The 112,778-nt window shown below is 56.8% G+C and carries 118 protein-coding genes, 2 pseudogenes and 1 riboswitch (1 of these 121 running past the window's edge); of the genes and pseudogenes, 58 read left to right on the top strand and 62 right to left on the bottom strand.

Annotation, left to right across the window (positions count from 1 at the left end; translation table 11 throughout):
* Positions 1-191: 191 nt before the first annotated feature.
* From msrB to Q1B27_RS09545, 4 genes are read left to right on the top strand one after another with little or no spacing between them, the layout of a single operon-like run.
* Entirely contained in the window at positions 192-638 is a 447-nt protein-coding gene (gene msrB, locus Q1B27_RS09530; RefSeq protein ID WP_299846879.1) for a peptide-methionine (R)-S-oxide reductase MsrB, read from the top strand.
* Positions 635-1,141, top strand: a complete 507-nt coding sequence (gene msrA / locus Q1B27_RS09535; RefSeq protein ID WP_299846881.1) for a peptide-methionine (S)-S-oxide reductase MsrA — start codon at positions 635-637, stop codon at positions 1,139-1,141. The genes msrB and msrA overlap by 4 nt, the downstream gene beginning before the upstream one ends.
* Positions 1,142-1,150: 9 nt before the next feature.
* Positions 1,151-1,648, top strand: coding sequence for a peroxiredoxin (locus tag Q1B27_RS09540; protein ID WP_299846883.1), 498 nt, complete (start codon positions 1,151-1,153; stop codon positions 1,646-1,648).
* On the top strand, positions 1,639-2,151 hold the full coding sequence (locus Q1B27_RS09545) for a peptide-methionine (S)-S-oxide reductase (protein ID WP_299846885.1): 513 nt from the start codon (positions 1,639-1,641) through the stop codon (positions 2,149-2,151). The genes Q1B27_RS09540 and Q1B27_RS09545 overlap by 10 nt, the downstream gene beginning before the upstream one ends.
* On the opposite strand, the gene Q1B27_RS09550 is transcribed toward Q1B27_RS09545, so the two are convergent.
* Together Q1B27_RS09550 and Q1B27_RS09555 are read right to left on the bottom strand one after the other, a co-directional pair.
* On the bottom strand, positions 2,148-2,807 hold the full coding sequence (locus Q1B27_RS09550; protein ID WP_299846887.1) for a hypothetical protein: 660 nt from the start codon (positions 2,805-2,807) through the stop codon (positions 2,148-2,150). The two genes, Q1B27_RS09545 and Q1B27_RS09550, sit on opposite strands and share 4 nt — an antisense overlap.
* A 24-nt stretch (positions 2,808-2,831) precedes the next feature.
* Positions 2,832-4,052, bottom strand: coding sequence for a phenylacetate--CoA ligase family protein (locus Q1B27_RS09555; protein ID WP_299846889.1), 1,221 nt, complete (start codon positions 4,050-4,052; stop codon positions 2,832-2,834).
* Positions 4,053-4,182: 130 nt separating this feature from the next.
* Here Q1B27_RS09555 and Q1B27_RS09560 point away from each other — a divergent pair, with 130 nt between their 5' ends.
* On the top strand, positions 4,183-5,031 hold the full coding sequence (locus Q1B27_RS09560; RefSeq protein ID WP_299846891.1) for a hypothetical protein: 849 nt from the start codon (positions 4,183-4,185) through the stop codon (positions 5,029-5,031).
* Positions 5,032-5,076: 45 nt separating this feature from the next.
* The gene (locus Q1B27_RS09565) at positions 5,077-5,412 is read left to right on the top strand and encodes a hypothetical protein (protein WP_299846893.1); all 336 of its coding nucleotides are present in this window, start codon (positions 5,077-5,079) and stop codon (positions 5,410-5,412) included.
* Between the two features lie 9 nt (positions 5,413-5,421).
* On the opposite strand, the gene Q1B27_RS09570 is transcribed toward Q1B27_RS09565, so the two are convergent.
* The 7 genes from Q1B27_RS09570 to Q1B27_RS09600 all read right to left on the bottom strand — a co-directional run bounded on the left by Q1B27_RS09570 (position 5,422) and on the right by Q1B27_RS09600 (position 12,965).
* Positions 5,422-6,246: an ABC transporter ATP-binding protein gene (locus Q1B27_RS09570; protein ID WP_299846895.1), complete on the bottom strand. Its 825-nt coding sequence runs from the start codon at positions 6,244-6,246 to the stop codon at positions 5,422-5,424.
* Positions 6,247-6,371: 125 nt separating this feature from the next.
* Complete coding sequence (locus Q1B27_RS09575; RefSeq protein ID WP_299846897.1) at positions 6,372-7,652, bottom strand: ABC transporter substrate-binding protein; 1,281 nt, start codon at positions 7,650-7,652, stop codon at positions 6,372-6,374.
* A 76-nt stretch (positions 7,653-7,728) separates the two neighbouring features.
* A complete protein-coding gene (locus Q1B27_RS09580) occupies positions 7,729-8,805 on the bottom strand; it encodes a branched-chain amino acid ABC transporter permease (protein ID WP_299846899.1) in 1,077 nt (358 codons plus the stop codon).
* Complete coding sequence (locus Q1B27_RS09585; protein WP_299846901.1) at positions 8,805-8,981, bottom strand: hypothetical protein; 177 nt, start codon at positions 8,979-8,981, stop codon at positions 8,805-8,807. The genes Q1B27_RS09580 and Q1B27_RS09585 overlap by 1 nt, the downstream gene beginning before the upstream one ends.
* Positions 8,968-9,954 (bottom strand): branched-chain amino acid ABC transporter permease, encoded by a 987-nt coding sequence (locus Q1B27_RS09590; RefSeq protein ID WP_299846903.1) that lies wholly within the window; start codon positions 9,952-9,954, stop codon positions 8,968-8,970. Before Q1B27_RS09590 ends, Q1B27_RS09585 begins: the two co-directional genes overlap by 14 nt.
* Before the next feature lie 137 nt (positions 9,955-10,091).
* Positions 10,092-10,910 carry an ABC transporter ATP-binding protein gene (locus Q1B27_RS09595; protein ID WP_299846905.1) on the bottom strand — a complete coding sequence of 273 codons (819 nt, stop codon included), beginning with the start codon at positions 10,908-10,910 and terminating at the stop codon, positions 10,092-10,094.
* 81 nt (positions 10,911-10,991) lie between these two features.
* Complete coding sequence (locus Q1B27_RS09600; RefSeq protein ID WP_299846907.1) at positions 10,992-12,965, bottom strand: AMP-binding protein; 1,974 nt, start codon at positions 12,963-12,965, stop codon at positions 10,992-10,994.
* 223 nt (positions 12,966-13,188) lie between these two features.
* Between Q1B27_RS09600 and Q1B27_RS09605 the strand changes: the two genes are divergently transcribed.
* From Q1B27_RS09605 to Q1B27_RS09615, 3 genes are read left to right on the top strand one after another with little or no spacing between them, the layout of a single operon-like run.
* Positions 13,189-13,779 (top strand): 2-hydroxychromene-2-carboxylate isomerase, encoded by a 591-nt coding sequence (locus Q1B27_RS09605; RefSeq protein ID WP_299846910.1) that lies wholly within the window; start codon positions 13,189-13,191, stop codon positions 13,777-13,779.
* Positions 13,772-15,664 carry a PAS-domain containing protein gene (locus tag Q1B27_RS09610; RefSeq protein WP_299846912.1) on the top strand — a complete coding sequence of 631 codons (1,893 nt, stop codon included), beginning with the start codon at positions 13,772-13,774 and terminating at the stop codon, positions 15,662-15,664. The genes Q1B27_RS09605 and Q1B27_RS09610 overlap by 8 nt, the downstream gene beginning before the upstream one ends.
* Complete coding sequence (locus Q1B27_RS09615; protein WP_299846914.1) at positions 15,661-16,362, top strand: response regulator transcription factor; 702 nt, start codon at positions 15,661-15,663, stop codon at positions 16,360-16,362. The genes Q1B27_RS09610 and Q1B27_RS09615 overlap by 4 nt, the downstream gene beginning before the upstream one ends.
* Positions 16,363-16,368: 6 nt before the next feature.
* Here the strand turns inward: Q1B27_RS09615 and Q1B27_RS09620 are convergent, their stop codons facing one another.
* The 7 genes from Q1B27_RS09620 to trpS form a co-directional block, all read right to left on the bottom strand.
* Positions 16,369-17,307 (bottom strand): RimK family alpha-L-glutamate ligase, encoded by a 939-nt coding sequence (locus tag Q1B27_RS09620; protein ID WP_299846916.1) that lies wholly within the window; start codon positions 17,305-17,307, stop codon positions 16,369-16,371.
* 69 nt (positions 17,308-17,376) lie between these two features.
* Entirely contained in the window at positions 17,377-19,155 is a 1,779-nt protein-coding gene (locus Q1B27_RS09625) for a M43 family zinc metalloprotease (RefSeq protein WP_299846918.1), read from the bottom strand.
* A gap of 180 nt (positions 19,156-19,335) precedes the next feature.
* Positions 19,336-19,644: a hypothetical protein gene (locus Q1B27_RS09630; protein ID WP_299846920.1), complete on the bottom strand. Its 309-nt coding sequence runs from the start codon at positions 19,642-19,644 to the stop codon at positions 19,336-19,338.
* A gap of 34 nt (positions 19,645-19,678) precedes the next feature.
* On the bottom strand, positions 19,679-21,187 hold the full coding sequence (locus Q1B27_RS09635; protein ID WP_299846922.1) for a M28 family metallopeptidase: 1,509 nt from the start codon (positions 21,185-21,187) through the stop codon (positions 19,679-19,681).
* 261 nt (positions 21,188-21,448) lie between these two features.
* Positions 21,449-22,315 carry a branched-chain amino acid aminotransferase gene (locus Q1B27_RS09640; RefSeq protein WP_299846924.1) on the bottom strand — a complete coding sequence of 289 codons (867 nt, stop codon included), beginning with the start codon at positions 22,313-22,315 and terminating at the stop codon, positions 21,449-21,451.
* Positions 22,316-22,368: 53 nt separating this feature from the next.
* Positions 22,369-22,857 carry a VOC family protein gene (locus tag Q1B27_RS09645; RefSeq protein WP_299846926.1) on the bottom strand — a complete coding sequence of 163 codons (489 nt, stop codon included), beginning with the start codon at positions 22,855-22,857 and terminating at the stop codon, positions 22,369-22,371.
* Positions 22,858-23,045: 188 nt separating this feature from the next.
* Entirely contained in the window at positions 23,046-24,065 is a 1,020-nt protein-coding gene (trpS, locus tag Q1B27_RS09650) for a tryptophan--tRNA ligase (RefSeq protein ID WP_299846928.1), read from the bottom strand.
* 73 nt (positions 24,066-24,138) lie between these two features.
* Here trpS and Q1B27_RS09655 point away from each other — a divergent pair, with 73 nt between their 5' ends.
* On the top strand, positions 24,139-24,828 hold the full coding sequence (locus Q1B27_RS09655; RefSeq protein WP_299846930.1) for a rhomboid family intramembrane serine protease: 690 nt from the start codon (positions 24,139-24,141) through the stop codon (positions 24,826-24,828).
* 49 nt (positions 24,829-24,877) lie between these two features.
* Here Q1B27_RS09655 and Q1B27_RS09660 read toward each other — a convergent pair whose 3' ends face one another.
* Positions 24,878-25,732 carry a LysR family transcriptional regulator gene (locus Q1B27_RS09660; RefSeq protein WP_299846932.1) on the bottom strand — a complete coding sequence of 285 codons (855 nt, stop codon included), beginning with the start codon at positions 25,730-25,732 and terminating at the stop codon, positions 24,878-24,880.
* Positions 25,733-25,859: 127 nt separating this feature from the next.
* Between Q1B27_RS09660 and Q1B27_RS09665 the strand changes: the two genes are divergently transcribed.
* On the top strand, positions 25,860-26,234 hold the full coding sequence (locus tag Q1B27_RS09665) for a hypothetical protein (protein WP_299846934.1): 375 nt from the start codon (positions 25,860-25,862) through the stop codon (positions 26,232-26,234).
* A 222-nt stretch (positions 26,235-26,456) separates the two neighbouring features.
* Here the strand turns inward: Q1B27_RS09665 and fdhF are convergent, their stop codons facing one another.
* Complete coding sequence (gene fdhF, locus Q1B27_RS09670) at positions 26,457-29,222, bottom strand: formate dehydrogenase subunit alpha (protein ID WP_299846936.1); 2,766 nt, start codon at positions 29,220-29,222, stop codon at positions 26,457-26,459.
* Positions 29,223-29,558: 336 nt separating this feature from the next.
* Between fdhF and Q1B27_RS09675 the strand changes: the two genes are divergently transcribed.
* From Q1B27_RS09675 to Q1B27_RS09705, 7 genes are all read left to right on the top strand, one after another.
* Positions 29,559-29,990, top strand: a complete 432-nt coding sequence (locus tag Q1B27_RS09675; RefSeq protein ID WP_299846938.1) for a hypothetical protein — start codon at positions 29,559-29,561, stop codon at positions 29,988-29,990.
* A gap of 131 nt (positions 29,991-30,121) precedes the next feature.
* A complete protein-coding gene (locus Q1B27_RS09680) occupies positions 30,122-30,772 on the top strand; it encodes a histidine phosphatase family protein (protein WP_299846940.1) in 651 nt (216 codons plus the stop codon).
* A gap of 22 nt (positions 30,773-30,794) precedes the next feature.
* Positions 30,795-31,412: a glutathione S-transferase family protein gene (locus tag Q1B27_RS09685; RefSeq protein WP_299846942.1), complete on the top strand. Its 618-nt coding sequence runs from the start codon at positions 30,795-30,797 to the stop codon at positions 31,410-31,412.
* Positions 31,413-31,951: 539 nt separating this feature from the next.
* A complete protein-coding gene (locus Q1B27_RS09690; RefSeq protein ID WP_367181344.1) occupies positions 31,952-32,542 on the top strand; it encodes an Lrp/AsnC family transcriptional regulator in 591 nt (196 codons plus the stop codon).
* A gap of 134 nt (positions 32,543-32,676) precedes the next feature.
* Complete coding sequence (locus Q1B27_RS09695; protein WP_367181345.1) at positions 32,677-33,234, top strand: hypothetical protein; 558 nt, start codon at positions 32,677-32,679, stop codon at positions 33,232-33,234.
* Positions 33,176-34,654 (top strand): DNA polymerase Y family protein, encoded by a 1,479-nt coding sequence (locus tag Q1B27_RS09700; RefSeq protein WP_299847658.1) that lies wholly within the window; start codon positions 33,176-33,178, stop codon positions 34,652-34,654. The genes Q1B27_RS09695 and Q1B27_RS09700 overlap by 59 nt, the downstream gene beginning before the upstream one ends.
* Complete coding sequence (locus Q1B27_RS09705) at positions 34,651-37,968, top strand: error-prone DNA polymerase (protein ID WP_299846944.1); 3,318 nt, start codon at positions 34,651-34,653, stop codon at positions 37,966-37,968. The genes Q1B27_RS09700 and Q1B27_RS09705 overlap by 4 nt, the downstream gene beginning before the upstream one ends.
* Before the next feature lie 57 nt (positions 37,969-38,025).
* Here Q1B27_RS09705 and Q1B27_RS09710 read toward each other — a convergent pair whose 3' ends face one another.
* From Q1B27_RS09710 to Q1B27_RS09740, 7 genes are read right to left on the bottom strand one after another with little or no spacing between them, the layout of a single operon-like run.
* Positions 38,026-39,417 carry an aminotransferase gene (locus Q1B27_RS09710; RefSeq protein WP_299846946.1) on the bottom strand — a complete coding sequence of 464 codons (1,392 nt, stop codon included), beginning with the start codon at positions 39,415-39,417 and terminating at the stop codon, positions 38,026-38,028.
* A gap of 46 nt (positions 39,418-39,463) precedes the next feature.
* On the bottom strand, positions 39,464-40,672 hold the full coding sequence (locus Q1B27_RS09715; protein WP_299846947.1) for an aromatic ring-hydroxylating dioxygenase subunit alpha: 1,209 nt from the start codon (positions 40,670-40,672) through the stop codon (positions 39,464-39,466).
* On the bottom strand, positions 40,669-42,738 hold the full coding sequence (locus tag Q1B27_RS09720; protein ID WP_299846948.1) for an FAD-dependent oxidoreductase: 2,070 nt from the start codon (positions 42,736-42,738) through the stop codon (positions 40,669-40,671). Before Q1B27_RS09720 ends, Q1B27_RS09715 begins: the two co-directional genes overlap by 4 nt.
* 56 nt (positions 42,739-42,794) lie before the next feature.
* Positions 42,795-43,853 (bottom strand): extracellular solute-binding protein, encoded by a 1,059-nt coding sequence (locus Q1B27_RS09725; RefSeq protein WP_299846949.1) that lies wholly within the window; start codon positions 43,851-43,853, stop codon positions 42,795-42,797.
* A gap of 10 nt (positions 43,854-43,863) precedes the next feature.
* Positions 43,864-44,973: an ABC transporter ATP-binding protein gene (locus Q1B27_RS09730; protein WP_299846950.1), complete on the bottom strand. Its 1,110-nt coding sequence runs from the start codon at positions 44,971-44,973 to the stop codon at positions 43,864-43,866.
* Between the two features lie 10 nt (positions 44,974-44,983).
* Positions 44,984-45,769: an ABC transporter permease gene (locus Q1B27_RS09735; protein WP_299846952.1), complete on the bottom strand. Its 786-nt coding sequence runs from the start codon at positions 45,767-45,769 to the stop codon at positions 44,984-44,986.
* The gene (locus Q1B27_RS09740; RefSeq protein WP_299846954.1) at positions 45,766-46,587 is read right to left on the bottom strand and encodes an ABC transporter permease; all 822 of its coding nucleotides are present in this window, start codon (positions 46,585-46,587) and stop codon (positions 45,766-45,768) included. The genes Q1B27_RS09735 and Q1B27_RS09740 overlap by 4 nt, the downstream gene beginning before the upstream one ends.
* Positions 46,588-46,844: 257 nt before the next feature.
* Between Q1B27_RS09740 and Q1B27_RS09745 the strand changes: the two genes are divergently transcribed.
* Complete coding sequence (locus Q1B27_RS09745; RefSeq protein ID WP_299846956.1) at positions 46,845-47,423, top strand: TetR family transcriptional regulator C-terminal domain-containing protein; 579 nt, start codon at positions 46,845-46,847, stop codon at positions 47,421-47,423.
* A gap of 33 nt (positions 47,424-47,456) precedes the next feature.
* Here Q1B27_RS09745 and Q1B27_RS09750 read toward each other — a convergent pair whose 3' ends face one another.
* Genes Q1B27_RS09750 through thiB form a run of 3 tightly spaced genes read right to left on the bottom strand, consistent with a single transcriptional unit; the run spans position 47,457 to position 50,648 of the window.
* Positions 47,457-48,149, bottom strand: coding sequence for an ATP-binding cassette domain-containing protein (locus Q1B27_RS09750; RefSeq protein ID WP_299846958.1), 693 nt, complete (start codon positions 48,147-48,149; stop codon positions 47,457-47,459).
* On the bottom strand, positions 48,136-49,692 hold the full coding sequence (locus Q1B27_RS09755) for a thiamine/thiamine pyrophosphate ABC transporter permease ThiP (protein WP_299846961.1): 1,557 nt from the start codon (positions 49,690-49,692) through the stop codon (positions 48,136-48,138). Before Q1B27_RS09755 ends, Q1B27_RS09750 begins: the two co-directional genes overlap by 14 nt.
* Positions 49,668-50,648 (bottom strand): thiamine ABC transporter substrate binding subunit, encoded by a 981-nt coding sequence (gene thiB / locus Q1B27_RS09760; protein ID WP_299846963.1) that lies wholly within the window; start codon positions 50,646-50,648, stop codon positions 49,668-49,670. Before thiB ends, Q1B27_RS09755 begins: the two co-directional genes overlap by 25 nt.
* Before the next feature lie 35 nt (positions 50,649-50,683).
* Positions 50,684-50,791: riboswitch (TPP riboswitch) on the bottom strand.
* A 476-nt stretch (positions 50,792-51,267) separates the two neighbouring features.
* Between thiB and Q1B27_RS09765 the strand changes: the two genes are divergently transcribed.
* The gene (locus Q1B27_RS09765) at positions 51,268-52,332 is read left to right on the top strand and encodes a CAP domain-containing protein (protein ID WP_299846965.1); all 1,065 of its coding nucleotides are present in this window, start codon (positions 51,268-51,270) and stop codon (positions 52,330-52,332) included.
* A gap of 466 nt (positions 52,333-52,798) precedes the next feature.
* On the opposite strand, the gene Q1B27_RS09770 is transcribed toward Q1B27_RS09765, so the two are convergent.
* Together Q1B27_RS09770 and Q1B27_RS09775 are read right to left on the bottom strand one after the other, a co-directional pair.
* A complete protein-coding gene (locus Q1B27_RS09770) occupies positions 52,799-54,985 on the bottom strand; it encodes a xanthine dehydrogenase family protein molybdopterin-binding subunit (RefSeq protein WP_299846967.1) in 2,187 nt (728 codons plus the stop codon).
* A 3-nt stretch (positions 54,986-54,988) separates the two neighbouring features.
* A complete protein-coding gene (locus Q1B27_RS09775; protein WP_299846969.1) occupies positions 54,989-55,453 on the bottom strand; it encodes a (2Fe-2S)-binding protein in 465 nt (154 codons plus the stop codon).
* Between the two features lie 142 nt (positions 55,454-55,595).
* Here Q1B27_RS09775 and Q1B27_RS09780 point away from each other — a divergent pair, with 142 nt between their 5' ends.
* Positions 55,596-56,195, top strand: a complete 600-nt coding sequence (locus tag Q1B27_RS09780) for a TetR/AcrR family transcriptional regulator (protein WP_299846971.1) — start codon at positions 55,596-55,598, stop codon at positions 56,193-56,195.
* A 400-nt stretch (positions 56,196-56,595) separates the two neighbouring features.
* Here the strand turns inward: Q1B27_RS09780 and Q1B27_RS09785 are convergent, their stop codons facing one another.
* Positions 56,596-56,952, bottom strand: coding sequence for a hypothetical protein (locus Q1B27_RS09785; RefSeq protein WP_299846973.1), 357 nt, complete (start codon positions 56,950-56,952; stop codon positions 56,596-56,598).
* Positions 56,953-57,209: 257 nt separating this feature from the next.
* Complete coding sequence (locus Q1B27_RS09790; protein WP_299846975.1) at positions 57,210-57,677, bottom strand: Ohr family peroxiredoxin; 468 nt, start codon at positions 57,675-57,677, stop codon at positions 57,210-57,212.
* Positions 57,678-57,767: 90 nt separating this feature from the next.
* On the opposite strand from Q1B27_RS09790, the gene Q1B27_RS09795 reads away from it, so the two are divergent.
* Positions 57,768-58,553: a hypothetical protein gene (locus Q1B27_RS09795; RefSeq protein WP_299846977.1), complete on the top strand. Its 786-nt coding sequence runs from the start codon at positions 57,768-57,770 to the stop codon at positions 58,551-58,553.
* A 123-nt stretch (positions 58,554-58,676) separates the two neighbouring features.
* Here the strand turns inward: Q1B27_RS09795 and Q1B27_RS09800 are convergent, their stop codons facing one another.
* A complete protein-coding gene (locus tag Q1B27_RS09800) occupies positions 58,677-59,075 on the bottom strand; it encodes an MOSC domain-containing protein (RefSeq protein ID WP_299847660.1) in 399 nt (132 codons plus the stop codon).
* A gap of 37 nt (positions 59,076-59,112) precedes the next feature.
* Complete coding sequence (locus tag Q1B27_RS09805) at positions 59,113-59,268, bottom strand: MOSC domain-containing protein (protein ID WP_367181346.1); 156 nt, start codon at positions 59,266-59,268, stop codon at positions 59,113-59,115.
* A gap of 3 nt (positions 59,269-59,271) precedes the next feature.
* Here Q1B27_RS09805 and Q1B27_RS09810 point away from each other — a divergent pair.
* Positions 59,272-59,604 (top strand): annotated as a pseudogene (locus Q1B27_RS09810) (hypothetical protein); the annotation flags it as partial.
* A gap of 30 nt (positions 59,605-59,634) precedes the next feature.
* Here Q1B27_RS09810 and Q1B27_RS09815 read toward each other — a convergent pair.
* Positions 59,635-59,964, bottom strand: coding sequence for a metalloregulator ArsR/SmtB family transcription factor (locus Q1B27_RS09815; protein ID WP_299846979.1), 330 nt, complete (start codon positions 59,962-59,964; stop codon positions 59,635-59,637).
* A gap of 100 nt (positions 59,965-60,064) precedes the next feature.
* Here Q1B27_RS09815 and Q1B27_RS09820 point away from each other — a divergent pair, with 100 nt between their 5' ends.
* The 8 genes from Q1B27_RS09820 (at position 60,065) to Q1B27_RS09850 (ending at position 66,761) form a co-directional block, all read left to right on the top strand.
* Positions 60,065-60,766, top strand: coding sequence for a glutathione S-transferase family protein (locus tag Q1B27_RS09820; RefSeq protein ID WP_299846981.1), 702 nt, complete (start codon positions 60,065-60,067; stop codon positions 60,764-60,766).
* Positions 60,767-60,823: 57 nt separating this feature from the next.
* Positions 60,824-62,068: an aminotransferase class I/II-fold pyridoxal phosphate-dependent enzyme gene (locus Q1B27_RS09825; protein ID WP_299846983.1), complete on the top strand. Its 1,245-nt coding sequence runs from the start codon at positions 60,824-60,826 to the stop codon at positions 62,066-62,068.
* 110 nt (positions 62,069-62,178) lie between these two features.
* Entirely contained in the window at positions 62,179-63,423 is a 1,245-nt protein-coding gene (gene soxC / locus Q1B27_RS09830) for a sulfite dehydrogenase (protein ID WP_299846985.1), read from the top strand.
* Positions 63,413-63,958 carry a cytochrome c gene (locus Q1B27_RS09835; RefSeq protein WP_299846987.1) on the top strand — a complete coding sequence of 182 codons (546 nt, stop codon included), beginning with the start codon at positions 63,413-63,415 and terminating at the stop codon, positions 63,956-63,958. The genes soxC and Q1B27_RS09835 overlap by 11 nt, the downstream gene beginning before the upstream one ends.
* 74 nt (positions 63,959-64,032) lie before the next feature.
* Positions 64,033-64,776 (top strand): SDR family oxidoreductase, encoded by a 744-nt coding sequence (locus Q1B27_RS09840; RefSeq protein WP_299846990.1) that lies wholly within the window; start codon positions 64,033-64,035, stop codon positions 64,774-64,776.
* 61 nt (positions 64,777-64,837) lie between these two features.
* Positions 64,838-65,191 carry a DUF3088 family protein gene (locus tag Q1B27_RS24510; RefSeq protein WP_367181347.1) on the top strand — a complete coding sequence of 118 codons (354 nt, stop codon included), beginning with the start codon at positions 64,838-64,840 and terminating at the stop codon, positions 65,189-65,191.
* A gap of 147 nt (positions 65,192-65,338) precedes the next feature.
* On the top strand, positions 65,339-65,656 hold the full coding sequence (locus Q1B27_RS09845; RefSeq protein WP_299847662.1) for a helix-turn-helix transcriptional regulator: 318 nt from the start codon (positions 65,339-65,341) through the stop codon (positions 65,654-65,656).
* A gap of 55 nt (positions 65,657-65,711) precedes the next feature.
* Complete coding sequence (locus Q1B27_RS09850; protein WP_299846992.1) at positions 65,712-66,761, top strand: permease; 1,050 nt, start codon at positions 65,712-65,714, stop codon at positions 66,759-66,761.
* Positions 66,762-67,412: 651 nt separating this feature from the next.
* On the opposite strand, the gene Q1B27_RS09855 is transcribed toward Q1B27_RS09850, so the two are convergent.
* On the bottom strand, positions 67,413-67,790 hold the full coding sequence (locus Q1B27_RS09855) for a nuclear transport factor 2 family protein (RefSeq protein WP_299846994.1): 378 nt from the start codon (positions 67,788-67,790) through the stop codon (positions 67,413-67,415).
* Between the two features lie 311 nt (positions 67,791-68,101).
* On the opposite strand from Q1B27_RS09855, the gene Q1B27_RS09860 reads away from it, so the two are divergent.
* From Q1B27_RS09860 to Q1B27_RS24515, 5 genes and pseudogenes are all read left to right on the top strand, one after another.
* Entirely contained in the window at positions 68,102-68,332 is a 231-nt protein-coding gene (locus Q1B27_RS09860) for a transposase (RefSeq protein ID WP_299846996.1), read from the top strand.
* An 83-nt stretch (positions 68,333-68,415) separates the two neighbouring features.
* Positions 68,416-68,748 (top strand): IS3 family transposase, encoded by a 333-nt coding sequence (locus Q1B27_RS09865; protein ID WP_299846998.1) that lies wholly within the window; start codon positions 68,416-68,418, stop codon positions 68,746-68,748.
* Positions 68,742-69,185, top strand: coding sequence for an integrase core domain-containing protein (locus Q1B27_RS09870; protein ID WP_299847000.1), 444 nt, complete (start codon positions 68,742-68,744; stop codon positions 69,183-69,185). Before Q1B27_RS09865 ends, Q1B27_RS09870 begins: the two co-directional genes overlap by 7 nt.
* A 368-nt stretch (positions 69,186-69,553) precedes the next feature.
* Positions 69,554-69,820 (top strand): annotated as a pseudogene (locus tag Q1B27_RS09875) (nuclear transport factor 2 family protein); the annotation flags it as partial.
* Positions 69,735-69,977 (top strand): ester cyclase, encoded by a 243-nt coding sequence (locus Q1B27_RS24515; RefSeq protein WP_367181350.1) that lies wholly within the window; start codon positions 69,735-69,737, stop codon positions 69,975-69,977. The pseudogene Q1B27_RS09875 and the gene Q1B27_RS24515, both read left to right, overlap by 86 nt.
* Before the next feature lie 90 nt (positions 69,978-70,067).
* Here the strand turns inward: Q1B27_RS24515 and Q1B27_RS09880 are convergent, their stop codons facing one another.
* A complete protein-coding gene (locus tag Q1B27_RS09880; RefSeq protein ID WP_299847004.1) occupies positions 70,068-70,526 on the bottom strand; it encodes a MarR family winged helix-turn-helix transcriptional regulator in 459 nt (152 codons plus the stop codon).
* A gap of 100 nt (positions 70,527-70,626) precedes the next feature.
* Here Q1B27_RS09880 and Q1B27_RS09885 point away from each other — a divergent pair, with 100 nt between their 5' ends.
* The 5 genes from Q1B27_RS09885 to Q1B27_RS09905 all read left to right on the top strand — a co-directional run bounded on the left by Q1B27_RS09885 (position 70,627) and on the right by Q1B27_RS09905 (position 74,667).
* Entirely contained in the window at positions 70,627-70,995 is a 369-nt protein-coding gene (locus Q1B27_RS09885) for an antibiotic biosynthesis monooxygenase (protein WP_299847007.1), read from the top strand.
* 39 nt (positions 70,996-71,034) lie between these two features.
* Positions 71,035-72,120: a CDGSH iron-sulfur domain-containing protein gene (locus Q1B27_RS09890; RefSeq protein ID WP_299847009.1), complete on the top strand. Its 1,086-nt coding sequence runs from the start codon at positions 71,035-71,037 to the stop codon at positions 72,118-72,120.
* A gap of 22 nt (positions 72,121-72,142) precedes the next feature.
* Entirely contained in the window at positions 72,143-72,676 is a 534-nt protein-coding gene (locus Q1B27_RS09895) for a cytochrome b/b6 domain-containing protein (protein WP_299847011.1), read from the top strand.
* A gap of 61 nt (positions 72,677-72,737) precedes the next feature.
* Positions 72,738-73,625, top strand: coding sequence for an MBL fold metallo-hydrolase (locus Q1B27_RS09900; protein ID WP_299847013.1), 888 nt, complete (start codon positions 72,738-72,740; stop codon positions 73,623-73,625).
* A gap of 568 nt (positions 73,626-74,193) precedes the next feature.
* On the top strand, positions 74,194-74,667 hold the full coding sequence (locus Q1B27_RS09905) for a GNAT family N-acetyltransferase (RefSeq protein WP_299847015.1): 474 nt from the start codon (positions 74,194-74,196) through the stop codon (positions 74,665-74,667).
* Positions 74,668-74,828: 161 nt separating this feature from the next.
* Here Q1B27_RS09905 and Q1B27_RS09910 read toward each other — a convergent pair whose 3' ends face one another.
* Positions 74,829-75,599 (bottom strand): sulfite exporter TauE/SafE family protein, encoded by a 771-nt coding sequence (locus tag Q1B27_RS09910; RefSeq protein ID WP_299847017.1) that lies wholly within the window; start codon positions 75,597-75,599, stop codon positions 74,829-74,831.
* A gap of 148 nt (positions 75,600-75,747) precedes the next feature.
* On the opposite strand from Q1B27_RS09910, the gene Q1B27_RS09915 reads away from it, so the two are divergent.
* On the top strand, positions 75,748-77,433 hold the full coding sequence (locus tag Q1B27_RS09915) for an acyl-CoA dehydrogenase family protein (RefSeq protein ID WP_299847019.1): 1,686 nt from the start codon (positions 75,748-75,750) through the stop codon (positions 77,431-77,433).
* Positions 77,434-77,443: 10 nt separating this feature from the next.
* Here the strand turns inward: Q1B27_RS09915 and Q1B27_RS09920 are convergent, their stop codons facing one another.
* The gene (locus Q1B27_RS09920) at positions 77,444-78,166 is read right to left on the bottom strand and encodes a fumarylacetoacetate hydrolase family protein (protein ID WP_299847021.1); all 723 of its coding nucleotides are present in this window, start codon (positions 78,164-78,166) and stop codon (positions 77,444-77,446) included.
* A 94-nt stretch (positions 78,167-78,260) separates the two neighbouring features.
* Here Q1B27_RS09920 and Q1B27_RS09925 point away from each other — a divergent pair, with 94 nt between their 5' ends.
* The 4 genes from Q1B27_RS09925 to Q1B27_RS09940 all read left to right on the top strand — a co-directional run bounded on the left by Q1B27_RS09925 (position 78,261) and on the right by Q1B27_RS09940 (position 80,407).
* A complete protein-coding gene (locus Q1B27_RS09925; RefSeq protein ID WP_299847022.1) occupies positions 78,261-78,953 on the top strand; it encodes a DUF1045 domain-containing protein in 693 nt (230 codons plus the stop codon).
* 69 nt (positions 78,954-79,022) lie between these two features.
* Positions 79,023-79,571, top strand: coding sequence for a TetR/AcrR family transcriptional regulator (locus tag Q1B27_RS09930; RefSeq protein WP_299847024.1), 549 nt, complete (start codon positions 79,023-79,025; stop codon positions 79,569-79,571).
* A 6-nt stretch (positions 79,572-79,577) separates the two neighbouring features.
* Positions 79,578-79,970 carry an META domain-containing protein gene (locus Q1B27_RS09935; protein ID WP_299847026.1) on the top strand — a complete coding sequence of 131 codons (393 nt, stop codon included), beginning with the start codon at positions 79,578-79,580 and terminating at the stop codon, positions 79,968-79,970.
* Positions 79,971-80,041: 71 nt separating this feature from the next.
* Positions 80,042-80,407, top strand: a complete 366-nt coding sequence (locus tag Q1B27_RS09940) for a cupin (RefSeq protein ID WP_299847028.1) — start codon at positions 80,042-80,044, stop codon at positions 80,405-80,407.
* 15 nt (positions 80,408-80,422) lie between these two features.
* Here the strand turns inward: Q1B27_RS09940 and recO are convergent, their stop codons facing one another.
* From recO to Q1B27_RS09955, 3 genes are all read right to left on the bottom strand, one after another.
* The gene (gene recO, locus Q1B27_RS09945; RefSeq protein ID WP_299847030.1) at positions 80,423-81,160 is read right to left on the bottom strand and encodes a DNA repair protein RecO; all 738 of its coding nucleotides are present in this window, start codon (positions 81,158-81,160) and stop codon (positions 80,423-80,425) included.
* A gap of 62 nt (positions 81,161-81,222) precedes the next feature.
* Positions 81,223-82,164 (bottom strand): sterol desaturase family protein, encoded by a 942-nt coding sequence (locus tag Q1B27_RS09950; RefSeq protein WP_299847032.1) that lies wholly within the window; start codon positions 82,162-82,164, stop codon positions 81,223-81,225.
* A complete protein-coding gene (locus tag Q1B27_RS09955; RefSeq protein WP_299847034.1) occupies positions 82,161-82,553 on the bottom strand; it encodes a hypothetical protein in 393 nt (130 codons plus the stop codon). The genes Q1B27_RS09950 and Q1B27_RS09955 overlap by 4 nt, the downstream gene beginning before the upstream one ends.
* 188 nt (positions 82,554-82,741) lie before the next feature.
* Here Q1B27_RS09955 and Q1B27_RS09960 point away from each other — a divergent pair, with 188 nt between their 5' ends.
* Positions 82,742-83,095 (top strand): DUF1992 domain-containing protein, encoded by a 354-nt coding sequence (locus Q1B27_RS09960; protein ID WP_299847036.1) that lies wholly within the window; start codon positions 82,742-82,744, stop codon positions 83,093-83,095.
* 51 nt (positions 83,096-83,146) lie between these two features.
* Here Q1B27_RS09960 and Q1B27_RS09965 read toward each other — a convergent pair whose 3' ends face one another.
* A complete protein-coding gene (locus tag Q1B27_RS09965; protein WP_299847038.1) occupies positions 83,147-83,713 on the bottom strand; it encodes a YqgE/AlgH family protein in 567 nt (188 codons plus the stop codon).
* 152 nt (positions 83,714-83,865) lie between these two features.
* Between Q1B27_RS09965 and Q1B27_RS09970 the strand changes: the two genes are divergently transcribed.
* Positions 83,866-84,675, top strand: a complete 810-nt coding sequence (locus Q1B27_RS09970; protein WP_299847040.1) for a protein-disulfide reductase DsbD domain-containing protein — start codon at positions 83,866-83,868, stop codon at positions 84,673-84,675.
* Here the strand turns inward: Q1B27_RS09970 and Q1B27_RS09975 are convergent.
* From Q1B27_RS09975 to Q1B27_RS10005, 7 genes are all read right to left on the bottom strand, one after another.
* Positions 84,654-88,061, bottom strand: coding sequence for an efflux RND transporter permease subunit (locus Q1B27_RS09975; RefSeq protein WP_299847042.1), 3,408 nt, complete (start codon positions 88,059-88,061; stop codon positions 84,654-84,656). The two genes, Q1B27_RS09970 and Q1B27_RS09975, sit on opposite strands and share 22 nt — an antisense overlap.
* A gap of 3 nt (positions 88,062-88,064) precedes the next feature.
* On the bottom strand, positions 88,065-89,522 hold the full coding sequence (locus Q1B27_RS09980; protein ID WP_299847044.1) for an HlyD family efflux transporter periplasmic adaptor subunit: 1,458 nt from the start codon (positions 89,520-89,522) through the stop codon (positions 88,065-88,067).
* 96 nt (positions 89,523-89,618) lie between these two features.
* Positions 89,619-90,161: a molybdenum cofactor biosynthesis protein B gene (gene moaB, locus Q1B27_RS09985; RefSeq protein WP_299847046.1), complete on the bottom strand. Its 543-nt coding sequence runs from the start codon at positions 90,159-90,161 to the stop codon at positions 89,619-89,621.
* A 3-nt stretch (positions 90,162-90,164) separates the two neighbouring features.
* Positions 90,165-90,785 (bottom strand): LysE family translocator, encoded by a 621-nt coding sequence (locus Q1B27_RS09990; RefSeq protein WP_299847048.1) that lies wholly within the window; start codon positions 90,783-90,785, stop codon positions 90,165-90,167.
* Between the two features lies 1 nt (position 90,786).
* A complete protein-coding gene (locus Q1B27_RS09995; protein WP_299847050.1) occupies positions 90,787-91,380 on the bottom strand; it encodes a metallophosphoesterase family protein in 594 nt (197 codons plus the stop codon).
* On the bottom strand, positions 91,377-92,156 hold the full coding sequence (locus Q1B27_RS10000; protein ID WP_299847052.1) for a uracil-DNA glycosylase: 780 nt from the start codon (positions 92,154-92,156) through the stop codon (positions 91,377-91,379). Before Q1B27_RS10000 ends, Q1B27_RS09995 begins: the two co-directional genes overlap by 4 nt.
* Positions 92,157-92,280: 124 nt before the next feature.
* A complete protein-coding gene (locus Q1B27_RS10005; protein ID WP_299847054.1) occupies positions 92,281-93,651 on the bottom strand; it encodes a glutamate--cysteine ligase in 1,371 nt (456 codons plus the stop codon).
* Positions 93,652-93,809: 158 nt separating this feature from the next.
* Here Q1B27_RS10005 and Q1B27_RS10010 point away from each other — a divergent pair, with 158 nt between their 5' ends.
* On the top strand, positions 93,810-94,328 hold the full coding sequence (locus tag Q1B27_RS10010) for a hypothetical protein (RefSeq protein ID WP_299847056.1): 519 nt from the start codon (positions 93,810-93,812) through the stop codon (positions 94,326-94,328).
* 31 nt (positions 94,329-94,359) lie between these two features.
* Here Q1B27_RS10010 and Q1B27_RS10015 read toward each other — a convergent pair whose 3' ends face one another.
* Together Q1B27_RS10015 and Q1B27_RS10020 are read right to left on the bottom strand one after the other, a co-directional pair.
* Positions 94,360-94,878: a hypothetical protein gene (locus Q1B27_RS10015; protein WP_299847058.1), complete on the bottom strand. Its 519-nt coding sequence runs from the start codon at positions 94,876-94,878 to the stop codon at positions 94,360-94,362.
* Positions 94,875-95,600 carry a 16S rRNA (uracil(1498)-N(3))-methyltransferase gene (locus tag Q1B27_RS10020; RefSeq protein WP_299847060.1) on the bottom strand — a complete coding sequence of 242 codons (726 nt, stop codon included), beginning with the start codon at positions 95,598-95,600 and terminating at the stop codon, positions 94,875-94,877. Before Q1B27_RS10020 ends, Q1B27_RS10015 begins: the two co-directional genes overlap by 4 nt.
* Positions 95,601-95,611: 11 nt before the next feature.
* On the opposite strand from Q1B27_RS10020, the gene ubiA reads away from it, so the two are divergent.
* The 3 genes from ubiA to Q1B27_RS10035 all read left to right on the top strand — a co-directional run bounded on the left by ubiA (position 95,612) and on the right by Q1B27_RS10035 (position 98,880).
* Positions 95,612-96,577, top strand: coding sequence for a 4-hydroxybenzoate octaprenyltransferase (ubiA, locus tag Q1B27_RS10025; protein ID WP_299847062.1), 966 nt, complete (start codon positions 95,612-95,614; stop codon positions 96,575-96,577).
* 61 nt (positions 96,578-96,638) lie between these two features.
* Positions 96,639-98,561, top strand: coding sequence for an OmpA family protein (locus Q1B27_RS10030; RefSeq protein ID WP_299847064.1), 1,923 nt, complete (start codon positions 96,639-96,641; stop codon positions 98,559-98,561).
* Entirely contained in the window at positions 98,548-98,880 is a 333-nt protein-coding gene (locus Q1B27_RS10035) for a hypothetical protein (RefSeq protein ID WP_299847066.1), read from the top strand. The genes Q1B27_RS10030 and Q1B27_RS10035 overlap by 14 nt, the downstream gene beginning before the upstream one ends.
* 294 nt (positions 98,881-99,174) lie before the next feature.
* Here Q1B27_RS10035 and Q1B27_RS10040 read toward each other — a convergent pair whose 3' ends face one another.
* Positions 99,175-100,035, bottom strand: coding sequence for a LysR family transcriptional regulator (locus Q1B27_RS10040; protein ID WP_299847068.1), 861 nt, complete (start codon positions 100,033-100,035; stop codon positions 99,175-99,177).
* A 126-nt stretch (positions 100,036-100,161) separates the two neighbouring features.
* On the opposite strand from Q1B27_RS10040, the gene Q1B27_RS10045 reads away from it, so the two are divergent.
* Together Q1B27_RS10045 and Q1B27_RS10050 are read left to right on the top strand one after the other, a co-directional pair.
* Positions 100,162-101,703 carry a trimethylamine methyltransferase family protein gene (locus tag Q1B27_RS10045; RefSeq protein WP_299847070.1) on the top strand — a complete coding sequence of 514 codons (1,542 nt, stop codon included), beginning with the start codon at positions 100,162-100,164 and terminating at the stop codon, positions 101,701-101,703.
* Positions 101,704-101,721: 18 nt separating this feature from the next.
* The gene (locus Q1B27_RS10050) at positions 101,722-102,813 is read left to right on the top strand and encodes an aminomethyltransferase family protein (protein WP_299847072.1); all 1,092 of its coding nucleotides are present in this window, start codon (positions 101,722-101,724) and stop codon (positions 102,811-102,813) included.
* 117 nt (positions 102,814-102,930) lie between these two features.
* Here the strand turns inward: Q1B27_RS10050 and acpS are convergent, their stop codons facing one another.
* The 9 genes from acpS to folK form a co-directional block, all read right to left on the bottom strand.
* Complete coding sequence (acpS, locus tag Q1B27_RS10055) at positions 102,931-103,341, bottom strand: holo-ACP synthase (protein ID WP_299847074.1); 411 nt, start codon at positions 103,339-103,341, stop codon at positions 102,931-102,933.
* Complete coding sequence (locus tag Q1B27_RS10060) at positions 103,338-103,958, bottom strand: LysE family translocator (RefSeq protein WP_299847076.1); 621 nt, start codon at positions 103,956-103,958, stop codon at positions 103,338-103,340. Before Q1B27_RS10060 ends, acpS begins: the two co-directional genes overlap by 4 nt.
* Before the next feature lie 2 nt (positions 103,959-103,960).
* Complete coding sequence (locus tag Q1B27_RS10065; RefSeq protein WP_299847078.1) at positions 103,961-104,584, bottom strand: LysE family translocator; 624 nt, start codon at positions 104,582-104,584, stop codon at positions 103,961-103,963.
* A gap of 19 nt (positions 104,585-104,603) precedes the next feature.
* Positions 104,604-105,041 (bottom strand): ABZJ_00895 family protein, encoded by a 438-nt coding sequence (locus Q1B27_RS10070; protein WP_299847080.1) that lies wholly within the window; start codon positions 105,039-105,041, stop codon positions 104,604-104,606.
* Positions 105,041-105,808: a pyridoxine 5'-phosphate synthase gene (locus Q1B27_RS10075; protein WP_299847082.1), complete on the bottom strand. Its 768-nt coding sequence runs from the start codon at positions 105,806-105,808 to the stop codon at positions 105,041-105,043. The genes Q1B27_RS10070 and Q1B27_RS10075 overlap by 1 nt, the downstream gene beginning before the upstream one ends.
* A gap of 36 nt (positions 105,809-105,844) precedes the next feature.
* Positions 105,845-106,510, bottom strand: coding sequence for a DUF2062 domain-containing protein (locus tag Q1B27_RS10080; protein WP_299847083.1), 666 nt, complete (start codon positions 106,508-106,510; stop codon positions 105,845-105,847).
* A gap of 9 nt (positions 106,511-106,519) precedes the next feature.
* Positions 106,520-108,661: a bifunctional (p)ppGpp synthetase/guanosine-3',5'-bis(diphosphate) 3'-pyrophosphohydrolase gene (locus Q1B27_RS10085; RefSeq protein WP_299847084.1), complete on the bottom strand. Its 2,142-nt coding sequence runs from the start codon at positions 108,659-108,661 to the stop codon at positions 106,520-106,522.
* 33 nt (positions 108,662-108,694) lie between these two features.
* Positions 108,695-109,048, bottom strand: a complete 354-nt coding sequence (rpoZ, locus tag Q1B27_RS10090) for a DNA-directed RNA polymerase subunit omega (protein ID WP_299847086.1) — start codon at positions 109,046-109,048, stop codon at positions 108,695-108,697.
* 82 nt (positions 109,049-109,130) lie between these two features.
* Complete coding sequence (gene folK / locus Q1B27_RS10095) at positions 109,131-109,697, bottom strand: 2-amino-4-hydroxy-6-hydroxymethyldihydropteridine diphosphokinase (protein ID WP_299847088.1); 567 nt, start codon at positions 109,695-109,697, stop codon at positions 109,131-109,133.
* Positions 109,698-109,839: 142 nt separating this feature from the next.
* Between folK and Q1B27_RS10100 the strand changes: the two genes are divergently transcribed.
* The 4 genes from Q1B27_RS10100 to Q1B27_RS10115 form a co-directional block, all read left to right on the top strand.
* Positions 109,840-110,412, top strand: a complete 573-nt coding sequence (locus tag Q1B27_RS10100; protein ID WP_299847089.1) for an NYN domain-containing protein — start codon at positions 109,840-109,842, stop codon at positions 110,410-110,412.
* Positions 110,413-110,877: 465 nt separating this feature from the next.
* A complete protein-coding gene (locus tag Q1B27_RS10105; protein ID WP_299847091.1) occupies positions 110,878-111,360 on the top strand; it encodes an RNA pyrophosphohydrolase in 483 nt (160 codons plus the stop codon).
* Positions 111,357-111,836, top strand: coding sequence for a hypothetical protein (locus tag Q1B27_RS10110; protein ID WP_299847092.1), 480 nt, complete (start codon positions 111,357-111,359; stop codon positions 111,834-111,836). Before Q1B27_RS10105 ends, Q1B27_RS10110 begins: the two co-directional genes overlap by 4 nt.
* A gap of 448 nt (positions 111,837-112,284) precedes the next feature.
* Positions 112,285-112,778, top strand: partial view of a LuxR family transcriptional regulator gene (locus Q1B27_RS10115; protein ID WP_299847094.1) — the 5' portion only. Its footprint extends 232 nt past the window's final position; only the first 494 of its 726 coding nucleotides appear in the window; it begins with the start codon at positions 112,285-112,287; its stop codon lies beyond the right edge, outside the window.

A 112,778-nucleotide genomic window follows, 5' to 3' on the forward strand; every position in this document is an offset into this window, starting at 1 on the left:
ACGGTCCAAACACAGCAAGTTACGGAAGTCTTGCAAAGCAGTCATTCCGGAGCCACCGTTCAACGGCAGCTTCGTCCACACAGTCGACATTTCGCCACATCACGCTCTGGTGATCGAGCCACCTCTTACCCTTGGAAATCCCGCACCCGCGCGCCATCTTAGGGGCAAGCACAAAGCGCGAGAGGAACACCATGCCCTACACCAAAGACGCCGATGCCATTGCCCGCCTGAACCCGGAACAGTTCCGCGTCACGCAGCAATCGGGCACTGAACGCCCGGGCACCGGCGAATATCTCGATAACAAACAGCCGGGGATCTATGTCGATATTGTCTCGGGCGAGCCGCTTTTTGCCTCGTCCGACAAATACGAAAGCGGCTGTGGCTGGCCCAGCTTCACCAAACCGATTGAACCCGCCCATATCAACGAACTGCGCGACATGACCCACGGCATGGTCCGAACCGAGGTACGCTCGGCCCACGGCGACAGCCACCTGGGTCATGTCTTTCCCGACGGTCCGCGTGACCGGGGCGGGCTGCGCTATTGCATCAACTCTGCCAGCCTGCGCTTTGTCCATCGCGATGACATGGAGGCCGAGGGCTATGGCGATTACCTGAACCAAGTGGAGGACATTTCATGACTGAACGTGCCGTTCTGGCCGGGGGGTGCTTCTGGGGCATGCAGGACCTCATTCGCAAACTGCCCGGCGTCACCGCCACCCGCGTCGGTTATACCGGCGGTGACGTGCCCAACGCCACCTATCGCAACCACGGCACCCATGCCGAGGGCATCGAAATCATGTTCGAGCCGGACAAGATCAGCTATCGCGAATTGCTCGAATTCTTCTTTCAGATTCACGACCCGACGACGGAAAACCGGCAGGGCAACGATCGTGGCCTATCCTATCGCTCGGCGATCTATTATGTGGACGACGCACAAAAAGCGGTTGCCGAAGATACCATTGCCGATGTCAACGCCAGCGGTCTCTGGCCCGGTCGCGTCGTGACCGAACTGCAACCCGTAAGCGATTTCTGGGAGGCCGAGCCCGAGCATCAGGATTACCTGCAACGCATCCCAAACGGCTATACCTGCCATTTCATCCGCCCCGGCTGGCGCCTGCCGAAACGCGACGCGGCCGAGTAACGCGCGGCGATGCAGCCCGGATCGCTCAACCAGCCCGCGCCAGAATTGCGGGTGGATACCTGGATCGACGGGTCCGGTCAGCCGATGGGAAAGCCCCTTCGGCTGGCCGATCTGGGCGGCGGGTTCAAGGTGATATACTGCTTTCAGCACTGGTGCCCGGGATGCCATTCTCATGGATTTCCAACGCTACAGATGCTGGTCAAGGCGTTGTCGGGCAAGGGGTTCGGCTTTGCGGTGATCCAGTCGGTGTTCGAAGGGTTCGACGAAAACACCGCCGACAAGCTGCGCCCGACGCAGGAACGCTACGGGTTGGACATCCCGTTTGGCCATGATGTGCAACCCGACGGCGCGGGGCTTTCAAGTTTCATGCAGGATTACCAGACTGGAGGCACCCCGTGGTTCACCGTGATCGACCCTGAAGGCCGCGTGATATACGCCGATTTTCACCTCGATCCGGCGCGTTTCCTTGGCGCACTCGGCCAGGGCGCACCCGGCCAATGGGCCTGATACGGATCGGCCTTGGCGGCGGCTGCCACTGGTGTACCGAGGCGGTTTTCGCCGCGCTGCGTGGCGTTGCCCGCGTTGATCAGGGCTTTATCCGCGCCCCTGCACCCGACGATCGCTGGTCCGAAGCGGTGATCGCCCATTTCGATCCCGCCGACATCCCGCTGGCTGCGTTGATCGAGGTGCACCTGCGCACCCATGCCAGCACATCGAACCACAAGATGCGCGGAAAATACCGCAGCGCGATCTATGCGTTTGACAAAGAACAGGCCCGACACTCACAGGCTATCCTGTCGGATTTGCAACCGGGATTTGATGAACCACTTGTTACCCGCGTGCTGCAGTTCGATGGTTTCGAACTCTCCGATGATCGGTTCCGGAACTACCATGAAAGAAACGCCGGCGGCCCGTTCTGTACCCGCTATATCGACCCCAAACTGGATCTTCTGCGCGCAGAATTTTCTGACCTGTTGAGCAGGGATATCCACCCCGCCCAGATCGGCTAATCCGTCATCAATCCGACCTGCGCCGAGGTAAATCCCAAGATCTGCACATCCTCGGGCGCGTCGCCCGCCACCTCGGAGAAACTCTTGCCCGCCACCAGCAACCCATCGCTTAACACACCTGCCAGCGATGCCGCCGGGCCGATCACATAGGTTACGTCCGGCGCCAGGTGCAGATCCTTCACCCCCGGCATCAATCCGTTGCCAAGCGTGGTCACGGACCTGCCCGGCGCGATCAGGATCACCGCGCGCCCCCGGGCCGCTGAAGCCATATCCGACAACGCGCCCAGCGAAACCCCCGTCACACCAACGTTCAGGGATGTGGCCCCCGCCGCCCCGTTCGACAGCGCCCAGCTTTCGCGCGCAGAACTGGCAATCGGCCCCATGACGACGATCACTAACCGGTCGACCTCCCCTGCGCCAAGCGCCGCTTCGATCCGCTGCGCCGCAAGCCGCATGTTTCCCGAAGATCGGTTCTTGGGCTGCACCACTTCGAACCCGGCCTCTCGCAAAGGCCCGGCGAAATCGGCTGAAATGGTGGCAGTCTCGTTTCTGAGCGTTGCAATCTGGCCGATATCGCCCAGCACCAACGCCATATCACCGGCCAGCGCCATCTGGGGCCAGAACGCCAGCCCTCCGATCAACGTCAAGATCCGCATGGCGCTCCCCCGCAGCTTGGATGCTCAATCGTAGCTGCGCTGATCTTCTATCACTTTGCCATCATTGGGAAGACTGCCGCGCGCCACAATCTCGATCTTGCCCTTCAGCTTCAGCGCCTCGGCCACCGATCCGGCATAGGCATCCGGCTCTCCGCCATCGGCCTCGATCTGCACCGTCATCACATCGCGCTCACCCTCGCGACTGGCAATGACCCGGGCGCGGCTGATCTCGTCATGGCGCGCCACCAGTGCCGCCACCTGTTCGGGGCGCACGAACATGCCCTTGATCTTGGTGGTCTGATCGGCACGGCCCATCCACCCCTTGATCCGGCTATTGGTGCGGCCACAGGGGCTCGGCCCATCCATCAGCGCACTCAGATCACCGGTGGCAAACCGGATCAGCGGATAATCTGGGTTGAGCGTGGTCACAACCACCTCGCCCACATCACCGGGCGCGACCGGATCGCCGGTGCCCGGTGTCACGATCTCGACAATCACACCTTCATCGACGATCAAGCCTTCCTGCGCCGGGCTTTCATACGCGATGTTGCCCAGATCGGCAGTGGCATAGCATTGCAGACAGGCGATCCCACGATCCGCATATTCCTGCCGCAGGGACGGGAACAATGCACCGCCCCCCACCGCCGCCTTGGTGATACCCAGATGCAGTCCCATCTCGTCGGCCTTGTCCAGAATGGCCTTTAGGTAATCAGGCGTGCCCGCATAGGCTGTCGTGCCCACATCCGCCGCCGCCCGCGCCTGCAATTCCGTCTGCCCCGTACCAGCGGGCAGCACCGTGGCCCCCACGGCCCGCGCACCGTTTTCGAAAATCATGCCTGCTGGCGTCAGGTGATAGCCAAAACAATTCTGCACGATATCCCCTGCCCCCACACCACAGGCATGCAGAAAGCGACCCATGCGCCACCAGTCATGACCATCACCACCAGGCTCATAGATCGGTCCCGGTGACTGGAAGACATGGGCGAAGCCATGAGCCGGGCGTGTGGTCAGGCCACCAAAGGGCGCAGCCTCGCCCTGTGCACGGCCCATATCGGATTTGCGCAGCACCGGCAGAGCCGCCAGATCCGCCACCGATCGCACCGCACCCGCATCAACCGCCGCCAGCGCATCACCATATCCGGGCAGGTCTTGTGCCCGGGCAATCTGTTGCGGCAACGCACCGGCCAACGCCGTTGCGCGGACTTCGGAATCACGGGTTTCTAGATCATCAAAATACTGGGACATCGGCCATCCTTTGCCGGTCGCGTGGGGCGCGACAGGTTGACATGTTGATTGGAATCGCAGCTTCAGGCAAATAACGGCATACATTTGTATACCGCGCGAATTTCCGAGTGACTGCACAGAGGAATTTATCATGACCGACCCGCACAGCACGACCGCCATCAGCGATGCCGAGCTTGATCAGCGCATCAGTTTTCATGACGACTTGCAGGCAATGGAGGCCGACTTTTCCGACTTTCACTTTGACAGCTCTGAGATCGTGAACCGGATGTATGACCGGCTTGAGGCGCGCATCGCCGCCACCGAAGAGGAAAAGTGGTTTTTCCTCGTCAACCTCAACGGCACCCGCATCGACCCCGCCGCCTGGACCGCCTATTCGCGTCGAGGCAAGGCCCTGAACATGGCGCATTCCATGGGGTCGGTCCGGTTTGACGCCTCCGACGTGACCCGCCGCCAGATCGAACGCGCCGCCAACACCGAGGCGTTTGATCCAAACCTCTTTTCCGACCGCGACGCCGCCATTGCCCGCCTCGGCGAAATTCCCTCGACGCGGCGCAAGAAACTGGTGCTTGAACGCAATTACGAATTGTCGGATTTTGTCCGCCGGGTGACGTTTAACCCCGAGCGCGTGATCATGGACGTGGATTTTTCCCACTTCACCTTTCACCATTCGCGCGATGTGAACGATTTTTACGACTATCTCGAAGAGATGATCAAAGAAAGTGACCGGCGCTGGTTCTTTCTGGTCAATATGAACGGCTGCCAGATCCTGCCTGGAGCGTGGATTCAATACGCCCATCGCGGCAAACGCCTGAACGAGGCGGGATCGCTGGGCTCGGTCCGCTATGCGGCGGGGTCCGAGACCGAGGCCGACATCCGCCTGCGTGCCGAAACCGCCGGCTTTCGTCCCAACATCCGCAACACCCGCGAAGAGGCGCTGGCACTGATCGAGGAAATGCGCGCGGATTATCTTAAGGAATGATCCCGAAAAAATTTCGTGATACGACGCCCCAAACGGGAGGGGCGAATGGCCTATCACATGTTTTTCGGGTTCAATCTGGCGCCCGGCACCACGGTCGACGCCGCAGAGGAGGCGTTGCGCGCCTTCTCCGACCGGATGATCGCGGCGAACAGGCTGGTATCGACCACTCCCATCGCCCGGCGGCACCGCCATCCGGTTCTGGATACGGCCCAATGTATCAATCTCGATTACTTCGTCACCATGACCTTTCGCGATCGCATGCAGGCCAACGCATCGGTCAAGCAAATCTACGGACGTTCCGAGCCCACCGACAGCCTGCACAACACCGTCATCGGCCTTCTGACCGATGCCGTTTTCCTCTGCGTTGAAAGCCCGCATTAACCGCGTTCCTCAGCTCAGCCACCGCTTGCGGCGACGATAGGACCGCACATCGCGGAAGCTTTTGCGCCCCTCATCCGACATGCCCAGATAGAATTCCTTCACATCCGGGTTCTCGCGCAGGTCGGCGGCGGGTCCGTCCATCACCACGCGGCCAGATTCCAGAATATAGCCGTAATGGGCAAAGCGCAGGGCAACGTTTGTGTTCTGTTCGGCCAGAAGGAATGTATATCCTTCTTCCTCATTCAGCGACTTCACGATGTTGAAGATCTGCTCAACCAGTTGCGGTGCCAGTCCCATACTGGGTTCATCCAGCAGGATCGTTTCTGGGCGGCTCATCAGCGCGCGACCAATCGCCACCATCTGCTGCTCCCCGCCCGAGGTATACCCCGCCTGGGATTTCCGCCGCTCTTTCAGCCGCGGGAAATACTCATAGACCATATTCAGATCGGCATCGATTTCGCCCCGGCTGGACCCGCGCGTGTAGGCTCCGGTCAGCAGGTTTTCCTCGACGGTCAGATGTTCAAAACAATGGCGGCCTTCCATGACCTGGATGACGCCTTTCTTGACCAGGTCGGACGGCACCAGATCCTGCACGCGTTCGCCACGATAGGTAATCGCGCCCTTGGTGACCTCGCCGCGTTCCGATTTCAGCAGGTTCGAAATGGCCTTCAGCGTGGTGGTCTTGCCCGCGCCATTGCCACCCAATAGCGCCGTGATACCCCCTTTGGGCACCTTCAGGCTGACGCCTTTCAATACCAGGATCACATGGTTGTAGATCACCTCGATATTGTTGACCTCAAGCAAGGTCTCCTGGTTTTCCATGGCATCCATCATGGTGCTTCTCCGTTGCAATCCGCGCGCAGCCAAGGTTCCCAAGGCGCGCCCTGGCTTCTTCTTGGCAAAAATACTCAAATTCCCCCGGCCACGCGCGTTGCGTCGCGGCCGAGGGGAAGGTCACATCAGCAACCGGCCTCGATGCCGTTCTCCGCCGCAAAGGCACTGCTGTCTTCTTCGACCAGCGGCATGATCACATCCTGATCCGACTGGAAATATTCGGTGATCAGTTTGAACTCACCAGCTGCCGCATCCCATTGCGACACGGCGCCAAAGCCATTGCCCCCGTGGTTTTCACAGCTCACCTTGAATTCGGGGCCAAAACCCGGCAGACCGATCCCTGCCATCTTGGCTTCTGTCATCTCAAGGTTTTCCATACCGTCGCGCATCTGGGCCGAGGTGATGGCCGCTGTACCGTGCATTTCCTGCGCGGTCTTGATCGCTTCCGCCGCCAGCATCGCGGCATACATGCCACGGTTATAAAGCACCGTGCCTACCTGATCACCCGCACCGGCAGCCTTGCCCGCGTCAACTACATGCTTCTGGATGTCAGCATAGACCGGATAATCCGAGCCCAGGTTGTGGAAGGTCAGCGCCTTGTACCCATTGGCCTTGTCGCCCGCAGCTTTCACGTCATTCTCGGAACCTGACCACCAGATGCCGATGAAGTTCTCCATCGGGAAACGAATGTTCACAGCTTCCTGGATGGCAACCTGGTTCATCACGCCCCAGCCCCACATCAGCACATAGTCAGGCTTCTCGCGGCGGATTTGCAGCCATTGCGATTTCTGCTCCTGACCGGGATGATCCACCGGCAACAGGCTCAGCTCGAAGCCATGCTTCTTCGCCAGTTCTTCCAATGTACGGATCGGCTCCTTGCCATAGGCCGAGTTGTGATAGACCAGCGCGATTTTCTTGCCGTTCACGTCTCCGCCGTTCTGATCCAGGATATGGGTGACCGCAAGGCTGGCACCGTCCCAGTAATTGGCCGGATAGTTGAAGACATATTTGAACACGGCACCGTTCTTGGCCGAGGTCCGGCCATAGCCCATCGTGTGCAGCGGGATGCCATCCGACGTTGCCTTCGGGATCAGCTGATAGGTGATCCCGGTCGACAGCGGCTGATAGACCAGCGCGCCTTCGCCCTTGGTCGCTTCATAGCATTCGACACCTTTCTCGGTGTTATAGCCGGTCTCGCACTCGACGATATTGACCATCTCACCGCCAATGCCGCCATCGCGTTCATTAAGCAGCGTGAAATAATCCTGATACCCGTCCGAGAACGGAATCCCGTTCGCCGCATAGGGCCCGGTCCGATAGCTGGTATCGACGATGGTCAGGTCGGCCAGCGCCGGCCCTGCTGCCATCATTGCCGCCACGGCGACTGTCATTAGTTTCATCTTCATCGGTTTAGTTCCTCCCTTTGGTTTTCTCCGATGTTACGTAGGGCGGGCAACCGCCCACCACACATTCCAAAGCCCCTCAATGCGGGAAGGGCCAAAGCCTCAGTTTCTCTTTCGCCACGCGCCACAGCTGCGCCAGCCCATGCGGCTCGGCAACCAGGAAGACGACGATCAGCGCCCCGACGATCATGAATTCCAGATGCGCCGCCAGATCCGTGGGCCAGCCCAGCGTGCCCACCAGCAGGTTTTTCAGCAGAACCGGCAACAGGACCAGAAACGCCGCCCCCGCAAAGCTGCCAAAGATCGACCCCAGCCCGCCAATGATGATCATGAAAAGCACAAGGAATGATTTCGTGATGCCGAACACCTCGCCCACCTCGACCGCGCCCAGATAGACCGAGAAAAACAGCGCTCCGGCGATGCCGACGAAAAACCCCGAAACCGCAAAGGCGCTCAACTTGGCCTTCAGTGGATTGACCCCGATGATCTCGGCGGCAATGTCCATATCACGAATGGCCATCCATTTGCGCCCCGCCATCCCGCGCGTCGTATTCCGGGCAATGATCGCACTGATGAACGTAAAGACCAGGCAGAACAGATATGCCGCCCAGGGTGCCGCCTCGGCACCGGTCACAGGCACGCCAAAAACCGTCCGCTCCGGTGCGTTGATCTGGCCCGATGCCGAGTAATTGTAGAACCAGCTCACCTTGTTAAAAAGCCATACAAGAAAGAACTGTGCCGCCAGCGTCGCCACCGCCAGATAGAACCCCTTGATCCGCAGGCTGGGCAACCCGAAGGCCACGCAAACCGCCGCCGTGATCCCACCAGACAGAATGATGTGAAAGAAAATGTTGATCTCGGGAAAGCCGGTCATCAGCTTGTAGCAGGCATAGGCCCCCACCGCCATGAACCCGCCGGTTCCAAGGCTCACCTGCCCGCAATATCCCACCAGGATGTTCAGCCCGATTGCCGCGATGGCATAGATCAGGAAGGGCAGGAAAACCGCGTTGACCCAATAATCGTTGATGATGAACGGAACCACGGCAAACGCCACCAGCAGCACGGCATAATAACGATACCGGTCGAACTTGATCGGGAATGTCTGGTTATCCTCGGTGTAGGATGTCTTGAAATCGCCTGCTTCACGATAGAACATCAGCTCTCTCCCAACATATTGGTTTGGTACCCTGTCGAAGGCGCCGGGCGGGCGGGTGTCGTGGCGCGCAGCGACACGCAGTCGCCCCGCACCGGCTGCTCAACGGATGCACCGTTCCCCATGCGGCCCAGCCGTTCAGCCGAAGCACGTGCAAGATGCGGCTTAAACCCTTTCAATGATCTTCTCCCCAAACAGTCCCTGTGGTCTGAAGACAAGGAAGATCAGCGCCAGCACATAGGCAAACCAGTTCTCGGTCGCGCCACCCACCAGCGGGCCGATGGCAAATTCAAACAGTTTCTCACCCACACCGATGATCAGCCCGCCCACGATGGCTCCGGGGATCGAAGTGAAACCACCCAGCATCAAGACAGGCAACGCCTTCAGCGCGATCAGCGACAGCGAAAACTGTACGCCCGACTTGGTGCCCCACATGATGCCCGCGACCAGTGCTACGAAACCCGCAACCGACCAGACCATGACCCAGATGAAATTCAGAGAAATACCAACAGACAGCGCCGCCTGGTGGTCATCCGCCACGGCGCGCATCGCACGACCCTGCTTGGTATATTGCGCAAAGATAACCAGCGCCGTCACCAGCAGCGCCGCCACGACCGTGGCCACGATATCCAGATTGTCGATGAAGAAACCGTAATCGAAGATATTGAACGTGCTTTCGTCGATCCAGGTATTGATCCCCTGCGGCAGCCCTACATCAAGTTTCTTGATGTCCGCCCCCCACATGATGTCCCCGAAACCCTCCAGGAAATAGGCCAGGCCGATTGTTGCCATGAACAGGATGATCGGTTCCTGGTTGACCAGATGCCGAAAGATCAGCTTGTTCACGACCCAGGCCAGCCCCACCATGACCGCCATAGTGAAAAGGATCGCCAGCAACGCTGGCACATGCCAGCCAAAATGATGGATCTCGGTGCCGAATATCGCGTTGATCAGATGCGCGAACGGTACCTGTCCCTCCATGATCCCGACCAGTGTCAGCGCCGAGAAAAGGGCCATCACGCCCTGCGCATAATTGAAAATCCCCGAGGCCTTGTAGATCAGCACAAAGCCAAGCGCCACGAGCGCATAGAGCACCCCAGCCATCAGCCCGTTGAGAAAGACCTCCATCGCGAAAACAAGTTGTTCAGGCATGTGTCAGGCCTCCGCATGTCCAGGTGGTTTTTTGTGATGCGGGGGTGGGCGGGCGGGACGCATCGCAAAAAACCATCCCCCGCACATTTACCGACGCAATACCGACGTAATACCGACGTAATACCGACGTGCCAAAATCAGTCATGGGCCACCCCCAGATAGGCGTCAATCACCGCCTGGTTGTTGCGCACCTCATCGGGCGTGCCATCGCCGATCTTCTTGCCGTAATCCATCACCACGACGCGGTCGGAAAGGTCCATCACCACGCCCATGTCATGCTCGATCAAGGCAATCGTGGTGCCAAATTCATCATTCACGTCCAGAACAAAGCGGCTCATGTCCTCTTTCTCTTCGACGTTCATCCCCGCCATCGGCTCATCCAGCAACAGGATAGACGGTTCCGCCGCCAGCGCCCGCGCCAGCTCGACGCGCTTTTTCAAACCATAGGGCAGACGTCCCACCGGGGTCTTGCGGATATGCTGAATTTCCAGAAAGTCGATAATCTTTTCAACAACTTCCCGGTTTTCAACTTCTTCCCGCTCAGCCTTCCCTTTCCAGATCGCCTGCGCCAGCATCCCCGCTTTCATCTGTCGGATGCGCCCGGTCATAACATTATCCAGCACGCTCATTCCCTCGAACAAGGCGATGTTCTGAAAGGTTCGGGCAATGCCCTGCCGCGCCACTTCATATGGCTTCATCGGCGGACGCTTGGCACCCTTGTACCAAACCTCACCCTCCTGCGGATTGTAAAACCCCGAGATCACGTTCAACATCGAGGACTTGCCCGCCCCGTTAGGTCCGATGATGGCGCGGATTTCCCCCTCACGAATATCGAAACTGATATCCTGAATTGCCACAACCCCCCCAAATCTCAGGGTAATATTCTTCATCTCCATCACCACCCCACCGATCTTGCGACCGTCTTCGGTGGTATAGCCTTCGCTTGCATCAAGCATGGCAATTTCCTCTCAATTCAGCGCCAGAATGGGACGGTGGGCGGGGCGATGCCCAACGGGCGAGCGTCGTCCGATCGTCCTTCATTCCGCAGCCACCTTCGCCCGTTCGACCGGGCTCACCGCAGCGTCGACAATCTTCAGCGTGGCACTGATCGACCCCTTGCGCCCATCCTCGTAAGTCACTTCAGTTGTTGTATAAATCTCGTCGGATCCATCATAGAGCGCCCCCAGAAGATCCTCGAACTTCTCCGAGATCACGCCCCGGCGCACTTTCCGCGTCCGCGTCATCTCGCCATCATCGGCATCCAGTTCCTTGTGCAACACCAGAAAGCGATGCACCTGGCAATGTGCCAGCATCGGATCATCTGCAAGGCTGCGGTTGACGTCCTCCACGTGGCTCTTGATCGTCTCCAGAACCTTGGGATGGCCTGCAAGCTCCTGGTACGAGGCGTAGCCGATATTGTTGCGCTCGGCCCAGTTACCCACCGCGTTGAGGTCAATATTGATGAAGGCCGTGCACTCCTCGCGCTGGTTGCCGAACAGAACCGCTTCGAGGATATTTGGGAAGAACTTCAGCTTGTTCTCGACGTATTTCGGCGCGAACATCGCGCCATCGGCCATCTTGCCAACATCCTTGGCCCGGTCGATGATGCGCAACTGCCCCGTTTCATCGTCAAAGAAACCAGCGTCGCCCGTCGCGACCCAGCCTTCTTCATCCTTGGTACTCTTGGTGCTTTCTTCGTTCTTGTAATAGTATTCGAACGTTCCGGGGCTGCGATAGAATACTTCGCCATTGTCCGCGATCTTGATCTCGACCCCGGGTGCTGGCACCCCCACAGTGTCACTGCGCACGCCACCATCAGGCTGCAACGTGATGAACACCGATGCTTCGGTCTGACCATAAAGCTGCTTCAGGTTGATCCCCAAAGAACGATAGAAATCAAAGATTTCCGGACCAATCGCCTCACCCGCGGTATAACCCACGCGCACCCGACCAAGCCCCAGTGTATCTTTCAGCGGGCCGTAGACCAGCAGATTGCCCAACCCGTATTTCAGCTTGTCCATAAAGCCGACCGGTTGCCCGTCCAGAATGGCCGGACCCACCTTTCGCGCATGTGCCATGAACTTATGGAACAACCATTGCTTGAAGCGGCCCGCGTCCTCCATCCGGATCATCACGTTGGTCAGCTGATTTTCAAACACCCGCGGCGGGGCAAAATAATAGGTCGGCCCGATCTCGCGCAGGTCATGCATCATCGTGTCGGCATTTTCCGGACAGTTCACGCAGAAGCCGGTCCAATAGGCCTGTCCGATCGAAAAGATAAAATCGCCAACCCAGGCCATCGGCAGATAGGCCAGCACCTCTTCGCCCGGCCCCAACGTGTCAAACTCCGAGGATGATTTCGACGCCTCGATGATATTGCGATTGCTCAGCACCACGCCCTTGGGTCTGCCGGTTGTGCCAGAGGTATAAAGCATCACGCAGATGGAAGAATAGTCCAGCTTCTCGCGCCGTGCTTTCAGGTCACCGATAAATTCTTCATGAGCCGCCCGGCCCTGCTCCTGCACATGCGAAAACTGATGCAGCTTGTGGTGGTCATATTTCCGCATTCCGCGCGGATCGATATAGATCATATGCTCGAACTGATGCAGCCCGTCCTGGATTTCGATCAGTTTGTCGACCTGCTCCTGATCCTCGACCACGGCAAAGCGCGCGCCGCAATGCTCCATCACATAGGCCATCTCTTCAGCAGCACTGTCCTGATAAAGTGGCACCGGAATTGCACCAACCGATTGCGCCGCCACAATGGCCCAATAAAAATAAGGGCGGTTGCGACCGATCACAGCGATGAAATCGCCCTCGTTCACTCCAAGGTTCAAAAACCCAAGCGCCAGCGCCTCGATTTCCTTTTCGGTATCGGACCAACTCCAGCTTTGCCAGATGCCGTATTCCTTCTCACGATAGGCAGCCTTGCTGCCAAACGCGCTGGCGTTACGTTGCAAAAGTGCCGGAATGGATGCGAATCCACCGGCCGCCTGGGGCGACTGTGCCAAATCTCTTTCCTCCCAAGTGCCCATTTGCCGGGCAGATGATCGCCTATGGGGCGATTCTTTCCGCCGCCAAGGGTGCGGGTTTAAGCATCGAGGTCAACTTTTTCCTGAACATTTCCCAATCCTTACGAATTGTAACAGGAGGACCAGAAGGCTTGACATAGCTCTTCCACACCCGGAAACGTTGAGGCCCATAAGAGCGTTCCGACAAAAGAGGAAAGGTGCGATGCAGATCGAATTCTGGTTAGAGTTCGCCTCGACCTACTCCTATCTCAGTGCGTTGCGCCTACCGACGCAGACCGCGAAAGCTGGTGTTTCGGTCCGCTGGCGCCCCTTCCTGTTGGGCCCTATCTTTGCCGCGCAGGGATGGAATACCTCACCGTTCAACATCTATGCCGCGAAGGGCACTTACATGTGGCGCGATATGGAGCGCCGTGCAGACAAACTGGGCCTTGGCTTCCAGCGCCCCGAACCGTTTCCGCAAAACAGCCTGCTGGCCGCCCGGGTGGCACAGGCCGCGCCCGAGGGGCAGGAAATGATCGCCTTCTGCCACAACGTTTACCTAGCGCAATTTTCTGAGAAGCTCGACATTTCCGACCCCAACGTAATTGCCGCATGTGCTGCATCGGCGGGGCTTGACGCGAAACTTTTGGATCAAGCCCAAACAAAAGACAACAAACTTGCGCTGCGCGCTTCGACCGAAGAAGCAATCAGGCAAGGCATTTTCGGTGCACCAAGCTTTGTCGTCGGGGATGCGTTGTTCTGGGGTGATGACCGGCTGGAAGACGCATTGGATTGGGCGGTGCAACATGGCTGATACCAACGCCATGACCATGGCCGGGCTGAACCTGATCCAACAAGCCCTATCGATATATGACAGCGATCTGAAGCTGGCCGTTTGCAACCGCCGCTTCCAGGAAATGTTCGACCTGCCTGACTATCTGGTCACTCCGGGTGCGGGTTTCGAAGACACGATCCGCTATCTGGCGGAACGCGGCGAACACGGCAACATTGACGATATCGACGCGTTCATCCGCATCCGCGTAGACCAAGCCCGAGCGTTTGAACCGCACTATATGGAACGTCCGCGCGCCAATGGTCAGATGATCAGTGTCGAAGGTTCGCCATTACCGCAGGGCGGCTGGGTCACCGTCTACACCGACATCACCCGCACCAAGCGGCAGGAAGATCTGCTGCGCGCCCGCTCCGAAGAACTTTCGGATCAATTGTCTGGATATTCAGAGGAACTAACCGCCACCAACCGCCAGCTTGAGGCGACGATCACCGCGCTAGAAGAGGCCAAACGCCAGCTAACTGCCTCCGAGGCGCGTACACGGCTTACGACCGAGATGATGCCCGCCCACATAGCCCATGTCGGCCCTGACCGGCGCTATACCTATTCAAACCGGCGGTTAAGCTCGGTCATGCCCGGCAGCCGGTCGGAACTCATCGGCCTGACCGTGGACGAGGCCATGGGCAGCGAGGCTTATCAGGCAATCCACACGAAACTGGAAGATGCCTTTGCAGGCTCGCCTTCGGTTTTTGAATTCACCCATCAGCCCAGTTCCCGCCGCATCCGCGCGGCCTTTACCCCGGATGGCACCCAAGGGGTCTATATTTTGTCGATGGATATCACCGAAGAGGCGCAGACCCGCGCTGCGTTGCAGCAGACTCGCAGGCGCGAGCTCGCTGCGCAGATGACCAGCGGACTGGCGCATGATTTCTCAAACCTGTTGACGATCATTCTTGGCATGCAGTCAAAATTGCAGCGGATGAACCTGCCCGACGACGCCGAAGAATTGATCACCGCGACACTTTCGGCGGCGCGTCGTGGCGGCAGCCTGCTCAATCGTATTGCCGACATGACCGGTCACCGTGAACATGCGCCAACCCCCACCGATCTGCCTGTTTTTCTAAGCGACCTTGAACCCTTGGCACGGTCCACTCTACCTGTCGGGGTCAATTTTCATGTCAATAACCTCGCCGGGGAAGGTGCGTATTTGCTTGATGCCGGGATGTTACAGGATTCGCTTCTCAATCTGGTGCTCAATGCCCGAGATGCCTGCGGAAGTACGGGCACGATCACCCTTAGCGTCAAGACCGTGAAGGACACTTGGCTGGAATTTATCGTATCTGACACCGGCCCCGGATTTTCCGATCCCGCACTTGCGCGCGCACTGGAGCCGTTTTTCACCACAAAAGGCGGCGAAGGATCGGGCTTGGGCCTTGGCATGGTCTACGACATGACAAAACTGGCTGGTGGACGGATCGATCTTGGAAACACCGAACACGGGGCACGCATCGCTCTGCAGTTACCACTACGTCCGGCCGGGTCGGCAATGCCGTCCGGCATGATCTTGCTGGTCGAGGACAGCCCGGATCTTCGCCTGACAATCCGTGACATGTTGCGCGATGCGGGCCATGCAGTTGTTGAGGCCGCCAGCGTAGCCGAAGCTTTGGCGCTGTTACCTGAACTGCCAGAGATATCGGCACTGTTATCCGATATCTCGCTTGAAGGGGACCAGACCGGGCTTGACCTGATGCAAAATCTGCCCCCAAATCACTGCCCGGCTTTTCTGATGACGTCGCTTCCCGCAGACGACCCTTTGCACATTAGCGCACTGAACCTGGCACCGGTATTGCGCAAGCCATTTACCGCCGCCCAGCTTTCTGCCTTTCTCAGCCAGGGAACACAGCCATGACTACACCACTTGTCACGATCCTGGACGATGAACCGGCCATTCGTACAATGCTGGCGGACGCGCTGGAAGATGCCGGATTTCGTACCCTCACCTTTGCCCGCGCGACCGAGTTCGAAGCCTCACTCAAATCCGTAACGCCGGATGTCTGCCTTGTGGATCTGTCGCTGCCCGACCGCGACGGGCTGACGCTGGTACATCGCTTGGCACTCGAACAGGGTGCAACAGTCATCATCATCTCGGGCCGCGCCCAGGTGCAGGACCGGGTGACCGGGCTGGAACTAGGTGCTGATGACTACATCATCAAACCGTTTGATCCGGCCGAGGTTGTGGCCCGCATCCGCGCCCGCCTGCGCCGCGACACGCCTGCGCGACACGCCGGAGACACGGCAAGTTTTGAGGGATGGATTGCCCATTTCGACCGCTACGTTCTGGAAGACGATCAGGGTCAGGAAACCCCGTTTTCCCATGCAGAGGGCGAGGTGCTGCGCCTGTTCCTCGATCGTCCCAAACGGCTGATTTCCCGGCAATCAATGCAGGAAACCCTTGGTGGTGTTGCTGGTGAAAGCTTTGACCGGGCGATGGATGTTCGCATCTCGCGCCTGCGCACCAAGTTGCGCGAAGACCCCAAGAACCCCCGCCTGATCAAGACGATCTATGGCGCGGGCTATATCTTTCTGGGGGATGTCAACTGGGGTTGATCGCGGCTAGCGCTTTGCATTCCGATCCAACGCGGCGGCAATGGCCTGCGGGATAGGCTGCCCGGTGCGTTCCGACGCAAACAGGTATTCGCCGGCGGGGTTAACTTCGAAAAACACATGCTCACCATCGGGTGTCAGGCGGAAATCTACCGCCCCGTATTTCAGCCCGAAATGCTGCATCAGTCGCATCAACCGGTCCGCCACATCATCCGGCAGTTCATAGGGCTGCACATCCGCGCTGCCCACTCCGGGCCGGTAGTCGACCTCGTATTGAGGATCGGATTTGAACGAGGTGGCAAAGATCTGATCATCCACAACGGTCACCCGGATATCCAAGGCCAGAGGGATGTATTCCTGCAAGATCACGGGTGCAAAGCGTACGCTGTCAATCAGCGCCATCTCCTCGGGGCCGATCTTGAGGGTTTCGCGCGGCGCCTGTGCGATGTTGCGAAACGCTTTGCGCACAACACCCTTGGCCGCATGGCGCTCGATAAAGGCGCGGGCCTCGTCCGGGCCGTTGGTGACCAGCGTTTCTGGAATGCGCAAACCCAATTGATGCGCGACCCGGTGCTGGACAACCTTGCGCAGCGCCATTTCGTCCGCAGTTGGGTGGTTCATCCAATAGCATGGCATCGCATACCAGAAACCCTGCACCGCTTCGGATGTCTCAGACATGGCAAACATATGCGCGGTCTCATCTGTAACCGCTGGATCTATGGTGAATGACCTAAGTCGCCGATGCCAGACCGCACCAACCGTATCAAGATCAATCCGTCTCCCCGATGGCGTATCGATCAGCAGTCGGTCGGCGTCCGCCCCCGCATAGGCATGCACGCTGGCCTCTTTAGGGATCGAGGCCAGGTCGAGGATTTCATAGTCAGATTTCAGATGCTGCGTGACTCGAGAAACATGGTCATTGTCGTGAAAGGAAATGATTAAAATCAACGGAAAGGTCCTTGAACTGGAATGGGGGCCGGCGACCAAGCCGCCGACCCAATTCTTGTCACAGGCCGGTCAACTCCCGCCGAGCTGCTGATATGCGGCCCAAACCTGTTGCCACGCTGCTTGACCTTGCGCATCCAACATGCCGCGCTGGTTCAATTCGGAATATTGTTGAAGGATCTGCGCGTAATGTGCCAGATGCTGTGTCCGGGCATCTTGCTGGTGCATCTGTCCGCCAAACGGCATTCCTGTACCCAAAACGAAGGGTACGTTGGGTTGCACGGGCTGAATTGGCTGTAAAGGCTGAAGCGGCTGAACAGTCGGCCCCCCAGGGAGCGTCGGGTTTTCGAAAATACCCTTATCCGGGATCGGGATGTCGCCCAGGATATTTTTGGGTCCGGGATCAAGACGCGGCGGCTTGCCAGGACCAGGATCGAAAGGTCCTTCCTTGATGATGTCCTTGATCGGTTCTTTGCCGGGGTCCTTGCCAAAGTCTTTGGGACTGTCTTTCGGCCCATCCTTTGGTCCGTCCTTTGGCGGTTCTTTCTGGATATCCTTGGGGAAATCCTTGCCAGGATCTTTGCCGATATCCTTGGGTCCGTCCTTCGGCCCATCTTTGGGGCCATCCTTGGGCGGTTCTTTGGTGACATCTTTCGGGAAATCCTTTGGTCCATCCTTGGGAAAATCCTTGGGCGGATCCTTGGGAAAGTCTTTCGGAGGATCCTTTGGGAAATCCTTGGGAGGGTCTTTGGGAATGTCTTTTGGCCCGTCCTTTGGAAAATCCTTGGGGCCGTCTTTCGGGAAGTCCTTGGGGAAATCCTTTGGTCCATCCTTGGGGAAGTCCTTGGGCGGATCTTTCGGAAAATCCTTTAGAGTATCCTTGGGCAGGTCCTTCGGATGATCCTTCGGCGGTATCTTCGGGCCGATATCGACACAGGGTATTGTGGTGCCGATGGCGCTGCGCGGCCCGTCAAGACACGCCTGCATCCGGGCAATCTGACCTTCAGTGAACATCACCATCGTGTCGTCATCGACATAGTCCATGTAGTTCATGAACATGTCGCCATTTGGCCCGTTCGAGCAGGTGACCGACGGGAAGGTCGGCTTGCCGGTATTCGGTCCTGCCTGATTGGGTGTATCGGCGATAAAGTCGGAGCCTGAGCAGCCGCCGCCATCATCGCCCCAGATATGCCGCAAGTTCAGCCAGTGACCGATCTCGTGAGTGGTGGTGCGCCCTTTGTCGAAGGGCGCAGCGGCGGTACCCGTCGTGCCAAATCCAGTATGAGTGCAAACGACACCATCAGTGGCCGCCGCCCCGCCGGGGAACTGGGCATAACCCAACAGGCCGCCCGACAATTGGCACACCCATATGTTCAGATAATCATCGCGCGGCCATGCGTCTATGCCACCCTGTGCGGTAAATTTTACATCGTCATTTGACCCGAACGAAGTCTTATTGGTCTCGGTCCTTGTTACACCATCGGTAGGTTTACCATCCGGATCGGTGGTGGCCAGTTTGAATTCGATCCGGGCATCCCCGGCGAGCGGTGCAAACGGTGCCGGAACATTTGAGATATCAGCATTTTTCTTGCGGAAGTCGCGGTTCAACACCTCAATCTGGCTATCGATCTGGGCCTGGCTGATATTCTGGGCCGCCGTCTTGTAGACAACGTGCACGACCACGGCAATTTGCGTACAGCCCGGTCGCATCATCGGCGACATCGACGCGCGGAAGGCATGCTCTTCGATACGCGTCAGGCGGCGGGCATATTCTGGATCGGTGTCCAGCATGCGCCGGTGCACCTCCATCGTGCCGCAACCGCGGTGTTTGGGGTTCTGGTCGTCGGCCATTTGGCTTTCTCCTTTTCGTCTAAATGAAATGCCGCGAAAAAAATGCGGAGGTCTTAAAATTCACGCCTGCGCCGGGATCAAACCGGAGCATAACTTGTCAAGGCGCACGTACCGGATAGGTCGTGCAGGAGTGATTTCGCGATTAAACAAGCCAGGCAATCCGACCTGGATCACTAACTGTTATCGCTTGCGCAGGATCAGCCGGGTGTTCTGCACATCTTCGATCTCATAATCGCCCTCCCAGCCGGGCACACGGATATGAAGCGTCTTGCCATCACGGAACCATCCGCCGGCCCCGGAACTCTCGGATCTATCAGTCGGGCCAGGAGCCTCAGCGCCAGCCTCTCCCTGATATCGCAGGTGTAATTGCCGACGTCCGCCGCGCGACGGCGGAATGTCCGGGCCTTGACGATAGAAAACGATCACGCCATCGCTGCCCTCTTCGGCAACCTCCACCCATTCGCCGGTTACATCCAGATTTTCGGCCATCCCTACATCCATTTCCACTCATGTTGCGACGCCCTTAGTATAACCCGGCATTCTGCGGGTAGGTATGTGGTGTGGCGACACCCATTTGCTGCATCAGTGCATCGTGTGCCGCGCGCGCGGATTGCCAGTTGCCATAGTCAGCGGATGAAAGCAGTCCATCACGCCAAAGCCGCGAATATTGAGCAAAAAGAGCTTGGTAGTGCAGCGCCAGTTCGCGCGCCGCCTGCGCCTCCTCTGCTGTAACCGGAGGCGTATCGGCGCCACCCCCACAGCCGCAATCGGCGGGTGGTTTGATCACCCCGGCCTCAGCCGCGATGAACCCGGCATTCATTCGCAGAATCGAAATGGCGAAATCAGCGTCGATCTTATCCAGAGTGTCGTCACCGGTGTGGATCGCGCTATTTGCACCATCCGCCCCTTCTATGGTCAGCACTGCCGGTATCCCCTCGTCGATGAAAGGCACATGATCGCTGGCAAAGGGGTTGAGGGACGTTTGAACCGTGAGTGTAGTAAATTGCGCCGCAGATGTCGCCAATCCATCGATCAGCGACTGGCTGAGCGTCGCGCCTTCAAGCAGCACGGCGGGCGGAGTGGCATTGACAGATCCGATCATGTCCATGTTCAGCACCGCCCGCGTGCGTGCCCGTTCGGCGGGGGGGAGGGACGCAACATATTGCGTACTGCCATGCAGGCCTTGTTCTTCTCCGCCGAACAAGATGAAGGTTAAATCATGGGCGAATTCGTGCCCCGAACATGCCGCCGCCAAGGTCAAAAGCCCTGCAGAGCCGCTTGCATTATCATCCGCTCCTGGGGCATCAGCCGACGCACCACCCGGATGATTGACTGAATCCAGATGCGCCACGACGATAATGTTCTCACGCGCAATGCCGCCGTTGCCCTGACGCTTGGCCACAACGTTTGCCGATGTCTTGCCGCCGGACAATGAAACGGTTTCGAGGCTAGTGCCATATCCCATGCCCGCTAACACACCATTGGCCCATCCCGCAGCTTCCATGTAATGTGAGCTGGTAGACAGCCGCGTCGGATACGATACCAGCTGCGAAATATAGCTTTCAAAAACGGATTTCTGCACGCCTGCCACAATGCCCGCTTCGGGTGTGTCGGTCGGTGCTTCGGTACGTTTTGGCACATATTCTTCAAAGACAACCTGATTTTCCTCAAGCGGCATGATGTGAAAACAAACATCCTTGCGCTTGGCCAGCTGCTTCGCCTTGGCCGGTGACATTGCGACGACTAGATAACGGCCCTTGTCATAAAGCACCTCGGCATCAGGGTTCTCCTGTTGAAACGTGCGCCCCTTCTGGACCACAAGATGCATGTCGCTTTTTCGCACGCTGCCCGCGTTTTGCCGGGCATTCCTCTTGTCGGCTGAAAACCGCGCGTCAACATCCGACCAGCGGTTGTTTGCAGCATAAGTCAACATGTCGGTTCCGAATCGAACCCACCAGCCGCCTGCCTTTTCAATGCTTTTCTTCGTGTCGTCGAAAGTCTTGTTATCAATATAGTAAGTAGAATATTTCATGAGAAAAACCTCAATAAATATCCTTCAATCATAGCACGTAAAACGTGACCTCTCAACTTATGGGTTATTTTCCACCATTCAGAGACAAAAGCCATTCCATAACAGGTTTCACATCTGCCCGCGCAATTCAGTTATAGATTTCAGGCACGTAAGCATTTGGGAGCGTCCACCATCGCCCCTTGAGATTACTCTACCCAAGGGGATGTCCTGGGTGGACGACGCGGTATAACAGTGTTCCAGTGCGTTCAATTCGACCGAAGATCAATTGGCAGACGCTGCCCAATCCCAGTACATTTCGCGCACCCGACGTGTGATCGGGCCAATCTGATAGCTGGTTTCATCAAAACCCGTCACCGGCGTAACTTTCATCATATTGCCCGACAAGAATACCTCGTCGGCATCATGATAATCCTCAAATGACATTACACATTCATGCACGGTCACACCATCTGCTCGCAGGTTTGCGATATGGCGCGCGCGTGTGATCCCCGCCAAAAATGTACCGTTTGGCACAGGTGTAAACACTTCTCCGTCTTTCACAGCAAAAGCGTTCGAGGTTGCAGACTCGGCCACGTTACCAAGCGCGTCGGCGACCAACGCGTTGCTGAAACCCTTTTTACGGGCCTCAGCCAACATGCGTGCATTGTTCGGGTAAAGACAGGCCGCCTTGGCATTCACCACTGCGTCTTCAAGCATTGGTCGGCGAAACCGTGTGCGCGTCAGGCTCGCGGCATCTTCCGGCGCCGCCATCGGGATTTCTTCTAGGCAGATGGCAAAACCGGTACCACCCCCCTCTTTTGGAACAATAGCCGACATACCGCCTTCCAGTGCCCAATACATAGGGCGAATATAGACAGCTGCATCCTTGGGATAAGCCTCTAGTCCTTCCTTGACGATCTCGACCATCTCTTCCGGCGATACCGTAGGCGTCACCATCAGCGCCTCGGCAGAGGCATTCAACCGATCACAATGCTTGTCCAGATCAGGTGTCAGACCATTCGCAAGACGCGCGCCGTCAAACACATTGCTACCTAACCACATCCCGTGGTCGGCGGCTTTCATCACCGCAACGTCACCTGCATGCCAAGTGCCGTTGAAATAGGTGCGAATATTGCTGCCGGTTGCCATTCTTTCCCCCAATTTTTGCGCAAGGTAAGCCGTGCAGGCGATCAGGTCCAGACTCAGCGTGGTACCTCTTTCAAAAGCTCATGCAGATCAAGCGGGTCGTTCACCATCACAAGGCCGCCCGACGCATCGCGGGGCCATTCCGCTTCAGGACGGTCGCGATAAAGCTCAACACCGTTACCATCGGGATCCGAAATATAGATCGCTTCGCTAACACCGTGATCCGCCGAACCTTCGATGGGGATACCAGCGTCCGATACCCGTTTCAGAGCATCAGCCAATTGAATGCGATCCGGATACAAAAACGCCGTGTGATAAAGGCCGGTATGTCCTTTGGGCGCAGGGTTGCCGCCACGGCTCTCCCAAGTGTTCAGTCCCAGGTGGTGATGATATCCGCCTGCTGACAAAAAAGCCGCCTGATCACCAATGCGTTGTTGCAGTTCAAAGCCCAGCACATCGCGGTAAAAGGCGATGGACCGGTCGAGATCAGCCACTTTCAGATGAACATGGCCGATTTTAGCGTCGGGATGAATCGGATGGGTCATGGTGGAGCCTTTCTTTTACTCCAAAAGGATATGCGCTCTGCCAAACCCCTCACAATTGGCGGTTTTCGCCCATCCCCTGTGCGTCAAATCACATTGCTAAGCATCTGCGCCGCCTTGCCATGATAGACAAGATAGGCGATGCCTAAGAAGATATCGTTTGCGTTCAATTTGAGCGCAAACCGCTGGCGTTAACTTCCAACCAAGCCCACGATCTCATAGGTTTTCTTCAGGATCGGTGCGGCGATGGCTCGGGCACGGTCCGCACCGACAGTAAGAATACGGTCAATCTCGGCCTCATCCTGCATCAATCGGGACATCTCGTCTGAGATCGGGGCCATTTGCGCCACAGCAAGGTCGGCTAGCATCGGTTTGAATTCGGAAAACGCCTTGCCGCCCACATCGGCCATAACCTGATCAACCGACTTATCAGACAGTGCCGCGTAAATATTGATCAGATTGCGTGCTTCGGGCCGATCCTCAAGCCCTGCCACCTCCGACGGAAGTGGCTCGGGGTCAGTCTTGGCCTTACGGATTTTCTTGGCAATTGTGTCGGCGTCGTCAGTCAGGTTGATCCTGCTCATATCCGACGGATCGGATTTCGACATTTTCTTGGATCCATCCCGCAGGCTCATCACCCGTGTGGCGGCACCCTCTATCACTGGCTCGGTGATCGGAAAGAAATCGACACTGTAATCGTGGTTGAACTTGGCTGCAATGTCGCGGGTCAACTCCAGATGCTGTTTCTGATCCTCACCCACCGGCACATGCGTCGCATGATAGACTAGAATATCCGCCGCCATCAGCGCCGGATAGCCAAACAGGCCCAACGAGGCATTCTCTGCATTCTTCCCAGCCTTGTCCTTGAACTGGGTCATCCGCTTCATCCACCCCATGCGCGCGACACAGTTGAAAATCCACGCCAATTGCGCATGTTCCGAGACCTGAGACTGATTGAACAGGATCGACTTTTCTGGGTCGACGCCCGAGGCTATGAAACCCGCGCACAACTCTCGTGTGGCATGACGCAGTTTGACCGGGTCCTGCCAGACCGTGATGGCATGCAGGTCGACCATGCAATAGATCGTTTCGATCCCCTGATCCTGCGCTTGGGCGAACCGCTTGAGGGCACCGAGGTAGTTGCCTAGGGTCAATCCGCCCGAGGGCTGGATGCCCGAAAAGACGCGTGAGGTAAATTCCGCCTCGGTCATGTGTCATCTCCGACTGGATTTATTCGTCGGCCTCGCTTACCCATGACCCAAAGCCCCGTCAAGGAGAGCAGGCATGAGCAGCCCTGAAACCAACAGTCCCGTCAACCCGTTGCCGCCCGTCATCGTGGCACTGTTTCTGCTTATGCTGGGGGTCGAGGTGATTTTTCAGCTGGGCGCAGGTGGTCTCGCCGGCGGTCCGGCAGCAATCGGCTGGCGCAACTCGGCCATCCAGACTTACGGATTCAACGCCGATATCATGGCGTGGATGATGCAGAACGGGCGTTACCCGCAGGAACATCTGATCCGCTTTGTTACCTATATCTTCGTGCATGGTACTTTTACCCATATGCTTTTTGCAGGGGCGATGCTGCTGGCCCTGGGGAAGTTTGTGGGTGAGGTTTTCAGTCAATGGGCCACGCTCTTGCTGTTTGTCGCGTCATCGGTTGGTGGTGCGGTGATTTATGGCCTGATGGCCGGATCAAATCAGCCCTGGCTGGTCGGTGCTTTCCCAGGTGTATACGGGCTGATCGGCGGATTTACCTTCCTCATGTGGCTGAAGCTTGGACAAATGGGTGCACAACAGGCTCGGGCGTTTTCCCTCATCGGCATCCTTCTAGCGCTGCAACTGATTTTCGGTCTGCTTTTCGGCGGCAATGGCGAGTGGCTGGCGGATGTGGGCGGGTTTGTCTTTGGTTTTGTTCTTTCTTTTTTCCTCAGCCCCGGTGGGTGGACCAGAATTCGTTCCAAAATCAGGCGATTATGACCGATATTTTGTTTCACAACTGCATTCGCTGAGGTTGGCAGCGACCGTTTCAAAGAGTGTCTTCAACCACCTTCAAGATCCATTCACGCGAATATCTCAGATGTGGTATGTCACGGTCTTGCTGGTGGTGTAGCATCCACAAGGGCTGACGCAGCACGGTCTCGGACAGCGCGGTCAGCCGCGGGTCTCGATCCCCAATACATCTTGGCAACAACGCCCGGGCCGCACCACAGGCCACGATCTCAGATAGCGCATCAAATTGCTGTGTCCGGTAGCGAAAACCGTGCTCACCTGCTAGGTTGGTCATCACGTCCTCTCCGGTCGTACGTACATGCCGCTCCATCAATCCGGCCCAAGGTATATCTTTGTTTTGGTTCGACGTGGCGTGATAAACAGCATAACGCAATACTCCGAGACGCTCCGCGTCAATCCGTGGATCATTGTCCCGGATTTCACCCGGGCGGTCTTCGATCCTGATCGCGATATCCGCCTCACGCCGCTGCAATCCTGCCTTGCTGGCTGTCCCGACCAACTCGACCCGGATACGGCGGCGCGCTCCCAGACAAGCAACCGCCGGCGCAAAGATAGTCGAGATCAGAAACGGAGGTGCGGTCATCCGCATGTCCCGCCAGATCGCCCCTTGATCCGTCACCGGGTTCAATTGTTCAGCATCGCGCAACGCTTCGGCTGCTTCTTCGACATGGCTCAGTAGTGGTTCGCATTCCTTGGTTGGATAAAACCGATCACCATCGCGAATGAACAAACGGTGCCCCAGCCGCTGTTCCAAAGATTTGACCCGCCGTCCCACCGTCGTGGCATCAAGCCGCAACATCCGCGCCGCGCCGGTATAAGTGCCGGTCCGAAATACCGCCAGAATCGTGCGCCAATGATCCCAGTCGATCATACTGGTGGCCTCCTTGTTATTGTAGATTTTTGACCTGCATTTTCGCAGGCATACTACCGATTATCGCAAATTGAATTGCAAAAACACAGTAATAAACTTTGGATACCGACAAATTCAGGAGACAAAAATGCAGATTCCAAACCCTATCGTTAGAACAACCGCCGCACTTGTAGCAGCGACGCTTTTCACAACGCCGCTCTATGCTGGTGATATGCCAAACGCTCAGGAAATCGCTGAAGCGGTTTCAGATCATACTTACCAGGGTTCAATGAGTGCAGGTGGTTCCGGTTTTGCCGAATATTATGCCCCCGACGGATCAATCCGTGGAGTGGACTATTCCGGCAAATGGCGCACCGAAGATGGTGTGATGTGTTTCAAATACGGCGATGGCGAGGATCGCTGTTTCGAGGTGACACTCGATGGTCCATCAATGGTAATGCTGAAGGACGGCAAGATCGACGGAAATGGGATGCTGATCAAAGGCAATCCACAGGGCTTCTGAGACTTAAGCAAGAAGTGTCCATTGCAGCCGAGTAGTACTTGCACACTTCATCTCTAAAGAAATACCTTGACCGGAGGTGCATCACCCTTGCCTCCGGCAAAAAGGCTGAAGGTGATGCGTTACATCCAAAGCTCGAGACCCGAAAATGGAGCCATGAACTAGTAACGAGCTAAAGCGAGCGCGCCAGCGCACTTAATCAGGTGACCGCTTGACCCCCAACACTTACTCTGCCGCCACCGCTCCCGGGTTTGCCGCCTCGACCTTCACTGCCGAGAACTTGAATTCCGGGATCTTACCATAGGGGTCGACCGCGGGATTGGTCAGGATGTTAGCCGCTGCCTCGACGTAGGCGAAGGGCAGGAACACCATATCGGGCGAAATAGCACGGTCAGCGCGGGCCATGATCTCGATGCTGCCACGTTTGGTGGTCAGACGCACATGATCGCCGGGTTCAACGCCCAGTTTGCGCAAGGTGCTGGGATGCATCGAACAGTTGGCCTCCGGTTCCACCGCATCGAGCACGGTGGCACGGCGCGTCATCGACCCGGTATGCCAGTGTTCTAGCTGCCTGCCTGTAGTCAGAACCATCGGATAGTCGGCATCGGGTGGATCGTCCGGTGCAATGACGCTGGCCGGCGTAAAGCGTGCACGACCTTCAGGCCGCGGAAAGCCATCGCCGAACACGACTGCCTGGCCGGGATCTTCGGGGCCCAGGCTGGGATAGGTCACGGCAGTATTTTCCAGTCGCTCCCAAGTAATGTTGTCGAGCGAGCGCATGTTGATCGCCATCTCGGCAAACACTTCGGAGGGGTGCGTATAGGTCCAGTTCAAACCGCAGCGCTTGGCCAACTCAACCTCAATCAACCAATCCTCTTTCGCCTCACCCGGCGGGGCGACGGCGGGGCGCAGCATCTGCACCTGCCGGTTGGTATTAGATACCGTACCGGATTTTTCATATAACGCGCTCGCCGGCAGGATCACATCGGCATAGTTCGCCGTTTCGGTAATGAAAATGTCCTGCACCACCAGATGATCCAGTTTTGCCAGAGCATCACGGGCGTGTTCCACATCCGGGTCCGACATCGCAGGGTTTTCACCCAGAATATACATCGCCTTGATCTGATCATCGTGCACCGCATCCATGATCTCGGTCACGGTCAGGCCCTTTTCGTTCGAGAAGTCGCCAGTGCCCCAGACATCCGTAAAGGCCGAACGCACGCCATCGTCGGTGACGGTCTGATAGTCCGGCAGGAACATCGGGATAAGCCCCGCATCGGACGCGCCCTGCACATTATTCTGACCACGCAGGGGATGCAGGCCGGTGCCCGGACGACCGACGTGGCCGCACATCAGTGCAAGCGAAATCAGGCAGCGCGAGTTATCCGTGCCGTGGATATGCTGGCTGACACCCATGCCCCAGAAGATCATGCCCGACTTGGCGTTGGCGAAATCGCGCGCGACCTGGCGCAGGGTTTCGGCTGGAATACCGCATATATCTTCCATCTTCTCCGGGTTGAAATCGGCAAGATGCGCCTTTTCCGCTTCCCAGTTTTCGGTATAGGCGTCGATATATTGTTGATCGTAGAGGCCCTCCTCGACAATCGTGTGCATGATTGCGTTCAGCATACTGACATCCGCGCCGGGGCGGAATTGCAGCATATGGGTGGCGAAACGGCGCAGGCCAACCCCGCGCGGATCCATCACGATCAGCTTGCCGCCGCGCTTGGTGAACTGCTTGAAATAGGTCGCCGCAACGGGGTGGTTCTCGATCGGGTTGCAGCCAATGGCAATCGCCACATCGGCGTTTTCGATCTCGTTGAACGTTGCGGTCACCGCGCCCGAGCCAACGTTTTCGATCAGTGCTGCCACGGAGGAAGCATGGCACAGTCGCGTGCAGTGATCGACATTATTGTGGCCAAAGCCCTGGCGGATGAACTTCTGGAACAGATACGCCTCTTCATTAGTGCATTTGGCCGATCCAAAACCCGCCACTTCGCGTCCCCGGCCCTTTAAGCCATTCGCAGCGAAATCTAGTGCCTCGTCCCAGCTGGCTTCGCGGAAAAATTCCTGCCAGTTGTCTGGATCGACGTTCAGACCTTTTGCCGGCGCGTCGTCGCGACGGATAAGTGGCTTGGTCAGGCGATGCTGGTGGTGGATGTAGTCATAGCCAAAGCGGCCCTTGACGCACAAACGCCCCTCATTCGCAGGGCCGTTGATGCCCTCGACATATTTCACCTTGCCGTCCTTGACCTTGATGCTGATCTGACAGCCGACGCCGCAGAAGGCGCAGACGCTTTCGACCTCGCTGTCGTAATCCTTACTATCGCCCATCTGCGCGTCATCCACGACCGAGGACGGCATCAGCGCGCCGGTCGGACAGGCCTGCACACATTCTCCACAAGCGACACAAGTGCTGGCGCCCATCGGGTCAGCGAAATCGAAAGTCGGGTAGGCATCATGGCCCCGGCCCGCCATGCCGATCACGTCATTGACCTGCACTTCGCGGCAAGCACGTACGCACAGGCCGCATTGAATGCAGGCGTCCAGATTGACGCTCATCGCCACATGACTGTCATCCAGAAGCGGGATGCGCCCCTCTTCCAGCTTGGGAAAGCGGCTTTCACTGACGCCATTGGCCTCGGCCATGTCCCAAAGGTGCGAAGATTTGTCATGGGACGCGTCACGCTCGGGCTGGTCTGCCAATAGCATCTCGACCACCATCTTGCGGGCATTTTCCGCGCGGGCCGAATTGGTCGTCACCACCATGCCGTCCACCGCTTCGCGGATGCAGGATGCGATGAGCGTGCGTTCACCTTCAACCTCGACCATGCAGGCGCGGCAATTGCCATCGGGGCGATACCCCGGCGCGGGTTTGTGGCACAGATGCGGGATTACCAGCCCTCGGCCATGCGCTACTTCCCAAATCGTCTGCCCCGCCGCAGTCTCGACTTCCTTGCCATCCAGGGTGAATTTGATCGTGTCGGACATGCGCAAAACTCCTCGTTCGCGCCACCTTAGACCATGCGAAGGAAAATGGGAGTCCGCCAATCCCGACACCTCTCCACTTTTTTGCGCCAAGCTGCGGTCTGAAACACCTCTGACGACATGTTTATCTTGGCAAGGAAATCCCTTGTCGAGGCACCAATTCACCACCACCCCAATCGGCGCGCTCAAGAATGCCATCGGCAAGGTTTTGCGCAGCAGTTATCCAGATTCGTTAACAGAATCAAAGGACTCTAGCGAATCGCTGATTTCAGCTATAGGTTGATAATTTCTAGCTATGCGCGAAAATCTATTGGAACTCACCACTGAGGACCGAAGGCCATGTACGTTGAATGCCATACCGCGAAAATTATGCACAAGTGGAGTGCAAATAACGGTCGCTTGTTGACCGGTGCGGTCTTGGTCGAATTCACGTTGCATGATGGAGCATTTCAAAATCAGCATCTGAGCGGTCGCTTGATTGAATATGTGTGCCTTCAAACCGACCCGGAATACAGTGACAAATTCAAGATCAGAAAGCTGGGTCGGCGCGCCTGTGAACAGGTCAGACGCTATTTCGACGGTGAAGGAGAGCGTGAAAACCTCTTTGCGGATGGGCCAGATAGTCCTCAGGATGACGGCCTGTCGCCCGCAGAAGAAGCTGAGCTGCAAGCTGAGCTTCGCTCGATTGAATTGGAATTCGAATATTCAGATCTGCCTGCACTCGGAATTACACCCGTTCAAAGCGATAGGCATCCCGCCCCGGTCGCCTGACGAAATCCTGAATTTTCTGCTTGATGGTCATGGCAAGGCTTAAATCCACATAGATTTCCTGCCTCTCTGGCTTCCCCCCGCCTGCGCCTAGCGTTACCTTGCCGTGGAAAACCGCTAACAGGATTCAGAATTTGACAGAGATCATCCTTGTCCGCCATGGACAGGCCAATTCCGACGCCAAGGACGAAGCCAGCTATGACCGCCTGTCTGATCTGGGTCGTCAGCAAGCAACCTGGCTGGGCCAGCACATGCGACGGACCAACCCACATTTCGACAATGTGGTCACCGGCACGTTGACCCGACAGGCCGACACCGCCCGCGCCATGGGGTTTGACATCACCCGCCAGGATAAACGCCTGAACGAGCTGCAATATTTCCCGATGGCCGAGGCACTGGAACAGCAGCATGGCACGCCTTACCCGCAAAGTGTCAGCGATTATGTTCATCACTTGCCGGTTCTGATGGACCATTGGCAGCGCGACCTCTTGTCAGGCATTCCCGAGCAATACGAAAATTTCGCCACCCGCATTACCACTCTGGTCGAAGAGCTTTGCGGAGCCCATGGCCGAGTCTTGCTGGTAACCTCAGGCGGTGTAATTGGCATGGTCATGCGTCACATTCTAGCACTGGACAACGCCGCCACGTCACGTGTCATGTTGCAGATCATGAACAGCTCACTGCACCGGCTGCATTTCGTGCATGACCAGCTAATGCTGGGCACGTTCAACGCCACTCCGCATCTGGACGCGCCCGACCGCGCCCATGCCCGCACCTTCGTCTGATCCCCTGCCAAGGAACGCGCCCATGAAACTCTTTTATGCCCCCAACACGATCTCAATCGCCTCGGTCATCGCGCTCCGCGAAGCTGGGGTCAAATTCGAACCGGTTCGGCTCGATTTCGCCGCCGGAGAGCAAACCAAACCCGAATATCAAGCGATCAATCCCAAGGGCCGCGTGCCCGCACTGATCACCGATCACGGTACGCTGACAGAAACCGGCGCGATCCTCGACTACATTGCCACTCTGGCACCAGATCAGGGCCTTGTACCGTCCGATCCGTGGCAGGCGGCACAGATGCGTGCAGTGATGTATTACCTGGCATCGACCATGCATGTGAACCACGCCCACAAGATGCGCGGCCATCGTTGGGCCGATCAAGAAAGCGCCCGCGCCGACATGACCGCCAAGGTCCCCCAGACCATGACGGAAAGCTGCCAGTTCATTGAGGAAAACGCCCTTACTGGACCATTCGTGATGGGCAGCACATTTACCATTGCCGATCCCTACCTCTACACCGTCTGCTCGTGGCTGGAAGGTGATGGGGTGAATGTTGGCGATTTTCCCAAAATTCTCGCCTTCCGTGAAGCAATGCGCACGCGTCCTTCGGTCCAGCACGCTCATGACGCGGGCATGTTTGGCTAAACCTTTGACCTATGCTTGATGAGGTAAGGCCGGCACTCACTGAAACTGCGCCGTCAAGAATTTAAGCTGCTTATGTCTGCAAAGGCAAAATTGCATCGCCCAAGGCTAGAGTGTCCGATCACTTGACGTCAATGGCCAAGAATTTCTACTGACGATGGATGCCGCGATTACCAATGCCCGGTAAATCCATTCCAAAACTTTCAGAAAGCTGGCGAAATAAGGCCGCGTTCATGTGTGCTCTCAATGGATAACTTTGTGAGTCGGGCAGCAAAAAAATAAGCGTTGCAACATTCCACTGAAAGGGAGGTTGCAACGCTATCTTTTAATCAGCCCTGGTGTTTAGCTCGCTAGCGTTCAATTTGGGGATGTAGGACACAACAAGACAACGGATATACACACGGGCTTTTAATTACTCGTCACATCAACAGATCGAATAATATTCGAAACTCACACGATACTTAGTAATGTCTTTTGCATCTTTTGGAAGCAGCTGTGAATTCGCGTCGTTGCCTAGGTAGATTTGCCTATGCTGAATTTTCTTGGCTCGCTTTGCCGAAACACTGTTGCTTTGGCTTGCAAGCTGTACCTACGCAGCGAAATTGATTACAAATTCCAACGAATTCAGAGAGATTGTGATGAATCTCGTTGCCATTTACCTTATGAGCAATCAAAATCCTCCTATGGATGACAAAGATCTTGAAATTCTCAAACTCATGCAATCAAACGTCCGCCTTACCGCGGAAACGCTTGGGTATGAGGTCGGCCTTTCACCACCAGCGATCCAAAAGCGCCTCAAAAAACTGCGTGAAACAGGCGTAATTGAAAACGAAATCGCAGTGCTTTCCCCGGCAAAACTCGGGCGGGAGATGACAGTGATCGTGCAAGTTATGCTTGAGCGTGAAAGCCGCATGCATCTGGATGCCTTCAAACGCAGAATGCAGAATGCGCCTGCGGTTCAGCAATGCTATTACACCACCGGCGAGGCGGATTTCATCTTGGTGGTGATCGTCAAAGACATCAAGGAATACGAGACCTTTACACAGGAATATTTCTTTGACGAATCCAATGTGAACAAATTTACCTCCTCGATCGTCATGGACCGGGTGAAGGCGTCACTTGATATCCTATGAACAGGACTGCCAGGTTCCCGGCGATGGTCTATTAGTTTTCGCCGCCGGGACCATACGGGCAAGACAGTCGTTGCGAACTTTGCCAATGACAGCTTACCACTTGCATTAGTGAAACTCTTTGTGCTGTTTTCAGCATGATGACCGGCAGCCTATCAACAGTGTACCCTCTTAAACCTGACCGTATGCACGAGGTATGCGGCCCAGCGGCACCGTCTTTTGCCGCTGTATTCGCGGCACAGGCAGATGCACCGTTTTTATGGATCAGAGAGGCTTGGCGCACAGAACAACTTCTTCCTGCCGGCTTCATTGATTTCTTCTCGCCGAACAACCTGTTGATCGCTTCTGCAAAAAACCTGACCGAAGTTCTTGCTGTTGCAGAAGAAAGCCTGCGCTCATCCGTTGTTCCCCTTGTGATCATGGAATTGAGCCAACCGCTTAACCTTACCACTGGGCGGCGTTTGCAGTTGGCGGCTAAGGCAGGAAAATCTACCGCTTTAGCGATTATTCCTGAAGGCATGGGCAGTAATACTGCCGAGACCCGATGGCACTGCCGCCCACTTTTTGATCCGGCAGACTCGACTCTGCAATGCTGGAAGCTTATTAAGAACAAATCAGGAACATTGGGTGTCTGGAATGTTCGATGGTCATCATCGTCGCGTCGTATCAATGTGGTTTCCGAGGCTGGCATCTGAGCAGGTCTTGCGCATGCGACCTGTTGATGCGCCTTTTGCGCTGACAATCAAGCAAAACAACACCAACCGCCTTCACTGTCTAAACACCTTAGCCGAACAGCAAGGGTTGCAGCGCGGCATGTCTTACTCTGATGCCCGTGCATTTTGTCCCGATCTGCTAAGTCATCCTTTTGATCATCGCAGTTTGGAACGGTTTCAACATATCCTGTCCCGTTGGGCCACGCGCTATTGCCCCTGGGTAGGTCTCGAAGGGCAAGATGGTCTGGTTCTGGATATCACCGGTGCGGCGCATCTTTTTGGAGGAGAGTCCGAGATGCTGGCTGATATGCGCCAAAGGCTTGAGCATGCAGGGTTAAGCGTACGTATCGGCATTGCAGATACGCGCGGTGCAGCTTGGGCCCTCGCCCGCTATAAGGAAGGCATCGCGCCACCGGGTGATATGATCAGCGCACTCAGGAGCCTTCCAGCGGCTTCTTTGCGTCTGAATTCACAGACAGATCAGACACTGCAAAGACTTGGGATGCGCACCGTGGGTGAATTGAGCACGGCTGCACGGGCACCGCTGAACCGCCGCTTTGGTACTGAGCTTCTCATGCGCCTAGATCAGGCCATGGGGCAGCAACCAGAACAAATATCGCCGCTGAAAACCTTGCCGCATTATGGCGTGCGTATGACCCTGCCAGAACCGATTGGCCTTGTGGAGGATGTCATGGCTGGAACGGCGCGATTGCTGGAACGCCTATGCCAATCTCTCAAATTACAAGAAATGGGTGCGCGGGTTCTGCGCCTGTCTCTGCGCCGGGTTGATCAAGAAAGCCAGCATGTTGAATTACGCCTCGCGCGCCCTCTTCGCGATGCACCTCGGATATTACCGCTATTTGAACGGGGCGTAGACGCGATTGATGCGGGGTACGGCATCGACCAGATGAGGCTGGAAGCCGTGCAAATCGAACATCTCCCTGCGCAGCAGATCAGCCAACGGCACGGACAGGATAAAGCAGGGTTAGAAGATTTGATTTCTCGTTTGGGCGCGCGCATCGGCCTGGAAAACATTCAGCGGTTTTTACCCGCCGACAGCCATATCCCGGAACGCAGCTTTATCATCTCTCCGGTGGCCTATTCAGAACCGGGCGGGCACTGGGCAAGCCTGCGACCCCGTCCATTACTTATTTTCCCGCCAGAGCCCATTGCAAGCTGCGGCACATATCCACCCGATCACTTTCGCTGGCGACGGATGGCATTATCAACAGGTCGTGTAACAGGTCCAGAGCGTATCGCCCCGGAATGGTGGTTCTCGGATGATAACTGGCGATCCGGAGTGCGCGATTACTGGAAGGTAGACACGCAACAAGGTCGGCGGTTGTGGCTGTTCTATACACCACAAAATCCCGGTTGGTTCGTTCAGGGAGAATTTACATGAAACCCTCTGATTATGCGGAATTATGTGTCACGACCAACTTCACCTTTCTCACCGGCGCATCCCACCCCGAAGAAATGATAACGCGGGCGGCCGAATTGAACCTGCGCGCGGTGGCGATCACGGATCGCAATTCGCTGGCGGGTGTGGTGCGCGCCTATACGGCTTTGAAGTGTCTCAAAGAGGAGGCAGAGGAGGCGATAAAGATACGTTCGCGGCACAGAATAGACAGTAGTTCGAGGCAAGAGCGCGGGACGCCAAAGCAGATTGCACGCCCTAACACCGTACGATTGCCAAAACTGATCGTAGGATGCCGCCTTACCCTGGCCGACAGCGTGACTGATTGGGTTGCGCTACCGCGTGATCGGGCCGCATACCAACGGCTTTCGCGTCTTTTGACACTTGGCAAAAGACGCGCAGAAAAAGGGCAATGCACCCTTTATCTACGCGACCTGCTAGAGGGCGCGCAGGGCATGATCCTGATTGCCCTGCCGCAAGGGCCACCTGGCGTTAGTAAAGATGCGATCATACAAGTACAGCGTCAATTTCCCAGTCATGTCTTTCTGGGGGCAGCCCCGCGCTATGATGGCTCTGATCAGGCGTATTTCAACGCTTGCGCTACCTTGGCACAGCAATGTGCAACCCCGATGGTTGCTGTGGGCGACGTGCTGATGCATAGGGCCAACCGCAAGCAATTGGCCGATGTGCTGACATGTATGCGTGAGCGTATTACCATTGACGAGATCGGCACTCGGGCCCTTCCAAATGCAGAGCGACGATTGAAGGGGCATACGGACATGGCGCGGTTGTTCCGCAACCATCCTGCCGCAGTCCGCCGTTCAATGGAAATTGCTGCAAAATGCAGTTTTTGCCTCAGCGAACTTAGTTATGAATACCCCGATGAAGTGTCTGACGGGGAACCTCCGCAACAACGATTGGAACGCCTAGCGCATGAAGGGCTGAAGCGGCGTTATCCTAATGGCGCGCCGCAGCGGGTTCATGATTTGATGAGCAAGGAACTCAAGCTCGTCGCTGAGTTGGAATATTCGGCATATTTCCTGACGGTGAACGATATTGTTGAATACGCACGATCTGTTGGCATCCTCTGCCAAGGCCGGGGATCGGCGGCCAATTCCATCCTTTGCTACTTACTGGGTATTACAGATGTCAGCCCCGATATGATCTCGATGGTATTTGAACGGTTTATCTCAAAATATCGGGGGGAACCGCCAGATATCGACGTGGATTTCGAACATGAACGCCGCGAAGAAGTGATCCAGTGGATTTACAGAAAATATCAGCGCGAACGCGCTGGGCTTTGCGCGACAGTAATCCACTTCCGTTCGCGGGCTGCGATCCGCGAAGTTGGTAAAGTCATGGGGCTGAGCGAGGATATCACTGCAAGCCTTTCAGCTCAGATCTGGAGCATGTCCAATGGCGGCGCTGATCCAGAGCGGATCAAGGAATTGGGGCTGGACCCAAGTGACAGACGCCTTGCACAAACAATACGCCTGATTGGAGAACTTATTGGTTTTCCAAGACATCTGTCGCAACATGTAGGCGGCTTCGTCATCACCAAAGGACGCTTAGACGAACTATGCCCCATCGAAAATGCAGCTATGGAAGAACGCACAATTATCGAGTGGGACAAGGATGATATCGACGCCCTGAACATCCTCAAGGTTGATGTGCTGGGCTTGGGGATGCTCAGTTGCATCCGCAAAGCATTTGATTTGATGCATAAACATGAGAAGCAAACTCTCTCGCTTGATACCGTTCCGCAAGAGGACACCGCCACTTACGATATGCTCTGCGTTTCGGATGCGATCGGCGTTTTTCAGGTCGAAAGCCGGGCGCAGATGAATTTCCTGCCCCGGATGCGCCCGCGTACTTTTTACGATCTCGTGATTGAGGTGGCGATCGTTCGCCCTGGCCCCATTCAGGGTGGCATGGTGCAACCTTACATCAAAAGGCGGCAAGGGCTGGAATCAACGGAACCTTTTGGCCCGGCCCTGGAGGCCGTCACCGCGCGCACGCTTGGCGTACCGCTGTTTCAGGAGCAGGCCATGCAGATTGCCATCGTCGGGGCAGGTTTCACTCCCGAAGAGGCGGATCATTTGCGCAGGTCCATCGCCTCTTTTCGGCGCATGGGCACCATCGGCAAGTTTCGGGACAAATTCATCACCGGCATGCTGGCCAACGGCTATAGCCATGAGGTGGCAGAGCGTTGTTTTGGTCAGATCGAAGGTTTCGCGGATTACGGTTTTCCTGAAAGCCACGCCGCCGCCTTTGCCATGCTTACCTACGTATCGTCTTGGTTGAAATGCCATCATCCGGCGATCTTTGCCTGCGCTTTGCTCAACTCCCAACCAATGGGCTTCTATGCCCCTGCACAGATCGTGCGGGATGCGCGCGAGCATCAGGTCGAAGTGCGTCCCATTTGTGTAAACCACAGCACATGGGACAACACGCTTGAGCGCCGGAATGATGGTGCATTGGCACTGCGCCTTGGCTTTCGACAGATAAAAGGCTTCAAAGAAGAAGACGCAAATTGGATTATTGCAGCCCGTGACAATGGCTATCAAGACCAGCAAAGCCTGTGGTTGCGCGCCGGACTACAGCCTGCGGCACTGGAAAGGTTGGCAGAGGCTGATGCTTTTTCAGATATAGGCCTGACGCGACGCGAGGCCCTGTGGCAAGCCAAAGCCATTCGCAGCCAGAGGCCACTGCCCCTGTTTAATGACCCGATTGATGGCGAGCATATTCAGGAGCCGGAAGTCACATTGCCAAACATGCATCTGGGTGAAGAAGTGGTCGAGGATTACGTTTCAATGCGCCTGTCCCTGCGGGCGCATCCAATGGAACTCCTGCGGCCTACATTGCCGCATATTGCGCCCCATGACAGCTTGGTTACACGCCCCCTGGGCCCGGTCAGCGTTTGCGGGTTGGTCATCACTCGCCAAAGACCAGGAACGGCCTCCGGGGTGATTTTCCTGACACTTGAAGACGAAACCGGTGTGACTAACGTGGTCGTCTGGAACAAAGTTTATGAGCGGTTTCGCCGGATTGTGATGGGGGGGCGCCTTCTACGTGTCAGCGGCCATCTACAGCGTGAAGGCATGGTTGTACATCTTATCGCGCAGAACATCGAAGACATGTCGCATCGTCTATCTGATCTGGGTCACCCGATGAATGAGGTCGTGGGCGAAACGTCCCCTCAAGCCGATGACACCCCACGCCCTCGCAAACATCTTCCGCGCGCCATGCACCCTCGCGAACAGGCAAAACGCTTGTTCCCAAGCCGGGATTTTCATTGAGGTGCGTGATCCATCTTGGTGGAAGCTTCGAGTGGTGGCTTAGAATGCAGCAGCTTGCTATTCTGCAAAAATCCCTTCGTTGGCCAATTCGACAGTCGTGCGCTTGATCCCCTCCTCCATTATGTCAAACATTTCGTCAATCTGGTCCCCTGAGATAATCAAGGGCGGTGAGAAGACGCACATGTTGATGTTTGGCCGAAGGATCAAACCCAACTCCTGGCAGTGATAATCAATGCGAGCGCCGATGGCCCGATCAAGTTCAAGAACATTGCCTTCGTTTGCTTTGATATTGCACTCGACACAGCCAACCAGCCCCATTCCCCGCGTATCGCCTACAATGGGATGCTCCCGAAGGGCATGCAGCCGTTCCTGAAAAAGAGGCGAAACGGATCTGACATGATCCAAAATATTATCTCGCTCGAAGATTTCGATATTTTTCAGCGCAGCAGCGGCTGAAACGGGGTGACCGGAATACGTATATCCGTTTGAAAACGTAGCACCTTTGGAATTACTGCCAGACACACTATCAATCAACGCATCCGAAATGATACAGGCGCCCATTGGTACGTAACCCGAGGTCAAACCTTTCGCGGTTGTAATGATATCCGGTACAATGTCGAAGACATCCTCAGAGGCAAACCAGTGTCCTAGCCGGCCCCAACCGGTAACAACCTCATCGGAAATATAAAGAACGTCATGTCTGCGACAAACTTCCAGGCATCTTTTATGATAACCTTCAGGCGGCACGATGACGCCGCCGGAGGCAAGGATCGGTTCGGCGATGAAGGCGGCAACCTTATCAGAACCGATTTCGAGGATTGCCCGCTCCAGATCTGCGACCTTCTCATCGAGAAAATCCTTAACACTCATTCCTTCGGGTCGGATGTAAGGGTTTACGTTTGGCAGGAAATAGACAAGCTCTTGGGCCTGATCAAGCCATCCCTTATCGCGCTCCTTTCCACTGACGCTGGCCGCCAAGTAGGTCGACCCATGGTAGGCTTTTTGCCGTGAAATAACGATTTTCTTTTCTGGCCGCCCCAGCAGATTATTGCGAAAATGGACGAACCGAATAGCTGTATCGACAGCGGTCGACCCACCGGTTGTGAAAAAGACATGGTTGAGATCTCCGGGCGTGCGCTTGGAAATCTCATGCGCAAGACGCGCAGGAACTGAGTTTGCATTGTTGAAGGGAGAGAAATATGCCAAATTCCGCGCCTGCTCCGCAATGGCGTCTGCGATCTCGCTATTCCCGTAACCGACTTGTACACACCACATGCCCGCCGGGCCGTCGATCAGCTGTTTGCCGGTTTCGGTGGTGACATAAATCCCGCTGGAGGCTTCGGTGAATGTGCGGTGATTGCTGCCAATATTCTCCATTCCCTCCCAGGGATGAACGAAGTTTTGGTTGTCCCATTCCCGTATGGCGGTGAAGTCGTTCACTCGGGTCATCTTTGCTCCTCTCTCAGAGCATATAATTAAGGTCAGATATTTCTGATCATGCGGTCGAGTTCGTCATGGTTTTGTAGCACTCGTAAAAATCGTTAATGGCCCATTCCATTTCGGCCAGAGGTCCGGGCTGGAAGAAATGCGAATTTACACCAGACTGGTTGTGCCGGATAATGCGCTCGTCATCTTGTGATGTGACGTGCCAAAGCCATGTCAGGTCTTCGATCTGGAAATCCTGACCCTCCTGAGCGTCCTTCCGCACCATCCAAACCACCTGAATATCGGTTTCCTGGACACCGCGAGGCACAAAACGGTATCCGACGACATGATCTGAATAAATCAGCAGATAATTCAAAATACCCATCACGATATCAGTCGCCCCACCGTCAAAGCCGGTCAGGTTGCCCAGAAGCGGTGCCAGTGGCGCACCTGTCTTGCTGCCAGTCTTATACCCATCGAACAGAGGATAACGCCGGTAAAAAACCTCGGCGCCATGGGCAATCGCGGCTTCCCCGGTCAAATCCAGCGTTTGATCTGGTAGCCCGGCTGCAACGGCACGTTCGCACATGTCAGGAAGCAAGGCCTCCATTTGCTGCGGCGATTTCAATGTGTGCGAGCGAGAATATTCCTGATGTGCAGGTGCGCAATGATAGCATTCCAGATAGTTCTCCAATGCCAGCTTCCAGTTGGCAGGAACGGGATAGCTTGCCGTATGAACCACCTTAAGATCCTCTAGTCCGAAGGGGGCCGTCAGGGGGGCAAGCTGGGCTAGCGCCGTGTCCAGGGGCGGCGCATCCGAACTGGGACAAACCAGGATCAGCCCCTGAAACACAATTACCTGCGCGGGCAGCAATCCCCATTTTGAAGGATCGAAATCCGGGCCCATCTCACGGCCCGCCCTCAATTCACCCGACAATTCATAAGTCCATGCGTGGTAGGGACAAACAAAGACCCGTGCCCTCCCGCTATCTTCGGTACAGACGCGCGACCCACGGTGCCGGCAGACATTGAGATGCGCGCGCACCTCTCCTTCACGATCCCGTACGATGATCAGCGATTCATGGCCGTAATCGAACAGAAAGTAATCTCCGGGTTCAGGGATCTGACTTTCATGCCCGACCCAGATCCAGTTGCGGTTCCAGACAGTTGCAATGTCATAGTCAAAAATTGCGTCAGACGTATAAAAACCGCGCGGCAAGGCATGGCCCTGCCTGTGCTGCGCCATCAGGTCATCCATTTCATCGGGGCGCGACATCATTGCAAACCTCCTTCTTCAAGAGAGACGATCTCCCGGCGGAACCAATCTTGATCAATATCCGCTTGTGAACGTTCAAAGTTGCGGGCAGCCATGTGACCAGCATAGACGGCATCGGCTATCAGAGCCGGGCCAGCAGCATCACCGATCAGTTCAAGTGTATTCAGGCCCTTGCCTTTCAGAGCGTCATAAAGCTGTGTCTCGCGCGTGCGCTCTGTGACCAATAGTACCGAATTGCAGCGAACGTCTTTCTGCTGCCCGGTAAATCCACAGGAAATCTGCATATTGCCCGGCTCGATTGCTGCCAGCACGTGATTGCAGATTATCTTGACCCCAAGCTCAAGCAGACGCGCCTGAATGCGGTGCTGCTCCAACGTCAAGCTGGTGAAAGTCGACACTAGGCTCTCTGGCGTGACAAAGGTGACGTCGCGCCCGTCCTGCGCCAGTTTCTCGGCTAGAACTCCGGCAATATAGGCGTGATCATCGTCATAAATGGCAACAGGCCCGCCTGGAGGAGACATGCCGGCCATGATGTCATCGGGCGTCATGATCGCCGCGCCCGCATGGATTTCGGGCGGCTTGCGCAATGTGTTGCTGCCGACCCCGTCCTTGCGCCAATGCGATCCGGTTGCCACAAAGACATTGGGAATATCCAGTTCCAGTACCTCATCCGGGCCAAGGTGGCTCTGCGCAAAGATCTGCACATTCGCTCGTTGGCGCAGGTCTTGCAGCCGGTAATCGGCAACCCGCATCCAGGCGCCCAAACCCGGCAACCGGCTTTCAAGCAAGACGCGCCCACCCGGTTCATCCGCCGCATCGGCCAGCGTGACCTGATATCCGCGGCGCGCCAGTTGCATCGCACATTCCAGCCCGGCCGGTCCGGCCCCAACCACAAGCGCCTCATTCTCATCGGCCTTGGGCGCGATCTGTTCGGGGTGCCAGCCGCGCCGCCACTCTTCGCCCATGGTCGGGTTCTGGGTGCAACGAATGGGCGCGCCGAGGTTGTCGGCCATGACACAGATATTGCAGCCAATACATTCGCGGATTTCGTCGATACGTCCCTGCTCGATTTTCAGCGGCAAGAAGGGATCTGCAATGGAAGGCCGCGCCGCACCGATCAAGTCGACGATCCCCTTGCGGATCATCGAAACCATCATATCCGGGGATGTGATCCGCCCCACACCCACCACGGGTTTGGTGGTCATGGATTTGACGAACCCAATGTAATCGTTCTGATACCCGTCCTGTGGCTGGAACCGCGTCGTGGCTGAATCATTGTCCCATCCAGCGACATTCACGTCCCAGATATCCGGCAGTTCGGCTAGCATCTCGACAACCGCGCGGCCTTCCTCGACGGCCTGCATACCATCCGCCCCCAGCATTTCATCCACTGCAAAACGGAAGGCAATAGCGCAGGTGTCGCCCACTGCTTCGTGGGTCTCCTCCAATAATTCACGCGTCAGACGCACGCGATTTTCCAGACTGCCGCCATACTCGTCATTACGCTGGTTCATATGCGGTAGCATGAAATGTTGCGCCAGCGTCATGTGATGCCCCGCATAGACGTAGATGATATCGAAACCCGCATCACGCGCCCGAAGCGCCGCTTCACGGTGCCAACGACGGAAATTGCGAATATCCGCCTTGTCCATAGCGCGAGCCTGCTTGGGAAAAGGGAAATCAACCGACATGTCGGATGCTGCCAGAACCGGCGCCCGACTTTGCAGATTCTGTGCATGGTTCCCGTTATGCGCCAGCTCGATGGCAGCAAGTGATCCCTTGTCATGTATCGCATCGGTCATCAACCGAAGCGCAGGTACGTCACGCGCATCCCAAAGGCGATTTTCCGCATATGGCGACAGGTCGGACGTCGGATGGATCTCCGTTTCCTGATTGCTGACAACGCCCCAACCGCCCTCGGCTTTGATACCGCGCATTGCCGCTTCGGCCTGTGGCCTGATATGTCCCATCCCATTGCAATGAGGCACCTGATAAAAGCGGTTGGGCGCCGTCACGGGGCCAAGCTGGATCGGTTCGAACAACACAGAATATTTAGTCGCCTCAGACATGAGCACGCCTTTTTGTGGAATGGTTCCGGGCGCAGTATCACCCCCGGAATCTGACATCAGAAACCGGCTTTGATCCGCTCGAACTCTTTCAACATCTTGGCCTCAAGTGCCGGATCGACCGCATCAAAAAACAGGCTACCTTCGAAGAACGCCTTGGGGTCATCAAAGCCATATTGTGCAATCAAATCCTGATCCGAGATCTGGTAAGCCTCGGCATTGGCATGGGGATACCCCCAGCTTTCGATGATGTATTTACCGCTGGCTGCATCTGACAGTGCATTGAGATGATCGTAAATCTGGTCCACCGGCGTCGTTGAAGATTTCAGATGCACATACCCGCACACCCACGTGGCAATGCCCTTGTCCACATCACGCATCATTTTCGCGGGGGTTTCGTTCCAGATCAGGTTCAACTCGGATTGGTTCCAGGCCCAGCCCATTTCCAGCTCGCCACTGGCCATCGCCTGATCCATCTGCCCTGCATCCGACCAGTAAAACCGGATGTTAGGATGCACCGAACGCAGGTAATCCGAGGCCGCTTGGAATTGTTCGTCATTTAGCTTGGTATAGTCGGCTGCATTTCCCGTCGCCAAGGATGCAAGCGCATAAGCGCTTGACGCGGCATCCGGGATGGCAATCTTGCCTTGGTAGGCAGGATCGGCCAGCAACTGCAGCGATATCTGGTCATCGGCAATCATGTCGGTACGATAGATCAGGCCGGTATTGCCCCATTCAAAGGGCATCATGTAAATCTTGTCGTCGATCACGATGCCATCGACATTCTTTATCTCTGGCAGCATCGCGTCCCAATTGGTCAACTTGGACGGATCAAGCGGCTGGATCAGATCGGCCGCCACCCATTTGCGCACCGCATCCGAACAAGGATGTGCCAGATCAGCAGCAAAACCCGATTGCAACTTGGTGAACGCCTCTTCTTGGCTGCCAAAGAACGTATAGGTGGGTGCCGCTCCATGTTTTTCCATATAAGCGCCAAAAAATCCCTGGTCCTCATAGCCCGACCAGTCAAAGACCTTAAGCGCGGCGCCATCGGCCAGCACAGCACTTGCCGTCAGTGCCGTAGAGAGGCTCAGTGCCCCCATTTTCGTGAATTTCATGGTTTTCTCCCTATTTTATTTTGGATTGATCTTGGCCCAAGTCGATGACCGAGGCGCTTTGCACACCAAGCCAAGCCGGATCGCCCGGACGATGATCTACAGTGTGAAAATAATTGGGAACCGAGGCAGCGATTGGACGATCAATGCCATCAACCTGCACATGGTAGTGAACGTTTTCGCCATAGAAGGCGACATCGCGAATTTTGCCCTGCACAGTCCCGTCGTAATTCTCTGGTTTTTGTGCAGAGATTTCCAGCTGTTCAGGTCGGATGCCGATCTCGATATCGCGCCCTGTTTGCGCAACATTCGGATTTCGATCAATCTTCATGTTCCCAAAGCACGGGATCGAGATCGTTAAGCCATCACCCTCTTCCCCGATCACCCGCGCCGGTAGGAAGTTCATTTCGCCGATGAAACTGGCAATCTCCTTATTGCAGGGCTTCGCATAAAGCGTCGGCGGTGCGTCAACCTGAACCAGGCGACCGTCAAACATGACACCGATCCGGTCCGACATTGTCATTGCTTCATACTGGTCATGGGTCACCATCACGAAGGTGATCCCAAGCTCTTGTTGCAGATGGCGCATTTCAAATTGCATCTGTTCGCGCAGTTTCTTGTCGAGCGCCGAGAGAGGCTCATCCAACAGCAGCACCTTGGGCCGCATGACAAGGGCTCGGGCCAACGCCACACGCTGCCGCTGCCCCCCCGACAACTCTGTCGCGCCGCGCGATTGAAGCCCGCCAAGCTCGACCATTTCCAATGCCTCACTGACGCGGCCATCAATCTCGGATTTCGAAATTCCGCGGTTACGCAAACCATAGGCAACATTGTTACCAACATTCAGGTGCGGAAAAATCGCATAGCTTTGGAACACCATGTTTGTGGGGCGCTTGTTGGCAGGGAAGCCCTCCATATCCTGACCGTCGATGATAACCTTGCCAGCGCTTGGTTCCTGAAATCCGGCAATCATGCGAAGTGCCGTCGTTTTCCCGCAGCCCGACGGACCCAGAAGCGAAAAAAACTCCCCCTCATGCAGATCCAGACTAAGGTCCGAAACCGCAACGAACTTACCAAAGCGTTTTTCGATGCCCTGTAGCTGGATAATGTTTTTCTTGGTCATGGATTGCGCCTCATATCGACGATTTCGAGGAACGGCGGCGGAAATATTCGGCCACAACCAGCAACGCCACCGAGGCAAGCAACAGAAGCGACCCAAGCGCCAGCGTGTTCGGCAATTTGGCAGGGAAACGGATCTGGCTCCAGATATAGACCGGCAGGGTGGGTTGATTGCCTGACAGGAAGAACGCCAGCACAAATTCATCAAAACTGACGGTGAACGTTACCAGCAGGCTGGCCACGATCCCCGGAGCCACAATCGGCAGCGTGACCCGGCGGAAGGTTTCGACAACGCCTGATCCCAGATCAAATGCCGCCTCTTCCAACGAGACATCAAAATCATCAAAGGCCGATTTCATGATCGACACAGAAAAGGGAAGCGCCAGAAACGTATGCCCCAACGTGACCGCCATAAGTGACGGCTTGATGCCGATCGAGATGAAGAGGACCAGCATCGAAGATGCCACGATGATCCCAGGAATCACCAGCGGCAACATCACCAACCCTTCAGACGCCTCTTTGCCACGGAAACGGTACCGTACATAGGCTCGTGCTGCAAAAAGGCCCATCGACGTCGCCAACAGCGCAGTGACGACGCCGACCACCAAGCTGTTTACCAGCGCTTGAATCAGCGTCTCCTGCCCGCCCAACTGCCGATACCATTCCGTAGTCCAGCCTTTGATCGGAAAGGCAACGATAGTGCCATCGTTGAAGGAAAACAGAGGCAGGAACAAAACCGGCAGATAGAGAAATGCCAGATAGAGAAACGCGTAGACCATTAGGCCGGATGGGCGAGTCATCTGATGCGCCTCCCCAATCCGGTTGCCGAAAGCACGAAAAGTATGGCGACAAACCCGACAGACATCATGGCCAGCAAAGATAGCGTCGCGCCCAATGGCCAGTTGTTGGCTGCGCCAAACTGAACCTGAATAAGATTGGCAATCATCTTGCCATCCGACCCACCCACCAGTGACGGCGTCACATAATCCCCGACAGTCGGGATGAAGATAATAAGACAGGCAGCAATGATGCCTGGTATTGTCAAAGGTAGCGTCACGCGCAGGAACCGCTGCACCGTGCTGTTACCCAGATCTGTTGCTGCCTCCAGCAAGCTGGGATCAATCTTCTGCAATGAAACATAGATCGGCAAAATAGCGAAGGGCGCCCAGGCATGGGCCAGTGTCAGAACAACGGCGAATTCATTGTAAAGAAGAAAAGTAAGCGGTTCATCAATCAACCCCAGCCCCAGCAGCGCTGAATTCAGCACGCCATTGAAACCCAGGATCAATTTCCATGCGAATACGCGCAACAGGTAGCTGGACCAGAACGGGATTGTGATCAGCAACAGCCAAAGCGTTTTTCGTTCGGCCTTCAGGGCGATGAAATAAGCAATCGGATAGGCCAGCGCGACCGTCACAACCGTAACTGCCCCCGCGATCAGGACAGAGCGGATCATCAGGTGTCGCACAAGCGGGTCAGAAAACGCTTCGCGATAATTTGCTAGCGTCGCGGTCCGGTCGACAGAAACATAGGTTTGGGTCCAAAGGGAATAGGCAACCAGAATGGCCAACGGCGCCGCCACAAGAAAGCCGACATAGAGCGTCGCAGGCGCGCTCAATGAAACTCCCTTCGCTGCTTCGCTTCTCAAGTGGATCACAGGAAATCCCCTGTCAGGTTTGCCAGTTCATCGCTAATGGACGATCGTCCATTAAATATTGCCTAAGCGATCCTCTTGTGTCAACCTTTCTGCAAAACAGACCTTTTCGAACCTAGAGGGAGATCACTAGATTGAAGACTTCCGGCGCAAATCTGGATAACTCCGCGGCAAAAAGGCCTGCGCGGCGCAACCCGGAAAGCAGTAAGCGCGCGTTGATCATGGCAACGCTGGACACCATTGCAGAAATTGGCATTACCGATACGACCGTCAGCAAGATTATCCAGCGGGCCGGTCTCTCGCGCGGCATGATCCACTTGCATTTTGGTGGCAAAAACCAGCTACTTGCAGCGGCGGCAAAATCTTTCGGGCAGGAATACTTCGATGAGCTTGATCACCGCGTTCAGCAAGCCACGAGCGGCCCGGAAGATGTGATTACAGCGGTTATTCAGGCAGATTTAAGCGAAGCACTTATGAACGAACGCTCAACTAGAATCTGGCATGCCTTTCGCGGGGCGGCTAACTCGAACGATGGTATCGCTCTTTACAGCAGCACGCGCGACAAACGTCTGCGCGACACGTTACATTCCGCTTTCAAGAAGATTGCACAGGAATATGGCGAGGCGGAAAATTCTGCCCTCGCGCGCGACGCAACTTTCGGACTACTGGTATTACTTGAAGGCATGTGGGTAGATTATCTGACGAATGCTAATGCCTTTTCTCGGGAAGTTGCAGTTTCGATCGTTCTGCGTTTCATCGCGGGCCTCTTCCCCAATCATTTTCAGCAAAGCCAATCGTAAGACTGACCTGTGATGTCGCCATAAGGCAAACATTTAACCAAGGTAGTCCCGCAATGCCGGCGGGGGATTATCAAGTAGCTTGGTCGTCGCAACAGGCGGATGCGCCAGGCCATCCGCAACCAGCAGTGCGTGACCAGTGATACGGCGTGCATCCTGCGGATCGTGGCTGACCATCAGCAAAGTGGTCCCAGTCTCGAACCTAAGCTCGGCCACCAGATCCAACATTTCAGCCTTAAGCGCCGGCCCAAGAGCCGAAAAGGGTTCATCGAGCAAAAGCAGGTCGCGTCGTTGCACCAGCGCCCGTGCCAACGCTACGCGACTTTGTTGGCCTCCCGACAGCTCAGCCGGTTTCCGATTGCCTTTGTCGGCAAGACCGACACGAGCCAGCGCAACCCCAACCTCTTCCTGCTCAGATATCGACAGCCGTCCATTGGAGCGCAGGCCCAAGCCGACATTTTGCCGGGCCGTCAGGTGGGGGAAAAGGTTACCATCCTGAAAAAGCATTGCGATGGGGCGCTTGCCCGGCGGAAGATCGCTAATGTTGTCGCCGTTCCAAGAAATGTGTCCCTGAGGCACAGATCGAAAGCCCGCAATTGCCTCAAGCAATGTCGATTTGCCCGCCCCGGAAGGTCCAATGATAGCAACACTGCTGCCGCGTTCAATCGTGAGATTGGCCCGCAGGGTGAAATCGTCATTTGCGATGGTTACCGTGTCAAGCTTCAGCATGCCAGCGCCCTCCTCGGTCCAAAAGCCAAAACGCGCCCATCGCCAGTACCAGTAACAACAGCGCCGCCCCAGCAGCGGCCTGCATCTGATAGGCACCCATCAGGCGATAAAGCTGTAGCGGCAGCGTGGCAATCTCAGCATCGGCAAAAAGCGCGATGACACCCAGATCACCCATTGAGAGCGCCGCCGCAAGCCCGGCCGCAAAACCGATTTGCGGGCGCATCCGGGGAAGTAAAACACGCAGAAAAAAGATGCGGTGCCCCATATCTAGAGAAAGCGCCAATCGCCCGTAACGCGCGATTGTCTGACGAGCGGCAGGCACAAGGATTCGCAACGCAAAAGGTAGCGCCATTATGGCGTTCACCGCCGCGGTCACCGGCAGGGCAAGCGCAGTTGGATCGGCCAGCGGGCGGATCAGGATGAAAAGTCCAGTGCCGATGACCAAAGGCGATGCGGCGAGACCCAGGATACCACTGATTTCGACCAGACCCTTTCTGCCGCTGGCGATGGCGGAGGCCATTGGCAGCGCCAACAACAGAAGCAGTACTGTACTAGACCCGGCAACGACTATTGAAACAACCGCAGCGCGGACAACCTGCACCGGCATCTGGGCCAAACCGCCCAATCCAGACAGAACCACAGACAGAAGTGGCAATAGCAAGAAAAGCATGGCCAACAAGATCCAGAGAGCGTCGCCAAAGCACGGTACCCACCCGGCCCCATCCCAACGACGTATGGCGCGGTCCAACCCGCTGCCGAACCCATCGTCGCGCACAAATCGCAGGGCAGCAAAACCCGCTGCCGCGGTCAGCACAAGCTGTAGGGCAGAGAAAAGCGCCGCGCGCCCAAGATCGAAATCATAGGTGAAAGCTTGATAGATAGCCAATTCGATCGTCGTGGCGCGGGGACCGCCCCCCAGTGTCAATGCCACCGCAAAACTGGTCAGGCAGATGGCAAAGACCACAGCCAGCGTCCCGGGTAAAACCCGAGCCAGCATCGGTCCCTCGATCAGCTGGAACATTGCACGTCCGTCGCAGCCCAATTGTGCAGCAAGACGAAAGCGTTCTGACGACACCTCTTGCCACCCTTGCAAGATCAGCCGGGTGGCCAGTGGCAAGTTGAAAAACACATGGGCTAACACAACCCCTTGCAACCCGTAGATTTGTATTGGAGGCAGACCGAAAAAGCTCAATAGGTCCGAGACCCAGCCAGACCGGCCAAAGACCTGCAAAAGGCCAAAAATGGCGACAATCACAGGCAGAATGAAAGGCGCCCCCAAAAATGCAATTAGCAACCGCCGGCCAGGAAATCGACGGCGTGCCAATGCGCGGGCAACGGGTACGGCCAAACCAACGCTAAACAGCGCTGAAAGCACCGCCTGCATCAGCGTGAACCGAAGCGCAGACCAATCTGCTGGACCAAGGCCTCTTCCAGTCTCAGCACGCAAGGCAACTGCGGCCAGCGTGCCAAGGATCAACGCGGCGACTAGAATCGCGGCGCCGATCCCAGGCCACGGATTTACTGGCTGAGCGCGCCCAGCCATTCGCTCAACGCTTGATCACGGGCCGCTGCGGCATGATCGGAATCCAGCAACAACGATTTTTCTGGCGTGACCAGCGTGTCGAACCCGGCAGGCAGGCCAGCGGCAGGATTTACAGCGGGATACATCCAGTTGGTGGTGGGAATGATCGATTGGAACGCGTCCGAAACCATGAAATCCAAAAACTGATCGGCAAGGTCGCTCTGATCGGTAGCGGCCAGTTTCGCGGCAACTTCGACCTGCATGTAGTGACCTTCATCAAAGACCGCAGCCGCTTTGCTGTCGTCTTCCTCGGCAATCAGATGATAGGCGGGCGAAGTGGTGTAGCTGAGTACCATATCGGCCTCACCTTCCAGAAACAGACCATATGCCTCGGACCATCCCTTGGTGACGGTCACGATATTGTCTGACAAGCCCTCCCAAATCACTGAGGCTTCGTTGCCGTAGGCAGCTTTAATCCACATCAGCAAACCAAGACCAGGCGTCGATGAGCGCGGATCCTGAATGAGTATCTTGATATCGCTGTCAGCGAGCTCACGGAAGTTGGCGGGCGCGGCGGCACCGGCATTGTGAACAAAAGCGAAATATCCCCAATCATAGGGCACAAATATGGTGTCTGCCCATTCAACGGGTAGCGAATATTCAGCGGTGACTGCGTGGGGAGCGAAGAGGCCGGTTTCCTTAGCCGCCGTGATCAGATTGGTATCCAACCCGAGCACGATGTCGGCGTCCGAATTTTCACCTTCCAGCCGGATGCGAGAAAGAAGTGCTGCACCATCTTCAACGCCGACAAGATTCAGATCACAGTCACATGTAGCCTCGAACGCCTCTTCGACCTGAGGGCCGGGACCCCAGTCAGAGATGAAGCTGTCATAGGTATATACGGTCAGTTCTGGTTGATCGGCAGCGATGGCCGAAGTTGCACTCAGAAGTCCCGCAGCAATTAGCAGATGTTTCATATCATCCTCCATTGGCACGCGAGAGGGTAAGGATGGATGAAACCGCTTGCCTTCCCTCCGCCGGTTCTAGCCGGTTCAGGTTCTACGGGTTCACTTTGTGAAAGCATCTCAGCGCAGTAGCCCACGCACCCCGAGGTAATGCGGTAATTACGCGGGGGCGCGCCAGAATACAACCGGATTTATCGTGGAGCTACAGCATTTTGCAAACATGAGTGCAGGCAAACTGGTGACTCTCTATGCGCAACTAAGTTTCTTTGAAATTGGCAATCTGTATCGCCAGTAAAATAGGATACACTTCCTCCCTCTGGCACCTGATACAAAGTGTTCTCTCTTATAGTAGAGAGGATTGATTGAGGTTCAAATTCGCGGAAACAAAATCAACTCGCATTCTTTTCTGGAATTGTCAGCACCTACGAAAGTAATGTCAGCCACAGTATAGAAAGATAGTCGGGTGTGCCTCGCTCCGTTCGGCAAGCACTCGCCGACAATCGGCGGCTTTTTTCGAAATTTACGCGGCTTGCTGCCGTTCTAAATGGTCAGTGTGCCATCCATCTTTCCATGCGTCGTTCGTCCCTCTACCGCTTTCTGAGATGCAAACAACGGGAAAGAGGATTCTACCATGTCAAAAGCAAGCTCCCTCGAATGGCAAATGCTGGATCTGATCAACGCTGAACGTACTTCGCGGAATCTCGACCCATTGCGGCTAGAATTGCGGCTCAACGACGCCGCCGAGGATCACAGCCGGTGGATGATAAATACCGACCGGTTCAGCCATACCGGCGTTGGCGGATCGTCTCCCCGCGAACGGATGCAGGATGCGAATTTCGATTTCTCCGGCAACTGGCTTTCGGCAGAGAACATCGCCTGGCAAAGTGTGCGCGGACAGCCAGGGCTGGCGGATGATGTTATCGATCTGCATAGGGGCTTGATGAACAGCCCTGGCCACCGCGCCAACATTCTGAATCCGGACAGCGAGGTCATCGGGATTGGGATAGAGCGCGGGAACTATAACGGCTGGGACGGGATTTTCGTCACGCAAAATTTTGCCCGCACAGATGCACCGTTGCGGATCGACAGTCGTGCAACAAACCCCCCGCCCCCACCGCCTGATGACAGCGGTGACCAGGTTCTGAACGGCACAGGTGCGTCCAACAGGATAGCGGGCGCCGACGGTGACGACACGCTCAACGGCCATGCTGGCAATGATACCCTCTTAGGCGGCCAGGGTAACGATATACTGAGAGGCGGTACCGGAGCAGACAAGCTTAATGGTGGGCGAGGCAACGATGCGGTGCTAGGCGGAGAGGGCAACGATGTCATCTGGGGAAATCTGGGCCGCGACAACCTGCAGGGCGGGAATGGCCGCGACCGCCTGATCGGTGGCAATCAGGCCGATGTTCTGGACGGCGGTGCCGGTAATGACCTGTTGAGAGGCGGCCTGCACAATGACCGTTTTGTATTCTCCAACGATCACGGTCGCGACAGGATCATGGATTTCAACGCCAGGACGGCCCATGAGAAGATCGACTTGCGAAACGTCGATGGGTTCGACAGCTTCCGCGACATCAAACTGGCAGCCACACAGATAAGCAGCCATGTGCGGATCGAGACGGGCGAAGACAGCTGGATCACACTCATGCACACACAGTTGAACCATCTGGATTCTGGCGACTTCCTGGTCTAACTGGGTCGTTCAAGCATTGAAGCCGTAAAAGTCGTGCGTGCGCCATTCACTTGGCGCACGAGCTATGCTGACTTCTACGGGAAAGTTCGCAACTATGAAGAAGTCATCCTCAGCGCAGTTTATGTCCTGAATCTGACGGCGACGGAGAGAGTTGGAACGATACTGCCAACGACGTCAGACGATGATCCGTTCTTATTCTCTGGCAGATCAGTAGAAAACCAATACTCGTGGCAGTATCTCGTAAATCGCCACCCAAAAGAGAAATTCACCACTTTTGTGTAGTACCATTCCTTCCCCGAAACAAACGTTCATGCTTGGAGATTTGGACTTTCCTTATAGTCGATTTTCACCTGCCAGAAACAAGCTTGCCGCAGCGTTTCCAGTGCTCCGAGACTGAGAAAATTTCGTGCTTAGCGATTAAGTTCCCCGCGCCATAGGGTTACCAAAAAACGCGGGGAGACTTGCCTCATGCGAATAAAACGCCGTTTTCCTGCATCGGAAGCGTAGTCACCAACGAACCTGAGAGACTTGCGAGAGCGTTCGCAAGGGCCGGTGCTGAAGGTGGGGTGCCAGGTTCCCCAACGCCTGTCGGAGCCTCGGCTGAGGGCACGATATGAACCTCGATCGCGGCGATATCACCGATGCGCAAGGGCTCATAATCGGGGAAGTTATACTGATCAACCACACCATCGGTCAGCGTTATCTGATCACGCATCGCATGACCCAAGCCATAGCCGATACCACCTTCCATCTGCGCACGCACTATGTCCGGGTTCACGGCGATGCCGCAATCCACGGCGCAGGTCACCTTTTCAATCTTGATACCGGATGACGGATCACCCGAGATCTCGACCACCTGCGCGGCGTAAGAGCCAAAGGATTTGTGCACGGCAATACCCTGAGTGTGTCCAGTCGGCGCGTTGCCCCAACCCGCCTTTTCAGCGGCGAGTTTCAGCACCTGCGCTTTGCGGCTTTGGTCCGCGCTGCCAACATCTGTCAGATGCGCAAGGCGGAACTCGACCGGGTCGCTATTCGCCGCCTTTGCTGCCATGTCCATCATCACCTCCATCACATAAGCCGTGTGCGTGTGACCGACAGAGCGCCACCACAAGACCGACGTGGCCTTTGGCGTATCGGTCAAGCCAACCGCCATGCCGGGAATGGCGTAAGGACTGTCAGCAACCCCCTCGACCGAGCTGTGATCAACACCATCGTGCACGATCATGGATTCAAACACCGTGCCTTTCATGATCGACTGACCTGCGATCTGGTGCTGCCATCCGACGATCTTGCCCGCGCCATCCAGACCAACGCGTACCTTGTGACCAAACGCCGGGCGATAATAGCCGCTGCGAATGTCGTCTTCGCGCGTCCAGATCAGTTTGACCGGACGCGACCTGTCAGTAACGACAAAAGCCAGCGCAGCCTCAACTTGATAATCTGCGTCCGGCGTGGCACGACGCCCGAATGATCCACCAGCCAACATCGTGTTGATCTGGATTTTCTCTTGAGGCAGATCAAAGATTTGCTGATAGGCCAGATGTGGCCCCGTGGGCATCTGACACCCGTCGTGCAGAACGATATTGCCTTCAGCGGTCTGTTCGATGGTGCAATTCAGCGGCTCCATCGGGGCATGGGCCAAAAGCGGGAAATAGAATGTCTTTTCGATCACGGTGGCGGCGCCATCTATGGCCGCACTGACCGCAGCCGCGTCGGCCTTGTTAACGTTATAGACCGGCTCGGCCTCCAATGCGGCCATGATCTCGGCCCTGATGTCATCAGAACTGCGTGTCTCAGCTGCAGACATGTCCCATTCGACCTCAAGTGCGTCGCGCGCCTGGATCGCTGACCAGGTGTTTTCGCCATAAACCGCGACACCAGCCTGATTGGGCAAAACGGCCGCACTGATGAACCCTTTCACCTCTTTCGCGGCAGCGTCATCAAAGCTGAGGGCCTGACCGCCACGGGAGTCTGGACGTTTGATGACCGTAACCATCTGGTTCGGCAGGTGCAGATCCATAGCATAGAGAGCCTGGCCGTTGCCCTTGATTACCGAATCCTTGCGGCGTGTGGTCTCGTTCCCGATCAGGCGGAATTCTGACGTGTCCTTCAGGCGCGGCTCTGTCGGAGCATCCAGTTCTGCGGCGGCGGAAACGAAATCAGCAATGGGCGCGGATTGACCATCAGCCAGGATCATCCCCTCTTCGATGCGGATCGCGGCAGTGTCGATTTGCCAGGCTTTAGCGGCTGCGGAAATTAGCATCTCGCGCGCGGCGGCCCCGGCCTGGCGGTACTGCATCCAGGAATTAGCCATGGCAGTCGATCCGCCGGTGCCCTGAAAGGGGCCAAAGAGAAGGTTATTGTAGACCGCCGGATCAGACGGCGCGAATTCATATTCGATCTGGTCCATGCGCAGGCCGATTTCTTCGGCGATCAGGGTCGGCAGGCCAGTTGCAGGGCCCTGACCCTTTTCGAAATGCTTGACGATGGCTGTGACTTTGCCATCGGCGTCGATCTTGACGAACGGGTTGAACCGCGCGCCAGTGCCCGACGTGGATGCGAGCGTGCCATCATTGCGGATACCTACGAACAGAACCGCGCCCGTGGCGGTGGCCCCTTTCAAGAAATTGCGGCGGGTGGATGTGAGTGTCATCGATCAGCCCTCCAGGATTTCTGCGGCGCGGTGAATACCGGCGCGAATACGTTGGTAGGTTGCGCAACGGCAGGCGTTGCCGGACATGTAATCGTCAATCTCTTCGCTGCTTGGTTTGGGGTTTTCAGCCAGAAGACCCGCCGCAGACATGATCTGCCCGGACTGGCAATAGCCGCACTGGACAACATCCAATTCGACCCAGGCTTGCTGTAACGCCGCGCCGATCTGGTTGTCGGCCATGGCTTCAATTGTCGTGATCTCGACGCCATCGACGTCTTCCACATAGGTCTGGCAAGCGCGTGACGGCAAGCCATCTAGATGCACGGTACATGCCCCGCAGGAGGCCACGCCGCATCCGAATTTCGTGCCAGTCAGTTTTAGGTCATCCCGTATCACCCACAACAGTGGGGTTCTTGGTTCGGCATCGACCATCTTGGTCTCGCCATTCAGTTTCAGCGTGAACGCCATGCAACATACCTCCGAAGAAAAAGAGAAAAGGCTTAGGTGTAAACTAGTGCGTTTACCGTAGGATCAAGACACACCAATGTAAACTCATAAGTTTACACTCAGGTTTGACGGCTACGCACCCGCATGATTTAAGGCTCGGACCATGGTGGACAGTAACTCTCCCAGTGCGTGCAAGAACGCCCAGATCATCGAAGCTGCGGTCGATGAGTTTCAGGAGAACGGGTACGCTTATGCCAGCATGGATCGCATTTCAGCGAGGGCTTCAGTCTCCAAACGAACGCTTTACAAGCACTTCGAAAGTAAGGAAAATTTATTCCGGTCGATCGTGATGGAGCTGGCCGGTCGCTTTGCCGAGATGCAGGATATACGCTATGTTACAGGAAGAGATATTCGCACACAGCTCTTGGAGTTAGCCTGGGCAGAGGGGCGGATTTTGATGCGTCCGGACGTGATGGCAATGGCACGCATGATCATAAGCGAAACCCTGCGCAATCCGGCGTTGGCCGAAGAGGCACAAGGAAAGGTCGACAAAACAGCAACCTTTGTGCGGATGATCGAAGATGCCAGTGCTGATGGTCAGCTGAACGTCGAAGATTCGGTGGTTGCCGGGCAGGAATTCATCGGGTTGATCAAGGCAAAGGCCTTTTGGCCGATGCTGTTCAGCGGATCGGTTGTCAGCGAAGCGGAAATGACTGAGATCGTCGAAAGTGCCGTTGACTTGATCATGAGCCGGTATGGCTGATCGAAAAGGCAGTCCGACGCACAGTCACGAAGTAAAACAAGTTTTGACACCCAAACTTACGCAAACGAGCCCTAATTGGTGTAGGTATGGCTGCCAAATGGCAAAACTATGTGTCGTTCCAAAATTGCCTTAGTGGCGGTGCTGGGAGACCTATGCGAACCAGTCTCTACTAACACAGCGGCACGCGGGAACACCCAGCGAACTCTAGGCGATTTGCTAACTTTCTGAATTTTCTCGGCTCTGATCGAGCAAAGCGTTTTCGAACTAAACTTCGCTCTACTCGACCCCCGAAAAAGCGGGAGAACACAGGGCAAAAGGCAGACTGCTGACAGAGATTGGGGTGGGTGGCGGACAGAGGGTCATCCATATTTTTTGCTGCAAGCTATTGATATTTAGTTTTTTAAAATTTCTGAATTACGTACATACCTCCTTTAATACCACTCATGGGTAATTTTTTCACAACCTTCCAGTTTACTTTCAGCCAAAGCAGGCTTTGGCAACTGACGCATTGAAAGCCAAGTTTGAGCCCACAACGGACCCGTCGAATTTTCGCTGCAAGCGCTCGCAGCAGGAAAATTGCTGCAGCTGCATTATTTTCAGCGCCGCTGCGCGGCGTGAAAACCCGCCATTCATGCTTGCCGCAGCGAGATTTTCTGTCCGATTCACAAGTGCGGATGGGGCGGACGAGGTCTGCACCCGACTGCCGCGCAATGCGGCAAGGTACTGAAGTCCTCTCTTTGTTCGGAAAGGAAGCCACCGGTCTTCCAGAACCTTTACAAAAAGGACAGAAACCTAAATCCGGCCATTCGTTTCCTGGGTGTCGCGCGATCCAATAGATCGTTGTATTTTAGGCATCGACGATCGCAAGCATGATCGGGATTGCCTCCCATTGGTTTTGGCACTCATCCCAGCCGCGGTCCGGTGTGCCTGCAGATAGGTGGTATCAACCATGACGGTTGTTACTGGCAGCGTTCCGTCGCCAGGTCAGCCAAGGTTGATGCCACCTTCCAACAGTCACTTCAGCGCTAAATCAACGTCAATGTTGTTTCTGACTGCGGCAGAGTAGGGACAAATCTTATGAGCGCCATCGACGATTTTCTGCCCGGTTTCTTTGTTGATGTCGGGCAGGTCAACTTCCAGGCGGACACCCAGCTTGAATGCCGCACCATCTGACCCAGGCTTGAGTGCGACGCTTGATGCGACAGAGGCCTTTGAAGCATCAACACCCATACTGAGAGCTGTATACCGAAGTGCTGAAATGAAGCAGCCTGCATAGCCTGCCGCAAAAAGCATTTCGGGGTCGACCCGCGCGCGGTCAGAAGAGGCGGGCGCTTCCTGCATTTCTTCGGGTAGCATGTCGTAGACTGCAGATGGCATGACAAGATCGAGATCAAGTGTACCGTCGGCAGTGGACACACGTCCTGCACGCCCTCCTGATGCAGTAGCAGTTGTAATGTAAATTGCTGGTTCCAAGGCCGACATGTCATTCTCCCATTTAGAACTATCGTTGATTTACCGTGTCGCTCGATTTATAATGTTAAAATATGTAACGTGTCAATATGTGCAGTTAGGATGAAGATGCATTCCAGATTTACCGAACTCCGAAAGACCAAGCTCGGTAAGGGGTTAGAGAGCCTCTTGAGTAGCCCTAAAAAGTATGTGGAATATGCAGCGCTATCACGCGCTGGCCTACCAGCAATCACAGCTGCTGTGCATGAGCTTGAGGAATTGTTTCCGATAGTTAGATCGGATCAGGCAGCCAGACAGTTTTGTGGCGCTGTTGTTGGAGAGGTCATGAGGGACGCTGGCCATGAGATTCTGCGGCCCAGAGGTCGTGTGTCCGGAAATCTCTTTACATACGGGACGGTTTGGACACCGTTCCCGGTACAAAAAGATCCTGTCCAGATCGTCCGGAGCATGCGCAGTGCCCCTGGAAAACTATCCGCAATGCTAAACAACATTCCTGTTCGATTTCTGCAGATCGAATCACAGGGGGGCCGTGTACCCATAGCTAACCGAATTGTTGAGATGATTGGCATGGATGTTGAGTTGTACAATAGGGTTGAAGGCAAGTCAGCAGAGGCATTGCACGACACCACTCCTGAAGCGGAGCTCGTGGCCTTAACTTCTAATGATGGTACGCTTAAGGTAGATGAGTTTATCTCCAAGTTTGAAAATTGTCGGGCAATTCTGTGCCAGAGTCTTACCCATAGTATTGAAAAGGCTTCAAAATCCGCGGAGTCAACAATTCTGAAACCTGACGCTCTGCAAGACGCAATACGTCTGGCGCATGATGCTGATCAAGTCTTGCTTAACGATCTTCAGGAGTTTGTTTTGGAACTCTCTTTTGGATCGTAAGCGATCGATCAAAAGGCGCTGAAACGCTGCTATGCGATCTTGATTATCTTGATCGCTGCAATGGCCGCCATCACAAACTATGGGTGCGGTTGAGGCAGATCAATGCTCTGTATCAGAAGCCGGCTAAGTCCCCAACCTCGTGCTAGTGTCTTCTTCGCTAATTCCGTCTGCCATGCGCGCGAAAGCCTTGCGCCAGCCCTGTGCTAGGTCCTTGGTGTTTGCCAGAATCTCAGCCTCTTGCGGACTTATGCGCCATGTCAAACGAGCCCGGGTGACGCGCCTGACACTCCAATCAGTATGACGCCGTTCCAACAGTGATATCAAATCCCCGGGTGCAGCGGTTCCCGGCTCCAACACCCTGTAATACCACCCTGTCCGACCCGTTTTCTGAAACAGATAAGGCATCTTTTCATTGCCCGTATGCAGGCCAAGCTTCCAGCAAGGCTGGCGGCCCTGGCTGATCTGAACCGTAGCGGTGCCAAGCGTCAGGATATCGCCGATGCAAAGATTATCCTCGGTCAATCCTCTGGTGGAGATGTTTTCGCCAAAGGCCGCCGGGCTAGGTATCGGCGGCCATGTGACTCTCTGATTGCCACGCGTCATAATGATCGCTGGCATAATGGTGGATGGCTTTCTCGGCGCCGCCATGAACCATCAGATCTGCTTGCTCATCTCCAGAAAAACCGGTGCGCGTAATGTTCTGAGAACCGGTCACCTTAGCCACTGGGTTGTCCTTACCCCGACCGAGGAATGTGGCCCGGGCGCCTTGGCGGTGCGCGACATCCCAGAGGGCAGCACGCCGAAACTGCCCGCGACCTGGCCAGGATTCCCGATCTTTCTGGACAGCCCCGGCTTCACGCCGTTATTCGACGGCCCGGAAGTCACGGTGAACGCGGGTTTCGCCAGTGATGTTGAGCTTGCTGGTGTCACCTATGACGGTGTCACCTCCGCATTGCGGGTGAATGTCAATGTCCACGCGCCCCTGCTCCGCGTGACCGATGTTTTCGACATCGCGTCCGGGGATCTGAGCCTGCCTGGCAAGGTAGAATAGGATGAAGCTTGTATTGCCAAGCTTTGAGTCTCAGCACTCAAAGTTTGGCAGGCCGCAATGTTCCCGGATGTCGGGGTGATTGCTGCAACAATCGTTGAGAATGAACGAGAGAAGCCCGCCCAACCCGAGAAAGCTTACCCGGTAGATGATTTTTCGCGACTGCCGTTCCGAAGTTATCAGGCCAGCGCGTTCCAATGCTGACAGATGAAAGGATGCTTTCGAAGATATCGCCTCCATGGCCTCGGCGATCTCACCAGCCGCAGCGCCGCCTTCGCCGCAACCGATCAGATAACGAATGATGCGCAGACGCATTTCCTGAGACAGAGCACCAAGCATCGCAATCGCATCTTCCTCATTCATATTTCAACCTCTCTTGAAATGTTGAATAGTTATCCATATAACACCTTCGACTCACCACAAACAACCCTGCAGCCCTTTGCCTGAACAAATCGGATATGCCATGAAGATCGTCAGTTTCAAAATTTGCCCGTTCGTCCAACGCGTCGCCGCACTGCTCGAAGCGAAAAACCTGCCCTACGAGATCGAATTCATCAGCTTGCAGGACAAACCACAGTGGTTTCTCGACATCTCACCCAATGGTCAGGTGCCGGTTCTCATCACCGATGGCGGTCAGGCCCTGTTTGAAAGCGATGCCATCGTTGAGTATCTCGAAGAGGCATATCCAGCCCTGCAACCCGGGCTGTCCCCCGAAGAAAAAGCGACAAATCGCGCATGGGCTTATCTGGCGACCAAGAACTATCTGGTTCAATGCAGCGCGCAGCGCAGTGCGGACAAAGCAACCCTTTCCGAACGTGCAGCAAAGCTGGACGTTGCCTTTGACCGGATCGAAGCGAAGCTCTGCGATACGCGGTTCTTTGGTGGCAACGAGATTGGCATGGTCGATGTGGCGTGGCTGGTCCTGTTGCACCGGGCAGCGATCATCGAAAAAAACACAGGCTACGACTTCATTGGGGACCGCCCAAAGCTGAAATCATGGCAGGCGCATTTGATGCAGACAGGTCTGGCGGAGAAGTCTGTTCCGGCCGAATTTGAGGATGCGTTTGTGGATTTTTACCTGTCTGACCAGACGTTCCTTGGCCGATGCAAGGAAAATGGCGGTTGCAAAAAGAATGCGGCCGAGCTGGCGGATGCGTGCTGCTGACAGAGGCTTCATTCCGCCCCCATGAATTCAGACATCTCTTTCCAAAGGAATAGCCTCGTGAGTCCGTTTGACATTGCCCCTGCAAAAACCGGTGACACCTTCGTCCGACATGACCCCAACTTCCTGAATATGGTCTTCGGCACCGATCAGGTGACGCCACTATGGGTCGCAGATATGGACTTCGCTGTCGCCAACCCAATCCAGGAGGAACTTCTGCGTCTGGCCAACCGGGGTCAGTTTGCCTACGAGTTCAACTCAAAAGGCGTATTCGCGGCGATTTCGACCTGGTTCAAACGCCGCCACAACCTTTCTCTGGACCCCGAAAAGTTGGTACAGGTTCCCGGGGTTCTCACAGCCATTGCGATGCTGATCCGCGAGTTGACCGAACCGGGGAATGGCGTGCTGATGCAGGTCCCGGCCTACCATCAGTTTGGCAAGGTGATCAGCACAGCCGGTCGGAACATCGTCAAGAGCCCGCTCCGCAATGTCGAAAGCTCATATGAGATGGATTTCGACGATCTGGACGTGAAGCTGAGCGCACCGGACGTCGAAGCCATGATCCTGTGTAACCCGCATAATCCTGTCGGCCGCGTTTGGCGCAAGGACGAATTGGAGAAGCTCGTCGAAATCGCCAACCGCCACAGTGTGACGATCATCAGCGATGAGATCCATTCCGATATCATCTACACCGGCCATCGCTTCACCAGCCTGATGGCTCTGGATCCGAAGAACCACGTGTCGGTCATCGGGTCGCCCGCAAAAACCTTTGGCATGCACAGCATCTCAAACGGATATGTTTATACGGCAAACCAAGAGCTTCTCGACCGCTTCAAGAAAACAGCGGAATCGATGTACCTCACACATGGGAATGCATTCACGACCTTTGCGACCATCGCCGCCTATGAAAAAGGCGAGGCCTGGGTGGACGAATTGATCACCTATCTTGAAGGCACGGTCGCCTGGATCTTCCGGTTTCTGCAAGAAGAGCTACCCGCGATCAAGATGTCTCCGGTCGAGGGCACGTATCAGGTCTGGCTCGATTGCACGGCTACCGGTCTCGCCGGGGACGATTTGAAAGCCACGCTGGGCGAATCCGGCTTCGGCGCCACACCCGGCACCTGGTTCGATCAGGACGCGACAACGTTCATCCGGGTCAACATCGCAGCACCCAGGGCCGATATCGAAAAGGCCTTCAGAAAGTTCAAAACCGCGATGGACCAGGCCATGGAGGCGCGAGCCCAGGGGGCCGCGCCCGTCGCCCAAAAAGCCTGCGCCGTTGCATCAACCAACTCATGCTGTTGAGCCAGTTATGCCTGTCGGAATGATGCCACAGCGATTAGTGCAGCAAATGCAACGCCTACCAATTTCCACCACTCACGAATTAGATCAATCGAAATCTGGAGGTTAAGCTGATGACAATGACGACTGGGTTTTTAGGAAGACGAGACTTCCTGAAGACAGGTGCGACGTTTCTGACGGCGAGTTCCGCTGCACTGGCGGCGACAGGCTCTAGTGCAGCGCCGGAATTTCCCGATAATATGCTCTATCCAGGTGTGGAGGATGAAGCTTACGGCAGCCCGTCACCCTACGAGTCCGACGTCGTACGCAAAATTTTTCCCCAAAACGAAAAATCGACCCTGACGGCATCGTTCACGCCGCTGCATGTCCCAAAAGGTATCATCACGCCATCAGGGCTTCATTTCGGCGCTCACCATTCGGGTGTGGCCGAGGTTGACCCGGAAACCCATGAATTATTTATACACGGCATGACGGATCGGCCGCTGAAATTCACCGCGCGCGACCTCATGCGATACCCCCTGTCCGGAGGGATCAACTTCCTCGAATGCGGGGGAAATAGTGCACCGCAAGGCTATCACCGCGAAGCGCAGCAAATGCCGATGCAATATCTTCATGGGCTTGTGTCAGGATCTGAATGGATCGGTGTTCCGGTCAGGCTGCTGCTGCAGGAGGCAGGCCTGGGCCCGCGCGCCAAGTGGGTCATCGCCGAAGGTGCCGACGCCGGTTCCCTTGCGCGCAGCATCCCGCTGCAAAAGCTGATGGATGATGCCATTATAGCGCTCTATCAAAACGGTGAGCGGCTAAGGCCTGCGCAGGGTTATCCCATGCGTCTGTTCCTGCCGGGCTGGGAAGGGAACACCAGCGTCAAGTGGCTCAGACGCCTCGAGGTTACCGACCGGCCCGCCTACACCCGTGAGGAAAGCCGCCACTATTCCGAAACCCTGGCTGATGGCTCGATCGAAGGCTTCAGCATGTATATGGGGGTCAAATCGGTGATCACCCATCCGTCGGCAGGACAGGCCCTGCCGGACAAGGGATACTACCAGGTGCACGGATTGGCGTGGTCGGGATTTGGGAAAATCTCCAAGGTCGAAGTATCCGACGACGGGGGCGAGAATTGGGTGCCCGCCAATATTGAAGGGCCGGTTCTGAGCAAATCACTGACGCGCTTTACCTTGCCCTGGCACTGGGACGGTAAACCGGTCCGCCTGAAAAGCCGCGCCATCGACGAACAGGGCAATGTTCAGCCAACTCATGAGGCCTGGAAAAGCAGGTATTTCGAGGGAAGCCGCAATCATTACAACGCAATCCAGACCTGGTTCATCGATGCACAGGGAGCCATCTCAAATGTCTTCTAGGAAACAAATCTTACACGTGATCGCCATTGGATTTCTCGCGGCAAACAGGGTCGCTGCTGAAGATACGCCGGCCCTGGGACAAACCATCCCGATAGAAGAACTGGCAGGCCTCAGCACAACGGTCTACCCAGACGGTGAAGGGCTGCCGCCGGGCAGCGGCACAGTTCAGGCAGGCAAGGTTGTCTACGAGGATCAGTGCTCGGTCTGCCACGGTGCAAACGGGGAAGGTAACATGAACATGTACATCCCGATCCTTGCAGGCACGGGCAAACCCGACCACGGCTTTCACTGGTCGACGGGCCATTCCTGGCCCTATGCGACAAGCCTCTTCGAATACATTCGCACCGCCATGCCCCCTTTCAATCCCAAGGAGCTAAGTACAGAAGAGGTCTATGCGGTCACCGCATACATTCTCCACATGAATGGATTCCTGCCAGAAGACGGAGAAGTGGGCAAGAGCACGCTTCCGGACATCAGGATGCCTTCACAGGATTATACCAGCAGCAAATGGGAGAAAGAGGAAAGCCAGTACTGATCCTGGCATCAAAATGACGGATCACCGTCGCCTCGGACACTTCTACGTTTTCAACCAATTTAGGAGGCACCTTCATGCTTGAAGGTAAAACAGCTCTTGTCACAGGCGGGTCCAGCGGCATTGGCTTTGCATCAGCCAAGATGCTGAAAGACAATGGCGCGCGTGTCGCAATCACCGGAACAAACACCGAGAAACTCCACTCTGCCCGAAAGATGCTAGGCGATGGCACCATCGCGATCCAGGCGGATGTCAGCAAACTGGATGATCTGGACCGGATGCAATCCGAGTTGCGGCAGGCCTTTGGCAAGCTGGATATCTTCTTTGCCAACGCGGGCGTTGCCTTCAACACGCCACTCGGGAAAACTGATGAAGCGATGTATTACCGGATGATGGATGTGAACGTGAAAGGCACATTCTTTTCGATCCAGTCCGTCCTCCCACTGATGCCCGAAGGGGCCTCAATCATCCTGAATACGTCATGGCTGAACCAGATCGGAACACCAAACAAAGCGTTGCTGTCGGCTTCAAAAGCAGCGGTACGTTCTTTTGCGCGTGTCATGTCGGCTGAGCTCTTGGATCGAGGCATTCGTGTGAACTGCGTAAGTCCAGGCACTATCGAGACACCGATACATCGTGGACCAAATGAATCCGACGAACACTTTTGCGCCTATGTAGAGCGGGTTGGACAACAAGTGCCAGTGGGCCGCATGGGCAAGCCGGAGGATATCGCGGCCGCGGTTCTGTTTCTGGCAAGCGATGCGTCCAGCTACATGCTGGGCGCTGAAATGGTCATCGACGGCGGCCGCGCTGAACTCTGAATTGCCGCCGGACAGCTCAGGAATAATAAAAAAGCGCGAACAATCTTGAAATGGCGGGACCATGACGAGCACCATTCTATATCTTCTGAGATCCGATTTTATCGACGCCCGAGCGGGCAACACAGCGTTCTATTGCCCCCAATGCCTTTTGGTCGAAGGGTTTTTGTCAGTCTTCCCGCATGTTCGCCAGAACCTCGATATACGATACGTTGATTTTGATCGGCCACGGGGCGACATGACAAGATATGTCAGTGACAATCAGTCCTGCCCTCAACTCGTATTCCCCGATGGCGATGACAGGCATTCTGTTGGGCACAGCACGTCCGGGATATCTCCCGCACGCCGGATCGAAAATGTGCAACACATTCTCGTCTATCTTGTAATGCGTTTCGATCTGCCCCAACCGCATCCCTAGGACACGACCCCTTACTCCCGTCCCTATTTGGGGTCATGGCGTTGGTGACGACCAAAGCCAATGCCAATGCCAGAGCGTGGTCCGGCCAAATTTCAAATTATGAGATATCTTCTTTACAAAACTAGTTTTATAGTTATATTGTTGACTATGTCAACAAAAACACAAGAATCACGTGCTCTCGCAGCTTTAGGCCATGATGCCCGGCTTGCCATTTTCCGACTGTTGGTACGGAAAGGGTATGATGGTTTGCGCGTGGGCGAAATCGGTCAGCTTTTGGATCTGGCACCTTCAACCTTGGCACATCATCTCGCAGCGCTGGTAGACGCGGGGCTTGTGGTGCAGGAAAAGCAAGGTCGCGAAGTGTTCAACAAGGCGGATTTCACGGTGATGCATCACCTCGTGACGTTTCTGACATCAGAATGCTGCGAGGGACTTCCCGCTGCAGCAAAGGAGGATGCAGCATGATACAGTGTATGCATTTTTCTTAACCCTAAACAACTATTAAACTGGATAATTAGTTATGGCTAGCACCTCAGAACACCTGCCGCGGCGCCGGGATGCGCTCCGCCAGTTTCTCAGTGATCAGCGCGTGTGGCTCATCTCCGCGCTGATCCTTGCAGCGCTTGCGATCTTCGATACGTCGCAGGCCGTCGAAAGCACCAACTTCGCAGTGGCTGCGCTCCTGCACGTAGCGCCCTATCTCATGTTCTCAATCGGCGTTGCCGCCTGGGCCGGAGCAACAGGCGCAGACAACCTGATAGCCAAAGCGTTCACGGGCGCCCCGTTGGTGATGATCCTTCTGGGTGCCATCGCAGGCGGCCTGTCGCCGTTTTGTTCCTGCGGCGTGATCCCATTGATCGCCGCACTGCTGGCAATGGGCGTGCCCTTGTCAGCCGTCATGGCGTTCTGGCTCGCCTCTCCCATCATGGACCCGTCCATGTTCTTTCTGACCGCGGGCGTTTTGGGGGCGAAATTTGCAATCGCCAAAACCATCGCAGCGGTGGGGCTGGGCGTCTTCGGCGGCACCGTTGTCCATTTGCTGAGCCGGGGTGGCGCGTTGAGCGATCCGCTGCGTGACGGCGTTGGCAACGGCGGCTGTGGCGGGTCCAAAGTGCGCGCCCCGAAACCGGTTATGTGGAAATTCTGGACCGATGGCGAACGACGCACAAAGTTTGCCAAGACGGCTTGGAGCACGACACTTTTTCTCGCAAAATGGCTGTTCCTGGCCTTCCTTCTGGAAAGCCTGATGCTGGCCTGGATCCCTGCGGAAACGGTGACCAAAGCCCTCGGTGGCACCGGTGTGATACCGATTATCACGGCAACTCTCGTCGGCGTTCCGGCTTACCTGAATGGCTACGCAGCGCTGCCGCTGGTCGGTGGTCTTATCGAACAGGGTATGGCACCGGGTGCTGGGCTGGCCTTCTTGGTGGCCGGTGGCGTCACCTCGATCCCTGCGGCCATGGCCGTGTGGGCATTGGCAAAGCCCAGGGTTTTTGTGCTTTACCTTGGGCTGTCTCTGAGCGGGGCATTTGCCGTCGGCATGCTCTTCCAGCTCTGGCAGTCAATCTAACAGACCAAACGGCCCGGGCACTGAATGTGTCCGGGCCGTATCAGGCTTCAAAGTCAGAGTCGTTCTAACCTCTGCAAATCACGGAGGATAATAATGACATTTTCATCGGATTTCTTGGGTGGGCATGATTACCTCAAAACAAATGCAACATTCCTAACAGAGATCTCGGTCGCCTTGGCTGTTACAAAGCTTCAGCTGCACCGAAAATGCATAACAAAATGCTCTATGCTGCGCGCGATCTGCTCCCAATGTGTACGGAATGAAGTAGGAGATCTGACTGCTAGCTGATGCCTCGCCAATGACCAGAAAACCGTCCGCCCTAACGGGGTTCGGAATTGGCCAGGTGCTAGATGCATCAATGTCCGCTCCGGCGACTTGCATTGCATCGCAGTAGTTGGCGTACCGCGCCTGCCAAGCAGTGCTGCATCAGCAAACATTGGTTGAGTGAGCGATGGCAAATTCCGGCCCCTTGCCCTTCGGCTCAAGTTCGATAAGAGGCGAGAATTCTAGAACCGGCCGTTCGCTTCATGCGCGGCAAAATTGCGGTTTGAGCCCAAATTCACTGATGCTGCGCCACGTATGAACGCCACCTCATCCGCTTTGGGCCGCAGATATCCATGGAGTGATTGGCCGTATTGTCGAGTGCGTTGCCTATTTAGGCAACATGAAGAATTCTTCGCGGACGATTTTGTCTCCTTCGACGGTATAAACTGCAACCTCCCGCAGTGTCATCTTGCGACCTGTCGCCTTCTGAGTCACCTCCGCCTCGAAGCGCACTCCAAATCGGTTGGGCGGGTGAACATAGGGCCCGTCCGCCTTGAGCGAATGAATGTCGTGTGTTGCCGCCCAATCTCCACGTTTTGCCTTGATCGCACCGCGACCCTTGGCGATCCGCACATCGCGCCCGGGTGGCACAACTGCCTCAACCGACTCTGCGTTTTCGGCATAGCTCTGGTCAACATGCTCAATTCCGCGACCATCCCGCATTGCCTGAACGAATTCCTGACCGAATTTGACAAGGTCTTCCATACGAGCCCTCCTTTGCATTGCCAACAAGTGTAGCTCGGCTTTCGGATGCCTGACTTGACCAGGATCAAGATTCTCGACTGCTCGTTGCCCTCGCAACACTCTGCTAGTGCTCGCAAGCGAGTGCATTTATCAGCCGATGTCGCTGCGCTGCGCATAAACGACCGTTTCGAGAGGCTGCGAAGCAGCGTCTATCTGAGCCTGTCTTAGCCCCGTAAAACTGTGCCACTATTTGTGTGTCACAGGAGGGATTGGAGATGGCTCGAAAGCGGTATTCAGATGAGGACGCGCTGAGGCTGTAGCGTGAGATAGACGTGCATCTGCATGATGGTTTGGATGTTGTGAGCGCGTGCCGCAAGGCAGGGATTTCGGACAAGACTTATTACTATTGGCGCAAGAAGTTTGGCGGCATGGGGCGACCTCAATTGACGGAGATGAGAGCGCTGCAAAAGGAGAATGATCGGCTGAAGAAGATTGTCGCTGACTTGCAACTCGACAAGGTGATCCTGAAGGAGAGCCTGGATCATTTAAAGCCGAAGGCCTGACGCGGGAACAGCTTCGTCAGGCTGTCATTCACACCCGGCAAAAACTGGATACATCCGAGCGCCGGACCTGCGCGGTGCTTGGCGTGGCGCGATCCAGTCTGAGATACCAACCCAAGCTAGCAAATGATGATGCATTGCGCCTAGCGATGATCCGTCTGGCCAAGCAATATGGTTGGTATGGCTACCGGAAGGTGACCGCGCTGTTGCGGATGGAAGGCTGGCAAGTCAATCACAAGAAGGTCGAACGTTTGTGGGGCGAAGAAGGCCTGCAACTTCCCCATCGCCATAAGAAACGACGGCGGCTTTATCACCAAGACAGCTCTGTCATTAGGCTGCGTCCGACGCACCCCAACCACATTTGGGCCATCGACTTTGTGCATGACAAGTTGAGCAACGGGCGCAGCTACAAATGCTGACAGTGCTGGATGAGTACACCCGCGAAGCACTTTGCGTGGCTGTCAGGCCCAGGATGAACGCAAATGATGTTTTAGACGCATTGCACCCGCTGCTCATGAAGCACGGCAAGCCGGAATTCATCCGGTCTGATAACGGCCCCGAGTTCATAGCTGCGCATCTGCAGGATTGGTTGAAGAAGGTCGGCATCCAGCCAATGCAAATCTATCCAGGCTCGCCTTGGGAGAACGGATACAACGAGCGATTCAACGGAACCTTAAGACGAGAAGTGCTGAATGCCGAGTGGTTCCACAGCACGAAACAGGCGCAGGTCGCCATCAATGTTTGGCTCAGGCAATACAACCGGGTCAGACCTCACCACGCATTAAACATGCGTCCACCAGTACCTGAAACCTTATTAGAGAAACCTCAAATCAGTGGTACCGAAACAGGGGGCTAGACACCGTATCGAATTGTTCCACCTGTGCTGCTTTTCGCTGCTATAACTTCGAGCGCAAAGCGGACTTTACAACTTAGAAGCCGGACGTCCGTTTCGTCCGCAGAGTCGTCGTTGGGACAGATTTTGCCTGACTGATTGCGTCGGATGACAGCTCAGATTCCTTTGCTGACGTGATGACAAGGGTGAGCGCCGGACCGTGGGATTGCGCGGCAAGATATCAGCGTGGCCATTAACACACGCCAAGCCCCTCTTTCATCATCAAAGATTGCCGCAAGAAAGCTAGGTTTCGCCTAAAGGCACTTTGGTGTGTTCATGCTAAAGGTCCGTCAGGCCAACATCTTTGATCATACGCAGAAGGGTTTTAGTTAATGCATCCTACCGAAAAGACCGTCCGCCAGTTTCATGAATCTTGGGATGTGCGCGACCCGGACCGAGGTGCGGAAGTAATCGCGGATGATTGCGACTTCGAAGATATTGCTCGCGGCGAAAAACTTCCCGGGAAGGACGCTTATAAAGAGGATTACTTTCGCTGGCGCGAAGCGTTTCCGGATGGGCTTTGCAAGGTTGAGAACGTCATGGTTAGCCAATGCGGAGAATGGGCTACGGTGGAGTTTCGCAACACCGGCACACACAGGGACACTTCGATCAAGCCTTGGGGATTTCCCAGCCACAGGCAAACGAGCCGAGGTTCGGTACTGCTCGGTGATGCGCGTCAAGGATGGGATGGTGGTCGAGGGGCGTGACTATTACGACAGCGCCACAATCGCGCGGCAGTTGGGTCTGGTTGATTAAGGCGATCCGCAAATGAAAAAATCACGCTGCTATTCGTCTCACGATAGCTCCCTACAAAAGTCTGATCTGCCAGGAACCTTCGTCTTGAGACTAAGACGAGTCTTGCAGGCGTTTCCTTAGCAGTCCGACGACCTCTTGCGCGGTCGCGATATCATCTGACGACAGGCCTTTGGAAAGATCATTCACCCATGGAACCTGCAACGCTATCGCCGCATCGAACAGTTTTTGACCTTTCGGTGTGAGTACAACAAGTTGCGCGCGTTTGTGATGCGGGTTTGGCTGGAACTCGACAATGCTTTCTTTTTCCAGCTCATTCACGATGCGTTGAACGCCCTGCCGATGAACCCCCATCGTGCGCGCATGCCACGCCACCGATTCCGGTCGGTCTGCATAGGCGATGGCACCAAGGATCTGCCAGCGCGCACTGGTCAATCCAAGATCGGCAACCAGCCGATCACCGGCAAGCTGTAACCGGCCATTCAGTCGAAACACATCCAGAATAAGCGCTGTCACCGCCTCTCCGGCCTCCGTCCATTTTTCATCTGTCATTTCTGGTTGATATTAAGTTGACAATACATTGTCAATATGATTAACCGATCATAATTGACAACATGACACCAATTAAACACCCACTCACGGAGCAATACAGATGGTCAAGTTCGAACCCCTCGATCCAAAATTTCCAATTGAACAGCAGCTGGGCGTCGAGGCCGGGCCCGTTGTTCTGGTCAACCTGTTCACGATTGACCCGGCGGATCACGACGCGCTGATTGCGGCGTGGAAAGATGACGCGCTCTTCATGAAAAAGCAGCCGGGCTACATCAGCACGCAGATGCACAAAGCCATCGGCGATAGCGGCATGTACCTGAACTACGCCATCTGGGACTCGGTGGCCGACTTTCGCACGGCATTCTCGAACCCGGAGTTTCAGGAAGCGCTCAGCCATTACCCATCCAGCGCTGTCACCGCGCCGCATCTTTTCGAAAAGATCGCCGTATCAAACTGCTGCACAGCCTAACGGGGTCTTCTGCAACAAACCAAACTGGAGGGATCAACAATGAAAACACGCATTCACGCAATTGCAGGGGGCATCGGTTTCCTGATGATCCTTCTTTTCTGGACGTCCACGGCAATCAGCGAGCTGTTTGCAAGCCACGAGACGATTGCGGCCGTCAAGGGATTAATCCTGAAAGGCATGTTCATCCTGATCCCGGCGATGGCAATTGCGGGCGGTTCCGGCACCGTGATGGGTAAGAACCGCACGGACGCAAAGGCGGTTGCAAAGAAGAAACGCATGCCTCTTATCGCCATGAACGGGTTGCTGATCCTGCTGCCCTCGGCGTGGTTTCTGGCAGGCAAGGCCGCTGCCGGGGAGTTCGACACAATATTCTACACCGTTCAGATGGTTGAGCTGGTCGCCGGGGCTGCGAACCTCACCATGATGGGCCTGAACATCCGCGATGGTCTTACCATGACGGGTCGGATCGGTGGCTCAGGCACTCCACCTGCGAACCCGCATCAGCCCGTGATCGAAGAGCGCCCGGGCGGGCCGCTGGTGGCAAAATCCCCTCCCCGGCTCACGGACACCACAGGAGAAGAACTCGAAACTCAGCCTGTCATCGCTTTGTGTCGCTGCGGGCAGTCGAAGAAAAAGCCTTACTGTGATGGATCGCATAACGATATCGGTTTTACGACCGACCCTTCGGCGGATCGCACACCCGATGGCGTGAAGGTCTTTGGCGGCAAGCAGATTGATGTGCATTACAACCGACTGCTTTGCTCTCACGCAGGGGAATGCGGCGCACGGTTGAAGGCCGTCTTTGACAGCACGCGTGACCCCTGGATCGTGCCTGACAATGCGACCCCGGACCAGATCAGAGATGTTGTCGAAACATGCCCGTCCGGCGCGCTTTCCTGGAGTGAACCGGGAAGACCGGCGCAGCATGTCGTCGGGGGCGCACCGGGGATAACGATTGAAGGCAACGGGCCTTATCGCGTCACGCGGATCCCGCTGGCTTCCGGTATCCAGGCTGAGGGTGCGTCACCCGACAAATATGTCCTTTGCCGCTGCGGCGCTTCAAAAAACAAACCGTTTTGCGATGGATCACATGCGGACATTGGCTGGACCGACCGATCAACCTGAACACCCCAATAGGAACGATCCCATGAAAAGCACATCTGAGAAATACGGAACGGTTGCGGTCACGATCCACTGGCTGAGCGCCGTGCTGATCCTGGCGCAACTAGGATCGGGCTTTCGGGCTGCATCCATGGTCGACAGCGCGGCAAAAGAAGCAATTTTGACGTTTCATGCGCCCCTGGGGATCGTCATCCTGGTCCTGACGATTGCACGACTTCTCTGGTGGAAATTTGCCGACAGAAAGCCGGACCCGGTTGCAGGCGATCCGGCCTGGCAAACAGGCGCAGCCAAAGCGGTCCATGTGCTGTTCTACATCGTCATCATTGGCATGGTGGCCAGTGGCATCGGCATGATGGTCGCATCGGGCGCGGGCGAAATTTTGTCCGGCGCAGTAGACGCTCCGCTGCCTGATTTTTCAAAAGTCCTGCCACGCGCCCCCCACGGCCTCGGCGCTCGTTTGATGGTCGGCCTTCTGGTGTTTCATGCCGGCGCGGCGCTCTACCACCACTTCATCAAGAAGGACGGGCTGATTTGGCGAATGTGGTACGGCGCAAACTGAATCGCGCCACCCATTTGCCAGACAGAATCCAAGACGAAACCGCAAGAAGGCATTGAACGCTGTGACTGACACTTCTTCAACAGACAGATCATTTTTGCACGGCCATTCCGAAGGTGGGGTCTGGGACAAGGCTGGCGCCCCCACGGGGCAAGACGCGTGGCGCCCCCTAGACCTCGGCCAAGGCGTTTATGCACTGGAAGTCGACGGTGGAAACCCGGGCGGCACGATCGGGATGCTTGTCGGGGACGAAAGCTCTGTCCTGATTGACAACGGTTTGGAAAAATCGGCAGCCGTGACCGTGGCGGCGACAGAAAAGCTGGCGGGTGGCCCGATTGACTATCTGATCAGCACGCACTTGCATGCCGATCACGTCGGGTGCAACGCAACCTATGCCGCTGCGGGCACCACGATCATCTCGCACGTAGACACGCGCCGCCTGCTAAGCGTCGATGATACCTTCGACAAGGCAGGCTTGCCCGTGCTGACATTCAGTGATCGCGCCACAATCCATTTAAATGGCCTGACACTGGAATTGATCCCTTTTGCCAACGCACACACGCTGAGCGACACGATTGTCCATTTTGTCGAGGCCAATATCATCCACACGGGTGATTTGTTTTTCAACAAGATCTATCCCTTCATGGATTTGGACAATGGCGGCAATATCGACGGCTTTATCGCGGCCCAAAGACAGATCATCGACATGGCCAACGATGACACCGTGATCATCGCGGGTCACGGACCCATCGGCAACAAGGCAGAGATGCAGACGGCTGTAGATCTGCTGCTCGCGATCAAAGCCACGATGAAACCTCTGATCGAACAGGGCATGTCTATGGAAGATGTCCTTCAGGAAAACCCATTGTCAGTTTTCGAGCATTTGGCCTGGTTTCACATCACCACCGAGCGCATGACCAAGATCATCTACCATTTGCTGACCGAAGGATAATGCCGCGCGTATCGGTTCATCGGTGCTGAACATGCAGGTCGCAAACCCCGCAATCAGACTTTGGCAAAGCCAACGAAAACAAAAAACGCCGCACATGCGGCCCCCACACCAACTGCAATATGCCTGTCTTCGTTCACCGGCAAAACAACACGACCAGTGACACGCCTCTGAGTTTGGCACAGTTTGGGGCGGAGCCCGGTTTTCGCAGCATTGCCGTTCTTTATCCTTGGGCATCAGCCGCCGGGAAACCTCGCTACCTATATGACCTCAACAGCGATCCGGCCCCTCGCGCAAAACTGAAAGATTTGGCTGACATTCTTGCAGGCACAAACGCCGGGGAATTTGGAATTTTGGATCGCTAATCAGCGCGTTCCTGACAACGGAAGAGATCGGTGGACGCGCGCCACTTCCTTTCGATCCGACCGACCCCGGCCCGTGGGTAATTCCATGAAAGGGCTTCTTCCAATCCAACAAGACTATCGCTCTCATAATCCTCTGATCGACCGCCGTTGTTATCAAATCCTTATTCCCTTACGACACAGAAGGATCATGCCCGTTGGAGGCAAATGTGAAACACCAAATATCCTTTGCCCGATTGCAGACGGTCGATGCCAGAGACATCATCACCCATATGTCTGATCCTCGCGTTGCGGCGCATATGCCACTGCTTACCTCGGCCTGGGATGACGCTACCGTTGCCAAATTTCTGACCACCAAGGAAGCGTATTGGCAGCGTGACGGTCTCGGGCATTGGGCCATTCTGGCAAACACTGAATATGTCGGTTGGGGCGGTTTCCAAAAGGAAGGTGATGAGTGGGATTATGGGTTGGTTCTCAAGCCAAAGGCGTTTGGCTTGGGCACGCAGATTTCCAGAAAAGCCATCGAATTTGCCATCGCCGACCAGCGCATTCCCTTCGTGACGTTCCTTCTGCCACCCTCACGCAAAAAGCTTGGCGCGCTCCGGCGGTTTGGGGCAGAATTCGTCGGCGAGGTTGAATATGACGGCAAGGCGTTTCTCAAGTACCGGCTTGAAACAGGATGAACACTTCGCCCCGCATTGGAACCCCTGTCCGATAGCCATGCTGGCCCCGTAGCGGCCCAAAACGTACGTCCCGTACGCCCACATGTGAAATCACCCGGAATTCCGTACGTTTTGGCCGTACAGTCCGTACGGAGTATACGTTTTTCGCGCTTGCAGCATGATCAGCCGGCCAATCCGCGCCGGATCAGGTTCAACCCCCCGATCAGCAAGACCGCCAGCGTGGCCTTTTTGAACGTGCTCTGGTCGATCCGGTCCTGTATCCGGAATCCGATCGCCATCCCCAAAACCGCCGTCGGGATCAGTGCCAGCGACAGCGGCAATGTCTCGGCCCGCAACACGCCCGATCCCCAATGTGCCGCGACCAGCGTCACCGATCCCAGCCCGTAAATCACGCCCTGTATTCTAATTTGCTCTTTCTTTTCAGTATCTAATGCTGTCAGCATCGCAACGGTTGGCGGCCCCCAAATACCGGAGATTCCCCCCATGAATCCGGTCACGCCACCAATCGCCACCTGTGTACGGCGCCCGGGGTGCCCCGGCAGCCGCAGACGTATTCCCTGGATTTGCAGGGTGATGAACAACGTGATCAGCACACCAATGACCAGCAGCAATAGCCATCCCGGCACAAGCGGCACCAGTTGCGCGCTCAGCATCATCACGACAAAGCCCGCAAGCAGGAACACCCTGAATTTATTGAGAGATTCAATGGCCGCCCGCGGTCCCTGCCGCAATGCCTGCCAGCCATTGGTGATCAGTGTCGGCATGATCATTCCGGCCAGCGCCACCTCTGCCGTCGCAAACGATCCCAGCCCCGACACCAGAACCGTCGGCATCGCAAATCCCACGACACCCTTGATCAGACCTCCTAATATACTGATTAGGAAGGCAAAAATCAGTATGGCGGGTGAGGTGATGCCGAAAAAAAGATCCATGATCCTCTTTTAGCACCTTGACGCATCGCTGCACCGCAATAATTCACTGGGTAATTTTGCGTCAAAATGCAGCGCTCAAAGGCATTAATGTTGCGCTGCACCTGCAAAATGTCCTAGGAAGGGCAGCGAAAATAAGGGGATATGATTCATGGCGCATGATGGACAGGATATCGCAATGGCGGAAACGGTAATTCTTGAGGATCTTCTGACGCTTACGGGTGCCGCGATTGCTCCGGCCGAGGCCGTGCTGACCGCCGCAAAGGACAAGCTGAACGAAATCACGGTGGTCGATGGCCGGGTTTCAGGTGCAGCAATTGAAGAAAATCAATGCGCCGTCCACGGTCTTGCCTGGCTTGCCACCTATGTCGAGTCTCTGCGCCAGATGCAAAACTGGGCCAACCGTCTGAATGAGCAAGGAAAATTCGGCGAAACCGAGCAGCTTATCCACCAGATCGCCTTTGGAGAATACCTGCACCATATCGCCGGCGGTATCCCGATGAATCAGGGCGAAGTCGTGCGCCTGCAAGAGATGGGCCTTGGCTGGGATGCGCTGAGCGGCTTCCAATGTACCGAGGTGCAAACCCTTATGGCCAAAGGAAATTCCCAGGCTGCACGTATGCGCCTGGTCGCCCTGATGCAGGAACAATCCGCCAATATCACCGTCGGTTTCTCTGGCCTCGAAGAAGAGCTTGAGATGATCCGCGAGCAATTCCGCCGTTTCGCAGTCGAAAAGGTTGAACCCTTCGCGCATGATTGGCATCTGAAGGACGAGCTCATCCCGATGGAAATCATCGAAGAGCTTGCGGAAATGGGCGTTTTTGGTCTGACAATCCCCGAAGAACACGGCGGTTTCGGTCTCTCCAAAGCGTCGATGGTCGTGGTCAGCGAAGAGTTGAGCCGTGGCTATATCGGCGTCGGTTCGCTTGGCACCCGCAGCGAGATTGCAGCCGAGTTGATCCTGTGTGGCGGCACCGATGAGCAGAAGGCCAACTGGCTGCCAAAACTCTCCAGCGCCGAAATTCTGCCGACTGCTGTCTTTACCGAACCCAACACCGGTTCGGACCTTGGCAGCCTGCGCACACGTGCCGTAAAAGACGGAAATGATTACAAAATCACCGGCAACAAGACTTGGATCACCCATGCGGCACGTACCCATGTGATGACCCTGCTGGCGCGCACCGATCCCGACAGCAAAGATCACCGCGGCCTCAGCATGTTCCTGGCTGAAAAGACGCCTGGCACCGATGAGGCACCGTTCCCGACCGAGGGCATGACCGGCGGCGAGATCGAGGTGCTGGGCTATCGCGGCATGAAGGAATACGAGCTTGGGTTCGACAATTTCGAAGTCAAAGGGGAAAACCTGCTGGGCGGGGAAGAAGGCAAAGGTTTCAAGCAACTGATGGAAACCTTCGAATCCGCCCGGATCCAGACCGCCGCCCGCGCCATCGGCGTGGCACAATCGGCGCTGGATGTATCGATGCAATATGCCATCGACCGCAAGCAATTCGGCAAAAGCCTGATTGAATTTCCCCGTGTTGCCAGCAAGTTAGCGATGATGGCAGTTGAAATCATGATTGCCCGGCAGCTGACCTATTTCAGCGCGTGGGAAAAGGATCACGGCCACCGCTGCGACCTTGAGGCAGGGATGGCGAAACTGCTGGGTGCCCGCGTCGCCTGGGCCGCTGCCGATAACGGTTTGCAGATCCACGGTGGCAACGGATTCGCGATGGAATACAAGATCAGCCGCATCCTGTGTGACGCTCGCATCCTCAACATCTTCGAAGGTGCCGCTGAGATTCAGGCGCAGGTTATCGCGCGGCGTCTGCTGGGCTAACCCCCTGAAATCAAGTCTGTTCTGCGGCCCCGATCGTCACTTCGATCGGGGGTAATCCATCAATCGCTCCGCTCAGAATGTCACCTGGCTGAACCGGCCCGACACCGGCAGGGGTACCGGTATAGATCAGGTCACCTGGGCGCAGATGATAGAAGCCTGACAAGTGCGCGATGATTTCAGACACGGACCAGACCATATCGGACAGCGCCGCATCCTGAACAGGTTTGCCATTCAGATTGAGAGTGATCCGCTGCGCCCCCACCGCCCCGAAATCAGCCGCCGGTATCAAAGGGGCTAAAATCGCGGCGTTCTCGAAATCCTTGCCCAGATCCCACGGTCGGCGCTTGTCTTTGGCAGCGCTTTGCAGGTCACGACGGGTCAGATCAATGCCACAACCATAGCCCCAGACAGAGGCCATCGCCTCACCCTTGCTTACCTGAAACGCGGGGGCACCAATGGCCACGACGAATTCCATCTCGTAATGGCAATCCTGCGTGCCCGGCGGATAGGGAATGGTGCTACCGGACGGGCAAAGGGCATGCGCAGATTTTGTGAAGTAGAACGGCGCTTCGCGGTCGACCTCGTTGCCCATTTCGGCGGCGTGAGCAGCATAGTTGCGGCCCACACAAAAGATCCGGCGTACCGGGAAAACCTGCTCGCTTCCCAGGATTAAAGCAACAGGATTGGGGGGCGCCGGGAAAATGGGCGTGGGGGGCATAGAGACCTCGTGCATAAAGGTTTTCCTCTTATGCGACTTGAACCGGGCGCTGTCAAAGCGGGCGGATGACCCTATGGCCAAGCACCAGGGATTGTCCTAGACCATCCCCATGAAAATTAGCCGCTACGCCATCTTTTACACGCCTGCATCCGGTGCCTTGGCCGATTTCGGCGCGGGCTGGCTGGGTTGGGACGTGGTGGCACGCGTCACGCCGCCCGCACCGCAAATCCCGGACCTGCCGCTTAGCCAGGACGAGATCACTAAAACCCCACGCAAATACGGGTTTCACGGTACGATCAAACCACCCTTTCGACTTGCCGCTGATCAAGATACGCGCGGGTTGCGCGACGCGCTTGCCGATTTCTGCGCAACCCGAGCGCCCGTGACCCTTGAGGCGATGGAGCTGGTGCAGTTGGGTCGATTTCTGGCGCTGGTGCCAGTTGGTAAAACACAGGCCCTGAACGCGCTCGCTGCGGATACGGTTCGCTATTTTGACCAATTTCGCGCGCCGATGGACGCCTCGGAGCTTGCCCGGCGTCAGGCATCCCATCTCAGCCCGCGACAAGACGCTCTGTTGCGTGAATGGGGTTATCCTTACGTGTTGGAAGAGTTCCGCTTTCACCTCACGCTGACAAGTAAATTGCCAAGGGCCAAGGCAGCCCAGCTACGCGCGCTGCTTGCTCCGCTGCTCACACCACTGATACCCAAACCTTTCAGGATCGACGCGCTTAGCCTGATGGGCGAAGGCGAGGATGGCATGTTTCACCTGATCGACCGCATCCCGCTTTCCGCCCCGGCCTGAACGGGCAAGTTTGCGCTGGCCCCGCGCGCGATCCTTGCAGGCTCTAAACCGCAGGCGTATGCAGCATGCATGACCCGTACTGCCACCAAGCGACTGACTAAATCCGACTGGCTGATGACTGGCCTAAACGCCGTCGTCGATGCCGGGCCCGAGGCGCTGAAAGCCGAACCACTGGCGCGCCGTTTGGGCACAACAAAGGGGTCATTCTACTGGCATTTCTCGGATGTTCCGGCCTTTCACGCTGCGCTTCTTGCCGCGTGGGAGATGGAAGCCACCGGCGACATACGTGCCGCAGTGGCCGAGGAAACAACGCCAGTGGCACGCCTCAGACGGCTGGGGCAGGCTATGGTTGAAAGATCAGCAAATCATACTGCAGATCCATCAATCCGGGCATGGGCACGCAGCAGCAAGCTGGCCGAGCAGGCCGTGGCGCGCGTCGATGCACGGCGTCTGACCTATGTGCAGGAATTGCTGTCGGATCTAGATATCGGCAACCCGGAAATGGCGCGTATAATCTATGCTGCCAGCATTGGCATGGAAGATTTGGCACAAACTGAAACAGGCGAAAATGCCAGTACGATGGGTTCGCTCGTTGATCTGGTTCTGGCCTTGAGGTAAGCGAAAATGAGGATTTTTCTAGCAGTGCTGGCCCTTCTGGCTCTTGTGAATTGCCGAGGTGATGAAACAGTCGCGCAATATGGCGGTGCAGATATTGAATGGAAGCTGATCACGCTTAACGGCGATCCATTTCCGGCGCGCGCAACGTTACAGTTGGGCCCGGATGGAAAGATAACTGGTCAAGCGTCCTGCAACCGTTATTTCGGGACGCAAACCGCTCCATATCCCTGGTTTTCGGTTAAGAATGTCGGGGCCACCCGCCTCGCCTGCCCTGCTCTGGATCAGGAAACCATCTACCTGACCGCCTTGTCTGAAATGACACTTTCGGAAGTGGCCGGTGACACGCTGATCCTCAGCAACGATGCCGGCCGCGAAATGCTTTTCAAAGCGATACAGTAGACCGCGCAATAGGTAGACGCCAATTCCCCTGATCTATAGCCTGTGTGGCTATTGGAGTAAGAGAATTTCACATGCGGTATTACAGGTTATTTGCGGATCACGTGGGCGAAAGCCATTGGAAAAATGTCGACGTCACTTTGCGCGAGCGTGTCTTTGCGCCGCCCGCTAAACAGATCGAGATCTCCGAACCGGAGGCCGCGACACAGACCATGTTCCTGAGGCTCCGCAGTGGATGGGATGAACCTATCCACCCAACCCCCGTGCGGCAAAAGCTAGTTTGCCTTACCGGATCGGTTGAGGTGACAGCAAGCGATGGCGACACCCGGATAATCGCGCGTGGTGACGTTTGGCATATGGAGGACCACACCGGTAAGGGCCACCATACAAAAGTCACAAGTGAAGAGGATTTCGAAGCTGTCATCATTCAGTTTGACTAAGGGGGCGGCAATTACCTAACCGCTCTCCATCATCTTCCGATGCCGGTCGACAAAACGCTGGCGCGCCTCGGGCAAGGGTTTATTGCCCATTTCATGCGCCAGATGTTGCCGCAGAAAATGACCCGTGACGGTAAAGCCCTGAGCTATTTCGATGTCTGGTGCAGGGCCGTGCCCCATCAGGCAGGACGGCAATGGCAACAGCCGGTCTGCCCATTCGCCCGCCCCGGCGCGCGACACCGCCCGCCCGGTACGCGGCGAGACATAGCTCAGATCGTTGGCCGCTGCGCCCTTGACCGCACAGGTCGAAAGGTCAAGCCCAAACCCCAAATCATCCAGCAGCGCCAGTTCCCATTGCAGATAGGCCAGCGGCCAGACATCCCCCTGCCCCAACAGGTCCAACAACGCCTCGGTCCGTTCATAAAGCGCGGGATGCGCCTCGCGTTCGGGCAAGGCAAAAAGCAACAGCGCCGTGACGGCATTCAACCCCGCAAGTGACAACCGATCGCCCATGGACGCCGCAGCCCGTGACCGCAACAACTCGGGCTGGAACGCGCCAAGGTGATCTTCAAGCCGCGCGCGCCATGCCAAATCCAGCTGCGCGCCGGGTTGCAGCACCGGGGCCATCTTGCGCGACGCCCCGCTGCGGACCACACCTGCATGGCGCCCGTGCGCGGGCGTAAAGACCTCGATAATCACTGAGGTCTCGCCATGTGTCCGGCTGGACAGCAATATGCCCTGGTCGCGCCACTCCATTCCCGGCCTCCGCTGCGATAGCCGTGATAGGACATCAAATTGCGTGGCGAGCCAAGAGCTTCTTATCGCTGGATATCCGCAAATCCTGGTGTCCCAGCATCCTCGGGATGATCCGCCAGATGTTTCTGTTTGATCTGCTCAGAAGTATCGCGCGATCCGTCATGGCTCCATCCCGGCGGGGCCACTGCATACATCAGCCTGTCACGCCAACTGAGTCCCGGCTGGCGCAGGTCACGGGAAATCCCGACCCATTCGTGAAACGCCACACGGATCGGGTTGAACGTACCCAGATTGCGCACCAGCCCGTAATCGACCTTTTCCGCATCTAATTCCGGCACAAAAGTACCAAACATCTTGTCCCAGATGATGAAAACCCCGGCGTAATTCGCATCTAGATAGCGCGGGTTGCGACCATGATGCACCCTGTGGTGGCTGGGTGTGTTCATCACCGCCTCGAACCAGCGCGGCATCCTGCCAATTGCTTCGGTATGAATCCAGAACTGGTAGATCAGGTTCAGCCCACCGCAAAACAGCACCATGGCAGGATGGAATCCCAGCAGGATCAAGGGCGCGCGCACGACCATCATGAAGGTAAAATACCCCGTCCAGGTCTGCCGCAGCGCCGTGGTCAGGTTATAATGCTGGCTAGAGTGGTGGTTCACATGGCTGGCCCAGACCCAGCGGATACGATGGCCGAACCGATGCACCCAGTAATAGCGCAGGTCATCCAACACGAAACACAAGGCCACAACCCAAAGCGATGTGCCCAAATCAAGCGGCGTGATCGCCCAAAGCACCATGAAAAACCCATAGGCGATGAACCCCAGCAGGATGGAAGAGGCGACATTCCCCGCACCCATCACAAGCGAGGTCAGCGCATCGCGCGTCTCGTACCGGCCGCCGCGCCCCTTGATCACGATCCATGCCAGCTCCGCCAGGATGGCAGCGATGAAAAACGGTACCGCCCATTGAGTGACTTCGGGGTATGTCAGCATGTCGCTCATGCGAATTCCTTCATCAGGTTGACCCAGATTGCGGCTTCTTCGGCCTCAAGCGTTAGCCGGATGCGCGGAGCCGTGTAATCAGGCAACGTTATACATAGCCCGTTGCCGGTTCGTTCGATCCTTGCATCGGTCAGGTAGCGCGCTGTAGTATCGGCCCCCATCGGCCAGACAATGCCGCGCCCTTGCGAGGCATCAACCAGCGCTGCGCTGTGGTTCTGGCAAAGAGTAATACGCGTGGGCACATCCTCCGGGAATTCGCGCAACCACGCGGCTTTTGCCGCAGCTTCGTTGTCGAACCGTGCGGGTTTCGACAGACCAAGAAAATGCAACAGAACCGCGATTCCCACGATCCCGATGATCACCAATGGCAGCAAGATGGTCAGTGGCATGGCCCCTCCGTTACGGGCAGATTAGCCAACGCCGGGACCAGATTGTCAAAGATGGCGTTACGTCACACGCAGGACCAATGCCACACCCGGCTTGATTCCGATGGCAAGGTTTCACCCGCCATTCTCAAACTCCGGGCCTTCTCGCCCATAACAGGTATCCGCCTGGTCTTATTGAATGCGTGTCGCATATGGCTTACCTGACCGGTATGAGCCGAGACATGAGAAATCTGATCGAACGGCAGATTCAAAAGGCGCGCCTGGAAGGCAGGCTTGATGGTCTGGAGGGTGAGGGCAAGCCTTTGCCGGAACATCCTGAAGAGGCCTATGTAAGCACTGCAGATGCCGCCGGGTTCCGCGTGATGGCGGAAGCTGGTGTCGTTCCCGAAGAAATCCAGATCAAAAAATTGATAACTGCACAACGTGAGTATCTTGCATCGCTAACGGATGAAGCCGCGCGAAAGACAGCAATGGCCGAGCTTGCCAAACTGGAAATGCGCTATGGTATTGCCACAGAAGCGCGAAAACGGTTCATGAAAGAATAGGCGCCGGCGGACAGCGACGATCGAGAACATCGCTCCGCGCCAAGATTCAGCTCAAGCGTGCCCCGCATCTGCGGACAAGGCCAGCGGATTGATCCCCAGCTTGTTCAGCGCCGCCTCCCACTTGTCTATATCGGCGGTGTTGAAAACCAGATCGGCATCGGCCTCACAGGTCAGCCAGCCGTTCTGCGCGATCTCACCTTCAAGCTGTCCGGGTCCCCAACCGGCATAGCCAAGCGCCATTACAACCTGTCCGGGGCCGCGCCCTTCGGCCATGTCCTCAAGAATATCCATCGTCGCGGTCATGGCGAAATCATCGTTCACGTCCAGTGTCGAAATCACGGATTGATAGCCATGTTCATGCAGCACGAATCCGCGACCATGTTCGACCGGCCCACCGAAATGCACCGGCAGGTCCCGCGCACCTGGGCCGCTCTTGATAGAAAGCTGTTCCAGCAGATCGCGCAGGCGCAGATCGCTTGTAGGTTTGTTGACAACCAATCCCATCGCGCCCTCATCGGAATGGGCGCACATGAATACGACAGAATGGGCAAAGCGCGGGTCCTGCATGCCCGGCATGGCAATCAGCAACTTGCCGTTCAGGTCAATCTCTTGGGTCAATCAGCGGCTCCTTTGGGGCTACCCTATCCCATTGGCTACCCCGAAGAATGGGCGTTCAATCACCGTACTTCAAGCGTATGATCAGAGTCACACACAATTTTCTCGCCTTAAAGTGAGTTGGCATTTCAACGCTTATGACCCATTTGGAACGTATGAAAAGATTCGCAATCGGCCTTCTTCTGTCAGCAGCAACGCTGTTTTCACTTCCTCTTTCTGCCCAGCAGGGTGGCGATGTCCTAGATGCGCGCATCCTGACAGGGTGGCAACGGGCAGATGGCAAACATGTTGCCGCGCTGCATATTACGCTGAATGACGGCTGGAAAACTTATTGGCGCGCGCCGGGCGATGCGGGTATCCCACCGCAATTCGTCTGGTCCGGATCGCGCAACCTGTCCGATGTCGCGGTCAGTTGGCCCACGCCCAAGCGCATCCTGCAAAGTGGCGTGCAAACCATAGGCTATGAAGATGCACTGACATTGCCGCTGACGCTGACGCCCGCAAAAAAAGGCAAACCCATTACCTTAGCCGGAGAAGTCATCATCGGTGTCTGCAAGGATGTCTGTATCCCCATGACCCTGAAACTGTCGCAGGACCTGCCCGCCGGTCGGACCAAACCTGACGCACGTATTGTCGCGGCGCTGGCCGACCGGCCCTATACTGCGGCTGAAGCTAACGTCGGCCGTGTGGCCTGTCGCATCTCGCCCCTGACCGATGGCCTAAGCCTGCGGGCCGAGGTTGATCTGCCCCAAACCGGAGGCTCTGAACTGGCTGTGATTGAAACCGCAAATCCGCAAATTTGGGTGGCGCAATCGAAAACCACCCGTCAGGGCGGTCGCCTGATCGCCGAAACCGAACTGTATCACGTCGAGGGTCGCAGCTTCGCGTTGGACCGCTCGGGCCTGCGCATTACCGTTCTGGGTAAGAAACACGCGGTGGAAATTCAGGGCTGCCCGGCCGGCTGAACCCGTTTGGTTCTTTGGGCAACGGCCAGCACCACGTAGAGCAGCAACACCAGTATCGCCGACCCCGCGATGAAAACCACCAGCGCCGCCAGCATGGGCGAAAGGTCTATCAATCCGGGCCAAAGCCTTGTGAACGCGGCAGGAATCCGACCGAAAATCATTGTCATGCCCATTGTCGTTCCCAGCCAGAGGATCACGGCACCCACGCCCAACATCATCGCCAGCTTCACGCGGCGCGCCCGAAACCGCAGCCCGGTACGAAGCGCGTCAAACTTGCGGCTGACGTCACGCTGCATCGCCAGAAGCGTGGGCACCACGATCAGAACCATCACCATGCCAAAAGCCAGACCATAGACCAGCGTGATCACTGTCGGTTTGATGAATTGCGCCTGCTGCGAACGCTCGAACATCAGTGGCATCAGCCCCAGAACAGTGGTCAGCGTGGTCAGCATCACCGGGCGCAACCGGTCCGCCGCCCCATCGATGATTGACGGGATCAACCCGCGATCCTTGGCATAGTCGTCAATCGTGGTGACCAGCACGATGGAATCGTTGATGATGATTCCTGTCATCCCTAACAGCCCCACGACCGAGAACATGCTCAGCGGCACGTCCCACTGGTAATGGCCATAGATTGTCCCGACCAGACCAAAGGGAATGACCGCCATCACCACCAGAGGTCGTGTCCAACTGGAAAAGACCCAGGCTAGCACCAGGTAAATGCCGGTCAGGGTCAGGATCAGCCCCAACCGCGCATCATTAAGGAAATCGTCTTCCTGTTCGCTCAAACCCGATAACTGCCATTCCACCTGCAAATCGCTGGCGATCTTCGGCAGTATTTCCCCTTCCAGCGCCTGCATCACCGCCACGGCGCGGGCAGGGTCATCCTCGGAGATATCACCCGTCACGTTGATCAGGCGCACACCGTTTTCCCGCCGCACCGTGGAAAACCCATTACGCCGTTCGACACTGACGATATCGGCAAGCGGTACATAGGTACCCTCGGGCGTGCGCAGCTGCATCCGTTCCATGAAATCCGCGGTCAATTCGCCCTCGGGCAGTTCTACCCGGATCTCGGCACTGCGCGGCCCCAGCGGATAGGTCGCAGCCTCGATCCCGTTCAGCCGGTTACGCAACACACGCCCAAGACTGTCGATGGTAAAGCCAAGCGCATTGCCCTGCGCGGTCAGCTCAAGGATCAGCTCTTCCTTGTCATAGGCCAGATTATCCTCAACACCAGTGACCTCGGGGAACCGCAGCAGCGCCTCCTTCAGCGCCTCGGACGCGAATTTCAGATCATCCGCTGTAGCGCCAAAAAATTCCACATCCAGCGCGTCTCCGCCGGGGCCGGACCGCCAGCCCTTGAAGCTGACCGTTTCGACCAACGGATGATGCTGCACACGTTCCTGCAAATCGGCGGCAAAGGTGAAACTCGAATAGGGCCGCAGATCGGCATCAATCAGCTCGATCGCGATACCTCCCAATTGATCGGGATCCTTGGTATCAGCGCCGGCCAGACCGTAACCGGAATTGCCCCCCACCTGCGCCATGACAAAGGATAGCGGATTGGTGCCATAGGTTTCGGTATATTCGTCAGCCAACTCCTGTGTGGCGCGCTGCATCTCGCGCATCATCTCCAGCGTATCGGCACGGGCCGCGCCTGGGGCCATCGCGAAGTTACCGGTCACGCTGCCACGTTCGGGCGCATTGAAAAACCGCCATTTCACATCACCCGTAATGAATAACGACACTTGGCTGGCCAAGATCAAAAGTATCAGCGCAAAGACCGGATACCGCGCCCAGACGACCCCAGCCATGAAGGGACGAAACAAGCGCTCGCGTACCCAGACAAAACCGGTATTCACCGTCCGGCTGGGCCAGTCATACCAATTCCGATCGCCGGATTTGCGCAGGGCATGCGCCATGTGATTGGGCAAGATCAGGAAGCATTCCATTAGGCTGGCCAGCAACACAGCGATCACTGTGAACGGGATATCCACGATCAGGTCACCGAACCGTCCGCCCACGGCAGTCAGTCCAAAAAATGCAATCAGCGTCGTCAGCGTTGCGGCAAAGACTGGCAGCGCCATCCGGTGCGCAGCGCGCTCGGCGGCCTCAACAGGACTTTCGCCATATTTTCGAACCCGCGCATCGGCATGCTCGCCCACCACGATGGCATCATCCACGACGATCCCCAGCGTGATGATCAGCGCGAAAAGCGAGATCATGTTGATCGTCAGCCCGCCGATATACATCAGTGAGATCGCTGCGAGCATCGCCACCGGAATACCCGCGGCCACCCAGAAGGCGGTGCGCGCATTCAGAAACAGAAACAGCAGTCCCACAACCAGCGCCAACCCGGTCAGCCCGTTCTCCATCAACATATTCAACCGGCTGGAAATCCGCTCCGACCGGGTCCGGATGAGCTTGACTTCGACCCCCTCGGGCAGGGATTCGGCCATTTCGCGGGCCACGTCCTCGACCCGGCCCTGAATTTCGATGGCATCACCCCGCGCCGACCGGTCGACGCGGATCGACATCGCGGGTTCTTCGCCGACAAAATAGCTGCGCTTGCTGGCGATCCCTTTGATGCGGACACTGGCAACATCGCCCACGGTCAGCTTTGATCCATCCGGGTTCGACCGCAGCACAATCGCCGACAGTTGATCCGGGTCACGCTTTTCGACGCCAGTACGCACACGGGTGTTGGCTCCGGTCACATCCCCCGCCGGGTCGGCATCGACCTCCCCCGCCACGGCGGCGGCAATCTCGGCAAATGTCACGTCATGGGCGATCAGGTTGGCCGAGGGCACTTCGATGATCGTTTCGGGCGCAGACACCCCGCGCACCGTGGTCCGGGTCACACCCACGTCAAAAAGGCGCACAACCAATTCGTCGGCAAACTGGCCGAGCTGCGCAGTGGCCACCGGCCCGGTGATCACCACGTCGGTGACCCGATCACGCCACGCACCACGGCGTACCTCGGGTTCTTCGATATCCTCGGGCAGGGTCGTGGTCAGGTCTACGGCGGTCTGAACATCGTCGGCGGCGCGCGCCATGTCCCAGCCTGGCTCGAACTCCAGTTGAAGATTGGCTCGACCCTCACGACTGGTGGCTTCGCTGCCCGTCACACCCTCGACCGAAAGCAATGCAGGCTCAAGCACCTGAACGATAGCGGCATCCACATCTTCGGCCCCGGCACCTTCCCATTCAACCGTGACACTGACATTGTCGATGATCACATCGGGAAAGAACTGCGCCCGCATCCGAGGTAACGCCGCCATACCAAGCACGATCAGAACCACCAGAAGCAGGTTGGCGGCGGTCTTGTGCCGTGTGAAGTAAGAGAGCAGCCCGCCGGCAACCATCGGGACACCGCGGGCCATCCGTCAGCCCCCCATGCGGCCTTCCAGCCGCTTGACCATGCGCGCCGGCACTCGTGGTTCTGCCAGTTGCCCTAGCAACCGGATCTTGACCGCCTCAGGCATGTCTGTGCTGCCTTCGACAAAGGCCACCAGCCGGGCACGGCGGTCTTCACTCAGTTCCAGCATTTCGCTTGCGCTGGCAGCATCATCCGCCTCGTTGCGCAGGGGCCGCACCTTAATGCCTGCCCCCAGAAGCGGTGACCGCTGACTGACGATCTCGCGCCCTTCCAACATTTCGCCACGCACCAGAATGTCATCGCCCTGACGACGCATCAACCGTACCTCAAGCGCCTCAAGCCGATCCTCACCCAAAAGCGCCAGCACCCGCCCATCGGGGCCAAGCGCCGAGGCCGGCAGCCGCACGATCCGGTCCAGTGGCGGCTCTTCGATTGTCACGGTAACGAAATCGCCGGGTTTCATGCCGGTCGCGCCGGTCAGTCGCGCAAAGATCAACCGTCCGGTCTGGCCTTCACCCACAATCGCGCTGTCGCGGCTGATCACGCCCTTGACCTGCAGGTCGATGCCAAAGACATCCAGCGTCACCGTCACGGGCGCCCGGATCAGCAGACCCTCTTCATTCAAAAGCCGCAGATATTGTGGGGTCGAGACACGGAACGCGACCTCCAGCTTGTTGCCATCGACCAGCTTGGCAAGTTGTTCATTGGCGGCTACGAGACCGCCTTGCACGACCGAAACGTCGCTCAAGGTACCCGCGAACCCCGCGGTAATCCGAGTGTCATTCAGGCGCCGCTGCGCTTCGGCCTGGGCAATTTCGGCCCGCGCCATCCGCGTGGCAGCCTGATCGACCCGTGCTTCGGCCTGAGCCAGCGATTGCCAACTGCCCAGCACAGCCTGACGCGCCTGGGCTGCGGCCAGTTCAGCAGTTTCAACGGCAGCGGCGGTACCCACGCCGCGCTCTTCCAAATCCAGTTGACGACGATAGGCCCGCGCCCGCAATTCGGATTGATCTTCCGCAGCGGCCAATTCTTCCTGCGCAAGTTTCAAGGCACGATCCGCCTCACGGCTTTCATCACGCGCGTCCAGCAGATCGCTTGCCGCACGGTCCAGCGCCGATTGCGCATCCGCCGGGTCGACACGCGCCAGTAACTGCCCGGCCGCCACCTGACCGCCTTCCACAAAATCCTCGGCCAGTTCGACCAACGTACCGCTGGCCTTGGCGCGGACTTCAAGCGTGCGACGGCTTTCGACCTCGCCAAAGGCGCGCAGAACCGGCGTCACTTCCTGTTCTACCGCTGTGACCACATTGACAGCAAAAACCCGTTCGCGCCGTTCAAGCGCCTCGGGCTCACTTGCCATCCGCTCCTGCACCGCACTGAAAATTGAGTAGCCCGCATAGCTCAGCAGGCCCAATGTCAGCGACAAAAGGAACAATCCGGTCAGGCTGTGACGCAAAAACCGCATGAACTTCAAACCCTTGCTGGGTCCCGGTAAAGGACCTGACTAATGTAATCCTACCATGTGAAATGCCAAGGCTTTAGGGTTTTACGCACAATTTCGTCATTTCCGGCGCTGATGTTCGTCCAGCCGTGGCATGATTTCCACAAAATTGCAGGGCCGGTGGCGGTAATCCAGTTGATATTTCAGGATTTCATCCCACGCATCCTTACACGCGCCCGGGCTGCCCGGTAGCGCAAACAGATAGGTACCCCCGGCCACGCCACCCGTAGCTCGCGACTGTACCGCAGAGGTGCCGATCTTCTGCATGCTGACGATGGTAAATACCGTGCCAAAGGCATCAATTTCTTTTTCATAGACATCGCGATGCGCTTCGACACTCACATCACGACCCGTCAAGCCCGTACCGCCGGTTGAGATCACCACATCAATACCGTCATCCGCGACCCAGTCGCGCAATTGGCCCGCTATATCCGCCCGCTCGTCACGGATGATTTTGCGGTCCGCCAGCAGATGCCCGGCTTCGGAAATCCGGTCCACAAGCACCTGGCCCGACCGGTCATCCGCCATTTCACGGCTATCGCTGACGGTCAGCACTGCGATACGCACGGGGATGAATTCTTTGTTTTCGTCAATTTTGGACATACGCTACGCCCTTTCCAGAAATGCCAATCGCGCCGCCAGCGCAGTGAAAATCGCGGCGCAAGCCAATCCCAACCCGCGCGCAAAGCGTGGCCCTGTCAGGCGGTTCCGCATCTGCCCTGCAAACACGCCGACACCGCCATTGATCAACATCCCACCAAGGGCAAGCACCAACCCAAAGATCAGGAATTGTCCAAGAATGCTGCCCTGCGCGGGATCGACAAATTGCGGCAGAAAGGCCAACACGAAAAGGATCACCTTGGGATTCAGCAAATTGACGACCATCCCGTCCAGAAAGGCCCGGCGTACACTCAGCGGTCGCACATCGGCACTTTCAACCGGACCGGCCCGCAGCGCGCCCCAGGCAAGCCACAGCAGATAGCCCACGCCGATCCAGCGGATTACATCGAAGACCCAGGGAAAAGCCGCGACAACGGCCCCCAGGCCAAGCCCCGCAAGCGTCACATGCACCATACCCCCGGTCGAGATACCTGCACTGGCCGCCACCGCTGCCTTTGGCCCAGATCGCAAACCCAGTCCAAGGCAGAACATCATATCAGCACCGGGGCTGAGGTTCAGCGCCAATCCCGCCGGGATGAACGCCATCAGGGTCCAGAATTCGACCATTTTATACCTCGAACCAGTTTGGCGTCGGGCCTAGATTTACCACCTTGGTTTGCCCGATCTGCCCGGTCTTGCCCCAGCTGTCATGGATATGCCCGCAGACGGCCAATCCGGGCTGTATTCGTTCAATCGCCTCAAATATCGCCGTCGACCCGACTGAGATGCCGCCTGAGGTCAGATCGGCCACGCCTTTGGGTGGCGAATGCACGATCAGAATATCCGCACTCTCACAGCGCGAGAGCATCTCAGCCGCGTGCATCTCGGTCAGATCGCAGGACCAATCGCCAAATGGGGTCGTCGGCACGCCGTATCCCAGGCCAAAAAGGCGAATGCTACCAATTTCAGTTCCGCCGCCATGCAGCACCGTGGTGCCATCATGCGCGGCAACCTTCAGCTCATCGGCACTTTCGGCATTACCCGGCACCACGACCATTGGCGAGTTGATACCCGACAGCAAGTTCATCGCCTCGGGCAGATTCTGGCGCATGTTGCAGAAATCGCCAGCGCCGATCACCAGATCAGCGTCAGCGCTGGCCGCGACCAACGTCTCGGCCCGATGGCGCGCATGATGCAGATCGGAAAAAGCGAGAATTTTCATGTATCGGTCCTCAATCGCGCCTGCAACGCCAACAGATCGGCCCAGGCCTCGCGCTTGGCGTGCGGGCTACGTAACAGGTAGGCCGGATGGAACATTGGTAGGCAAGGCGCTCCATAGGCTTGATCCCAGTTCCCCCGCAGCCGGGTAATGCCACGTTTTCCAAGCCCCGCCTGGCAGCTGATATTGCCCATCAGCACCAAGACTTTCGGTTTAATCAACTCCACATGCCGCGCGACAAAGGGAAGCAACATTGCAATCTCTTCCGGTTTCGGATCGCGGTTTTGCGGTGGCCGCCAAGGCAGCACGTTCGTAATGTAGACGGCCCGCTCGACCGGATCCGCGCTGCGCGACATGTCAATCGCCGCCAGCATCTTGTCCAGCAGCTGCCCGGCGCGACCGACGAAGGGTCGGCCTTCACGATCCTCGTCGCGGCCCGGTGCCTCACCGATGATCATCACACGCGCTGCAGAGTTGCCATCGGCGAAAACCAGATTGCGGGCGCCTCGTTTCAGCTCACAATGCTCAAACGCCGCCATAGCAGACCGCAGCGCGTCCAAATCACCTGCGCCTTGCGCCAACGCACGCGCCTCGTTCACCGCGTCGGGTTTCGTTTCATTTCGCGGGGCAGAAGGCGTATCAGCCTGCACTGGCTTGGCTGGTTTATCTGGCACCTCGTAGCGATTGACCGGCACGTCACCAATCGCCTCGGTCGCGCCAAGTTCGACCTGCCAGTCCAGCAAAGCCTTCGCCGTGTGAAAATCCAATGCCGATTCCATGGCCGCAGCCTAGACCTTGCGCGCGGTAGGTGAAAGCAATCACTCTGCTCGGACCGGGTTGCAACATTTACGCTGCACGACAAGACGGGTTCAGGTCGGCACCTTCGCGCCTCGGCCGTTTCGTTCAGTAACTGTACTCGGCGTAAATCCGGTCTAAGTCACCATTCCAATCACCGTGATAATGCTCCAATAGCTCATCCGCCGGCACCTTACCGCTTTCGACACTTTCCTTGAGCGCGTTCAGGAAATGAGTTTCATCCGGCACCAACCCGCCTGCGCCGCTACGGGCACGCGCAGTCAATCCGGCCTCCGAGATCGCCACCGTTTCGCGGGCCAGGTCATGCATGTTGATATTTCCCACCTGCGCCTGCAACGCGCTTTCGCTGGCGGCAACGCGCAGCGCCTCGCGGGTCTCAGCATCCCAGCTCTTGCACAGATCCCAGGCAGCATCGAGCGAGGATTGATCATACATCAATCCGACCCAGAAAGCAGGCAGCGCGCAGAGGCGTCGCCATGGGCCGCCATCGGCCCCGCGCATCTCCATGAATTTCTTGATTCGCGCCTCGGGGAACGTTGTGGTCAGATGATCCGCCCAATCGCTCAGCGTCGGTTTCTCACCGGGCAGCGCAGGCAGCTCTCCTTTCAGGAAATCACGGAACGACATGCCCAACGCGTCGACATATTGCCCGTCGCGATAGACAAAATACATCGGCACATCCAATGCATAGTCGGCATATTGCTCGAACCCGAATCCGTCTTCGAAGACAAAAGGCAGCATGCCTGTCCGATCCGCATCCAGATCACGCCAGACCCGGCTGCGCCAAGATTTGTGCCCGTTGGGTTTGCCGTCGAAAAACGGTGAGTTGGCAAAAAGCGCGGTTGCGACCGGCTGTAACGCCAGCGCCACGCGCAGTTTTTGCACCATGTCAGCTTCGGACGAAAAATCCAGATTGACCTGTACCGTGCAGGTCCTGCGCATCATCGACCGCCCCATCGTACCGACTTTCTGCATGTAGGCGTCCATCAGCTTGTAACGGCCCTTGGGCATCATCGGCATCTGTTCATGCGACCATTGCGGCGCCGCCCCCAGACCGATGAACCCGACCCCAACCTTGTCGGCAATATCCTTGACGTCACGCAGATGGGCGTTCACCTCGTCGCAGGTCTCGTGAATGGTCTCGACCGGCGCGCCCGACAGTTCCAGCTGCCCACCCGGCTCAAGCGAGACATTGGCACCGTCTTTTTCCAGCCCGATCAGCTTGCCGCCTTCCTCCAGCGGTGCCCAGCCATGCCCGTCGCGCAGACCTTCCAGCACCGCCAGGACACTGCGTTCTCCATCGTAGGGGATGGGCTTCAACGTATCGCGACAATAACCGAATTTCTCATGCTCGGTGCCGATACGCCAATCGTCTTTTGGCTTACAGCCGCTCTCCAGATAGCCCGCCAATTGATCATGGCTTTCGATCGGCCCGCCGCCGGATTGAGGGATAGACATGATGCAAGCTCCTGCGCGTAGGTAGAAGCGCCAGTGGTGAAACGGTTGCACGGAGGTGTCAAGCAAGGATTGCCCCGAATTGCGCACGTAAATTTGATGTGTTTTTTATTGAGCCTTAAGTCCGCGACAGTATTTCTCGCTTTAGAAAGGGGCATACCATGCGCACAAAAATCACCCATCTCGCCCGGTCACGACGCCAGTTCATCACGTCAGGAATGGCCTTCATCCTGGCAGGCATTTCCAGCAGTTCCGTGCAGGCGCGCGGCGGTGGCGGCGACGCTGTACGGGATCGGCAGGAACGCACGCGCAGCAATGCACGGCGCGGGTTCACGCAACAGCAATTTCTGGCCATGTCCCGCAGCGAACTTTTCAGAAACAGCCGGGCACAAGGCATTTTCATCAATGGGTTCTCGCAAGAAATGTCGGTCACCATGTTTGAGATGGCAGTGGCCAATATTGCACGAACCCGGTCACTGGTGCAGCGCCTGCAAGACATCCCGCAAACCCCGCAACGTCGGTCGTTGCTGACCCGCGAAATGCAGTTTGCACAGCAGGAATTTGAGGAGTTCTGGGGGCTTTCTTCACAAAAGCAAAAACGAAAAACCTATTATGAAACTGTTTCAAAATGGGCCGGTAAACCAAGCGAAGGCGCGCTTGAATTCAGATATACGGGCTGATCTGAACAGGCTGACCTCTTCGACATAGTCATCAGTGCAAAACAGCCGGGTTCGGCGCCCGCTGCCAGATCACGACCGGAAATGCAGCACCCTGCTTCATATGTTTCAGCATATGCTCGGTCCGGATTCCCGGCAGGCTGGCAAAGGCATCAAACAACGCCTCGGCGCCTTCGGCGTTCAGCGGCACATGCAGATCGGCCTGCCCTGGCTGGCTTAGCACCCAATGCGGTGGCTTGCCGGTCGGATCAAGGATCAGGCTGGTCATTTCGCGCAGCGCTACAACGCCGCCACTCAGGGGGCCAAAATAGGCCACGGCCCCCTCGTCCACATGCACCACGCCGGGACCACCGCGACCTGACCGGAACCGCCCGCGCTGCACACCGGTAATCAACAGCACCGCGCCCAGCACCAACACCATATAACCCAGCCAATGCAACAGGGCGCCGGTGCCAAAGGCCCAGTATGCGCCAAGCACCAATACGCCGATCGCCACCAACACCTCGCGCCAACGCCAGATCGCCTGTCGCGCCTCGGGTCGCACAAAGCTCATGACCAGTCTCCCAATGCCTGCTGCCAAAGGGTCATCGCCGCCACCGCTGCCGTGTCTGCCCGCAGAATGCGCGGCCCAAGACTGACAGCCTGCGAATAGGGCAATTCGCGCAGCCTTGCTCGCTCCACCTCCGAAAATCCACCTTCAGGACCAATCAGTATCGCCCACTTGTCGCCGCCAGCCCCGTTCAGAGCTTCTGCGGCCCCGGCCAACGCCTCGTCACAGAACATCAGGTGCCGGTCATCGGGCCAATCATCCAGTAGCCGCGACAATTTCTGCAATTCACGCACCTCGGGCACAAAGGTGCCGCCACATTGCTCAGCGGCCTCAATCGCATGGGCCTGCAACCGATCCTGCCGAATACGTTCAGCATTGGTAAAATTTGTCTGCACCGGGCAGATGCACCGTGCGCCCAGTTCGGCCGCTTTTTCGACGATGAAATCCGTCCGTGCCTTCTTGATCGGCGCAAACATCAGCCAAAGATCAGGCGGTAACTGCAGATCTCGTGATTGTGCGCCAACCGCCAATACGCCGCCGCGTTTTCCGGCCTCGGCCACCTCAGCCTGCCATTCACCATCGCGCCCGTTGAACAGCGCCACTGCATCTCCGACTGACAATCGCATCACCCCAAAAAGATAATGGGCCTGATCCCGGTTCAGAGGAACCGATTGCCCTTGCCCCAGCGGGTGCTCTACATAAAGTCTGATCTTCGCAGTCGCCATGAGGCCAACATATGATCGACACCGATAAGACACCAGAGGCCGAAGGTCAGGTTGCTGACGCCTATCGCGACAATTGGGTGGATCGGCTAGCACCCCCGGCCACGAGGCCATACTTGCGGCTGTCACGCGCAGATCGGCCCATTGGCACATGGCTGCTGCTGTTGCCTTGCTGGTGGGGCCTCCTGCTGGCAATGCTCTATGATGGTCAGGCGCGGGTTTTCGATCTGTGGATCTTTGCGGGGTGCGCCATCGGCGCGTTCCTGATGCGCGGCGCGGGCTGCACGTGGAACGACATTACCGATCGGCATATCGATGGCTCGGTCGCACGCACCGCCTCGCGGCCCATTCCGTCAGGACAAGTCAGCGTCAGAGCTGCGCTGATCTGGCTGGCGGCGCAGGCGCTGGTGTCCTTCGCAATCCTCTTGACCTTCAACATCGCGGCCATCGGACTGGGTGTTCTGTCGCTTGTGCCGGTCGCAATCTATCCTTTTGCCAAACGTTTCACCTGGTGGCCGCAGGTGTTTCTGGGCATCGCTTTCAACTGGGGCGCGCTTCTGGCATGGACCGCCCATACCGGTGCGCTGCAATGGCCCGCAGTCATTTTGTATCTGGCGGGCATCGTCTGGACGCTGTTCTATGACACGATCTATGCCCATCAGGATGCCGAGGATGACGCCCTGATCGGGGTAAAATCCACCGCCCGCCTGTTTGGGGAAAACTCTCCCAAATGGTTGCGCTGGTTTTTGGTACTGACGGTCACGCTGATGGCGCTGGCAGTGATGCTGACGACGATTGATGGGCACTTCGCTGCCGTTCTGGTGGCACTTTGCGGTCCCTGGGCGCTTGGCTGGCATTTGCAGTGGCAACTCAGACGTCTCGACATCAAGGACACAGGCATCTTGCTGAAACTCTTCCGGTCAAACCGAGATGCCGGTTTGCTGCCCTTGCCGTTTTTCGCCGTCGCCCTGTTCCTTTGATTGAACTCAGTCGCGCACAGGCATAAACACGGTATGGGAACAATAACTTACCGGCAAAAACATGCGCCTGTCTGCCATCTTTGCAATCACTGCGAGCTTTGTTGTCGCGGCAGCACTGTGTCTGGTTGCAGCAGGGTTTTCCGTAAAAGTGATCGAGGAAAGCGCCCGCAACACCGTTCGAGACACGCTTGACGCCAATGATCTGGTCTGGTCCGAGGTTGACGCCAACGGACTTCAGGTTTTTCTGGGCGGCACTGCCCCCACCGAAGCGCTGCGTTTCAAGGCTTTGTCGATTGCAGGAACGGTTGTCGATGCCGCGCGGGTGATCGACCAGATGGACGTAGCCGATAGCGCCGATATTGCACCGCCCGCGTTTTCGGTTGAAATCCTGCGCAACGACAGCGGCATATCCCTTATCGGCCTGATTCCCGCCGCCACGGATCGAGAAGGATTGCTTTCCGACATCGTAGATGCCGCCGACGGATCCGAGGTGACTGACCTGCTGGAGGCCGCAGATTATCCTCCTCCCGACACATGGGACAATGCCCTCGACTATGCCGTGCGCGCGCTCAGCGATCTGCCACGATCCAAAATTTCGGTCGCCGCGAACCGCGTTGAAATTACCGCGATGGTCGATACGGCTGCGCAGAAAAACAAGATTGAAACCAACCTTTCGCGCAAAATCCCTGATGACATACGACTTGCGTTGGATATCTCGTCGCCACGCCCGGTCATCACGCCCTTTACGCTCAGGTTCCTGATTTTGGACGGACAGGCGCGGTTCGATGCCTGTTCGGCCGATACCGAGGTTGCACGCAATGCCATCCTGTCGGCGGCCATGAAATCCGGCCTGCGCTACGAGGCTGATTGTACAATCGGCCTGGGCGTACCCTCACCGCAATGGGGTAAGGCTGCCGCGCAATCCATTGCTGCCCTGGGTCAACTGGGCGGCGGCAGCGTGACGTTTTCCGATGCCGACATCACCCTTGTGGCTGCACAGGGCATTGCCGAAAACCGGTTTGACGACGTGATCGGCGCGCTGGAAACCTCCTTGCCGGATGTATTTGCGCTGCATGCCGTGCTGCCACCGCCGCCGGACGAAGCGGTGCAGATCACCCCCGAATTCGTCGCCACGCTTTCCCCGGAAGGGCTGGTTCAGATCCGGGGCCGTGTCGGGAACGAAATGACGCGCGATACGGTCAACAGCTTCGCCAAAGCGCGCTTTACCTCGGATAGCGTCCACAACACCGCCCGGATCGCCGGGGGATTGCCTCAGGATTGGCCGACCCGGATTCTTACTGGTCTCGAGGCGCTATCTTACCTGTCCAACGGTGCGGTAACCGTGACGCCGGACATGGTGGAAGTGTCCGGCAATACCGGACAAAAAGGCGCCAAGACGATGATCGCGCAGTTTCTGTCGGATAAGCTGGGCGACGCAGAAGAATTCTCCATCGACGTGACCTACAGCAAAGCCCTCGATCCGGTGGCCAGCATCCCGACCCCGGATGAATGCGAAGCGCTGATCGCCACCGTCTTGAGCGAGCGGAAGATTAATTTCGAACCCGGATCGGCAACAATCGACGAAAGCGGTGCGTCGATCATGGATGACATCGCCGAAATTCTGAAAAAATGCGGCGAATTGCGGATGGAAATCGGCGGACATACCGATAGCCAGGGGCGTGAGATCATGAACCAGCAACTCAGCCAGTCGCGGGCGCGTTCAGTGCTGAGCGCCCTGCGCGACCGCCGCGTTCTGACCTCTGCCTTGACGGCAAAGGGATATGGCGAAAGCGTCCCAATTGCCGATAATGACACCGAAGAGGGTCGCGAGGCCAACCGCCGCATCGAATTCAAACTGATCCGTCCGGAGCCGATCAAAGAGCGCAAGACAGGCCTTGAAAGCTTGGAAGAAGAAGCCTTGGACACAGTCGATCCCGACGCTGCAGATCAAAATCAGGAAGACACACCAGATGAACAGAACTGAGTTTATCATTGCCACGGCGATCGTCCTCTTTGTGGCCTTCTGCCTGGGTTGGTTTGCCAATTGGCTCATCCATCGCTTCATTCGTGTCGCGGGCTCGGATGTGGGTGAGCTTGAGAAGATGGCACAGGAATTGCACGAGGCCGAGGAAACCCGTGATCAGGCCATCACCTACCTGCAACAACGCGAAGCAGAATTGACAAATCAGCTTAGCCAGACAGAGGCCGAACTGTCCGCGACGATGGACGGGCTGCGGGAAGCCCGTCGCGAAGCAGAAGACCTGCGTGGAAATCTCGAGCGCATGAGTCAGACCGGATCCTGATCTTTCAAATAAATTCCTGTTTAATGGAGCGCCTTCGGCGCGCTTGATCTCTCGTTGTCCGGCTTCGCCGTCCGCCTCGGGGTGCCTGCCTTGGATGTGCCGCACCCATCGAATTTTGTTTGGTTAGGAAATGTTTGGATTGCTTTCAGCGGGTGTATTTTGGAACGGTGAAGACGGCGGCGCTTACCTTACGCTTGGCACACAGGGGTTTGGGGTGAAACCCCAAGGGCTGCGCGCCCTGAGCGCATCACTCGAATGTGTGAGCGTACGCGAACTCCGTCAGGGAACAGCCGCTTAGCGCGTAGCCTTCAACCAATCGACAAACACTGCAATATCTGGATTGGCCAGCGCCCCCGGAGCATAAGCCAGAAAGTATCCATAATTCTCTAGCGCCGTAGCGGATAATCGGAAAAGCCGCCCGGCATCAATCTCTGGCCGTATCAAAGCGTCATTCAGCGCCACACCCTGCCCGTCCATGACCGCCTGAACCCGGACATTCGGGTCGGGGATAATCAGCGCCTCAGAATCACCTTTGAAGTCGAGATTTGCGACGTCAAACCATTCCGACCAGGCATTGCTGTCATCCCTGTCTCTCAGCAGGGTCAGTTGCTGAAACGCGCCCGTCAAACCAAGTTCATCGACCAGTTTGGCCGCTCTGGCGTCACCCGTGGGCCATGCCGGAAAGGGTAGAAGTGGCTCTACCATCATATCGTTCCATTGCCCCCGCCCCCAACGGATCGCCAGATCAACCCCTTCACCCTGCAAATCAATCAGGTTGACCATCGGCTGCACCCGCAACCGAATATCCGGGTGGGCCGACATGAACTGCATCAAACGCGGCGACAGCCAGCGCGACGCGAAATAGGTCGACATCCCGATGGTCAATATGCGGTCGTGGCGCAACCCTGCGATCTTTTGTTCAATGGCTTCAAAGGCCGACTGCGCTGTCCCCAGTAATTGCTGCCCTTGCTCTGTCAACGCAATACCCCTCGGCAACCGCTGAAACAGGGTGAATCCCAATTCCTGCTCCAATTGCTTGATCTGATAGCTGACCGCACCTTTGGTCAGGTTCAATTCTTCCGCCGCCGCAGAAAAACTGCGGTTTCGGGCAACCACCGAGAAGACCCTGAGGGAATCGTAATGACGAAAGCGCATCGTTATCGTCTAAATTTATTGAACTTAAAGTGCAAATCATTTGATTTGCGTGGTGCTCACATTCCATGAAAATATGGCTTCAATAAAATTATCTAAGAACCAGCTATCTCAAAAGGGTCAACAAGGTTGAACACGATTGATACCCAACCGCGCCCGAAACGAAGGCGGCGCAATCCGCGCCGCGCGCCACCCGCACCGCATTATTCCAACCACCGACCCAAAAGGCGCATTCCGGTCTACGAAATTCTGGATGAAGAAAGTCTGGTACGGCTTGAAACCCAAGCCGATTGGATACTCGATCAGATCGGCATCGAAATTCGCGATGACGATACGGCATTGGCGCTGTTCCGTAAGGCCGGAGCACGGGTTGACGGCACCCGCGTATGTTTTGATCCGGGCCATGCCCGTTCCATCTGCGCCACGGCACCGACAACGTTCAAACTGCATGGCCGCAACCCAGATCACACTGTCACCCTGGGCGGTGACCACGTTGTCCTGATGCCCGGCTATGGTTCTCCATTTGTCACCGACCTCGAACAGGGGCGGCGCTATGGCACGCTTGCCGACTTCCAGAACTTCGTGAAGCTTACCTTCCTTTCTCCCTATCTGCACCATTCCGGCGGCACAGTGTGCGAACCTTGCGATATTCCGGTGAATAAACGCCATCTCGACATGGTGATGGCCCATCTGTGCTATTCGACCAAACCCTTCATGGGCGGTGTCACATCCCCTGAACGCGCCCGCGACAGTATCGCGATGTCACAGGTGGTTTTTGGCAAGGACTTCACCAAGAAAAACGCTGTCATTCAGGGCAATATCAACGTCAATTCCCCATTGGTTTATGACGGAACCATGAGCCGCGCGCTCAGGGTCTATGCGGCAGCCAATCAATGCGTTGCGGTCTCACCCGCCATCTTTGGCGGTGCTATGGGCCCGCTCGGACCTGCCGCCACCGCCGCACAGACCTTGGCCGAAGGGATGGTGGGGATCGCTCTGGCCCAACTGGTTCGCCCAGGATGCCCCTGCGTGCTGGGCTCCTTCCACTCTGCGATGAATCTCAAGACCGGCGCGCTCAGCTTTGGCGCGCCCGAATCCAACCTTGCCACTTTTGCCTTTGCCCAACTGGGTCGCCGCCTGAATGTCCCGATCCGCCCCGGCGGTGGTCAGATCACCTCTGCCAATACCCCCGATGGTCAGGCCATGCAGGACAGCACCGCGGCGATGTGGGCCACATTGCTCGCGGGCGCCAATCAGGTTTGGCACGCGGCCGGCTGGCTCGAGGGCGGATTGACCATGTCTTACGAGAAGTTCGTGATGGACCTCGACCATTGCGGGATGATGCTGAAACTGTTGCAAGGCATTCCCACCAATGACGAAGCCTTGGGTCGCGACGCCTATCTCGAGGTTCAGCCCGGCGAAAACTTCCTGTCGACCGCCCACACGATGCGCCATTACGCCGAGGCCAACTACCTCTCGGATTTGCCAGATGCGGGACCGTTTGAGACCTGGCAGGAAAACGGCAGACTCTCGGCTGCAGAACGCGCCTCTTTCCGCTGGAAGGAAATGCTGGAAGCGTACGAGCAACCGGCGATGGACGACAGCACGTTCGACGCGCTCACGGATTTCGTCGCCCGCCGCAAATCCGAAATGCCCGACAAATGGTACTGACAACAGGGAGAAACCAAAATGACCGAAGAACTCAGCCGAACCTCGGCTCTGGCCGACCGCCACCGCGCCCTTGGATCGGGGTTGGAAGATTGGAACGGCATGGGCACCGCCTGGAGCTATTCGAGCGATCCCAATGACGAACACGATGCGGTGCGCGAACGCGCCGGCATGTTCGATATGTCACCCCTGAAAAAGGTCTTTGTCCGCGGCCCCGATTCGATGACCGTGCTGGATCACGCAACCACCCGCGATCTGACCCGCCTTGCCCCCGGCCAGGCCGCGTATCTCTCGGTAATGACCGAGGATGGCAAACTGGCCGATGATGCAATCGTCTCCAATAACGGCGATGACGAATGGATGATCGTACATGGCTCTGGTCAGACATTGCAGATGCTTGAAGCTTCGTCCGAGGGTCGCGACGTAACACTCACGCTTGACGACGATCTGCACGACATCTCGGTGCAGGGGCCAAAGTCGCTCGACATCCTCAACCCGCATTGCTCGATCGACCTCGGTCAGATGAAGTATTTCCACCACGCACCGGCAGAACTGTTTGGCTACCCCGTCCGCCTCTCACGCACCGGCTATTCCGGCGAACGCGGCTACGAGGTTTTCGCCGACAAGGCATATGTGACCGACATCTGGGACAAGCTGGTCGACGCGGGTGTCATGCCCTGCTCTTTCACCGCGCTCGACAAGGTCCGGATCGAGGCCGGATTGCTGTTTTACGACTACGACATGACCTCTGTTCATACCCCATGGGAAGTCGGGCTTGGCTTCACGGTGAACGCTTCCAAAACCAGTTTCCGCGGCCGCGAGGCCCTGATGGCCACTAAAGGACACGAGAAGCTGCGCAATGTCGGGCTGGTGATCGACCATGAAGACATGGTTGCGGGTGGCGAGGAACTCTCCCTGAACGGCACCAATGTCGGCACGATCAACAGCCCCTGCTATTCACACCGGATGGACAAGTCCCTTGCCCTGGCACATGTGAAACCAGATGTGGCCGACGGCACCGTGCTACGGGTGCAGGGTGACGGTATCGACACCACCGCCACGGTCTCCTCCCTGCCGTTCTATGACCCGGGCAAAACCCGCACCCACGCCTGACCTTACAAACCGCATCGGGTTACAACACACAGGATGCGGCCCGGGGTTTGGGGGCGTCCCCAAGGCCTGCGTGGCCTGAACGCGAAGCTGAAAGGCGTGAGCGTCAGCGAACTCCTGTCAGGAACCGCCCGACAAGGCGCGCGCCTCGATCACCACAAAGGCCTGCGCCCAGGGGTGATCATCGGTCAGCGTCACATGAATGATTGCCTCATGCCCCGCCGGTGTCATCTCGGTCAGACGCTCCGCTGCCCAGCCGGTCACGGTCATCACCGGCTGGCCGGTCTCAAGGTTCGAAACCGCCATGTCCTTCCAGGATATCCCCATGCGCAGCCCGGTCCCCAGAGCCTTGGAACAAGCCTCTTTCGCCGCCCAGCGTTTCGCATAGGTGCCGGCCACATCCTTGCGCCGCTCAGCCTTGTGCTGCTCAATCTCGGTGAAGACCCGGTTGCGAAACCGATCGCCAAACCGCTCCAGCGTCCCCGCGATCCGTTCTATATTCGCCAGATCGGTACCAACACCCAGGATCATTTCGAAACGGCCGACCGGATCAGCGCCAATCCACCGGTGGCGAAAAGCACCGCACTTGCCCCCTCGACCCAGCGGCGACACCGGCGATAGACGGCCATCATGCCGCCCATCGAAAAGACCAGTGAATAGCTGAAATTGTTGAAAAACGCGACGACTACACAAACCAGCGTGGTCACCACGACCGACAACACCGTATCGTTCGGGTCCAGCCCCATCGACAAGGCCGCCATCCAGGCAATCACCGATTTCGGGTTCGACAGGTTCAGGATCACGCCACGCCAGAACCAGCGTCCGGCGGCAATTTCAGTCACCGGTGCGTCACCGGGCTGCATCGCCGACCGTCCCGATTGCCAGGCCAGCCATAGCAGGTAACACCCGCCCAGAACCTTGAGGGCCATCAGCAACCAGACCGAGGCCTGCAGCACCGCCCCCATCCCCGTGGCAGCCAGCACGCCCCAGAACACCAACGCAACGCTCAGGCCCAGCCCATAGACGATACTGGCTCGCCGACCATAGCGCATGGCAATCGCGGCATTCGAAATATTGGCAGGCCCCGGGGAGGCCGCAATCACCCAGAACGCAACACCCACCGCAAGCAATGTCGTCAGATCAACCATTTCTACCCCTCCAGCCGCGCCGTCAGAATCTTGATACTTGCCGCCCCGAAAAGAGCGGCAAAAAGCCCGTCAAACCAGCGCCGCGCCCGAGCGTATCCCCGGGCAATACGCGGCGCGGAAAACAGCACACCATATCCGAAGAACACCAGCATCGACACCGCGATCAGCATCGCAAACAACTGCCAGACCTGCGCCATGCCCGCCCCCGCAGGCAGCGCAATAGCGTAAATCGCCCCCCAGGACAGGATCGCCTTGGGATTGGTCACATGCAATAGCATCCCCTTGAAAAAAAGCCGCCGCAGATCATCTGCGCCCGGCGCCGCCGACAGGTCTTCCGGTCGCACTGCCCGGCGCAAAGATTTCACCGCCAGATACAGCAGATACGCCGCGCCCGCATAGCGCACCAGTTCGAAAACCCAGACATTGGCCAGCATGACCGCACCGATACCCAAGGCGGCGGCGATGCCCCAACTGGCCGACCCGCAGACGATGCCCCCTGCGATGGTCAGGCCCGCCATGCGCCCGGCCTGCATCGCCGTGCCGGATATGGCCAGCGTTGCCGGGCCGGGGCTGCCACCGGCAACAGCCCAGCCGACAAGGATCAGCAACGTTTCATATCCCGTCATTGCACCCGTCCTCCGCGGCCTAACCCCGGCTTTGCCGCTTCAACTCGTTGCGCGCGCCCATCCAGAAAAACAGCCGCGCACCGACCACGAAGAAAACCGCCATGATGACCGTGATGGTGCTGAGCGCCGCGAACCCAACTGGCGTCAGGAACTGACCCAAACCACCGGGAAAGGCTGACATGAAGAACGCGGCGAAAGCCATCGTGATCCCCAGGCCGACAAAACCGAAAAGCGCCGATTGCTGCCAGGCCCAGCTGCCCTTGGGTGTCTCTCCCTGGGCCTTGGCGAAATCTACGCCTTCCAGCATCGTCACCAGAATGATCGGCACCACCGTCGCCCCCGATGAGCGCAGGTTGAAATTGAAGAACTTTCCAGCCAAGTAAAGAAGCAGCGAAATGCCAATCAGGATCAGCGCATAGCGCATGACAAATCGGGACCATTTAACCGAATAGGACATCAGCCTGCCGCCTTCAACTCAGCACGCTCCTCGTCCATCAGGCGGCGCATCTCGGCGATGGCCGGCTGCAACCCGCGGAAAATGGCCTCACCAATAATGAAATGCCCGATATTGAGCTCGCGCACCTCGGGGAAAGCCGCAACCGGCTTGACCGTGTCATAGGTCAGCCCGTGCCCCACATGCACTTCCAGCCCCAGCGAGTGGCCAAAGCGCGACATCTCGCGCAGCGCTTCCAGTTCACGGTCGCGGTCATCAAGACGCCCCTCGTGATGGGCATCGCAATAGGCCCCGGAATGCAGCTCGATCACCTGCGCGCCGATCCGGTGCGCAGCCTCGATCTGGCGTTTATCGGCGGCGATGAAGATCGACACCCGGCACCCAACCTCGCGCAGCGGCGCGATGAAATGCGCCAGCTTGTTTTCCTCACGCGCCACTTCCAACCCACCCTCGGTGGTGCGTTCCTCGCGCTTTTCCGGCACGATGCAGACCGCGTGCGGTTTGTGGCGCAGGGCAATTTTCTGCATCTCGTCCGTCGCAGCCATCTCGAAATTTAGCGGGACGCTCAGCGCGTCCATCAGCCGGTCGATATCAGCGTCACTGATATGACGGCGATCTTCGCGCAGATGCGCGGTGATTCCGTCCGCACCCGCCTCTTCGGCCAGCTTGGCCGCGCGCAACGGGTCGGGCGTATCGCCGCCACGCGCATTGCGCACCGTGGCCACATGATCAATGTTTACGCCCAGGCGCAGTTTTTCCGATAACGACATTTTGACCCTCTGATCTTCTTGCGACTCAGCGCCAGACTATTCGGCTTTTGTCTTGCCGTCAGCCTTGGCGGCGGCTTTTTCTTTCAAGGCCAGTAATTTGGCTTTCAGCCGCCCCTTGCGACGATTCTGATAGGCCTGAATGACCGGCAGGCTGGTGTAATAGCAGATCAACCCGCAGATCAGCCCCGGAATGATCCCGCCCACCATGTAGGGAAAGAACACCTCGTCATAGAAAATCTTCAATTCGGTCCAATGGGCGGTGTCCTCGGTGAACATCGCGAAAAAGTTCTCTTTCAGGTCGCGACCGGCATTGACGAATTTCTCACCCAGAGAGCTGTGGATCTCTTCGGCTGCCGGCACGTTGCGCATGCCCAGCAGGAAATGCCCGGTCTGCAAGGACGAGGCGCCAATAAACAAAAAGGTCAGCGGATTACCGAAAAACGTTGCCAGCAGCGACGCCACGATATTGCCGCGCAGAATGAACGCCACAAAAGCGGCCAGAAAGAAATGCAGCCCGAAAAACGGCGTGAAGGTCACGAATACACCCGCAAAAATACCGCGCGCGATCCGATGTGGCGGATCAGGCAGTCGCCACAACCGATGGCGGACATAGAGAAACGCACGCGACCATCCGGTGCGCGGCCAGAGAAATTCTGCCACGGCCCGCCAGATCGGACGTTTGTTTCTACGCTTGAAGACCACCAGGGACTCCTAGTTTTGATTTGTCTGCGGCCCCCCGGACCGGGTGGGATCGCGGTGTCGTTCGATTGCGGCAACATCACTTTCGGCATCCAGTGCCGAGATCAAACGGTGCAGATGTTCAGCATCTCTTAGCTCAACATCTATCAGCAACCGGTAAAAATCCGGCTTCCGATCCACAAAATTCAAATCTGAAATATTGGCCTTCTGTTCACCTATCAAGGTACAAATGCGCCCCAAGACACCGGCATCATTGCCTATTGTGATATCAAGGGTAACACCATAAACCGCAGGATGAGTGCCGCCGTGCCAATGCAAGTCTAACCAGCGCTGCGGCTGGTCGTCAAATGCCGACAGCGATTCGCAATCAATCGCATGCACAACCACACCCTGACCCCGGTAGGTGATGCCAACGATCCGCTCGCCCGGCAGCGGCTGACAACAGGGGGCACGGTCAAAACTCTGATCCGCCGCCAGACCGATCACGGCCAGATCAAGGGCCACCTCGTCACCGTTATCCGGTGCAAGGTCGGGATAGATCGCATTCAGCACATTCTGCGCCGTCAGCTCAGCACTGCCCAGCCGGGCCAGCAACTCATCCGGCTCGCTCAGACGCAGGGTCCGGGCGGCGGCTTCCAACGCCTTGTCGGTTGCTTTCTTGCCGACATGTTCAAATGCCGCCCGCGCCAATTCGCGACCCAGTTTGATGAACCGGTCGCGGTCCTGTTCGCGCAGCGCCCGGCGAATGGCCGAACGCGCCTTGCCGGTGGTGGCGATATCCAGCCATGTGGGCTGCGGGATCTGACCTTCGGCGGTGATCACGTCAACCGACTGGCCGTTTTTGATCCGGGTCCACAGCGGCACGCGCATCCCGTCGATCTTGGCGCCCACACAGGCATGGCCGATGCGCGTGTGAATCGCATAGGCGAAATCAATCGGCGTGGCCCCGCGCGGCAACTTGACAACATCGCCCTTGGGCGTAAAGCAGAACACCTTGTCCGCATACATCTCGAGCTTCACCGCCTCGAGGAATTCGTGATGATCCTCCTCGGCGTCAAACTGTTCCGTCAGCGCTGAAATCCACTTGACCGGATCAACCGCAAAGGGGTTTTCGCTGCGCACCCCGTCACGATAGGACCAATGCGCCGCGACACCGGTTTCAGCCACATCATGCATCTGCCGGGTTCTGATCTGCACTTCGACACGCTTGCCGTCACGGCCGCTGACCGTGGTGTGGATGCTGCGATACCCGTTCGATTTCGGTTGGCTGATGTAATCCTTGAACCGCCCCGGCACCGCGCGCCAGCGTTGATGGATTGCCCCCAGCACCGAATAGCAGTCATGTTCGCTTTCGGTGATGATACGGAACCCGTAGATGTCCGACAGGCGGCTGAACCCCAGTTCCTTCTCCTGCATCTTGCGCCAGACCGAATAGGGCTTCTTGGCGCGGCCCAGCACATCGGCCTCGATCCCCGCCTTCGCGATTTCGTGACGCATATCCCCGGTGATCTTCTCGACCACGTCACCGGTTTCTTTCTGCAAGGTGATGAACCGCCGGATGATCGACGCGCGCGCATCCGGGTTCAGCACCCGGAACGCCAGGTCTTCCAACTCTTCGCGCATCCACTGCATGCCCATCCGGCCCGCCAGCGGCGCGAAGATATCCATCGTCTCGCGCGCTTTCTTCAGCTGCTTTTCCGGCCGCATCGCCTTGATCGTGCGCATGTTGTGCAACCGGTCCGCCAGTTTGACCAGAATGACCCGCATATCCTTGGACATGGCCATAAAGAGCTTGCGAAAGTTTTCCGCCTGCTGGGTCTCGGTACTGCTCAACTGCAGGTTGGTCAGCTTGGTAACCCCATCGACCAGATCGGCGATCTCGCTACCGAATCGCTCGGACACCGTCGCGTAAGAGGCGCGGGTATCTTCGATGGTGTCATGCAAAAGCGCCGTGACGATGGTTGCGTCATCTAGTCGCTGTTCGGCCAGAACCGCCGCCACGGCGATCGGGTGGCTGAAATACGCCTCCCCCGAATGGCGGTACTGCCCTTCGTGCATCTCGCGGCCATATTCGTAGGCCGCGCTGATCAGTTTTTCATCTGTTTTGGGGTTGTAGGTGCGTACCAGCGCGATCAGGTCTTCTTGGGCGATCATACGCTGCGCATCCCCGGGGCTGTGGGGTCAGGTTCAGCCCTGACCCTGCGCTTCCATCAGTGCCCGAAGCAGTTTTTCCTCGGACATGTCGTCATCGGCGGGCTTGTCGGCCTCACCACCCATCAACAGGGCCATCGAATCCTCTTCGGGTTCGTCGACTTCGATCTGGGTCTGGTTCGATTCGATCAGACGCTCGCGCAGCTCATCGGCGGATTGGGTTTCGTCGGCGATCTCGCGCAGACTGACAACAGGGTTCTTGTCGTTGTCACGCTCAACGGTGATAGGCGCACCGGCGGAAATCTCGCGCGCCCGGTGGGCGGCAAGCATCACCAGGTCAAACCGGTTAGGGACCTTGTCAACGCAGTCTTCTGTGGTCACGCGGGCCATGGGAACTCCGATCCAGCAATCAATAGAAGCCCGGTATTTAAGGCCTGCACGCTGGTTTTACAAGCACAGAATCACCGGGGGCTCACAGCGCGACGACCTCGGATTTATCCTTCTCCGGCAGCGCGGCCAGCATCTGCGCCACGCTCAGGTTCAGGACAGGATGACACCACTCAGGCGCGATCTCCGCAAGCGGCACCAGCACAAAGGCCCGGTCCTGCAAACGCGGATGCGGCAGGATCAGCCGATCCGGGGTTTTGACCGTCTGCTGATCCGGCGGCAAGCTGCGCCATGTGGTATGGGTGTCGATATCGGGATGCACCAATTGCCCCGCCGCGATCAGATCCAGATCCAGCGTGCGCCGACCCCATCTTTCAACCCGTTCCCGGCCAAATTGGGCTTCGGTTGCGTGCAATTTCTGCAGGAAATTCTCAACCGGCCCCCGGTACGCGACCTGCGCCGCCGCATTGACATAATCCGGCCCCGCACCGGGCGGAAAACACGGCGTGCTATAAAACCGGCTAACGGTCTTGATTTCGATGCCTGCACGCTCCAGTTGCTGCAGCGCAGCACGCAGGGTCAGCGCCGGAGGCCCAACCTGGGATGGCAGGTTGCCGCCCAAAGCTATCAACAATTGTTGATCATTTCCCACCGTAAACCTATCCTTCTGAGTGACCGTGAGGCCTTGCCTTCTTGGCTAAACTACTTAGTTTACGGTCTAGTTCTGGTCGTTCCCAACCACTCACCTAAAGAACACCACGATCAGGGCAAGTTAATTCGGAAGGACATTTGAGATGTTTTACAAGGACGAACGGCTGGCGCTGTTCATCGATGGCTCGAATTTATACGCCGCTGCAAAATCGCTGGGCTTCGACATCGACTACAAACTGCTGCGGGCAGAATTTATGCGCCGCGGCAAGTTGCTGCGCGCATTTTATTATACCGCGCTTCTGGAGAATGACGAGTATTCACCGATCCGCCCGCTGGTGGACTGGTTGAATTATAACGGCTTCTCGATGGTCACCAAGCCAGCCAAGGAATATACCGACAGCCAGGGCCGCCGTAAGGTCAAGGGCAACATGGATATCGAACTCGCCGTGGACGCGATGGAACTCGCCCCGCGGGTCGATCATATCGTGCTCTTTTCCGGCGATGGCGACTTCCGGCCGCTGGTGGAAAGTCTGCAACGCCAAGGTGTGCGTGTCTCGGTGGTGTCGACCATCCGCAGCCAGCCGCCGATGATCTCGGACGACCTGCGCAGGCAGGCCGATAACTTCATCGAACTTGAAGATCTCCGCGACGTCATCGGACGCCCGCCGCGCGAACCGTCCCCCGACCGGGAAGAGGCCTTCGCCGCCAGCAAGTAACACCACAGAAACCGGGGCCAAGCGTCTCGGTTTTTTGTTGATCCGCACCCGGTCGGCCCTGAACCTTCGGCCTGAGTTTGAGCGGGGCCTCCTTGTCGGCCCGTTCGGCAAGACCGCGGATCGGAAGTTTGAAATGGCAGGTCGGCTATTTTATCCTCTCTGACGCAGGCATTTTTCAGCGCCCGCCAACCAGATCATCCGAAAATCTCGACGCCGTGCGCTGCAAGGTCCGTCCGTTCTGTTATTCCCTCGCTTTGCCGACCTGATTACCGACGCAATACCGACGTTATACCGACGTGATACAGATCGCGGTTTTGCCTGTTAACGCTGGCTCTATCAGCTGATTCGCCCATGCCCGGCGGTTGCGGCGTTAACTTGCCATACATTTTCAGGATTTCAGACAAGGGCTGGAACGGCTAGTTCGGAACCATTATGTCGACTATCAGACACCGACAGGAGCGCCGGATGACGCCGGATCAGATCGCCCAACTACCCTACCGGCCCTGTGTGGGCGTGATGCTCGTCAACAACGACGGACATGTCTTTGTTGGCCAGCGGATCGACAATGACGCCGCTGCCTGGCAAATGCCCCAGGGCGGTATAGACCCCGGTGAGGCACCGCGTGACGCTGCACTACGTGAGCTTTGGGAAGAAACCGGCGTGCCCGCCGACCTTGTCACCATTGAGGCCGAAACCGATGGCTGGGTCCCCTACGATCTGCCACTTGAACTGGTGCCGCGCATATGGAAAGGGCGTTTTCGCGGGCAGGAGCAGAAATGGTTTCTACTGCGTTTTCAGGGGCTTGACGCGGATGTGAATATCTCCACCGATCACCCCGAATTTTCCGAATGGCGCTGGCTGCCGCCCGAAGACCTGGTCGACAATATCGTACCGTTCAAACGGGACGTCTACATCAGCGTTCTGAAACAGTTTGGAGAGTTGCTATGAAATCCGCCCTGCTCACGACTGTCCTTACCTGCCTGACCGGACCGGCGCTGGCGCTGTCCTGCCTCCCCCCGAATGTCGCCACGACCTATTCGGAGGTGGCCGCATCAGACAAGAGCTACGCGGTCGTGCATGGCACACTCAGCTTTGACAAATCAAAACTGCCCGAAGTTGACCTGAACCATCAGGACCAGATCCCACCGCATGTGGACATCAAAGCGCAACTCAGCGGTAAATCCCTGTCCAAAGCCGGTTTTGAGGCCAAATTCGACCGGCCCATAACCTTGCGGGCCGTTTGCTTTGGTCCCTGGTGCGGCCAGCCTGTGTCAGGTGAAGAATATCTTTCGTTTCTTGAACAAACCGATGATGGCTACATCCTGTCGGTCACCCCATGCGGTGACTATGACTTTGTCGACCCCACGCCCGAGATGCTCGACAAGGTCACCCAATGTTTCAAGGGTGATGTCTGCACGCCGTGAACTAGGGCACATATGCACGTCTGCGCTGGCGCGTGAAGGCTAAAGCAATTGTTAAGGGATACTGGCGTAATCTCTGCCTCGGACAAGGCGCCTTTGTCACGCTTTCTGCAAGACTGCGCAGCGAATCAGGTGCGGATGACCTCCAGTAGCCTTTGCAAATCGCACCTCCAACAAGCTCAACAGGTTGCCACAAAGCCGCCTCGCCATTTCTGGGGAGTTAAAATCCGCGAATACGAAAGAAAATCTTAACATGTTATAGTTGTATTAACTTTTCATTAACCCCCGTTAACGAGGCTAGACATGCAAAACGAATGGATACTCGACGTTCTTGCCGATCTTAAGACATTTGCCCAGCAAAATGGGTTGGGTGTTTTGGCCGAACAGTTGGATGATACACAACTGGTGGCCGCGAGCGAGCTAGCGTTGACTGGGGAAGGACAGACAGTAGATGAACGCGGCCCCGCCTATGCGGCTGGATATAATATTGGAGGCCTTGGAAGGCGCCTCTGAACTTAGCGAGCTTCAAACAGCAATTGAAAACCTTCGCGATCATTTCAAAGTAGATCATATGGTTTACCACTGGGTCAGTGGTGCTGGCGATCAATATGGATGTGGCACCTACTCCAAGGAATGGGTCCAGAGATATCTTGAAAAAGAATACGTCCGCATCGACCCTGTAATCCAGGGATGCTATCAGCGATTTCACCCGGTCGACTGGAAGCGGCTGGATTGGTCGACCAAGGCAGCCCGTGCTTTTCAGCAAGAAGCGATCAAGTATGACATTGGAAACCAAGGGTTTTCCGTACCGGTGCGCGGCCCGAACGGACAATTCGCCCTGTTCACCGTCAGCCACCATTGCGACGATGATGTTTGGGAAGCTTTCACCGAGGCCCACCGGCGCGATCTCATCCTGATCGCGCATTACTTCAACCAAAAAGCACT

The sequence above is a fragment of the uncultured Roseovarius sp. genome, assembly GCF_947489715.1.
In the GTDB taxonomy this organism is placed as follows: domain Bacteria; phylum Pseudomonadota; class Alphaproteobacteria; order Rhodobacterales; family Rhodobacteraceae; genus Roseovarius.

Excerpts from the sequence above, each read along its gene's own strand:
- Q1B27_RS09580 (WP_299846899.1), bottom strand. The coding sequence starts at position 8,805 with ATGTTCTATCGTGAAGCAGGCGATTTCAAGACATCCTACACCGAGGAT.
- Q1B27_RS09705 (WP_299846944.1), top strand. The coding sequence starts at position 34,651 with ATGAAACCCTCTGATTATGCGGAATTATGTGTCACGACCAACTTCACC.
- Q1B27_RS09735 (WP_299846952.1), bottom strand. The coding sequence starts at position 45,769 with ATGACTCGCCCATCCGGCCTAATGGTCTACGCGTTTCTCTATCTGGCA.
- fdhF (WP_299846936.1), bottom strand. The coding sequence starts at position 29,222 with ATGTCCGACACGATCAAATTCACCCTGGATGGCAAGGAAGTCGAGACT.
- Q1B27_RS09635 (WP_299846922.1), bottom strand. The coding sequence starts at position 21,187 with ATGAAATATTCTACTTACTATATTGATAACAAGACTTTCGACGACACG.
- Q1B27_RS09845 (WP_299847662.1), top strand. The coding sequence starts at position 65,339 with ATGTCAACAAAAACACAAGAATCACGTGCTCTCGCAGCTTTAGGCCAT.
- Q1B27_RS09695 (WP_367181345.1), top strand. The coding sequence starts at position 32,677 with ATGATGACCGGCAGCCTATCAACAGTGTACCCTCTTAAACCTGACCGT.
- Q1B27_RS09570 (WP_299846895.1), bottom strand. The coding sequence starts at position 6,246 with ATGATGGATGCCATGGAAAACCAGGAGACCTTGCTTGAGGTCAACAAT.
- Q1B27_RS09595 (WP_299846905.1), bottom strand. The coding sequence starts at position 10,910 with ATGCTTGATGCAAGCGAAGGCTATACCACCGAAGACGGTCGCAAGATC.
- Q1B27_RS09660 (WP_299846932.1), bottom strand. The coding sequence starts at position 25,732 with ATGATCGACTGGGATCATTGGCGCACGATTCTGGCGGTATTTCGGACC.
- thiB (WP_299846963.1), bottom strand. The coding sequence starts at position 50,648 with ATGAAACATCTGCTAATTGCTGCGGGACTTCTGAGTGCAACTTCGGCC.
- Q1B27_RS10020 (WP_299847060.1), bottom strand. The coding sequence starts at position 95,600 with ATGGCGACTGCGAAGATCAGACTTTATGTAGAGCACCCGCTGGGGCAA.
- Q1B27_RS10010 (WP_299847056.1), top strand. The coding sequence starts at position 93,810 with ATGCGCACAAAAATCACCCATCTCGCCCGGTCACGACGCCAGTTCATC.
- Q1B27_RS10005 (WP_299847054.1), bottom strand. The coding sequence starts at position 93,651 with ATGTCTATCCCTCAATCCGGCGGCGGGCCGATCGAAAGCCATGATCAA.
- recO (WP_299847030.1), bottom strand. The coding sequence starts at position 81,160 with ATGGAGTGGCGCGACCAGGGCATATTGCTGTCCAGCCGGACACATGGC.
- Q1B27_RS09915 (WP_299847019.1), top strand. The coding sequence starts at position 75,748 with ATGGCGCATGATGGACAGGATATCGCAATGGCGGAAACGGTAATTCTT.
- Q1B27_RS09855 (WP_299846994.1), bottom strand. The coding sequence starts at position 67,790 with ATGGAAGACCTTGTCAAATTCGGTCAGGAATTCGTTCAGGCAATGCGG.
- Q1B27_RS09725 (WP_299846949.1), bottom strand. The coding sequence starts at position 43,853 with ATGAAATTCACGAAAATGGGGGCACTGAGCCTCTCTACGGCACTGACG.
- Q1B27_RS09630 (WP_299846920.1), bottom strand. The coding sequence starts at position 19,644 with ATGGCCGAAAATCTGGATGTAACCGGCGAATGGGTGGAGGTTGCCGAA.
- acpS (WP_299847074.1), bottom strand. The coding sequence starts at position 103,341 with ATGATCCTGGGTGTTGGTACCGATCTGGCGAATATAGAACGGATCGCG.
- soxC (WP_299846985.1), top strand. The coding sequence starts at position 62,179 with ATGACAATGACGACTGGGTTTTTAGGAAGACGAGACTTCCTGAAGACA.
- Q1B27_RS09960 (WP_299847036.1), top strand. The coding sequence starts at position 82,742 with ATGGCTTACCTGACCGGTATGAGCCGAGACATGAGAAATCTGATCGAA.
- Q1B27_RS09685 (WP_299846942.1), top strand. The coding sequence starts at position 30,795 with ATGAAACTCTTTTATGCCCCCAACACGATCTCAATCGCCTCGGTCATC.
- Q1B27_RS09710 (WP_299846946.1), bottom strand. The coding sequence starts at position 39,417 with ATGACCCGAGTGAACGACTTCACCGCCATACGGGAATGGGACAACCAA.
- Q1B27_RS10105 (WP_299847091.1), top strand. The coding sequence starts at position 110,878 with ATGACGCCGGATCAGATCGCCCAACTACCCTACCGGCCCTGTGTGGGC.
- Q1B27_RS09770 (WP_299846967.1), bottom strand. The coding sequence starts at position 54,985 with ATGACACTCACATCCACCCGCCGCAATTTCTTGAAAGGGGCCACCGCC.
- Q1B27_RS09730 (WP_299846950.1), bottom strand. The coding sequence starts at position 44,973 with ATGACCAAGAAAAACATTATCCAGCTACAGGGCATCGAAAAACGCTTT.
- Q1B27_RS09995 (WP_299847050.1), bottom strand. The coding sequence starts at position 91,380 with ATGAAAATTCTCGCTTTTTCCGATCTGCATCATGCGCGCCATCGGGCC.
- Q1B27_RS09870 (WP_299847000.1), top strand. The coding sequence starts at position 68,742 with ATGCTGACAGTGCTGGATGAGTACACCCGCGAAGCACTTTGCGTGGCT.
- Q1B27_RS09780 (WP_299846971.1), top strand. The coding sequence starts at position 55,596 with ATGGTGGACAGTAACTCTCCCAGTGCGTGCAAGAACGCCCAGATCATC.
- Q1B27_RS10060 (WP_299847076.1), bottom strand. The coding sequence starts at position 103,958 with ATGGTTGATCTGACGACATTGCTTGCGGTGGGTGTTGCGTTCTGGGTG.
- Q1B27_RS09920 (WP_299847021.1), bottom strand. The coding sequence starts at position 78,166 with ATGCACGAGGTCTCTATGCCCCCCACGCCCATTTTCCCGGCGCCCCCC.
- Q1B27_RS09655 (WP_299846930.1), top strand. The coding sequence starts at position 24,139 with ATGAGCAGCCCTGAAACCAACAGTCCCGTCAACCCGTTGCCGCCCGTC.
- Q1B27_RS09910 (WP_299847017.1), bottom strand. The coding sequence starts at position 75,599 with ATGGATCTTTTTTTCGGCATCACCTCACCCGCCATACTGATTTTTGCC.
- Q1B27_RS09745 (WP_299846956.1), top strand. The coding sequence starts at position 46,845 with ATGGCAACGCTGGACACCATTGCAGAAATTGGCATTACCGATACGACC.
- Q1B27_RS10085 (WP_299847084.1), bottom strand. The coding sequence starts at position 108,661 with ATGATCGCCCAAGAAGACCTGATCGCGCTGGTACGCACCTACAACCCC.
- Q1B27_RS09980 (WP_299847044.1), bottom strand. The coding sequence starts at position 89,522 with ATGCGGTTTTTGCGTCACAGCCTGACCGGATTGTTCCTTTTGTCGCTG.
- Q1B27_RS09975 (WP_299847042.1), bottom strand. The coding sequence starts at position 88,061 with ATGGCCCGCGGTGTCCCGATGGTTGCCGGCGGGCTGCTCTCTTACTTC.
- Q1B27_RS10030 (WP_299847064.1), top strand. The coding sequence starts at position 96,639 with ATGCGCCTGTCTGCCATCTTTGCAATCACTGCGAGCTTTGTTGTCGCG.
- Q1B27_RS10100 (WP_299847089.1), top strand. The coding sequence starts at position 109,840 with ATGTTTTACAAGGACGAACGGCTGGCGCTGTTCATCGATGGCTCGAAT.
- Q1B27_RS09925 (WP_299847022.1), top strand. The coding sequence starts at position 78,261 with ATGAAAATTAGCCGCTACGCCATCTTTTACACGCCTGCATCCGGTGCC.
- Q1B27_RS09700 (WP_299847658.1), top strand. The coding sequence starts at position 33,176 with ATGTTCGATGGTCATCATCGTCGCGTCGTATCAATGTGGTTTCCGAGG.
- ubiA (WP_299847062.1), top strand. The coding sequence starts at position 95,612 with ATGATCGACACCGATAAGACACCAGAGGCCGAAGGTCAGGTTGCTGAC.
- Q1B27_RS09675 (WP_299846938.1), top strand. The coding sequence starts at position 29,559 with ATGTACGTTGAATGCCATACCGCGAAAATTATGCACAAGTGGAGTGCA.
- rpoZ (WP_299847086.1), bottom strand. The coding sequence starts at position 109,048 with ATGGCCCGCGTGACCACAGAAGACTGCGTTGACAAGGTCCCTAACCGG.
- Q1B27_RS09575 (WP_299846897.1), bottom strand. The coding sequence starts at position 7,652 with ATGAAGATGAAACTAATGACAGTCGCCGTGGCGGCAATGATGGCAGCA.
- Q1B27_RS10110 (WP_299847092.1), top strand. The coding sequence starts at position 111,357 with ATGAAATCCGCCCTGCTCACGACTGTCCTTACCTGCCTGACCGGACCG.
- Q1B27_RS09930 (WP_299847024.1), top strand. The coding sequence starts at position 79,023 with ATGACCCGTACTGCCACCAAGCGACTGACTAAATCCGACTGGCTGATG.
- Q1B27_RS09640 (WP_299846924.1), bottom strand. The coding sequence starts at position 22,315 with ATGGCAACCGGCAGCAATATTCGCACCTATTTCAACGGCACTTGGCAT.
- Q1B27_RS09560 (WP_299846891.1), top strand. The coding sequence starts at position 4,183 with ATGACCGACCCGCACAGCACGACCGCCATCAGCGATGCCGAGCTTGAT.
- Q1B27_RS09540 (WP_299846883.1), top strand. The coding sequence starts at position 1,151 with ATGCAGCCCGGATCGCTCAACCAGCCCGCGCCAGAATTGCGGGTGGAT.
- Q1B27_RS10015 (WP_299847058.1), bottom strand. The coding sequence starts at position 94,878 with ATGAGCTTTGTGCGACCCGAGGCGCGACAGGCGATCTGGCGTTGGCGC.
- Q1B27_RS09545 (WP_299846885.1), top strand. The coding sequence starts at position 1,639 with ATGGGCCTGATACGGATCGGCCTTGGCGGCGGCTGCCACTGGTGTACC.
- Q1B27_RS09895 (WP_299847011.1), top strand. The coding sequence starts at position 72,143 with ATGAAAAGCACATCTGAGAAATACGGAACGGTTGCGGTCACGATCCAC.
- Q1B27_RS10065 (WP_299847078.1), bottom strand. The coding sequence starts at position 104,584 with ATGACGGGATATGAAACGTTGCTGATCCTTGTCGGCTGGGCTGTTGCC.
- Q1B27_RS09665 (WP_299846934.1), top strand. The coding sequence starts at position 25,860 with ATGCAGATTCCAAACCCTATCGTTAGAACAACCGCCGCACTTGTAGCA.
- Q1B27_RS09590 (WP_299846903.1), bottom strand. The coding sequence starts at position 9,954 with ATGCCTGAACAACTTGTTTTCGCGATGGAGGTCTTTCTCAACGGGCTG.
- Q1B27_RS10050 (WP_299847072.1), top strand. The coding sequence starts at position 101,722 with ATGACCGAAGAACTCAGCCGAACCTCGGCTCTGGCCGACCGCCACCGC.
- Q1B27_RS09885 (WP_299847007.1), top strand. The coding sequence starts at position 70,627 with ATGGTCAAGTTCGAACCCCTCGATCCAAAATTTCCAATTGAACAGCAG.
- Q1B27_RS24510 (WP_367181347.1), top strand. The coding sequence starts at position 64,838 with ATGACGAGCACCATTCTATATCTTCTGAGATCCGATTTTATCGACGCC.
- Q1B27_RS09970 (WP_299847040.1), top strand. The coding sequence starts at position 83,866 with ATGAAAAGATTCGCAATCGGCCTTCTTCTGTCAGCAGCAACGCTGTTT.
- Q1B27_RS09605 (WP_299846910.1), top strand. The coding sequence starts at position 13,189 with ATGCAGATCGAATTCTGGTTAGAGTTCGCCTCGACCTACTCCTATCTC.
- Q1B27_RS09610 (WP_299846912.1), top strand. The coding sequence starts at position 13,772 with ATGGCTGATACCAACGCCATGACCATGGCCGGGCTGAACCTGATCCAA.
- Q1B27_RS09550 (WP_299846887.1), bottom strand. The coding sequence starts at position 2,807 with ATGCGGATCTTGACGTTGATCGGAGGGCTGGCGTTCTGGCCCCAGATG.
- Q1B27_RS09615 (WP_299846914.1), top strand. The coding sequence starts at position 15,661 with ATGACTACACCACTTGTCACGATCCTGGACGATGAACCGGCCATTCGT.
- Q1B27_RS09840 (WP_299846990.1), top strand. The coding sequence starts at position 64,033 with ATGCTTGAAGGTAAAACAGCTCTTGTCACAGGCGGGTCCAGCGGCATT.
- trpS (WP_299846928.1), bottom strand. The coding sequence starts at position 24,065 with ATGACCGAGGCGGAATTTACCTCACGCGTCTTTTCGGGCATCCAGCCC.
- Q1B27_RS09835 (WP_299846987.1), top strand. The coding sequence starts at position 63,413 with ATGTCTTCTAGGAAACAAATCTTACACGTGATCGCCATTGGATTTCTC.
- Q1B27_RS09625 (WP_299846918.1), bottom strand. The coding sequence starts at position 19,155 with ATGGCCGACGACCAGAACCCCAAACACCGCGGTTGCGGCACGATGGAG.
- Q1B27_RS09880 (WP_299847004.1), bottom strand. The coding sequence starts at position 70,526 with ATGACAGATGAAAAATGGACGGAGGCCGGAGAGGCGGTGACAGCGCTT.
- Q1B27_RS09815 (WP_299846979.1), bottom strand. The coding sequence starts at position 59,964 with ATGAATGAGGAAGATGCGATTGCGATGCTTGGTGCTCTGTCTCAGGAA.
- Q1B27_RS09950 (WP_299847032.1), bottom strand. The coding sequence starts at position 82,164 with ATGAGCGACATGCTGACATACCCCGAAGTCACTCAATGGGCGGTACCG.
- Q1B27_RS09850 (WP_299846992.1), top strand. The coding sequence starts at position 65,712 with ATGGCTAGCACCTCAGAACACCTGCCGCGGCGCCGGGATGCGCTCCGC.
- Q1B27_RS10075 (WP_299847082.1), bottom strand. The coding sequence starts at position 105,808 with ATGTCGTTATCGGAAAAACTGCGCCTGGGCGTAAACATTGATCATGTG.
- moaB (WP_299847046.1), bottom strand. The coding sequence starts at position 90,161 with ATGTCCAAAATTGACGAAAACAAAGAATTCATCCCCGTGCGTATCGCA.
- Q1B27_RS09645 (WP_299846926.1), bottom strand. The coding sequence starts at position 22,857 with ATGACCCATCCGATTCATCCCGACGCTAAAATCGGCCATGTTCATCTG.
- Q1B27_RS09720 (WP_299846948.1), bottom strand. The coding sequence starts at position 42,738 with ATGTCTGAGGCGACTAAATATTCTGTGTTGTTCGAACCGATCCAGCTT.
- Q1B27_RS10070 (WP_299847080.1), bottom strand. The coding sequence starts at position 105,041 with ATGTCCTATTCGGTTAAATGGTCCCGATTTGTCATGCGCTATGCGCTG.
- Q1B27_RS09755 (WP_299846961.1), bottom strand. The coding sequence starts at position 49,692 with ATGGCTGGGCGCGCTCAGCCAGTAAATCCGTGGCCTGGGATCGGCGCC.
- Q1B27_RS10040 (WP_299847068.1), bottom strand. The coding sequence starts at position 100,035 with ATGCGCTTTCGTCATTACGATTCCCTCAGGGTCTTCTCGGTGGTTGCC.
- msrB (WP_299846879.1), top strand. The coding sequence starts at position 192 with ATGCCCTACACCAAAGACGCCGATGCCATTGCCCGCCTGAACCCGGAA.
- Q1B27_RS09820 (WP_299846981.1), top strand. The coding sequence starts at position 60,065 with ATGAAGATCGTCAGTTTCAAAATTTGCCCGTTCGTCCAACGCGTCGCC.
- Q1B27_RS09775 (WP_299846969.1), bottom strand. The coding sequence starts at position 55,453 with ATGGCGTTCACGCTGAAACTGAATGGCGAGACCAAGATGGTCGATGCC.
- Q1B27_RS09990 (WP_299847048.1), bottom strand. The coding sequence starts at position 90,785 with ATGGTCGAATTCTGGACCCTGATGGCGTTCATCCCGGCGGGATTGGCG.
- Q1B27_RS09565 (WP_299846893.1), top strand. The coding sequence starts at position 5,077 with ATGGCCTATCACATGTTTTTCGGGTTCAATCTGGCGCCCGGCACCACG.
- msrA (WP_299846881.1), top strand. The coding sequence starts at position 635 with ATGACTGAACGTGCCGTTCTGGCCGGGGGGTGCTTCTGGGGCATGCAG.
- Q1B27_RS09795 (WP_299846977.1), top strand. The coding sequence starts at position 57,768 with ATGAAGATGCATTCCAGATTTACCGAACTCCGAAAGACCAAGCTCGGT.
- Q1B27_RS09790 (WP_299846975.1), bottom strand. The coding sequence starts at position 57,677 with ATGTCGGCCTTGGAACCAGCAATTTACATTACAACTGCTACTGCATCA.
- Q1B27_RS09750 (WP_299846958.1), bottom strand. The coding sequence starts at position 48,149 with ATGCTGAAGCTTGACACGGTAACCATCGCAAATGACGATTTCACCCTG.
- Q1B27_RS09940 (WP_299847028.1), top strand. The coding sequence starts at position 80,042 with ATGCGGTATTACAGGTTATTTGCGGATCACGTGGGCGAAAGCCATTGG.
- Q1B27_RS09765 (WP_299846965.1), top strand. The coding sequence starts at position 51,268 with ATGTCAAAAGCAAGCTCCCTCGAATGGCAAATGCTGGATCTGATCAAC.
- Q1B27_RS09955 (WP_299847034.1), bottom strand. The coding sequence starts at position 82,553 with ATGCCACTGACCATCTTGCTGCCATTGGTGATCATCGGGATCGTGGGA.
- Q1B27_RS09890 (WP_299847009.1), top strand. The coding sequence starts at position 71,035 with ATGAAAACACGCATTCACGCAATTGCAGGGGGCATCGGTTTCCTGATG.
- Q1B27_RS09715 (WP_299846947.1), bottom strand. The coding sequence starts at position 40,672 with ATGATGTCGCGCCCCGATGAAATGGATGACCTGATGGCGCAGCACAGG.
- Q1B27_RS10035 (WP_299847066.1), top strand. The coding sequence starts at position 98,548 with ATGAACAGAACTGAGTTTATCATTGCCACGGCGATCGTCCTCTTTGTG.
- Q1B27_RS10000 (WP_299847052.1), bottom strand. The coding sequence starts at position 92,156 with ATGGAATCGGCATTGGATTTTCACACGGCGAAGGCTTTGCTGGACTGG.
- Q1B27_RS09935 (WP_299847026.1), top strand. The coding sequence starts at position 79,578 with ATGAGGATTTTTCTAGCAGTGCTGGCCCTTCTGGCTCTTGTGAATTGC.
- Q1B27_RS09555 (WP_299846889.1), bottom strand. The coding sequence starts at position 4,052 with ATGTCCCAGTATTTTGATGATCTAGAAACCCGTGATTCCGAAGTCCGC.
- Q1B27_RS24515 (WP_367181350.1), top strand. The coding sequence starts at position 69,735 with ATGGGCTTTGCAAGGTTGAGAACGTCATGGTTAGCCAATGCGGAGAAT.